The 112,608-nt window shown below is 72.8% G+C and carries 99 protein-coding genes, 1 other RNA gene, 2 pseudogenes and 1 riboswitch (2 of these 103 only partly in view); of the genes and pseudogenes, 49 read left to right on the forward strand and 53 right to left on the reverse strand.

The annotated features are described in order from the left end of the window. From ACICHK_RS12925 to ACICHK_RS12940, 4 genes are all read left to right on the forward strand, one after another. Positions 1–97, forward strand: partial view of a DUF3105 domain-containing protein gene (locus ACICHK_RS12925; protein WP_406836998.1) — the final stretch only. Its footprint begins 575 nt before the window's first position; only the last 97 of its 672 coding nucleotides appear in the window; its start codon lies beyond the left edge, outside the window; it ends in the stop codon at positions 95–97. Beyond that, positions 94–729, forward strand: coding sequence for a DUF305 domain-containing protein (locus tag ACICHK_RS12930; RefSeq protein ID WP_406836999.1), 636 nt, complete (start codon positions 94–96; stop codon positions 727–729). The genes ACICHK_RS12925 and ACICHK_RS12930 overlap by 4 nt, the downstream gene beginning before the upstream one ends. Positions 730–1,120: 391 nt before the next feature. Further along, positions 1,121–3,061 carry a protease pro-enzyme activation domain-containing protein gene (locus ACICHK_RS12935; RefSeq protein WP_406837000.1) on the forward strand — a complete coding sequence of 647 codons (1,941 nt, stop codon included), beginning with the start codon at positions 1,121–1,123 and terminating at the stop codon, positions 3,059–3,061. A 168-nt stretch (positions 3,062–3,229) separates the two neighbouring features. Next, positions 3,230–5,302 carry an NAD(+) synthase gene (locus ACICHK_RS12940; RefSeq protein ID WP_406837001.1) on the forward strand — a complete coding sequence of 691 codons (2,073 nt, stop codon included), beginning with the start codon at positions 3,230–3,232 and terminating at the stop codon, positions 5,300–5,302. A 162-nt stretch (positions 5,303–5,464) separates the two neighbouring features. On the opposite strand, the gene ACICHK_RS12945 is transcribed toward ACICHK_RS12940, so the two are convergent. The 4 genes from ACICHK_RS12945 to ACICHK_RS12960 all read right to left on the reverse strand — a co-directional run bounded on the left by ACICHK_RS12945 (position 5,465) and on the right by ACICHK_RS12960 (position 10,477). Beyond that, a complete protein-coding gene (locus ACICHK_RS12945; RefSeq protein WP_406837002.1) occupies positions 5,465–6,688 on the reverse strand; it encodes an MFS transporter in 1,224 nt (407 codons plus the stop codon). A 201-nt stretch (positions 6,689–6,889) separates the two neighbouring features. Continuing rightward, positions 6,890–7,927, reverse strand: a complete 1,038-nt coding sequence (locus ACICHK_RS12950) for an endonuclease/exonuclease/phosphatase family protein (RefSeq protein ID WP_406837003.1) — start codon at positions 7,925–7,927, stop codon at positions 6,890–6,892. Between the two features lie 200 nt (positions 7,928–8,127). Further along, positions 8,128–8,748 (reverse strand): TetR/AcrR family transcriptional regulator, encoded by a 621-nt coding sequence (locus ACICHK_RS12955; RefSeq protein ID WP_406837004.1) that lies wholly within the window; start codon positions 8,746–8,748, stop codon positions 8,128–8,130. A 127-nt stretch (positions 8,749–8,875) separates the two neighbouring features. Beyond that, positions 8,876–10,477 carry an MFS transporter gene (locus tag ACICHK_RS12960; RefSeq protein WP_406837005.1) on the reverse strand — a complete coding sequence of 534 codons (1,602 nt, stop codon included), beginning with the start codon at positions 10,475–10,477 and terminating at the stop codon, positions 8,876–8,878. A 239-nt stretch (positions 10,478–10,716) separates the two neighbouring features. Here ACICHK_RS12960 and panB point away from each other — a divergent pair, with 239 nt between their 5' ends. The 3 genes from panB (at position 10,717) to ACICHK_RS12975 (ending at position 13,696) form a co-directional block, all read left to right on the forward strand. Beyond that, a complete protein-coding gene (gene panB, locus ACICHK_RS12965; RefSeq protein WP_151473246.1) occupies positions 10,717–11,601 on the forward strand; it encodes a 3-methyl-2-oxobutanoate hydroxymethyltransferase in 885 nt (294 codons plus the stop codon). A gap of 185 nt (positions 11,602–11,786) precedes the next feature. Further along, complete coding sequence (locus tag ACICHK_RS12970; RefSeq protein WP_406837006.1) at positions 11,787–12,821, forward strand: ATP-binding cassette domain-containing protein; 1,035 nt, start codon at positions 11,787–11,789, stop codon at positions 12,819–12,821. Continuing rightward, on the forward strand, positions 12,818–13,696 hold the full coding sequence (locus tag ACICHK_RS12975) for an ABC transporter permease (RefSeq protein WP_406837007.1): 879 nt from the start codon (positions 12,818–12,820) through the stop codon (positions 13,694–13,696). The genes ACICHK_RS12970 and ACICHK_RS12975 overlap by 4 nt, the downstream gene beginning before the upstream one ends. 62 nt (positions 13,697–13,758) lie before the next feature. Here the strand turns inward: ACICHK_RS12975 and ACICHK_RS12980 are convergent, their stop codons facing one another. Beyond that, on the reverse strand, positions 13,759–17,442 hold the full coding sequence (locus ACICHK_RS12980; protein ID WP_406837008.1) for an AfsR/SARP family transcriptional regulator: 3,684 nt from the start codon (positions 17,440–17,442) through the stop codon (positions 13,759–13,761). 14 nt (positions 17,443–17,456) lie between these two features. Continuing rightward, the gene (locus ACICHK_RS12985) at positions 17,457–18,026 is read right to left on the reverse strand and encodes a DUF6578 domain-containing protein (RefSeq protein WP_406837009.1); all 570 of its coding nucleotides are present in this window, start codon (positions 18,024–18,026) and stop codon (positions 17,457–17,459) included. Positions 18,027–18,140: 114 nt separating this feature from the next. Between ACICHK_RS12985 and ACICHK_RS12990 the strand changes: the two genes are divergently transcribed. Continuing rightward, positions 18,141–18,938 carry a site-2 protease family protein gene (locus ACICHK_RS12990; RefSeq protein WP_406837010.1) on the forward strand — a complete coding sequence of 266 codons (798 nt, stop codon included), beginning with the start codon at positions 18,141–18,143 and terminating at the stop codon, positions 18,936–18,938. Between the two features lie 37 nt (positions 18,939–18,975). Here the strand turns inward: ACICHK_RS12990 and ACICHK_RS12995 are convergent, their stop codons facing one another. From ACICHK_RS12995 to ACICHK_RS13005, 3 genes are all read right to left on the reverse strand, one after another. Continuing rightward, complete coding sequence (locus ACICHK_RS12995) at positions 18,976–19,137, reverse strand: hypothetical protein (protein WP_192582712.1); 162 nt, start codon at positions 19,135–19,137, stop codon at positions 18,976–18,978. A gap of 94 nt (positions 19,138–19,231) precedes the next feature. Next, on the reverse strand, positions 19,232–19,936 hold the full coding sequence (gene npdG, locus ACICHK_RS13000; protein ID WP_151473240.1) for an NADPH-dependent F420 reductase: 705 nt from the start codon (positions 19,934–19,936) through the stop codon (positions 19,232–19,234). A 68-nt stretch (positions 19,937–20,004) separates the two neighbouring features. Further along, positions 20,005–21,126, reverse strand: coding sequence for an exo-alpha-sialidase (locus tag ACICHK_RS13005; RefSeq protein ID WP_406837011.1), 1,122 nt, complete (start codon positions 21,124–21,126; stop codon positions 20,005–20,007). Positions 21,127–21,240: 114 nt separating this feature from the next. Here ACICHK_RS13005 and ACICHK_RS13010 point away from each other — a divergent pair, with 114 nt between their 5' ends. Continuing rightward, complete coding sequence (locus tag ACICHK_RS13010) at positions 21,241–21,843, forward strand: hypothetical protein (protein ID WP_406837012.1); 603 nt, start codon at positions 21,241–21,243, stop codon at positions 21,841–21,843. Positions 21,844–22,151: 308 nt separating this feature from the next. On the opposite strand, the gene ACICHK_RS13015 is transcribed toward ACICHK_RS13010, so the two are convergent. Beyond that, entirely contained in the window at positions 22,152–22,388 is a 237-nt protein-coding gene (locus ACICHK_RS13015; protein ID WP_192582711.1) for a hypothetical protein, read from the reverse strand. A gap of 58 nt (positions 22,389–22,446) precedes the next feature. On the opposite strand from ACICHK_RS13015, the gene map reads away from it, so the two are divergent. After that, the gene (gene map, locus ACICHK_RS13020; RefSeq protein WP_151473236.1) at positions 22,447–23,304 is read left to right on the forward strand and encodes a type I methionyl aminopeptidase; all 858 of its coding nucleotides are present in this window, start codon (positions 22,447–22,449) and stop codon (positions 23,302–23,304) included. A 199-nt stretch (positions 23,305–23,503) separates the two neighbouring features. Then, positions 23,504–24,199 carry a heme oxygenase (biliverdin-producing) gene (locus tag ACICHK_RS13025; RefSeq protein ID WP_406837013.1) on the forward strand — a complete coding sequence of 232 codons (696 nt, stop codon included), beginning with the start codon at positions 23,504–23,506 and terminating at the stop codon, positions 24,197–24,199. A 242-nt stretch (positions 24,200–24,441) separates the two neighbouring features. Here ACICHK_RS13025 and ACICHK_RS13030 read toward each other — a convergent pair whose 3' ends face one another. The 3 genes from ACICHK_RS13030 to ACICHK_RS13040 all read right to left on the reverse strand — a co-directional run bounded on the left by ACICHK_RS13030 (position 24,442) and on the right by ACICHK_RS13040 (position 28,225). Beyond that, complete coding sequence (locus ACICHK_RS13030) at positions 24,442–25,086, reverse strand: PhzF family phenazine biosynthesis protein (protein ID WP_151473234.1); 645 nt, start codon at positions 25,084–25,086, stop codon at positions 24,442–24,444. Positions 25,087–25,220: 134 nt separating this feature from the next. Continuing rightward, positions 25,221–26,705, reverse strand: a complete 1,485-nt coding sequence (locus ACICHK_RS13035) for an HtaA domain-containing protein (RefSeq protein WP_406837014.1) — start codon at positions 26,703–26,705, stop codon at positions 25,221–25,223. Between the two features lie 110 nt (positions 26,706–26,815). Beyond that, a complete protein-coding gene (locus ACICHK_RS13040) occupies positions 26,816–28,225 on the reverse strand; it encodes an HtaA domain-containing protein (protein ID WP_406837015.1) in 1,410 nt (469 codons plus the stop codon). A 118-nt stretch (positions 28,226–28,343) separates the two neighbouring features. On the opposite strand from ACICHK_RS13040, the gene ACICHK_RS13045 reads away from it, so the two are divergent. The 7 genes from ACICHK_RS13045 (at position 28,344) to ACICHK_RS13075 (ending at position 35,873) form a co-directional block, all read left to right on the forward strand. Then, positions 28,344–29,357 (forward strand): hemin ABC transporter substrate-binding protein, encoded by a 1,014-nt coding sequence (locus ACICHK_RS13045; protein ID WP_406837016.1) that lies wholly within the window; start codon positions 28,344–28,346, stop codon positions 29,355–29,357. Beyond that, entirely contained in the window at positions 29,354–30,514 is a 1,161-nt protein-coding gene (locus tag ACICHK_RS13050; RefSeq protein WP_406837017.1) for a FecCD family ABC transporter permease, read from the forward strand. Before ACICHK_RS13045 ends, ACICHK_RS13050 begins: the two co-directional genes overlap by 4 nt. After that, positions 30,511–31,386, forward strand: coding sequence for a heme ABC transporter ATP-binding protein (locus ACICHK_RS13055; RefSeq protein WP_406837018.1), 876 nt, complete (start codon positions 30,511–30,513; stop codon positions 31,384–31,386). The genes ACICHK_RS13050 and ACICHK_RS13055 overlap by 4 nt, the downstream gene beginning before the upstream one ends. 177 nt (positions 31,387–31,563) lie before the next feature. Continuing rightward, entirely contained in the window at positions 31,564–32,715 is a 1,152-nt protein-coding gene (gene efeO / locus ACICHK_RS13060) for an iron uptake system protein EfeO (RefSeq protein WP_406837019.1), read from the forward strand. 11 nt (positions 32,716–32,726) lie between these two features. Then, positions 32,727–34,028, forward strand: a complete 1,302-nt coding sequence (gene efeB, locus ACICHK_RS13065) for an iron uptake transporter deferrochelatase/peroxidase subunit (RefSeq protein WP_406837020.1) — start codon at positions 32,727–32,729, stop codon at positions 34,026–34,028. A gap of 2 nt (positions 34,029–34,030) precedes the next feature. Continuing rightward, on the forward strand, positions 34,031–34,906 hold the full coding sequence (efeU, locus tag ACICHK_RS13070; RefSeq protein ID WP_406837021.1) for an iron uptake transporter permease EfeU: 876 nt from the start codon (positions 34,031–34,033) through the stop codon (positions 34,904–34,906). Further along, positions 34,863–35,873: a hypothetical protein gene (locus tag ACICHK_RS13075; RefSeq protein WP_406837022.1), complete on the forward strand. Its 1,011-nt coding sequence runs from the start codon at positions 34,863–34,865 to the stop codon at positions 35,871–35,873. The genes efeU and ACICHK_RS13075 overlap by 44 nt, the downstream gene beginning before the upstream one ends. Before the next feature lie 19 nt (positions 35,874–35,892). Here the strand turns inward: ACICHK_RS13075 and ACICHK_RS13080 are convergent, their stop codons facing one another. The 4 genes from ACICHK_RS13080 to ACICHK_RS13095 all read right to left on the reverse strand — a co-directional run bounded on the left by ACICHK_RS13080 (position 35,893) and on the right by ACICHK_RS13095 (position 40,489). Next, positions 35,893–36,627, reverse strand: a complete 735-nt coding sequence (locus tag ACICHK_RS13080; RefSeq protein ID WP_151473226.1) for a bifunctional DNA primase/polymerase — start codon at positions 36,625–36,627, stop codon at positions 35,893–35,895. A gap of 302 nt (positions 36,628–36,929) precedes the next feature. After that, the gene (locus tag ACICHK_RS13085) at positions 36,930–37,922 is read right to left on the reverse strand and encodes a small ribosomal subunit Rsm22 family protein (protein ID WP_406837023.1); all 993 of its coding nucleotides are present in this window, start codon (positions 37,920–37,922) and stop codon (positions 36,930–36,932) included. A 51-nt stretch (positions 37,923–37,973) separates the two neighbouring features. After that, a complete protein-coding gene (locus tag ACICHK_RS13090) occupies positions 37,974–39,143 on the reverse strand; it encodes a serine hydrolase (RefSeq protein ID WP_151473302.1) in 1,170 nt (389 codons plus the stop codon). After that, entirely contained in the window at positions 39,101–40,489 is a 1,389-nt protein-coding gene (locus ACICHK_RS13095; protein WP_406837024.1) for a multidrug effflux MFS transporter, read from the reverse strand. The genes ACICHK_RS13090 and ACICHK_RS13095 overlap by 43 nt, the downstream gene beginning before the upstream one ends. An 81-nt stretch (positions 40,490–40,570) precedes the next feature. On the opposite strand from ACICHK_RS13095, the gene ACICHK_RS13100 reads away from it, so the two are divergent. Continuing rightward, positions 40,571–41,581, forward strand: a complete 1,011-nt coding sequence (locus tag ACICHK_RS13100; RefSeq protein WP_406837025.1) for a Gfo/Idh/MocA family protein — start codon at positions 40,571–40,573, stop codon at positions 41,579–41,581. 291 nt (positions 41,582–41,872) lie between these two features. Here ACICHK_RS13100 and ACICHK_RS13105 read toward each other — a convergent pair whose 3' ends face one another. Next, a complete protein-coding gene (locus ACICHK_RS13105) occupies positions 41,873–43,162 on the reverse strand; it encodes a D-alanyl-D-alanine carboxypeptidase family protein (RefSeq protein WP_406837026.1) in 1,290 nt (429 codons plus the stop codon). A 226-nt stretch (positions 43,163–43,388) separates the two neighbouring features. On the opposite strand from ACICHK_RS13105, the gene ACICHK_RS13110 reads away from it, so the two are divergent. Beyond that, positions 43,389–44,852, forward strand: coding sequence for an ABC transporter permease (locus ACICHK_RS13110; RefSeq protein ID WP_406837027.1), 1,464 nt, complete (start codon positions 43,389–43,391; stop codon positions 44,850–44,852). Between the two features lie 90 nt (positions 44,853–44,942). Continuing rightward, positions 44,943–45,746: an ABC transporter ATP-binding protein gene (locus tag ACICHK_RS13115; RefSeq protein ID WP_406837028.1), complete on the forward strand. Its 804-nt coding sequence runs from the start codon at positions 44,943–44,945 to the stop codon at positions 45,744–45,746. A 111-nt stretch (positions 45,747–45,857) separates the two neighbouring features. Here the strand turns inward: ACICHK_RS13115 and ACICHK_RS13120 are convergent, their stop codons facing one another. Further along, the gene (locus tag ACICHK_RS13120; protein WP_151473219.1) at positions 45,858–46,184 is read right to left on the reverse strand and encodes a nuclear transport factor 2 family protein; all 327 of its coding nucleotides are present in this window, start codon (positions 46,182–46,184) and stop codon (positions 45,858–45,860) included. Positions 46,185–46,316: 132 nt separating this feature from the next. On the opposite strand from ACICHK_RS13120, the gene ACICHK_RS13125 reads away from it, so the two are divergent. Together ACICHK_RS13125 and ACICHK_RS13130 are read left to right on the forward strand one after the other, a co-directional pair. Further along, entirely contained in the window at positions 46,317–46,862 is a 546-nt protein-coding gene (locus ACICHK_RS13125; RefSeq protein WP_151473218.1) for a DoxX family membrane protein, read from the forward strand. Between the two features lie 182 nt (positions 46,863–47,044). Beyond that, complete coding sequence (locus ACICHK_RS13130; protein ID WP_406841212.1) at positions 47,045–47,443, forward strand: MazG-like family protein; 399 nt, start codon at positions 47,045–47,047, stop codon at positions 47,441–47,443. Positions 47,444–47,628: 185 nt separating this feature from the next. Here the strand turns inward: ACICHK_RS13130 and rnpB are convergent. From rnpB to ACICHK_RS13150, 4 genes and pseudogenes are all read right to left on the reverse strand, one after another. Continuing rightward, positions 47,629–48,042, reverse strand: an RNA gene (gene rnpB / locus ACICHK_RS13135) — RNase P RNA component class A. A 115-nt stretch (positions 48,043–48,157) separates the two neighbouring features. Then, positions 48,158–48,937, reverse strand: a pseudogene (locus ACICHK_RS13140) (DMT family transporter); the annotation flags it as partial. A 50-nt stretch (positions 48,938–48,987) separates the two neighbouring features. Beyond that, on the reverse strand, positions 48,988–49,809 hold the full coding sequence (locus ACICHK_RS13145; protein WP_406841213.1) for an AraC family ligand binding domain-containing protein: 822 nt from the start codon (positions 49,807–49,809) through the stop codon (positions 48,988–48,990). Positions 49,810–49,990: 181 nt separating this feature from the next. Beyond that, a complete protein-coding gene (locus tag ACICHK_RS13150) occupies positions 49,991–51,424 on the reverse strand; it encodes an RNB domain-containing ribonuclease (protein ID WP_406837029.1) in 1,434 nt (477 codons plus the stop codon). Between the two features lie 388 nt (positions 51,425–51,812). Between ACICHK_RS13150 and yaaA the strand changes: the two genes are divergently transcribed. The 3 genes from yaaA to ACICHK_RS13165 all read left to right on the forward strand — a co-directional run bounded on the left by yaaA (position 51,813) and on the right by ACICHK_RS13165 (position 54,290). After that, positions 51,813–52,613, forward strand: a complete 801-nt coding sequence (yaaA, locus tag ACICHK_RS13155) for a peroxide stress protein YaaA (RefSeq protein ID WP_406837030.1) — start codon at positions 51,813–51,815, stop codon at positions 52,611–52,613. A gap of 172 nt (positions 52,614–52,785) precedes the next feature. Then, positions 52,786–53,430, forward strand: a complete 645-nt coding sequence (gene eda / locus ACICHK_RS13160; RefSeq protein WP_406837031.1) for a bifunctional 4-hydroxy-2-oxoglutarate aldolase/2-dehydro-3-deoxy-phosphogluconate aldolase — start codon at positions 52,786–52,788, stop codon at positions 53,428–53,430. 59 nt (positions 53,431–53,489) lie between these two features. Next, positions 53,490–54,290: a helix-turn-helix domain-containing protein gene (locus tag ACICHK_RS13165; RefSeq protein ID WP_406837032.1), complete on the forward strand. Its 801-nt coding sequence runs from the start codon at positions 53,490–53,492 to the stop codon at positions 54,288–54,290. 36 nt (positions 54,291–54,326) lie between these two features. On the opposite strand, the gene ACICHK_RS13170 is transcribed toward ACICHK_RS13165, so the two are convergent. From ACICHK_RS13170 to ACICHK_RS13180, 3 genes are read right to left on the reverse strand one after another with little or no spacing between them, the layout of a single operon-like run. Then, the gene (locus ACICHK_RS13170) at positions 54,327–55,763 is read right to left on the reverse strand and encodes a bifunctional RNase H/acid phosphatase (RefSeq protein WP_406837033.1); all 1,437 of its coding nucleotides are present in this window, start codon (positions 55,761–55,763) and stop codon (positions 54,327–54,329) included. 12 nt (positions 55,764–55,775) lie between these two features. Continuing rightward, on the reverse strand, positions 55,776–56,519 hold the full coding sequence (locus ACICHK_RS13175; RefSeq protein WP_192582313.1) for a zinc ribbon domain-containing protein: 744 nt from the start codon (positions 56,517–56,519) through the stop codon (positions 55,776–55,778). After that, the gene (locus tag ACICHK_RS13180) at positions 56,516–57,367 is read right to left on the reverse strand and encodes a Nif3-like dinuclear metal center hexameric protein (RefSeq protein ID WP_151468269.1); all 852 of its coding nucleotides are present in this window, start codon (positions 57,365–57,367) and stop codon (positions 56,516–56,518) included. Before ACICHK_RS13180 ends, ACICHK_RS13175 begins: the two co-directional genes overlap by 4 nt. 278 nt (positions 57,368–57,645) lie before the next feature. Here ACICHK_RS13180 and ACICHK_RS13185 point away from each other — a divergent pair. Next, a pseudogene (locus tag ACICHK_RS13185) lies at positions 57,646–58,899 on the forward strand (hypothetical protein); the annotation flags it as partial. A 951-nt stretch (positions 58,900–59,850) separates the two neighbouring features. After that, complete coding sequence (locus ACICHK_RS13190; RefSeq protein WP_406837034.1) at positions 59,851–60,021, forward strand: hypothetical protein; 171 nt, start codon at positions 59,851–59,853, stop codon at positions 60,019–60,021. Positions 60,022–60,154: 133 nt separating this feature from the next. Here ACICHK_RS13190 and ACICHK_RS13195 read toward each other — a convergent pair whose 3' ends face one another. From ACICHK_RS13195 to ACICHK_RS13205, 3 genes are read right to left on the reverse strand one after another with little or no spacing between them, the layout of a single operon-like run. Further along, positions 60,155–61,105 (reverse strand): 3-oxoacyl-ACP reductase, encoded by a 951-nt coding sequence (locus ACICHK_RS13195; protein WP_406837035.1) that lies wholly within the window; start codon positions 61,103–61,105, stop codon positions 60,155–60,157. Between the two features lie 50 nt (positions 61,106–61,155). Next, positions 61,156–62,232, reverse strand: coding sequence for a Zn-dependent alcohol dehydrogenase (locus ACICHK_RS13200; RefSeq protein ID WP_406837036.1), 1,077 nt, complete (start codon positions 62,230–62,232; stop codon positions 61,156–61,158). Between the two features lie 34 nt (positions 62,233–62,266). Next, entirely contained in the window at positions 62,267–63,124 is an 858-nt protein-coding gene (locus ACICHK_RS13205) for a MaoC/PaaZ C-terminal domain-containing protein (RefSeq protein WP_406837037.1), read from the reverse strand. Positions 63,125–63,517: 393 nt separating this feature from the next. Here ACICHK_RS13205 and ACICHK_RS13210 point away from each other — a divergent pair, with 393 nt between their 5' ends. Genes ACICHK_RS13210 through ACICHK_RS13225 form a run of 4 tightly spaced genes read left to right on the forward strand, consistent with a single transcriptional unit; the run spans position 63,518 to position 66,808 of the window. Then, positions 63,518–64,399 carry an ATP-binding cassette domain-containing protein gene (locus tag ACICHK_RS13210; protein ID WP_406841214.1) on the forward strand — a complete coding sequence of 294 codons (882 nt, stop codon included), beginning with the start codon at positions 63,518–63,520 and terminating at the stop codon, positions 64,397–64,399. Beyond that, positions 64,399–65,118, forward strand: coding sequence for an ABC transporter permease (locus tag ACICHK_RS13215; protein ID WP_406837038.1), 720 nt, complete (start codon positions 64,399–64,401; stop codon positions 65,116–65,118). The genes ACICHK_RS13210 and ACICHK_RS13215 overlap by 1 nt, the downstream gene beginning before the upstream one ends. A 15-nt stretch (positions 65,119–65,133) precedes the next feature. After that, positions 65,134–66,384, forward strand: coding sequence for a sensor histidine kinase (locus tag ACICHK_RS13220; protein WP_406837039.1), 1,251 nt, complete (start codon positions 65,134–65,136; stop codon positions 66,382–66,384). Between the two features lie 43 nt (positions 66,385–66,427). Then, entirely contained in the window at positions 66,428–66,808 is a 381-nt protein-coding gene (locus ACICHK_RS13225; protein ID WP_406841215.1) for an SDR family oxidoreductase, read from the forward strand. Here ACICHK_RS13225 and ACICHK_RS13230 read toward each other — a convergent pair. Beyond that, entirely contained in the window at positions 66,786–68,342 is a 1,557-nt protein-coding gene (locus tag ACICHK_RS13230; protein ID WP_406837040.1) for an alpha-L-arabinofuranosidase B, read from the reverse strand. The two genes, ACICHK_RS13225 and ACICHK_RS13230, sit on opposite strands and share 23 nt — an antisense overlap. A gap of 317 nt (positions 68,343–68,659) precedes the next feature. Between ACICHK_RS13230 and ACICHK_RS13235 the strand changes: the two genes are divergently transcribed. Continuing rightward, complete coding sequence (locus ACICHK_RS13235; protein WP_103549812.1) at positions 68,660–69,292, forward strand: response regulator transcription factor; 633 nt, start codon at positions 68,660–68,662, stop codon at positions 69,290–69,292. Positions 69,293–69,338: 46 nt separating this feature from the next. Here the strand turns inward: ACICHK_RS13235 and ACICHK_RS13240 are convergent, their stop codons facing one another. The 7 genes from ACICHK_RS13240 to ACICHK_RS13270 all read right to left on the reverse strand — a co-directional run bounded on the left by ACICHK_RS13240 (position 69,339) and on the right by ACICHK_RS13270 (position 79,175). After that, positions 69,339–70,820, reverse strand: coding sequence for an FG-GAP and VCBS repeat-containing protein (locus ACICHK_RS13240; RefSeq protein WP_406837041.1), 1,482 nt, complete (start codon positions 70,818–70,820; stop codon positions 69,339–69,341). A 163-nt stretch (positions 70,821–70,983) separates the two neighbouring features. After that, complete coding sequence (locus tag ACICHK_RS13245) at positions 70,984–72,396, reverse strand: FG-GAP repeat protein (RefSeq protein ID WP_406837042.1); 1,413 nt, start codon at positions 72,394–72,396, stop codon at positions 70,984–70,986. Positions 72,397–72,605: 209 nt separating this feature from the next. Further along, a complete protein-coding gene (locus tag ACICHK_RS13250; protein WP_406837043.1) occupies positions 72,606–73,451 on the reverse strand; it encodes a hypothetical protein in 846 nt (281 codons plus the stop codon). Beyond that, positions 73,451–73,990 (reverse strand): SigE family RNA polymerase sigma factor, encoded by a 540-nt coding sequence (locus ACICHK_RS13255; RefSeq protein ID WP_406837044.1) that lies wholly within the window; start codon positions 73,988–73,990, stop codon positions 73,451–73,453. Before ACICHK_RS13255 ends, ACICHK_RS13250 begins: the two co-directional genes overlap by 1 nt. A gap of 51 nt (positions 73,991–74,041) precedes the next feature. Then, positions 74,042–75,460, reverse strand: coding sequence for an MFS transporter (locus tag ACICHK_RS13260; protein ID WP_406841216.1), 1,419 nt, complete (start codon positions 75,458–75,460; stop codon positions 74,042–74,044). A 135-nt stretch (positions 75,461–75,595) separates the two neighbouring features. Beyond that, positions 75,596–76,789 (reverse strand): lipid-transfer protein, encoded by a 1,194-nt coding sequence (locus ACICHK_RS13265; protein WP_406837045.1) that lies wholly within the window; start codon positions 76,787–76,789, stop codon positions 75,596–75,598. Between the two features lie 7 nt (positions 76,790–76,796). Then, on the reverse strand, positions 76,797–79,175 hold the full coding sequence (locus tag ACICHK_RS13270; protein ID WP_406837046.1) for an acyl-CoA dehydrogenase: 2,379 nt from the start codon (positions 79,173–79,175) through the stop codon (positions 76,797–76,799). A 298-nt stretch (positions 79,176–79,473) separates the two neighbouring features. Here ACICHK_RS13270 and ACICHK_RS13275 point away from each other — a divergent pair, with 298 nt between their 5' ends. From ACICHK_RS13275 to ACICHK_RS13300, 6 genes are all read left to right on the forward strand, one after another. Next, entirely contained in the window at positions 79,474–80,994 is a 1,521-nt protein-coding gene (locus ACICHK_RS13275) for an MFS transporter (protein ID WP_406837047.1), read from the forward strand. Positions 80,995–81,116: 122 nt separating this feature from the next. After that, positions 81,117–81,767 (forward strand): class I SAM-dependent methyltransferase, encoded by a 651-nt coding sequence (locus tag ACICHK_RS13280; protein WP_406837048.1) that lies wholly within the window; start codon positions 81,117–81,119, stop codon positions 81,765–81,767. A gap of 129 nt (positions 81,768–81,896) precedes the next feature. Next, a complete protein-coding gene (locus ACICHK_RS13285; RefSeq protein WP_406837049.1) occupies positions 81,897–82,874 on the forward strand; it encodes an N-acetylmuramoyl-L-alanine amidase in 978 nt (325 codons plus the stop codon). 206 nt (positions 82,875–83,080) lie between these two features. Next, positions 83,081–83,848 (forward strand): hypothetical protein, encoded by a 768-nt coding sequence (locus ACICHK_RS13290; protein ID WP_406837050.1) that lies wholly within the window; start codon positions 83,081–83,083, stop codon positions 83,846–83,848. Positions 83,849–83,962: 114 nt separating this feature from the next. Next, positions 83,963–84,973, forward strand: a complete 1,011-nt coding sequence (locus ACICHK_RS13295) for an LLM class F420-dependent oxidoreductase (RefSeq protein ID WP_151468250.1) — start codon at positions 83,963–83,965, stop codon at positions 84,971–84,973. 85 nt (positions 84,974–85,058) lie between these two features. Beyond that, positions 85,059–85,352 (forward strand): hypothetical protein, encoded by a 294-nt coding sequence (locus ACICHK_RS13300; protein ID WP_103549800.1) that lies wholly within the window; start codon positions 85,059–85,061, stop codon positions 85,350–85,352. Positions 85,353–85,464: 112 nt separating this feature from the next. Here the strand turns inward: ACICHK_RS13300 and ACICHK_RS13305 are convergent, their stop codons facing one another. The 3 genes from ACICHK_RS13305 to ACICHK_RS13315 are packed head-to-tail and all read right to left on the reverse strand — an operon-like array spanning position 85,465 to position 88,732. Then, entirely contained in the window at positions 85,465–86,547 is a 1,083-nt protein-coding gene (locus tag ACICHK_RS13305; protein WP_406837051.1) for a prenyltransferase/squalene oxidase repeat-containing protein, read from the reverse strand. Beyond that, positions 86,544–87,293 carry a class I SAM-dependent methyltransferase gene (locus tag ACICHK_RS13310; RefSeq protein WP_406837052.1) on the reverse strand — a complete coding sequence of 250 codons (750 nt, stop codon included), beginning with the start codon at positions 87,291–87,293 and terminating at the stop codon, positions 86,544–86,546. Before ACICHK_RS13310 ends, ACICHK_RS13305 begins: the two co-directional genes overlap by 4 nt. Further along, positions 87,287–88,732, reverse strand: coding sequence for a glycosyltransferase family 4 protein (locus tag ACICHK_RS13315; protein WP_406837053.1), 1,446 nt, complete (start codon positions 88,730–88,732; stop codon positions 87,287–87,289). Before ACICHK_RS13315 ends, ACICHK_RS13310 begins: the two co-directional genes overlap by 7 nt. A gap of 340 nt (positions 88,733–89,072) precedes the next feature. On the opposite strand from ACICHK_RS13315, the gene ACICHK_RS13320 reads away from it, so the two are divergent. After that, positions 89,073–89,672 carry a TetR family transcriptional regulator gene (locus ACICHK_RS13320; protein WP_406841217.1) on the forward strand — a complete coding sequence of 200 codons (600 nt, stop codon included), beginning with the start codon at positions 89,073–89,075 and terminating at the stop codon, positions 89,670–89,672. 26 nt (positions 89,673–89,698) lie between these two features. Here the strand turns inward: ACICHK_RS13320 and ACICHK_RS13325 are convergent, their stop codons facing one another. The 3 genes from ACICHK_RS13325 to ACICHK_RS13335 all read right to left on the reverse strand — a co-directional run bounded on the left by ACICHK_RS13325 (position 89,699) and on the right by ACICHK_RS13335 (position 92,334). Further along, positions 89,699–90,562, reverse strand: coding sequence for a tetratricopeptide repeat protein (locus ACICHK_RS13325; protein ID WP_406837054.1), 864 nt, complete (start codon positions 90,560–90,562; stop codon positions 89,699–89,701). A gap of 78 nt (positions 90,563–90,640) precedes the next feature. After that, positions 90,641–90,874, reverse strand: a complete 234-nt coding sequence (locus ACICHK_RS13330) for a ferredoxin (RefSeq protein ID WP_103552709.1) — start codon at positions 90,872–90,874, stop codon at positions 90,641–90,643. 2 nt (positions 90,875–90,876) lie between these two features. Then, positions 90,877–92,334, reverse strand: coding sequence for an aldehyde dehydrogenase (locus ACICHK_RS13335; protein WP_406837055.1), 1,458 nt, complete (start codon positions 92,332–92,334; stop codon positions 90,877–90,879). Positions 92,335–92,537: 203 nt separating this feature from the next. On the opposite strand from ACICHK_RS13335, the gene ACICHK_RS13340 reads away from it, so the two are divergent. Then, complete coding sequence (locus ACICHK_RS13340) at positions 92,538–93,617, forward strand: MBL fold metallo-hydrolase (RefSeq protein WP_406837056.1); 1,080 nt, start codon at positions 92,538–92,540, stop codon at positions 93,615–93,617. A 32-nt stretch (positions 93,618–93,649) separates the two neighbouring features. Here ACICHK_RS13340 and ACICHK_RS13345 read toward each other — a convergent pair whose 3' ends face one another. Next, positions 93,650–94,312: a phosphotransferase gene (locus ACICHK_RS13345; protein WP_406837057.1), complete on the reverse strand. Its 663-nt coding sequence runs from the start codon at positions 94,310–94,312 to the stop codon at positions 93,650–93,652. 113 nt (positions 94,313–94,425) lie between these two features. Next, positions 94,426–94,489, forward strand: a riboswitch (cobalamin riboswitch). A 133-nt stretch (positions 94,490–94,622) separates the two neighbouring features. On the opposite strand from ACICHK_RS13345, the gene ACICHK_RS13350 reads away from it, so the two are divergent. The 6 genes from ACICHK_RS13350 to ACICHK_RS13375 all read left to right on the forward strand — a co-directional run bounded on the left by ACICHK_RS13350 (position 94,623) and on the right by ACICHK_RS13375 (position 101,131). Next, entirely contained in the window at positions 94,623–95,864 is a 1,242-nt protein-coding gene (locus ACICHK_RS13350; RefSeq protein WP_406837058.1) for a prenyltransferase/squalene oxidase repeat-containing protein, read from the forward strand. Then, positions 95,861–96,517, forward strand: coding sequence for an SCO2322 family protein (locus ACICHK_RS13355; protein ID WP_406837059.1), 657 nt, complete (start codon positions 95,861–95,863; stop codon positions 96,515–96,517). Before ACICHK_RS13350 ends, ACICHK_RS13355 begins: the two co-directional genes overlap by 4 nt. Positions 96,518–96,527: 10 nt before the next feature. After that, positions 96,528–97,820 carry an energy-coupling factor transporter transmembrane component T gene (locus ACICHK_RS13360; RefSeq protein ID WP_406837060.1) on the forward strand — a complete coding sequence of 431 codons (1,293 nt, stop codon included), beginning with the start codon at positions 96,528–96,530 and terminating at the stop codon, positions 97,818–97,820. Continuing rightward, the gene (locus ACICHK_RS13365; protein WP_406837061.1) at positions 97,817–99,502 is read left to right on the forward strand and encodes an ABC transporter ATP-binding protein; all 1,686 of its coding nucleotides are present in this window, start codon (positions 97,817–97,819) and stop codon (positions 99,500–99,502) included. The genes ACICHK_RS13360 and ACICHK_RS13365 overlap by 4 nt, the downstream gene beginning before the upstream one ends. Beyond that, positions 99,499–100,332 (forward strand): ECF transporter S component, encoded by an 834-nt coding sequence (locus ACICHK_RS13370; RefSeq protein ID WP_406837062.1) that lies wholly within the window; start codon positions 99,499–99,501, stop codon positions 100,330–100,332. Before ACICHK_RS13365 ends, ACICHK_RS13370 begins: the two co-directional genes overlap by 4 nt. Positions 100,333–100,711: 379 nt before the next feature. Then, a complete protein-coding gene (locus ACICHK_RS13375; RefSeq protein WP_406837063.1) occupies positions 100,712–101,131 on the forward strand; it encodes a transglycosylase SLT domain-containing protein in 420 nt (139 codons plus the stop codon). 89 nt (positions 101,132–101,220) lie between these two features. Here the strand turns inward: ACICHK_RS13375 and ACICHK_RS13380 are convergent, their stop codons facing one another. The 3 genes from ACICHK_RS13380 to ACICHK_RS13390 form a co-directional block, all read right to left on the reverse strand. Next, the gene (locus ACICHK_RS13380) at positions 101,221–101,934 is read right to left on the reverse strand and encodes a hypothetical protein (protein ID WP_406837064.1); all 714 of its coding nucleotides are present in this window, start codon (positions 101,932–101,934) and stop codon (positions 101,221–101,223) included. A 1-nt stretch (position 101,935) separates the two neighbouring features. Further along, on the reverse strand, positions 101,936–102,736 hold the full coding sequence (locus ACICHK_RS13385) for a hypothetical protein (RefSeq protein WP_406837065.1): 801 nt from the start codon (positions 102,734–102,736) through the stop codon (positions 101,936–101,938). Between the two features lie 106 nt (positions 102,737–102,842). Further along, complete coding sequence (locus ACICHK_RS13390; RefSeq protein WP_406837066.1) at positions 102,843–104,639, reverse strand: substrate-binding domain-containing protein; 1,797 nt, start codon at positions 104,637–104,639, stop codon at positions 102,843–102,845. A 230-nt stretch (positions 104,640–104,869) separates the two neighbouring features. Between ACICHK_RS13390 and ACICHK_RS13395 the strand changes: the two genes are divergently transcribed. Continuing rightward, positions 104,870–105,556, forward strand: a complete 687-nt coding sequence (locus ACICHK_RS13395; RefSeq protein ID WP_406837067.1) for a YoaK family protein — start codon at positions 104,870–104,872, stop codon at positions 105,554–105,556. Between the two features lie 74 nt (positions 105,557–105,630). Here ACICHK_RS13395 and ACICHK_RS13400 read toward each other — a convergent pair whose 3' ends face one another. Beyond that, complete coding sequence (locus ACICHK_RS13400; RefSeq protein WP_406837068.1) at positions 105,631–106,800, reverse strand: steroid 3-ketoacyl-CoA thiolase; 1,170 nt, start codon at positions 106,798–106,800, stop codon at positions 105,631–105,633. 294 nt (positions 106,801–107,094) lie between these two features. On the opposite strand from ACICHK_RS13400, the gene ACICHK_RS13405 reads away from it, so the two are divergent. After that, entirely contained in the window at positions 107,095–108,339 is a 1,245-nt protein-coding gene (locus ACICHK_RS13405; protein ID WP_151468232.1) for a cytochrome P450, read from the forward strand. Between the two features lie 129 nt (positions 108,340–108,468). Here ACICHK_RS13405 and ACICHK_RS13410 read toward each other — a convergent pair whose 3' ends face one another. The 5 genes from ACICHK_RS13410 to ACICHK_RS13430 all read right to left on the reverse strand — a co-directional run. Beyond that, positions 108,469–108,897, reverse strand: coding sequence for a DUF2752 domain-containing protein (locus ACICHK_RS13410; RefSeq protein WP_406837069.1), 429 nt, complete (start codon positions 108,895–108,897; stop codon positions 108,469–108,471). After that, the gene (locus tag ACICHK_RS13415; protein WP_406837070.1) at positions 108,894–109,322 is read right to left on the reverse strand and encodes a CD225/dispanin family protein; all 429 of its coding nucleotides are present in this window, start codon (positions 109,320–109,322) and stop codon (positions 108,894–108,896) included. The genes ACICHK_RS13410 and ACICHK_RS13415 overlap by 4 nt, the downstream gene beginning before the upstream one ends. Positions 109,323–109,378: 56 nt before the next feature. Then, complete coding sequence (locus ACICHK_RS13420) at positions 109,379–109,810, reverse strand: hypothetical protein (protein ID WP_406837071.1); 432 nt, start codon at positions 109,808–109,810, stop codon at positions 109,379–109,381. A gap of 22 nt (positions 109,811–109,832) precedes the next feature. Then, the gene (locus ACICHK_RS13425) at positions 109,833–111,938 is read right to left on the reverse strand and encodes a CHAT domain-containing protein (RefSeq protein ID WP_406837072.1); all 2,106 of its coding nucleotides are present in this window, start codon (positions 111,936–111,938) and stop codon (positions 109,833–109,835) included. Between the two features lie 78 nt (positions 111,939–112,016). Continuing rightward, positions 112,017–112,608 carry the 3' end of a bifunctional glycosyltransferase 87/phosphatase PAP2 family protein gene (locus tag ACICHK_RS13430; RefSeq protein ID WP_406837073.1) on the reverse strand. The gene runs 1,457 nt beyond the window's last position, so the window shows 592 of its 2,049 coding nt (coding positions 1,458–2,049); its start codon lies off the right edge, out of view; it ends in the stop codon at positions 112,017–112,019.

Raw genomic sequence — 112,608 nt, forward strand, 5'->3', positions numbered from 1 at the left:
GGACGACAAGAACGTCGACGCGTTCCTCGCCGAGTTCGTGCAGGGCAAGCAGACCCCCGAGCCGGGCGCGGCCTGCACCAACGGCCTTTCCCAGTGAGGCACGTCGGGTGGATCGCGGGTGCCGCGGCGACGGTGCTCGTCGCGGCCGGGGCGATCACGTACGCGGCCGCCGACGGCGACGACTCCGGATCCGGCTCCGGGACGCGGGCGCCTTCCGCCGGCTCCGCGGACGCGGGCTTCGCCCGGGACATGGCCGTCCACCACCAGCAGGCCGTCGAGATGTCGTACATCGTGCGGGACCGCACGAAGAACGTGGAGGTACGGCGTCTCGCGTACGACATCGCGCAGACGCAGGCCAACCAGCGCGGCATGCTGCTCGGCTGGCTCGACCTGTGGGAGCTGCCGAAGGTGTCCGCGGACCCGCCGATGACCTGGATGGGCATGGGTGACATGGCGTCCGGCAAGGACGGTTCGCTGATGCCGGGCATGGCCACGAACACCGAGATGAAGCGGCTCGGCACCCTCGACGGGAAGCAGGCCGAGGTCTTCTACCTCCAGCTGATGACCGACCACCACAAGGGCGGCATCCACATGGCCGAGGGCTGTGTCGCCAAGTGCACGGTCGGCGTGGAGAAACGGCTCGCGCAGGGCATGGTCGACGCCCAGCAGTCGGAGATCAAGCTGATGGCGGACATGCTGAAGGCGCGGGGCGCGAAGGCGCGCGACTAGGACCTGTCCGGTCGGAGGAACGGGAGTGCGGAACGGGTCCGGGCGTCGCCCCGGACCCGTTCCGCTTCTTCCCACGGTCCCGTTCCCGCCCCGGCTCCTGCGGCCGGGGACTCGATCCGCTTACAGAACTCGGCGCCCTCTTTACAGAGTTCGGATCGATACAGAGGGAAAACCCTCGAATATGTGCGAGGGTGCACATCAAACCACCCCAAATGACAGCTAATCGCTGCCACTTGGCCTTTCCTTGGGTTGTTCATTCCCCTGGCATGAACGGTTCACCGTAAGAGTGGCCCCCATCTGTGATCCATTCCTCACGCTCCGGCAGGACGTGGGGCTTTCGCGTGGATCACCGCAACCACTACATGCGACGAATCGCATCGCAGGGGGTTCTATGAGATCCAACCGCGCCACCGCGCGCGCCGGAGTGAGCTTGGCGGCGACCCTGCCCCTGCTCGCCGGCGCGCTGGCGCTCGGCATACCCGCGGCGTCCGCCGCGGACGGCCCGAGCCGGGTCACGCTCGCGGGCACCAAGCCCGCGTGGGCCACCGCCCACGCGGACAAGGGAGCGGCTTCCGACAGCTCCCAGGTCTCGGCCCGGGTGTACCTCGCCGGACGGGACGCCAAGGGCCTGGCGGCGTACGCCAGGGCCGTGTCCGACCCGCACTCGGCTTCGTACGGGAAGTACCTCAGCGCCAAGAAGGCGCAGGCGCGTTTCGGCGCCACCAAGGCCCAGGTCACCGCGGTGACCACCTGGCTGAGGTCGGCGGGCCTGGAGGTCACCGGAACGACGCAGCACTACGTCTCCGTCACCGGTGACGTCGCCGCCGCCGAGAAGGCGTTCGGCACCCAGCTCCACAACTACACCAAGGGCAGCAAGGTCTACCGGGCGCCGTCGAGGACGGCTTCCGCGCCCGCCGCCCTGAACGGCGCCGTCCTGACCGTCACCGGCCTGGACAACGCCCCGCACAAGGCGCGGCACGCCGATCAACTGCCGCCTCCGGACGCGGTGTTCAAGAACTCCGGGCCGTTCTCCTCGTACTACGGCTCGAACATCGCGAGCACCCTGCCGGACGCCTACGGGACGAAGATCCCGTACGCGGTCCAGGGCTACACCGGCAAGCAGCTGCGTGCGGCGTACGGAGCGGGCAAGCGCACCGGCAAGAACGTGCGGGTCGCCATCACCGACGCGTACGCCTCGCCGACCATCGCCTTCGACGCGGCCACCTACGCCTCCAAGCACGGTGACGCGCAGTACTCCAGCGGTCAGCTCCGTCAGGTGCTGCCCAAGAAGTACACGAAGACCGAGGAGTGCGGAGCGGCCGGCTGGTACGGCGAGGAGACCCTCGACGTCGAGGCCGTGCACGCCGTCGCGCCGGGCGCGAGCATCACGTACGTGGGTGCCGCCTCCTGCTACGACGACGACCTGCTCGACTCGCTCAACAAGATCGTCGACGGGCACCTGGCCGACATCGTCTCCAACTCGTGGGGCGACATCGAGGCCAACCAGACCCCGGACCTGGCCGCCGCCTACGACCAGACGTTCCAGTTCGGAGCGGTCGAGGGCATCGGCTTCTACTTCTCCTCCGGTGACGACGGCGACGAGGTCGCCAACACCGGCACGAAGCAGGTCGACACCCCGGCCAACTCGGCGTGGGTGACGGCGGTCGGCGGTACCTCGCTGGCGGTCGGCAAGGGCGACACGTACCTGTGGGAGACCGGCTGGGGCACCGAGAAGGCCTCGCTGTCCGCGGACGGCAAGAGCTGGACCGGGTTCCCGGGCGCGTTCACCTCGGGTGCCGGCGGCGGCACCAGCAAGACCGTGGCGCAGCCCTACTACCAGAAGGGCGTCGTCCCGAACGCGCTGGCCAAGGCCAACAACGCGGCGGGCAACCGGGTCGTCCCGGACATCGCGGCGATCGCCGACCCCAACACCGGTTTCCGCGTCGGCCAGACGCAGACCTTCCCGGACGGGACCGAGCAGTACAGCGAGTACCGCATCGGCGGCACCTCGCTCGCCGCTCCGGTGATCGCGGCCGTCCAGGCCCTCGCCCAGGAGGCGCGCGGCGGCAAGGCGATCGGTTTCGCCAACCCGTCGATCTACGCCAAGGCCGGTTCGAAGGCGTACCACGACGTGACCGACACGCCCGGCGGCAAGCACTACGCCGTGGCCCGCGTCGACTTCGTCAACGGCTTCGACGCCGCCGACGGTCTGGCCACCTCGGTCCGCAGCCTCGGCGAGGACAGCTCGCTGAAGGCCGTGAAGGGCTACGACGACGTCACCGGTGTGGGTTCGCCCGCCCCGGGCTACGTCGAGTCGTTCAGCCGTCGCTGACCGACGCCTCACGGACGGTGCGCCCGGCTCCCCGCGGAGCCGGGCGCACCGCTCGTTCTCCGTCGCTCCCCGCCCGGCACGCCCCGGCACCGGGTGCCCACCGCCGAGGACGGCTCGCCGCGCACCCCGGCCACCCCATCGCGTCGCTCTGACGATTACACTGGCCGGGTGCCTGCTCTGAACTTCCGGTCGCTCTATCAGCACGGCTTCGCACGCGTCGCCGCCTGCACGGGCCACACCGTCATCGCGGACCCGCCCGCCAACGCCGAGGCCGTCCTGCGCCAGGCGCGCAGGTGTGCCGGGGAGGGCGTCGCCGTCGCCGTCTTCCCGGAGATGGGGCTGTGCGGCTACTCGATCGAGGACCTGCTGCTCCAGGACGTGCTCCTCGACCAGGTCGAGGAGGCGCTCGGGACGGTGGTGGCGGGGTCGGCCGAACTCCTGCCGGTCCTCGTCGTGGGCGCCCCGCTGCGCCACCGCAACCGGGTCTACAACTGCGCGGTGGTCGTGCACCGCGGCCGGGTCCTCGGTGTCGTGCCCAAGTCGTACCCGCCGAACTACCGGGAGTTCTACGAACGCCGGCAGATCGCCGCGGGCGACGACGAGCGCGGCGGCACGATCCTGGTCGGCGGCGCGTCCGTGCCGTTCGGGGTGGACCTCCTGTTCGCCGCCGAGGACGTACCGGGCCTGGTGCTGCACGCGGAGATCTGCGAGGACATGTGGGTGCCGGTGCCGCCGAGCGCCGAGGCGGCCCTCGCGGGTGCCACCGTCCTCGCCAACCTCTCCGGCAGCCCGATCACCGTCGGCCGCGCCGAGGACCGCAAGCTGATGTGCCGCTCGGCGTCCTCGCGCTGCATCGCCGCGTACGTCTACTCGGCGGCCGGACTGGGCGAGTCGACCACGGACCTGTCCTGGGACGGACAGACCATGGTCTACGAGAACGGGGCGCTGCTGGCCGAGTCCGGCCGCTTCCCGCTCGACGACCAGTTCTCCGTGGCGGACGTCGACCTCGACCTGCTGCGGCAGGAGCGGCTCCGGATGGGCAGTTTCGACGACAACCGGCGCACCCACGCCGCCCGCACCGCCGACTTCCGGACCCTGTCCTTCCGGCTCGACCCGCCGAGCGGGGACCTGGGCCTGCGGCGCCGCATCGAGCGCTTCCCGTTCGTGCCCGCGGATCCCGACCGGCTGGCCCAGGACTGCTACGAGGCCTACAACATCCAGGTCGCGGGGCTCCAGCAGCGGCTCCAGGCGATCGGTGGCCCGAAGGTGGTCATCGGGGTGTCCGGCGGTCTCGACTCCACGCACGCGCTGATCGTCGCCGCCCGCGCGATGGACCGGGCGGGCCGGCCGCGCAGCGACATCCTGGCCTGGACCCTGCCCGGCTTCGCCACCAGCGACCACACCAAGGGCAACGCGCACGAGCTGATGCGCTCCCTCGGCGTCACCGCGGCCGAGCTGGACATCACGCCGACCGCCCGGCTGATGCTTCAGGAGATGGGCCACCCCTTCGCCTCCGGCGAGCCCGTCTACGACGTCACGTTCGAGAACGTGCAGGCCGGACTGCGCACCGACTACCTGTTCCGGCTGGCCAACCAGCGCGGCGGCATCGTGCTCGGGACCGGCGACCTCTCGGAGCTGGCGCTCGGCTGGTCCACGTACGGCGTCGGCGACCAGATGAGCCACTACAACGTCAACTCGGGCGTGCCGAAGACGCTGATCCAGCACCTGATCCGCTGGGTCATCGGCAGCCACCAGTTCGACGAGGACACCGACCGCACCCTCGCCGCGATCCTCGACACGGAGATCAGCCCGGAGCTCGTACCGGGCGAGGAGCTGCAGTCCACCGAGTCGAAGATCGGCCCGTACGCGCTGCACGACTTCACCCTCTTCCACGTGCTGCGCTACGGCTTCCGGCCGTCGAAGATCGCCTTCCTGGCCTGGCACGCGTGGCACGACCCGGACGCGGGCGCCTGGCCGCCTGGCTTCCCCGAGGCCGAGCGCGTCGCCTACGACCTGCCGGAGATCCGGCGCTGGCTGGACGTGTTCTGCCGCCGCTTCTTCGGGTTCGCACAGTTCAAGCGCTCGGCCATGCCCAACGGGCCGAAGGTCTCGGCGGGCGGTTCGCTCTCGCCGCGCGGCGACTGGCGCGCGCCGTCCGACGGTTCGGCCCGAGCCTGGCTGCGCGACCTGGCCCGCTTCGACCTTCCGGAGGGCGAGGACGAGGGCGCGTCCGCGGACTGACGGTTCAGCGGCGCAGCGCCTCCGGCCGGCCGGGTACGTGCGTGGCGACGACCCGCGCGCTCCGGACCGGCCGCTTCGTGCGGCGCGGTCCCGGCGCGCGGACGGCACCACCCGCCCCGGCCTCCGGGACCGCGGACCCCGCTCCGGCGGCCGCCGGGCCCGTCACCGGCGTACGCGCTCCGGCGGCACGGGCACGTGAGCGGCCACGAGACGGCCGGAGGTGCCCGCACCGAGGGCCGCTCGGCGGCGGTCGACGCCGTACGCCACCCCCGCGACGGCCAAGCCGAGCACGGCCAGGGCGGCTCCGGCGAGCGCCGGGGAGGTGGCGCCGAAGCCGGCCGCCAGGGCGAGCCCGCCGGTCCACGCGCCGCCCGCGTTGGCCAGGTTGAACGCGGCCTGGTTGGCGGAGGAGGCGAGGGAGGGCGCGGCGGCGGCCTTCTCCATGACCATCAGCTGCAGGGGCGAGCCGGTGACGAAGGCGGCCGTGCCGAGCAGCAGCACCGCCGCCGCCGCGCTCCACTGCGTGCGCATCAGCACCGGGAAGGCGGCCAGCACGACCACCAGCGAGGCCAGGCCCCCGAACAGGGTGCGGCGCATCGCGTGGTCCGCGAGCCGCCCGCCGAGGAGGTTGCCCGCCGTCGCGCCGACGCCGAACAGCGCGAGCAGCGGCGTGACACTGCCCTCGCCGTATCCGGCGGCGTCGGTGAGCATGGGCGCGATGTAGCTGTAGGCGGCGAAGAGGGCCGCGAAGCCGGCGACCGTCGTGCCGAGGGCGAGCCAGACGGGCAGCGGGCGCAGGGCGGCGAGTTCGCCGCGCAGACCGCCGCCGGGGACGGGTCCGGGGGTCCGCGGGATCAGCAGGAACAGCGAGACGACGGCGGCGATCCCGATCGCGCTCACCCCGAGGAAGGTGGCCCGCCAGCCCAGGTGCTGTCCCACGAGGGTGGCGGCCGGGACACCGGCGATGTTGGCGACGGTCAGGCCGAGGAACATCAGCGACACGGAGCGGGCCTTGCGCTCGGGGGTGACCAGGCCGGTGGCCACGACGGCGCCGACGCCGAAGAAGGCGCCGTGCGGCAGTCCGCTGAGGAAGCGGGCGGCGAGCAGCCAGTTCTCGTCGGGGGCGAGCGCGGAGAGCGCGTTGCCCGCGACGAACAGGCCCATCAGGGCGATGAGGACGGTGCGCCGGGGCATGCGGGAGGTGGCCGCGGCGAGGAGCGGGGCGCCGACGACGACGCCGAGCGCGTAGGCGGAGACGAGATGTCCGGCGGACGGGATGGATATGCCGAGGTCGCCGGCGACGTCGGGCAGCAGGCCCATCATGGCGAACTCGGTGGTTCCGATGCCGAAGGCGCCGACGGCGAGCGCGAGCAGGGCCAGGGGCATGAGATGCCTTTCGAAGGAGCTGGGAGCGAGCGGGACTCCGTACCGGCGCGCGGTGTGCGGGAACACGCGCGGGTACGGGCACTCCCGCGCACGGCGAGTGCGCGGGAGCGGTCGGTCGGGCACCGGCCTATTAAGTTTAGCCGGTGAACAAAGTCTGCTCGATCCAGTATTCCGGGAGGTTGAAAGGCGGTTCCGGGCGGATTACGACGCGGTGGCGTCCACCTTGACGCGGGCCGCGACCGGGAGGTGGTCGCTGCCGGTGGCCGGCAGGGTCCAGGAGGTCACCGGCTCGATGCCCTTGACCATGATCTGGTCGATCCGGGCCATCGGGAACGAGGCCGGCCAGCTGAACCCGAAGCCGCTGCCCGCCGCGCCCTGCGCGGAACGCATCTGCGAGGTGACCGCGTTCAGCGCCCGGTCGTTCATCGTGCCGTTGAGGTCACCGAGCAGGACGACCTGCTTCAGGGACTCGTCGGCGATCGCCTCGCCCAGCGCGTTCGCGCTCTTGTCGCGCTGCCGGGCGGTGAACCCGGCCTTCATCTTCACCCGCACCGAGGGCAGATGGGCCACGTACACCGCGACGGGGCCGGCCGGCGCCGTCACGGTCGCCCGCATGGCGCGCGTCCAGCCCAGCTTGATGTCCACCGGCCGGACGTCACCGAGCGGGTACTTGCTCCACAGCCCGACGGTGCCCTGGACCGAGTGGTACTTGTACGTCGAGGCCAGCGCCTTCTCGTACACCGGCACCGCCGACGCCGTCAGCTCCTCCAGGGCGAGCACGTCGGCGCCGGAGGCGGCCACGTCCCGGGCGGTGCCGGACGGGTCCGGATTGTCGGCGTTGACGTTGTGGGTGGCGACGGTCAGGTCGCCGTCCGCGCCGGTCTTGTCGGTGAGCAGTCCGCCGAAGAGGTTCAGCCAGACCGCGCCGGACAGCAGCACGGCGATCAGCGCGCTCGCGGACTTCCGCACGAGGGCGAGGACCAGCAGGACCGGGATGGACACCCCGAGCCACGGCAGGAACGTCTCGGTGAGGCTGCCGAGGTTGCCGATCCGGTTCGGGATCCGCCCGTGCGTCAGCATCACCAGGGCGAGCAGCAGCGCGAGCGCGGCGAGGACCAGTCCGCGCCGCCAGATGCCACGGTCGGCACGCCAGCCGTCGAGCAGGCGTCGGATACGGGACTCTCTGCGCTCCGGCCCCCGGCCGTCGCTGCCCGTCTCCGTCATATACGCCTGCGCCATACCGTCGCCTCACAAAATGCCGTGCACACCTACTGCCCCTCGGCTACGACCCTAGGGGATGTCCGGTGTCTTTCTCGCCGTCCGGGACGGCCGTACAGGCAAGGGGACGTACAACTCCGCGCCCGGAGTTCCGCATCCTGGCACGAGGTGCGGCTTCTGTGACGGAACACGCACATTCACGCCGTCAGAAACGGTTCGCGTCATGGCCGGACGGGGCGCAGGCCCTCCAGCAGCGTGTCGACGAGCCGTTCGGCGAGGTCCTCCGGGAGTTCGGCGTCCGGGCGCATGACGGAGCGGACGAGCATGGGGCCGACGAACATGTCGTAGAGCAGCTCGATGTCGACGTCGTCGCGGAGTTCGCCGTTCCCCTGTCCGCGGCGCAGCACTTCGTAGCCCTGTTGGCGACGCGGCTCTATGACCGTGGCCTCGTACGCGGCCCACAGCCTGGGGCTGGACTTCATCTGGGCGTAGACGTTGTGCAGGATCGCCGACGAGCGGTTGACCAGACCGCGCCGGCGCAGTGACTCCAGCAGGACGACGAGGTCGTCGCGCAGGGAGGCGCCGGGGAGTTCGGGGTCGGCGGGTTCGGCGCCGCGCAGGACGTCGACGAAGAGTTCCTCCTTGCCGCTCCAGCGGCGGTAGATCGTCGCCTTGCCGACTCCGGCGGTGCGCGCCAGACGCTCGATGGAGATGTCCGCGAGCGGGACCCCGTCCTCCAGGAGCTTCATCACGCCCTCGATGATGGCGCGTTCCACCGCCTCGCTGCGGGGACGCCCCCGGCCGGGGCACACCTGCCTGTCTCGGCTGTCCGCGAGGCTCACGTCGAACTCCGTTCCCATCGTTGACCAGGTGCCATTCTTCCCCGTTCACGGCGGCCGCGGACACTCGGTGCGACGTGTCCGCCGTGGGCACCCCGGTCGGGGGTGCCCACGGTCGCGTACGCCGGTGTCAGTCCTGTCCGAGGTCGGCCGTCACCAGCTCGGCCTCGTCGCCGCTCTCCTGCGGGGCCGCGGGGCGGCCGGGCAGGAACAGGGCGACGATCACCGCGCCGATGACCGCGACGCCCGCGCCGCACAGGGCGGTGACGTGCATCGCGTGCAGGAAGGCGTCGTGGGCCGGGGTGACGAGGGCCTTGCCCTGCGGGCCCAGCTTGGCGGCGACGCCGAGGGTGGCCTCGATGGACTCGCCCGCGGTGTGCCGCAGCGGGGCCGGGACGAGGGCGAGCTTGTCGTCGATGCCGTTGCGGTAGGCGGTGGAGAGCACGGAGCCGAGGACGGCGATGCCGAGGGCGCCGCCGACCTGGCGGAAGGTGTTGCTCAGCGCGGACGCGGAGCCGGCCTTCTCGCGCGGCAGCGCCTGCATGATGACGACGCTGGTCGGGGTCATGATGTGCGCCATGCCGGTGCCCATCAGGAAGAAGACGACCTCCAGGATCCAGATCGGGGTGTCCGCCTCCAGTGTGGCGAACGCGGCCAGCGTCGCGGCGATGACGATCAGGCCGGCCGTGCAGGTGGCGCGGTTGCCGAAGCGGTCGACGACCAGCCGCGCGCGCGGCGCGAAGATCAGCTGGGCCACGGCCAGCGGGAGCATCAGCAGACCGGTCTGCAGCGGCGAGTAGCCCCGCACGCTCTGGGTGTAGAAGACGGAGAAGAAGGTCACGCCCATGAGCGCGAAGAACACGAGCGCGATGGCCGAGATCGCCGCCGAGAAGACCTTGTTCTGGAAGTACGTGACGTCGATGGACGGGTGGTCGCTGCGCTTCTCGAACAGCACGAAGCCGACGAGGACGACGAGGCCGGCGCCGGTCGTCGCGAGGACCTGCGAGTCGGTGAAGTCGGCGAGCTGGCCGCCCTTGATGATGCCGTAGACGAGCAGGACGAGACCGATGACGGAGAGGACCACGCCGACCGGGTCCAGGCGGCCCGGGGCGGGGTCGCGGGAGTCGGGGACCAGCCAGATCATCAGGCCGATCGCGAGGACCACGATGGGCACGTTGATCAGGAAGACCGAGCCCCACCAGAAGTGGTCGAGGAGCACGCCGCCGGTGATCGGGCCGATCGCGATGGCGAGGCCGACGCCGCCGGCCCAGATGCCGATGGCCTTGGGCTGCTCGTCGCGCTCGAAGACGTTCATCAGGACGGCGAGGGTGGCGGGCATCACGAAGGCGGCGCCGAGGCCCATCACCGCGCGGAACGCGATGAGTTGGACCGGCGAGCCGGACTCGGCGGCCAGCGCGGAACCGGCGCCGAAGACGGCGAGACCGGCGAGCAGCACCTTCTTGCGGCCGAGCCGGTCGCCGAGGAGACCCGCGGTGAACAGGAGGCCGGCGAAGACGAGGGTGTAGGCGTTGATGGCCCACTCCAGCTCACCCTGGGTGGCGCCGAGTCCGGTGGGCGCCGGGGTCGAGATCGTCTTGATCGCGACGTTCAGGATGGAGTTGTCGAGCACCACGATCAGCAGGCTGAGCATGAGCACGCCGAGGATCGCCCAGCGGCGCCGGTGCACCGCCTCGGGCACTCGTCGGTCGAGCGGAGGAGCGGAAGTTGTCATGGCGACCAGCCTAAGGTCGATTCGATACGGCACCGTCTCGTATCGGAAAGGCTTTACGGAGAACTTAAGAAGGGACCTAGGACCCTGGACCGAGGCGGGCGGGACGGGGCCGGGGACGTGGCGGGAACGACACCGGGTCCGGCGGGCCGGCTCTAGCCGCGCACAGCACGAGGTGCCACCATGGAGGTGATCCGGGGACGCCGTCAGGGTGCCTCGAGATGACATAAGGAGCCGTTGCGATGACGCAGCTTTCGGCTGCCCAGAAGCAGCCTGCGGAGGGTGCCCTCAAGGCCACCGGCAGCAAGGCGCTGTACGGGGGCAAGAGCACCCGCCGTATCACGGTGCGCGACATCACCGCCGCCAAGGAGCGCGGCGAGAAGTGGCCCATGCTCACCGCCTACGACGCGATGACCGCGTCCGTCTTCGACGAGGCCGGCATCCCGGTCATGCTCGTCGGCGACTCGGCCGGCAACTGCCACCTGGGGTACGAGACGACCGTCCCGGTGACCATGGACGAGATGACCATGCTGTCCGCCGCGGTCGTCCGGGGCACCAGCCGGGCCCTGATCGTCGGCGACCTGCCCTTCGGGTCCTACCAGGAAGGTCCGGTGCAGGCGCTGCGCTCGGCGACCCGCCTGGTCAAGGAGGCCGGGGTGGGCGCGGTGAAACTGGAGGGCGGCGAGCGCTCGCACCGTCAGATCGAGCTGCTGGTGGAGTCCGGCATCCCGGTGATGGCGCACATCGGCCTGACCCCGCAGTCCGTGAACGCCATGGGCTACCGCGTCCAGGGCCGGGGCGAGGAGGCCGCGCACCAGCTGCTGCGGGACGCCAAGGCGGTCCAGGACGCGGGCGCCTTCGCCGTCGTCCTCGAACTGGTCCCGGCGGAGCTCGCCGCCGAGGTCACGCGCACCCTGCACATCCCGACCGTCGGCATCGGAGCGGGCTCCGAGACCGACGCGCAGGTCCTGGTGTGGACCGACATGCTCGGTCTGACCGGCGGCAGGGTGCCCAAGTTCGTCAAGCAGTACGCCGACCTGCGCCGTGTCATGGGCGACGCGGCGAAGGCGTTCGCCGAGGACGTCGTCGGCGGGACGTTCCCGCTGGAGGAGCACTCCGTCCACTGAGCCACCGCGGCACCAGCCACTGAGCCACTGCGGCACCAGGGACAACCCGCCGATCTTCCCCCGTCGGCGGGTTGTCGCCGTTTCGGGCACGCTGTCGGTCGACTGTCGGCGACCTATCGGTAACGGTCGGATCCTGTAGGCGGCCTGTCGGTCGTCTGTCGGTGGCGGCTGGCACCTTGAGGGGCATGACGCGAATCGACAACACGCCCCGGCAAGCTGCGACCGGCCGCAGCGCCGTCACCGTACGGGGGCTGGTCAAGCACTACGGCGAGACCAAGGCGCTGGACGGGGTCGACCTGGACGTGCGCGAGGGCACCGTCCTCGGAGTCCTGGGCCCCAACGGCGCCGGCAAGACCACCCTCGTCCGCTGCCTGTCCACCCTCATCACCCCCGACGCCGGAACGGCCACGGTCGCCGGCTTCGACGTGCTGAAGCAGCCCCGGCAGCTGCGCCGGGTGATAGGCCTCACCGGCCAGTACGCCTCGGTCGACGAGAAGCTCCCCGGCTGGGAGAACCTCTACATGATCGGGCGGCTGCTCGACCTGCCCCGCAAGGAGGCCCGCCGGCGCGCCGACGAGCTCCTGGAGCGCTTCTCCCTCACCGAGGCCGCCAAGCGCCCGGCCTCCACGTACTCCGGCGGCATGCGCCGCCGGCTCGACCTCGCCGCCTCGATGATCGGCAAGCCGGCCGTGCTGTACCTGGACGAGCCGACGACCGGCCTCGACCCGCGCACCCGCAACGAGGTGTGGCAGGAGGTCAAGCGCATGGTCGCCGACGGCGTCACCGTGCTGCTCACCACCCAGTACATGGAGGAGGCCGAGCAGCTCGCCTCCGAGCTGACGGTCATCGACCGCGGCAAGGTCATCGCCGGCGGCCGGATCGACGAGCTGAAGGCGCGCGTCGGCGGCCGGACGCTGCGGATCCGCCCGGCGGATCCGCTGCAACTGCGCCCGCTGGCCGCCATGTTCGACGAGCTGGGGCTCACCGGCCTCGCCACGACGACCGTGGACGGCGAGACCGGCAGCGTGCTGGTCCCGATCCTCGGCGACGAGCAGCTCACCGCCGTGGTCGGCGCGGTCACCGCGCGCGGCATCACGATCGCCTCCATCTCCACCGAACTGCCCAGTCTGGACGAGGTGTTCCTCTCCCTCACCGGCCACAAGGCCAGTGCCCCGCAGGACGAGAAGCCCGCCCGCGCCTACGAGGAGGTCTCCGCATGAGCGCCCGCCCGTCGCCCACCACCACCCTTCCAAAGGGCGGCTCCGCCGCACACCTCCCTTCTGCCGCCGAAGCCCCCCTCGCCGTCAAGGCCGACCCCCGCATCTCGCCGCGCGCGCACCTGAGGCACACCGGCGCGCTGATCCGCCGCAACCTGCTGTGGATCCGCCAGGACCCGGAGTCGATGTTCGACGCGATCCTGTTCCCGGTCATCTTCACGCTGCTGTTCGTCTACGTCTTCGGCGGCTCCATCGGCCAGTCCCTGGGCGGCGGCCAGGAGCGGTACGTGCAGTACGTCGTGCCCGGCCTGATGGCCATGATGGGCATGAACATGGCCCAGGGAGTGGGCACCGGCTTCAACACCGACTTCAACTCCGGTGTCATGGACCGGTTCCGGTCCCTGCCGATCGGGCGCGGCTCGGTGCTGTTCGCCAAGATCGCGGTCGAGCTGATGCGGATGCTGATCGCGACCGCGGTCCTCATGGTCGTCGGTGTCCTGGTGGGCTTCCACATCACCAACTGGCCCGGTCTGTTCGCCTCCGTGGGCCTGTCCGCGGTCTTCGGCTCGGCCCTGATGTGGGTGTTCCTCACCCTCGGCGTGATCATGAAGAGCGCGCAGTCCGTGCAGGCGATGGGCTTCCTGGTGCTGATGCCGCTCCAGTTCGGCTCCTCGATCTTCGCGCCGACCAAGTCGATGCCGGGCTGGCTGCAGAACTTCACCGAGTACAACCCGCTGTCCTCCCTCGCGGACGCGGCACGCGGGCTGATGGTGGGCGGTCCGGTCGAGCACGGCCTGTGGGTGACACTCGCCTGGTCGCTGGGCCTCACCGTGGTGATGGCGCCCATCGCCATCCACAAGTTCCGCACCAAGAGCTGACCCCCGGCGTACGGCCCGGCCCCCGTCGGCGGGGCCGGGACGGGCCGGTTCGCGTCCGCGCCTCAGACGAGGGCGGCGGCCTCCTCCAGGGAGAGGCCGCCGCCCTCCGCGTACGCCGCCTCGTACGCCGCGTCGTCGAGCAGGGCACGCGCGCCCGACTCGGCCTGCTCACGCACCTCCACCTCCATGGGATTGGGGACGTGGCCCGGCGGCAGCAGGGCGTCCGCGGCGCCGAGGAGCCGGGCCGCGTCCGTCGCGCGCCCGCCGCCGTCCAGGCCGTTCAGGGCGATGGCCGCCGTCATCAGATGGGCGGAGGGCATGTGCGGCGCGATCATCCGCGACAGCCGGTCGACGGCGCCCAGTGCTCGGCGCACCTTGTCCAGGGCGCTCTCGCACTGCCCGTCGATCGCGTCCAGCCAGGCCTCCACACCGAGCATGAACCCGTCGAACAGGACGAAGGAAGCGGCCCCGAAGTCCTGGCGGAGCAGCCGTATCTGCTCGCGCGCCTCGTCGGTCCGGCCGGTGCGGCCGAGCCAGGTCGCGAGGAAGAGGTGGGCCGCCGGCATGGCCTCGTTGTGGGCACCGTGCCCGGTCGCGAGGACGTCGCGGATCATCCGCTCGCCCCGCTCGGCCTCCCCCAGTTCCATGTACATGCTGCCGAGCCGGACGTTGAGCACCGCTGTTTGGGCGCGTGCGCCCAGCCGCTCGGCGTACTCCGCCGCCTCCGCGTAGTCCGCGGCGGCGGCCCGGAAGTCGCCCTTGCGCTCATGGGCCTCCCCGCGCGCGGAGAGCGATTCGGCGGCGCCCCAGGCGTCCCCGATGCGCCCGAAGAGCTCCAGTGCCTCGTCGGCGTCCACGGTGGCGTCGCCCGCCATGTCGGCGCGGTTGGCGAGGATGTTGGCACGCATCTGCAGGGAGGTGGCCAGTTCCCAGTCGTAGCCGAGTTCCCGGCAGGTGCTGACCGTCTTGTTGATCACCTCGGTGAACCGCTCCATCGTGCCGGTGAGCAGCACGGCGTAGAACCAGAGGTAGCCGGGGGCCCGGCAGGTCTGCGGCATGCCGGGCTCGTACGTCATGCTGATCGCGTGGAGCTTCTCCTGGGCCTGGGGGGTCTGCCAGGCGCCCATGTCCATGTCCATGTAGGCGAGGTGGATGAGGTGGACACCACGCCGGGCCTCCTCCAGTACCTCCTCGCGCATCGGCGGCGGGAAGTCCGTGCAGCGCTCGTACAGCGCGGCGGCCGGGCGCACGGGCGGGGCGAAGGGGTCGGGACCGAGGCCCATCACCTCCAGGGACCAGGCGCGGGCGTCGACGCGCTGGTCACGGATCTGCCAGTACCAGGCCAGCGAGTGGACCATGCACAGCGCCTCCTGCTCGTCGCGTTCGGCAACGGCGTGCCGCAGGGCGGTGCGCAGGTTCTCGTACTCGCGCTCGATGAAGTCGATCGCGGAACGCTGCCCGGGTCCGCGCAGCAACGGGTCAGTGGTGCGGGCGAGTTCGCGGTAGTACGTGAGGTGGGCGCGCTCGGTGGCCCCGCGGGCGCCGGACTCCTCCAGGCGTTCGCGCGCGTACTCGGCGACGGTCTCCAGCAGCCGGTAGCGCATCTCGGCGTCCCCCTCGCCCGAAGGGGCCGCCACGACGAGGGACTTGTCGACGAGCGAACCGAGGGCGTCCAGCGCCGCCGGGCCGCACACCGCCTCGGCGGCGGCGAGGTCGCAGCCGCCCGCGAACACGGACAGCCGTCCCAGGGTGTCGCGTTCGGCCTCGTCCAGCAGGTCCCAGGACCAGTCGACGACGGCGCGCAGGGTCTGCTGCCGGGGCAGCACGGTGCGGCTGCCCGAGGTCAGCAGCCGGAACCGGTCGTCGAGCCGGTCGGCGATCTGGCGCGGGGTGAGCATCCGCAGCCGGGCGGCGGCGAGTTCGATGGCGAGCGGGAGGCCGTCGAGACGCCGGCAGATCTCGGCCGCCGCCTCGGGGTCGTCCTCGACACGGAAGCCGGGCCTGGCGGCGGCTCCCCGGTCGGCGAGCAGCCGCAGCGCGGAGGGTTCCGGCAGCGGGTCCACCGGGCGCAGCAACTCCCCCGGTACGCCGAGGGGTTCACGGCTGGTGGCGAGCACGGTCACTCCGGGACAGCGCTCCAGCAGCGCCTCGGCGAGATGCGCGGCGGCGTCGACGACGTGCTCGCAGTTGTCGAGGACGATCAGCATCCGGCGCTTGGCGCAGTGTTCGGCGAGCCGGGTGAGCGGGTCGTCGTGCCGGTCGGCCACGGCGCGCATCTCCTCGGCGCCGGCTCCGCGCAGCACGGTCTCGCGGGCGCCGACGGCGGTCAGCACGGCCTCGGGCACGGCCTTCGGGTCGTCCACCGGGGCCAGTTCGGCCAGCCACACCCCGTCCCGTGGGGCGGGGGCCAGGGCTTCGGCCGCCTCCTGCGACAGCCGTGTCTTGCCCGCCCCGCCGGGGCCGAGCAGGGTCACGAGCCGGGACGCCGAGAGATCGCCCCGGATGGCATCGATGTCCTTCTCCCGTCCCACGAAGGACGTGAGCCGGGCACGGAGGTTGCCGGGCGGCGGTGACGCCGGGCGGGTACGGGAGGCGGACGCCTCGTCCGGGGCACCGGCGACGCGGGCCGCCGGGCCCTCGGCGGAGACGGCGTCCGGGTGTCCGGCACCCGCGGTGCCGGCGTCTCCGAACGGGGCCGCGGTCTCCGTGGCCGGGAGGAGGACGCCGTCGGCGGAGGCGGGCACGGAGCTGCCGGAAACCGGGCTTCCACCGCCGGACCGCACACCGGCCCCGCCGACTCCGGAACGGTCCCGGGGCCCGGAGCCGGAGCCGCCCCGGGGGCCGGCGCCGTACCCAGGACCGGAACCGTCCCGGGAGCCGGAGCCGGCCCCGGACCTGGATCCGTCCCGAGGTCCGGGGCCGTACCCCTCCCGGATTCCTGAGCCGTGCCCGGAGCCGTGACCCGGCTCGGAGGCGTCCCGGGAGCCGGAGCCGTTCCAGGAGCCGGAGTCGCCCGTGGGGCCGGTCAGCAGTTCCGCGTGCAGGGCGCGCAGTTCGGGGCCCGGGTCCGAGCCCAGCCGGCCGGCGAGCAGCACGCGGACGGATTCGTAGGCGGCGAGGGCCTCGGCGGGGCGGCCCGCGTCGCGCAGCGCCCGCAGCCGCAGGACGTGCAGCGGCTCGTCGAGCGGGTGCAGGTCGCAGAGGGCGGTGAGCTCGGGCAGGACCTGTTCGGCGTGGCCGAGGGCGAGGGCCGCGGCGAGCCTGGCGCGCCGGACGTCGAGACGGCGGGTCTCCCAGCGGGCCGACTCGGCGGCGCGGTCCGGGAGGTCGGCGAGGGCCGGACCCTGCCACAGGGCGAGGGCGTCGTCCAGGGCGGCGGCCGCCTTGGCGGAGTCGCCGTCGGCGAGGGCGCGGATGCCCTCGCCCGCGAGCCGCTCGAAACGGTGCAGGTCGACGTCGTCGGACGCCGCCGCCAGCCGGTAGCCGCCCTCGACCGACTCCACCGCGTCCGCGCCGAGCGCCCTGCGCAGCCGCCCGACCAGCGCCTGCAGCGCGCCGGGCGCGTCCGCGGGCAGGTCGCCGTCCCACACCTCGTCGACCAGGACGGCCGCGGAGACGGTCCGTCCGGGCCGCAGCGCGAGGACGGTCAGCAGGGCGCGCAGCCGCGCCCCGCCGACCGGGACGGGCGTGCCGTCGGGGCGGAGTGCCTGGGTGGTACCGAGGATGCGATAGCGCACGGGGTCCATTGTCTCCGCTGACGTCAGGGGCGGGGGCCGGGTACGTGGAGTTCGGCCAGGACCCCGACGCGGCCCTCACCGAACCACTTGGGGCAGCGGTCCACGGCTTCCGACGAGCGCGACGCGGGCACCGGTTCCCGGGTGTGCGAGCCGGGCGTGATCTCCGCGAAGTCCTGGTGCACCAGATGGATCGTACGGACCGTGCCGGTCGTCTCGGGCCACCGGGCCCCGTGCCGCTCGACGGTGAGCAGACCGCTCCTCGTGACCCGTCGGCCGGGCCCCGGCCGCATCCCGTCACCACCCGAGGAGACACCGTCCGAGGGGGCGTCGTCCTCGGGATCGGCGTCCTCGGGATCGGCGCCCAGGGCCACGACCAGGCCGTCGTCCGCGCGCAGCACCCGGATCTCGGCTCCGTCGTCGCGCACGTGCTCCACCGTCGCCGTGATCTCGCCGATCTCCCCGGACCAGCCTCCGCCGAGCGTCTCGCCCCCTTCGTCCAGCAGGAGCGGCCAGCTCACCTCGTCCCCGACCGAGAAGGGAGTGCCGCAGCACTCCATCTGCCAGTCCGCGTAGAACACCCGCCACAGTCCCATTCCCCCAGCCTTCCCGGAACCGATACCCGATCGCGAGACGTTTTCGGCATGAGCCCGGTACGGTCGGGCAGGCCCCGAGCACACCGTCGTCAGTCCAGCCAGCCCAGGAGCGCCATGACCACCGCCGCGACCCGCCGCAGCGACCGGAGGATCAGTCCCGTCTTCGTCGGCATCGCCGCCGTCATGGGGGTGGCCGGCTGGGCGACCTGGACCGGGTTCGCCGAGCAGCCCGGGGTGGCCGTCTTCCTCTTCGTGACGGCCGCCTGGATCGTCTCGCTGTGTCTGCACGAGTACGCGCACGCCCGCACCGCGCTACACAGTGGCGATATCACCGTCGGCACGAAGGGTTATCTGAGCCTCAACCCTCTCGCTTATACCCACGCCCTGCTGAGCATCGTCCTGCCCGTGATCTTCGTGATCATGGGCGGGATCGGGCTGCCGGGCGGCGCGGTCTTCATCGAGCGCGGCCGCATCCACGGCCGCTGGAAGCACAGCCTGATCTCGGCGGCGGGCCCGCTGACGAACGTGCTGTTCGCCGTCGTGTGCACGGCCCCGTTCTGGCTGGGCGCCCTGGACGGCGTCCCGCCCGCCTTCCGCTACGCGCTGGCGTTCCTCGCGCTGCTCCAGGTCACGGCCGCCATCCTGAACTCCCTGCCGGTCCCGGGCCTGGACGGCTACGGGGTGATCGAGCCGTGGCTGTCGTACGACATCCGCCGCCAGGTCGAACCGTTCGCGCCGTTCGGCCTGCTCGCGGTGTTCGCGCTGCTGTGGATCCCGTCGGTGAACCGCGAGTTCTTCCACCTGATCGACACGGTCCTGGGCGGCCTCGGCATCGACGGCCGTGACGCCGACTGCGGACAGTGGCTCTACCGCTTCTGGGAGCCGGACAACGACATCTGTCTGGGGTCGTGACCCGGCGGGTGACGCCGGCCGGTGTCCCGGCCGGCCGCTACGCCCTGCCGCGCCGCACGTAGTACCAGGTCATGTTCGACGACAGGCCCGCCAGCAGTACCCACACGATGCCCAGCCAGCTCCCCTGGACGAAGGAGACGACGGCCGCGGCCACGGAGAGGACACAGACGGCGAGGGCGTAGAGAGCGAGGCGGGGCATGGGGTCGGCTCCTGTCGGGGGACACTGCTTCGCGACCAGTGTCCCCCACCCGGCCCGTACGTCCGTCACCCGGCCCGTACGTCCGTCGTGCGACCTATACGTCCGTCACCCGCAGGCCCGCGTGCGCCTTGTAGCGGCGGTTCACCGAGATCAGGTTGGCGACCAGGGCCTCGACCTGATGGGCGTTGCGCAGGCGGCCGGAGAACACGCCCCGCATGCCGGGGATGCGGCCCGCGAGGGCCTGGACGATCTCGACGTCGGCCCGCTCCTCGCCGAGGACCATCACATCGGTGTCGATCTCCTCGATCTCCGGGTCCGCGAGCAGCACGGCGGAGAGGTGGTGGAAGGCCGCGGTGACCCGGGAGCCGGGCAGCAGGGCGGCGGCCTGTTCGGCGGCGCTGCCCTCCTCCGGCTTCAGCGCGTAGGCGCCCTGCTTGTCGAAGCCGAGCGGGTTGACGCAGTCGACGACCAGCTTCCCGGCCAGTTCCTCGCGCAGCGATTCCAGGGTCTTGCCGTGGCCCTCCCAGGGCACGGCGACGATCACGATGTCGCTGCGCCGCGCGGTCTCCGCGTTGTCGGCGCCCTCCACACCGTTGCCGAGCTCCTCGGCCGCGGCGTGCGCGCGGTCGGCGGCGCGCGAGCCGATGATCACCTTCTGTCCCGCCTTGGCCAGGCGGTAGGCGAGGCCCTTGCCCTGCGGGCCGGTGCCGCCGAGCACGCCGACGACGAGCCCGGACACGTCGGGCAGGTCCCAGGGGTCCTTGGCGGGGGCCTTCTGTGCGCTGTCAGTAGAGGTCATGGGCCGACTGTACGTGCGCGGACCGCGGCGGGGCTCCCGGGGCGGCCGGGTGCCCGGGGTGAGGACGGTCACCCGAGCGCGGTCACGGGGATGCGCCGGAAGGTGATCGTCTCGTACGCGCCGAAGTCGCCCGTCTCGTAGAGGAGTCCGACCGTCCCGGTGTCGACGCGGACCAGGTCGGAGTACGCGGCGGGCAGTCCGTCCACCGTGTGCGCGGACCGCCAGGTGGTGCCGCCGTCGGCCGAGGCGCGGACCGTCATCAGCGCGCGGAACTCCGGGTCCGCGGGCCCGGAGTACAGGAGCAGGTCCGGGTCGCGGAGCTGGAGCAGGCTGCCCTGGACGACCGGGGTGACCAGACCGGCCTGCGGACGGAACGGTCTGACCAGGGTCCTGCCGCCGTCGAGGGAGTGGGCGTCGGCGCGGTTGCCGGGCGAGGGGGAGTCGTTGCGAGTGTTGAAGTAGACGCGGCCGTCGGGGAGTTCGGCGGCGGTGGTCTCGTTGACGTTGATGTATCCGTTGGTGTTCTCGTCGAGGTAGCCGAGGTACCAGGTCGCGCCCCGGTCGTCGCTGAGCAGACAGTGGCCGCTGTTGTACTTCGCCTCGGTGCCGTCGTCGGTGCCGGTGGGCGCCACGGTGTGGTTGCCGGGGACGACCACCCGGCCGGAGCGGAGCTGGAGGGCGTGTCCGGGGGTCGTGGCGTACCAGCGCCAGCCCGTCTTCTTCACCCGCGCGGTGATCTCCTCGGGCGCCGACCAGGTGCGTCCCTCGTCGTCGCTGTGCTGCACCCACACGCGCCGCCCGTCGGCCGCCCTCACCTTGCCGCGCAGGAGGGCGTCCTCGGTGGCGGAGGCCGCGCTGCGGACGTGGACCAGCAGGACGCGGCCGGTGTCGAGGGTGACGGGCGCCGGGTTGCCGGCGAGGTCGGTCCCGTTGTTCGCGACGACCTGGAGGGGGCCCCAGGTCCGGCCGCCGTCCGTGGACCGCTTGAGCACGATGTCGATGTGTCCGTGGTCCTTCGCGGAGCCGACCCGGCCCTCGCAGAACGCCAGCAGGGTGCCGGTGCGGGTGGCGACGACGGCGGGGATCCGGAAGCTGGCGTAGCCCTCGCGCCCGGCGCGGAAGGGCACGCTCACCCCCGTGCCGGTGCCGCTCTCCGTGTCCGTCCCGGTCGCTGCGCTCGGCTGTGTCATGGCCGGCTCCCTGCTGCGGTCGCTGTGGGGTCGTCGGTGCGGACTTCTGCCCGACTCGGGCGAATTCACGGTGAACTCCGGGTCACGAGTGGCTCACTGCGGCAGGATGCGGCCATGGATGCCGTACGGGTCGCGTTGCTGCGCGAAGTGCTCGCCGGGACCGAATGGCTGGGTGCGACAAGACGGTTCGGGGGAACCCTGCGGGGGTCCGTGGTGTCGTACGGCGGGGGGTTGCTGCTGGTCGGTTCCGAGACGTACGAACCCTGGCACCTCGCGGCGCACCTGGTGGACGAGGCGGCCTGGTCGGGGACGCCGGAGCTGTCGCCGACGCTGGTGCGGCACGGGGCGCGGGAGTCCGGTCCGGCTCACCTGACGGTGGGGCTCGGGCGGATCGAGGCGGCCCGGCGCGGGGAGACCCTGCTCGTGGTGGCGCCGGACGCGCCCGGGGCCGCGCTGCTGGAGCGGGTGCACGACGCCCGGCGGGCCGGGGCGACGGTACTGGCCCTGTCCCACGGGGAGGGCGAGCTGCCGGCGCTGGCCCACGAGTCGCTCGCGGTGCCGCCGGACCCCGAGCTCGACCTCGACACCGTGCAGCATCTGGTCAGCGCGGCGGCCGGGGAGAACGCGCTGCCCGCGCCCCGCGGCCGCCACCGCCTCCGCGACCGTCTGTCCCGCATCGCGGACCGGCTCACCGCCCCGCCGTCGTACCGGTGGTAGCGGACGCGGCCCGCGCCGACGGGGCTCCGGGGGTGGGGTCGCCCTTCTGCGGTCCCGGTTCCGGGGGAACCGGCCGCCGGTGGGGCCGTCGGATCAGGCCGGCCCCGTCGGATCAGACTGGTCCCGTCGGATCAGACTGCCCCGGGTCAGACTGGCCCTGCCGGATCAGACGGTCCCGCCGGGTCGAACCGGTCCCGCTTGGTCGCGTCCCGGCCGGGGCCCGCGCCACGGCCCGCGCGGGCGCCCGGCACCCCGGTCCCCGGCCGCCCCGGGAGCCGGCGCGGCGGTCCGCCCGGGCGTCCGGCGCCTCAGCCGCTCTCGGGACCCTGCGCCTTGCCCGACGCGTCGTGCCACTTCGGGTCCGTCTCCCATTCGAGGTTCCGCTCCCGCGCGAGGTCCATCGCGTGCGTGGCCTCCTCGCGGGTGGCGTACGGACCGAAGCGGTCCTTGGCGGGGCACTCGGGGCCCTCCTCGACCTTCTTGTGCTCCAGGCAGTAGAACCACTCGCCGGGCTTGCCGACCGTCCGCTTCTTGAACAGGGCCATCACCAGCTCCTTTCGCCTAGGACATGTTCCCCCATGCCCGCTGGTTAGACTCGCTGCCATGTCTGGCCAGTCGCTGCTCGTACCAGGGGAGCTCTCTCCCACCCGCTCCGTGCCGGGAAACATCAGGCGTCCCGAGTACGTCGGGAAGCCCGCCCCCACGCCGTACACCGGGCCGGAGGTGCAGACGCCCGAGACGATCGAGGCGATGCGCGTCGCCGGGCGGATCGCCGCGCAGGCGATGGCCGAGGCCGCGAAGCTCATCGCGCCGGGCGTGACGACGGACGAGCTGGACCGGGTGGCGCACGCGTACATGTGCGACCACGGCGCCTACCCGTCGACCCTCGGCTACCGCGGCTTCCCCAAGTCGCTGTGCACATCGGTCAACGAGGTCATCTGCCACGGCATCCCCGACTCCACGGTGCTGCGCGACGGGGACATCGTGAACCTGGACGTGACGGCGTACATCGGCGGTGTGCACGGCGACAACAACGCGACCTACCTGGTGGGCGACGTCGACGAGGAGTCGAGGCTGCTCGTCGAGCGGACCCGGGAGTCGCTCGACCGCGCGATCAAGGCGGTCAGGCCGGGGCGCCAGATCAACATCATCGGGCGGGTCATCGAGTCGTACGCGAAGCGCTTCGGGTACGGGGTCGTCCGTGACTTCACCGGGCACGGGATCAACTCCTCGTTCCACTCCGGGCTGATCATCCCGCACTACGACAACCCGCACGCGACCACCGTCATGCAGCCCGGGATGACCTTCACCATCGAGCCCATGCTCACGCTCGGCACGCACGACTACGACATGTGGGACGACGGGTGGACCGTCGTGACGAAGGACCGCAAGCGCACGGCCCAGTTCGAGCACACCCTCGTCGTCACCGCGAGCGGCGCGGAGATCCTCACCCTCCCCTAGGCCCTGTCCGGAGGTCCCGGACCCGCTGAACCCGCCCTGTCCACAGGGCGGGTTTTTTCATGTGGCAGGAGCCGGTGACCGGGGTACGGTTTTACCGACAGGATGTCGGGAAGGCTATTGACTTAGGTAAGGCTAACCATAGAAGATCCGACTGGTCCCACAACGGTCCCCACCCTTCCCCACCGGCTCCGGAGGCCCCATGAACGCGTCGGACACGACGAGCACGCCGGACACCGCGAGCCCCGCGGCCACCCCGTTCTCGACGCTCATCCGCACCGCGTCGCACGAAGCGCACACCGAGGCGGAGACCTCGACGTTCATGAGCGACCTGCTCGGCGGCCGGCTCGGCGTCGAGGCGTACGCGCGCTACACCGAGCAACTGTGGTTCGTGTACGAGGCGTTGGAGGCGGAGACCGGGCGGCTGGCCGCCGATCCGGTGGCCGGGCCCTTCCTGCGGCCCGAACTGCTGCGCCGCGCCGCCCTCGAACGCGACCTCGCCCATCTGCGCGGCCCGGACTGGCGGGACACGCTCACCGCGCTGCCCGCGACCCGCGCGTACGCGGACCGGGTCACGCGGTGCGCCCGCGAGTGGCCGGGAGGCTACGTCGCCCACCACTACACGCGCTATCTGGGCGACCTCTCCGGCGGCCAGATCATCCGCGGCAGGGCGGAGCAGACCTGGGGCTTCAGCCGCAAGGGCGACGGGGTCCGCTTCTACGTCTTCGAGGACATCTCCAACCCCGCCGCGTTCAAGCGGAGCTATCGCGAACTGCTGGACGGGGTGCGGGCGGACGACCTGGAGAAGCAGCGGATCGTGGCGGAGTGCAAGCGGGCGTTCGCGTTGAACACCGGGGTGTTCAGGGCTCTGGGCGAGGAGTTCCCGCTGAGCGCGTGAAGGTTCGCCCCGGGCGCGGGGCAAGTACCGGGTCCCGGGCGCGGGGTCCCGGCCGCGGGGTCCCGGCCGCGGGGCCGGTACCGGGTCCCGGCCGCCGGAGTGCTCCGGGACGGTGTCTCCCGACCGCCCCGGGGGAGGGGCCTGCCCGGTCCGTGCGCCTGCGGGCCGGTGGGGGCCGGTCGCGCAGTTCCCCGCGCCCCTGAGGGGCGCGGGGCGCGGGCCCGGCGTCGGTCGGTGGGGCTTCAGCGCTCCAGGCGGACCCGGCCGCCCATCTCGACCCAGTCGCCGGGCTGCGGTGCGGTGAGGATCTGTGATCCGACGCCCTGGGTGATGTTGAGGGCCCGGCCGAGCTGCTGGGTCAGCAGCAGCGCCGCCGCTCCGGTGGCCTCGTCCTCCTCGATGCCGTCGTTGCGGCCGGGGAAGGCGCGGGCCCGCACCCGGCCGGCGGCCTCGTCCTCCCAGGCCCAGGCGTAGATCCACTCCCCCGACGGCGGCACGGCCAGCGCGTCGACCTCGGCCGCGGTCTCGTGCCGCCGGAGCGTCCTCGGCGGCGCCCACTCGGCGCGCGCCTCGATCCAGCTGAACTCGCCGTCCAGCCGGACCCCCACCACACCCGCGGGCGTGACCAGTTCGGGCACGTCGAGCAGCCAGCCCACTCCGACGCAGGGGTGTCCGGCGAAGGGCAGCCGCAGCGACGGGGTGTAGATGTCGATGATCCCGCGCTCGGGGTCGTCGACGAACACGGTCTCGCTGAAGCCGAGCTTCGCGGCGAACTCCTGCCGGTCCGCGCGGTCCGGCATCACCGAGCCCTCGCGCACCACACCGAGCTCATTGCCATACCCGCCGCCCGGTCCGCAGAAGACCCGCAGCACGTCGTAATCAGTCACTCCGGCATTCAAACATCCATCTGCCCGATCGGTGACCTGCACGACCGGACCGCCCTCCTCCGAATGCCCCCTGATCACCGGGAACGGTGCCGGAGTCGGGCGGTCCGGACACACGTCCGACCCGGACCGGCGGATCAGACGGTGGACCGCCTGCGCATCGCGACCACCGCACCGGCGCCCGCGGCGACGGTCACCGCGGCCGCGGCTCCGAGCGCCCCGGCCGGGAGCTCCGACCCGGTGGAGGCCAGCGCACCGCTCGCTCCGCCCGTCGTGGACCCGGTTCCGGCCGTCCCCGTGCCGCCCGTGGTGCCCGAGGCCGTACCGGAGCCGTCCGAGCCGGAGTCCGAGCCGCCATTCCCGTCCGGGAGCCGGGCGTCGTCGTCGAGCGCCACCGAGAGGACGACCGGGTCGAGTTCGGCGCCCTCGGCGTAGAAGCCGCCGAACGCCTCGGCGCCGGCCTCGGTGAGCTCGGCGGTCACGCCGTCCAGAGTGATCACGTCGTCCGTCGCCTTCAGATCGGCGGTGTTCGCGCTCAGGTCCGCGAGGACGACGTCGTCGGAGGTCCTGCCGAGGCTGTCGACGTCGGCGGTCAGCTCTCCGGAGCCGCCGTCGAGCTCCACCCCGAGATCGCTGAGGGTGAGGTCGAGACCGTAACCGCCGTTCTCCTCATGCCCCTTGAAGTTCACCGCGCCCTTGAAGGAGGCCGTGAGGGTGTCGGCGTCGGTGTCGTAGGTGCCGTTGGCGTCCGGGAAGGTGAAGGCGCCGTTGCCGGACGCCTGTGCCGCCCCGCCGGACACGGTGATCCTCCCCTGCGCGGCGCCGTCCACGACGTACGTGCGGAAGGACTGCTTCACCCCCCAGCCGAGCGTGCCGTCCGCTATCTCGCCGCGCGCGGGAGCCTCGGTCCCGGAAGCCGGGGCGCTCGGGCTCGCGCTCTGCGAGGCCGGGTCCGAGGGCGACGGGGACGACGAGGGTGAGGCGGAGGCGGACGTGGACGAAGTCGGCTCCGGGGAGGAGGAATCCGTCGCGGTCGGGCTCGCGGTCGGCGACGGCGTCCGGGTCGCGGCCGGCTTCTGCGCCACGGTGAGCGGATCGCCCGCGGCCCCCTCGTAGCCCGCGCTGCCGAGGACGGTCGCCGCCTCCTTCGTCAGCCTGGTCTCCATGTCCGCCATCGTGCGGGTGACGGTGACGTCGGCGAGCGGGACGTCGTCCCGGGTCGTGCCGCCGCTCGTGACGTCGGCGGTGATCCTCGCCGCCGCGCTGTCGAATCTCACGTCCGACAGGGTGAGTTCGAAGCCGTGCAGCTTGGAGGCGATCTTCAGGCTGCCCGCGAAGCCGAGCCGTACGGCGTGGGTGCCGGAGTCGTACGTCCCGCTGCCGTCGGTGAAGGTGAACGCGCCGTTGCCGGGCGCCTGTGTCGCCCCGTCGGCCGGGGTGAAGGAACCGGCCGCCATCCCGGTCACGTACGAGCGGTAGGACTGCTTGATGCCCCAGGTCAACTCGTAGTCCTTGAGCGGCGCTTCGGCGGCCGACGCGCTGGTGACGGCGAGGGCGCCCGCCCCCAGGGCGACCGCGACGGCGGCGGCGAGCGCGAGGGGGCGGCGGCGGTTGACGGCCATGGTCGTGGGTCTCCTCGGGGTGGTTGTCCTGCGCCTGGGCACAGGGATCGGTGGAGTACGGCGGAAGGAATCGGGGTGGGCGGGACGGGCCGGGGTGAGGTGGACCGGGGTCAGCCGGTGGGGGTGCGGCGCCCGCGGACGAGCCCGAGAGCGACCGCGGCCGCGGCCAGTGCTCCCAGGGCGAGGCCGATCGGCAGGGCCGCGCCGCCGCCGGGCCCGTCGCCCGCGGTGTTCCCGGTGCGGGGCGCACCGGCGGTCCTCGCGTCGGGCGTCCGCGACGTACGCGCCTCGGGCGAGGGGGGCGCGGACTCGCCGAGGTCGGGCAGGGCGGGGAGGCGCGCCTCGTCCGTGAGGGCGATGGAGAGGGTCAGGGGGTCCATCTCCGTACCGGCCCGGTACATCCCGCCGAACGCCTCGGCACCGCGGGCGGTGAGCTCGCTCGGTGCTTCGACGAGCTGGAGGAGGCCGTCCTTCGGGGCCAGGTCCTCGGCCCCGAAGGTCACGAGCGGGACCTTCTTCCCGGTGAGGTCCGCGCTCGTGACGTCGGCGTAGAGCGTGCCCCTGCCCTCGGCGACGGTGACCCGCAGTCCGCCGAGCCCGAGGTCGAGCCCCTGGCGGCCGGTGAAGCGCACGCTTCCGTGGAAGTCGGCCTTCAGGACGTGCTTCTTCCTGTCGTACGTGCCCTCGCCCGCGGGGAACCGGAAGAGCGCGCCGCCGTCCCGGGCTCCGGAGGCAAGCGTCCACCTGCCGGCGGCGACGGGCCCGGTGACGTACTCGCGGAACGTGCGGCGCACACCCCAGTCGACGGCCCCGTCCTCGATCGCGCCCGAAGCGGCCTTCCCGGCAGGGGACTTGGACGGCCGGGCGGTGGCCGCCTTCGACGGTTCCGCCGGGGCCGGGGCCCGCACGTCCGCCTCCAGGCTCACCGGGTCGAGCGGCGTGCCCGCCGTGTAGTAGCCGGCGAAGGACCGGGCGCCCTGCGCAGTGAGCGTGGCCGGGAGGTCGTCGAGCCGGACGGCGGTTCCGCCGCCCTTCATGTCGATGCCGCCGAGGGAGAGGGTGGCGAAGGGCACCCGTGTGGACGTCGTGACCGTCCCGGTGCCCTTCGCCTTGCTGGTGACGTCGACGTAGAGGGTGCCGCGGCCGCCGAGGACGCGGACGGTGGGGCGGCTGATCGTGAGGTCGAGTCGGTAGCCGCCGCCGCTCTCGCGGTGTCCGACGAAGCGGACCCCGCCGGACCAGGCGGCGGTGAAGGCGCCCGTGCCGCCGTCGTAGGAGCCGGTGGCGGAGTGGAAGCGGAACCGGCTCGAGCCGACCGTGGCCGCGCCTCCCGTGAGGGAGTAACTCCCCTTCGCGATGGGCCCGGTGACATAGCTCTGGAAGGACGACTTGACGCCCCAGTCGAGCCGGCCGCCGCGCACGGTGCGGCTCGCCGCGTGTGCGGCCGTGGCGGTGAGCAGGGCTCCCAGCACGGCCACGCAGACCACGGCGGCCGCCAGGGCCCTCGAACGCGCGGTCATGGATGTCCTCCGGTTTCCGGGGTCAGGGGAACCCCTGGCGACTTAGGTAAGGCTAACCTAAGATATCGACCGGACGTGCTGGAAGAGGACCGAGAGGAACGACGGGACAGTGCAACGCTTGCGCACACGACTGGCGGGGGCGCTGCTGTCGGCGCTCGCCCTCACGCTCGCCCTGACGGGATGCGGCGGATCCGGCGGCCCCGCCCCGACGGCGGCGTCCGGAGCGGCCGGGACCGGCGGGCCGGCCGGCACGGACCGCGTCGAGCCCCTGGCGTCCCCCGGGACGCCCCGACTCCCCGTCACGGTGCTCTCGTCCGGCGGAAGGAGGACGACCGTCGAGAAGGCCGACCGGATCGTCCCGCTGTCCGGGAGCCTCAGCGAGATCGTCTTCACGCTCGGGCTCGGCGACCGGGTCGTGGCCCGCGACATCACCGCCACCTTCGACCAGGCGAGGAGACTGCCCCTCGTCACCCGCAACCACGACGTCTCCGCCGAGAGCGTGCTCTCCCTGCGCCCCGACCTCGTCCTCGCCGAGACGACGACCGGACCGGACGAGGCCGTGCGGCAGATCCGCGACGCCGGTGTCCCCGTCCTCGTCGTCGCCCCGGCGCGCGGACTCGCCGACGTGAGCACGCGCATCCGCGCGGTGGCCGACGCCCTCGGCGTACCGGCGGCGGGGAAGCGGCTGGCGCGGCGGTCGCAGGACCGGATCGCCGCCGTGCGCAAGGAGATCCCGGCCCACGCGGACCGCCCTCGCGTCGCCTTCCTCTATCTCCGCGGCTCCGCCTCCGTCTACCTCATCGGCGGGCGCGGCTCCGGCGCGACCTCGCTGCTGGAGGCGGCGGGGGCGGTCGACGCGGGCGTCGAGTCGGGTCTGGACAAGGACTTCACCGCCATCACCACCGAGGCGCTCGTCCGGGCCGCGCCCGACGCGGTCCTCGTGATGTCCAAGGGACTCGAGTCCGTCGGCGGGACGGACGGGCTCGTCCGGATCCCGGGAGTGGCGCAGACCCCGGCGGGCATGGAGCGCCGGGTGGTGTCCGTCGAGGACGGCGTGCTCCTCAACTACGGGCCGCGCACGGACCGGGTACTGAAGTCGCTGGTACGGCAGTTGTACGGGGAGACCCGATGACCGCCGTCGACCGCCCGGCACCCGGAGCACCCGTCGGACCGGCCGCCCGGCCCGTCGCCGGACCGGTTGCCGCCCCGCTCGCCGGACCCGCGGCCGGCGGGACTCCCGCCGCTCCCCCACGCGGACGGGTGCGCGGCACCCCCTGGCTCCTGACCGCCGGGCTGCTCGCCGCCCTGCTCGTCCTGGTCCCCGTGGCCGCCGGGCTCGGCGCGTACCCGATCCCCACCGGGGACGTGCTCGCCTCCGTCGCCCACCGCGCCGGCCTCGGGGGCGCCGCCCTGGACCGGGTCCCGGAGTCGGTCCTGTGGGACGTGCGCTTCCCGCGGATCGTGCTCGCCCTGCTCATCGGCGGTTCGCTGGGCTGCGCGGGCGCCCTCATGCAGGGCGTGTTCGGCAATCCGCTGGCCGAACCCGGCGTCATCGGCGTCTCGTCGGGCGCGGCGGTCGGCGCGGTCGCCGTCATCGCGCTCGGCCTGGACTTCCTCGGCACCTTCACCGTCCCGGCCGTCGCCTTCGTGACGGGCCTGGCCACCGTCCTCGTCGTCTACGCGATGTCACGCTCGGGCGGCCGCACCGAGGTGGTCACGCTGATCCTCACCGGGATCGCCCTGAACGCCTTCACGGGCGCCCTGATCGGACTGTTCCTGTTCTTCGCGGACTCCGCCGCCGTCAGCCAGATCGCCTTCTGGCAGCTCGGGTCGCTGGCGCAGGCGACCTGGCCGAAGGTCCTCGCGGTCCTGCCCTGCGCCGCGGCCGGCCTGGCCCTGGCGCCGCTGTACGCCCGCCGGCTCGACCTGCTGTCCCTCGGCGAACGGCCCGCCCGGCACCTGGGCGTCGACGTCGAACGGCTGCGGCTCGTCCTCGTGCTGGTCATCGCGCTGCTCACGGCGGCGGCCGTCAGCGTCTCGGGGATCATCGGCTTCGTCGGTCTCGTCGTACCGCATCTGCTGCGCATGGCGGCCGGGCCCGGTCACCGCTTCCTGATCCCGGGCAGCGCGCTCGGCGGCGCCGCGGTGCTGCTCGCGGCCGACCTCGCCGCCCGGAGCCTCGCGCGGCCCGCCGAGCTCCCCCTCGGCGTCCTCACCGCCCTGCTGGGCAGCCCGTTCTTCCTCTGGCTGCTGCGCAGGACCCGTCGCAGGCAGGGAGGCTGGGCATGAGCCCCGTCCGAAGCGACCGCACCCGGCGCCTGCGGCTCCCGCGTGCGGCGCGGCCCGTACCGCCGTCCGCGCCCGCCCCCGGTGACGTGCTCGCCGAGGCCGAGGACCTCCACGTCCGGCTCGGCGGCCGGGAGGTGCTGCGCGGTGTCGACGTCACGGCCCGCGCGGGCGAGGTGCTCGCGCTGGTCGGGCCCAACGGGGCGGGCAAGTCGACCCTGCTGGCCGCGCTGGCGGCCGATCTGCGGGCCTCGGAAGGGGCCGTACGTCTCCACGGGCGCCCGGCGCGGGACTGGTCCGCGGCCGAACTCGCCCTGCGCCGGGCCGTGCTTCCCCAGGCCGCCGCGCTCTCCTTCCCGTTCACCGTGGAGGAGGTCGTCCGGATGGGGCGGGCTCCCTGGGCCCACAGCCCGCGGGACGACGACGCGGCGGTCGGCGCGGCCATGGCGGCCACCGAGGTCACCGCGTTCGCGGCACGCCCCTTCGCCGCGCTCAGCGGCGGGGAGCGCGCGCGGGTGGCGCTGGCCCGGGTGCTCGCGCAGCGCGCGCCGCTCCTGCTGCTCGACGAGCCGACGGCCGCGCTCGACCTGCGGCACCAGGAGCTGGTGCTGCGGGTGTGCGGGGAAAGGGCGCACGCCGGTGACGCGGTGGTCGTGGTGCTGCACGATCTGGGTCTGGCGGCGGCCTACGCGCACCGGGTCGCGATCCTGTGCGCCGGTCGTGTCGCGGCCCACGGCCGGCCGGCGGAGGTCTTCACCGACGTGCTGCTGACCGAGGTCTACCGGCAGCCGGTCGAGGTGTTCCCGCACCCCAGGACCGGCGCCGCGCTCATCACCCCGAAGCGCGGCGAAACCGCCTCCTTTACCTTTCTTTGACCTCTTCGTGGGGTCCGTTTTGAGTCACCGTGATCAAGCCGTTCCTGTACGCCGCCTGTGAGAGCTGAATCACCGCATAGGGGGGTATCACTGAGGCAAGCCTCAGATAAGTTAGGCCAGCCTCACCATGCCGAACGGGCCCGCCGTGCGGCTTGTCCGACTTCTCTTGGAGCCTGCATGCGAGCCGTCCGACTGTCCGTCGTCACCGCAGCCGCCACCGCGGCCGCCCTGGCCGCTGTCACGGGTTGCACCCAGAAGAGCGACGCGAAGAACGGCGACGCGATCCAGGTGACGGCCACCGACACCGCGTGCAAGGTGTCCAAGAAGGAGTTCCCCGCGGGGCACGTCCAGCTCGACATCGAGAACAAGGGCTCCAAGGTCACCGAGGTCTACCTGCTGTTCCCGGACGACCGGATCGTCAGCGAGCGCGAGAACATAGGCCCCGGCACCAAGCAGAAGGTCACCGCCGAGGTGAAGGCCGGCGAGTACGTCATCGCCTGCAAGCCCGGGATGAAGGGCAAGGGCATCCGCGAGGCGGTCAAGGCCACCGGCGGCGGCAAGGTCGCCAAGCGCGACCCGCGCCTGGACAAGGCGGTCGCCGACTACCGCGAGTACGCGCAGGAGCAGGCCGACGCCACGCTGCCGAAGGCCGAGACGTTCGCCAAGGCCGTCAAGGCCGGTGACATCGAGGCCGCGAAGAAGGTGTTCGCCGACTCGCGCCTGGGCTGGGAGCGCACCGAGCCCGTCGCCGAGTCCTTCGGTGACATCGACCCGAAGGTCGACGTCCGCGAGGACGGCCTCGAAGACGGCCAGGACCCGGTCAAGGACTGGACCGGCTGGCACCGTCTGGAGAAGTCCCTCTGGCAGGACAAGAAGATCGGCGACCGCGAGAAGCAGCTCGCCGACCAGCTCGTCACCGACCTGACCGACTGGCAGAAGCGCGTCGGCAAGGCCGAGATCACCCCGACCTCCATGGCCAACGGCGCCAAGGAACTGCTCGACGAGGTCGCCAGCGGCAAGGTCACCGGCGAGGAGGACCGCTACTCGCACACCGACCTGACCGACTTCAAGGGCAACGTCGAGGGCGCGCAGAAGGCCTACGAGCTGCTCAAGCCCGTCGCCGCGGAGAACGACGCGGCCCTGACGGCCGAGCTGGACAAGCAGTTCGCCGCGCTGAGCACGCTGCTCGACAAGTACCGCACGGACAAGACGTCGTACGTCTTCACCTCGTACGACAAGGTCGGCAAGGCCGACCGCAAGGAGCTCCAGGACGCGGTCAACGCGCTCGCCGAGCCCCTGTCCAAGCTCGCCGCCGCCGTCGTGAAGTAGGAGCCAGCGCCATGACGGACACCCAGGACAGCACCCAGGCCGCGGACGCCGCCGAGCCCGCGCGGGCCGGTTCCGCGCCGACCCGGCGTTCCCTGATCGGCTGGGGCGGTGCCGGGCTCGCGCTCGGTGCCGCCGCGGCCGGCGGCGCCGTCGCGATGACCCGCGTCGGCAACGACGTCGACCCGGCCGGCGCCGAGACCGGTGCCGCCGTCCCCTTCCACGGCCCGCACCAGGCCGGCATCGCGACCGCGGTGCAGGACCGGCTGCACTTCGCCGCGTTCGACGTGAAGACCGACGACCGCGCCGCGTTCGTCCAGCTCCTCAAGGACTGGACGCAGGCCGCCGCCCGGATGACCGCCGGACACACGGTCGGCGAGGGCGCGTACGGCGGTCTGGCCGAGGCGCCGCCGGACGACACCGGTGAGGCGCTGGGCCTCAAGCCCTCCCGGCTGACACTGACGATCGGCTTCGGTCCGTCGCTGTTCGAGAAGTTCGACCTGGCGGACCGGCGGCCGGAGGCGCTCGTCGCCCTGCCGAAGTTCCCGGGTGACAACCTGGACAAGGCCCGCAGCGACGGCGACCTGTGCATCCAGGCCTGCGCGGACGACCCGCAGGTGGCGGTGCACGCCATCCGCAACCTGGCCCGCATCGGCTTCGGCAAGGTCGCCATCCGCTGGTCGCAGCTCGGCTTCGGCAAGACGTCGTCGACGACCCCGGACGCGCAGACCCCGCGCAACCTGATGGGCTTCAAGGACGGCACCCGCAACATCGCGGGCACCGAGACCGAGCGGCTGAAGAAGTTCGTGTGGACCGACGCGAAGGACAACGGCGAGAAGGCCGCCTGGATGACCGGCGGTTCCTACCTCGTCGCCCGGCGCATCCGGATGAACATCGAGACCTGGGACCGTACGCCGCTCCAGGAGCAGGAGGACATCTTCGGCCGCGACAAGGGCGAGGGTGCCCCGGTCGGCAAGGCCAAGGAGCACGACAAGCCGTTCCTGAAGGCGATGAAGCCCGACGCGCACGTCCGCCTCGCGCACCCCGACTCCAACGACGGGATCACCATCCTGCGCCGGGGCTACTCCTTCACCGACGGCACGGACGGCCTCGGCCGCCTCGAAGCGGGCCTGTTCTTCCTGGCCTACATGCGTGACGTGCGCAAGGGGTTCATCCCGCTGCAGCGCAGGCTGTCGGCCTCGGACGCGCTCAACGAGTACATCCAGCACGTGAGTTCGGCGGTCTTCGCCGTTCCGCCCGGCGTCCGGGACAAGGACGACTGGTGGGGCCGCGCGCTGTTCTCCAAGGAGGTGTAGCCGTGTTCGGCAACTATCTGATCGGACTGCGCGAGGGCCTGGAGGCCAGTCTCGTCGTCTGCATCCTCATCGCCTACCTGGTGAAGACGGAGCGCAAGGACGCCCTGAAGCCGATCTGGGCCGGCATCGGCGTCGCGATCACCGTGGCGCTCGGCTTCGGCTTCGCCCTCGAGTTCGGCTCCCAGGAGATGACGTTCAAGGCCCAGGAGGCGCTCGGCGGTTCGCTGTCGATCCTCGCCGTCGGCCTGGTGACGTGGATGGTCTTCTGGATGCGGCGCACCGCCCGGCACCTGAAGTCCGAGCTGCACGGCAAGCTGGACGCGGCGCTCGCCATGGGAACGGGCGCGCTGGTGGCGACCGCGTTCCTGGCGGTCGGCCGGGAGGGCCTGGAGACGGCCCTGTTCGTGTGGGCGTCGGTGCACGCGGCCAGCGACGGCACACCCCGCCCGCTGATCGGCGTGGCGCTGGGCCTGCTCACCGCGGTCCTCCTCGGCTGGCTCTTCTACCGCGGCGCGCTGAGGATCAACCTCGCCAAGTTCTTCACCTGGACCGGCGGCATGCTGGTCGTCGTCGCCGCGGGCGTGCTCGCGTACGGCGTCCACGACCTGCAGGAGGCCGACTTCGTCCCGGGCCTGACGAACCTGGCCTTCGACATCAGCTCCACGATCGACCCGACGAGCTGGTACGGCACCCTGCTGAAGGGCGTCTTCAACTTCCAGCCCGACCCGACGGTCCTTCAGGTCACGGTGTGGGCGCTGTACTTGGTCCCCACGCTCACGATCTTCTTCGCCCCGGTAGGGTTCCCCTCCGGGAAGAAGAAGGTGAAGGCACCTGATGAGCAGGGATCGCACGGAGCGCAGCCCTCGAAGGCCTCGTAGTCCCGTCCGTCTCGCCCTGGCGGCGACGGTGGTGACCGCGCTGTGGGCGGCGAGCGGCTGCGTGGTGGTGCACGGCGAGCGCGAGGTCGTGCCGGCCACGACCCGCGCCGACGCCGCCCGCGCGCTCGCGGACTTCACCACCGCCTACAACAAGGCGGACGCGACGTACGACCGCTCGAAGGACGCGGACCGGGTGACCGGTCCGCTCGCGGACATCGACGGCGCCAGGCTGAGGGCCGGGCATCTGAGCAAGCCCGCCGGGAATCCCGCGCACTCGGCGCTGGAGTTCGACGACGCCGAGTTCTCGATCCCCGCGAAGGCGGGCTGGCCGCGCTGGTTCGTGGCGGACGCGACGGCCAACAAGGGCGTGCCGGGCAGCCGCTGGCTGCTCGTCTTCACCCGGGACGGCGCCCGCGAGAAGTGGCAGGCCTCGTACCTGACGGTCCTCGGGGCCGGTGACGTACCGGAGTTCGCGAAGGACGAGGACGGCTGGGCGCGGCCCGTCGCCGCCGACGACCCGGCGCTCGCGGTCCAGCCGCGAAAGCTCGGCCGGTCGTACGCGTCCTATCTGAAGGCCGGCGGCGACACCTTCGCCGCGGGCGTCCACACCTCGCAGTGGCGGGCCCAGCGCGAGAAGTTCGCCAGCCGGCCCGGTCTCGCCCGGCAGTACATCGACCAGCCGCTGACCGCGGGCGACTACGCGCCGGTGGGTCTGCGCACCGCGGACGGCGGGGCGCTGGTGTTCTTCGCCACGCGCCGCTTCGAGAAGGAGACCGCCGCCGCGGGCACCGAGATCCCCTCCCCCGCCGCGGACGTGCGGGCCCTGACGACCGGCGAGATCAACCGGTCCCTGACCCTGGAGTTCGTCTCCAACCAGGCCGTCCTGGACCCGCCGAAGGGCTCGGGCCGTGGACAGGTGTCCGTCCTCGGGCGGGTCGAGGGGCTGACGGGCGCCAAGGGCGAGTAGCCGGGCGCCGTGCGGGGCCTCAGCCCTGGTGGGGCCAGGCGGTGAGCTGGTCCATGTCGTTCTCCCCGGCGTAGCGGGCGCATTCGTCGGTCAGGGTCTCCAGGAGCGTGAGCGGGTCCGGCAGCGGGTGCTCGGGGCCGCGCACCCAGTCGACGCCCAGACCGCCGGGCAGCCGGGCCGGCGGGACCAGGACGTACGATCCGCGGCAGTGCCAGCGGAAGCCGGGGTGTTCGTCCATCGTCTCGGGGCGGCAGTCCAGCTCGCAGGGCCACCACTCGTCCTCGTCCTCGGGCGTGCCGCGGGTGAGGGTGAAGAAGAGCATGCGGCCGTCGCCGGTCTCCGCGACGGGGCCGACCTCGACGCCGGCGGCGAGCAGGCGCTCCAGCGCCTCGCGCCCGGCGTCCAGCGGCACGTCCAGGACGTCGTGCACCATGCCGGTCGCGGTGATGAAGTTCGCCTTCGGCTGGTGCCGGGCCCAGCGCTCGATCTGGGCGCGGTCGGTCGTCGACTGCGTCTGCCAGGCGAAGGAGACCGGGTGGCGCGCGGGCGTGGGACAGCCCACGCGGTCACAGGAACAGCGGTAGCCGGAGGGGTACGCGGCCTGCGCGAGCGGCAGTCCCGCGGCGGCGGCGGCGAGCAGCAGGGCCTCACGACCGTCGGCGGACGTCTCCGCGGGGGCTTTGGGCCGGCGTCCGCCGAACCACTTCGAGATCCTGTCCCACGTGCCGGAGCGGCGGCCGAACTCTGCGCTCATCTATCCCCTCGCCTCGCCTCGCCGTAGTGCAACTCGTCCTTGCCCCATGGTCCCACCATCGCGGACCCCGGGTGGCCGGAGCCGACGACCGGAGCGGGCGGGACGACGCATCCTCCAGGCCCCCATTGGGTGTTATCACATGATTTCGAGCGATTTGGCGGTCACTCGGCGGGGAGCCGGACGGTGCGGGGTGTAGTCGGCCCCCACCGTCCGTGCGGTCGTACGAGACCGATGCCACTCGGGCGGGACGGCAGCACGGGGCAGGAGCGCGGGCCGGCGACGGGGGACGGTCCGGGGACGGCCTAGGGGGTGTCCTCCGGCGGCCAGGCGTCGCCCCACTCGGCGTCGCGGGCCGCCTTGTACAGCGGTCCGTGGCGCTTGGTCACCGTCTCCCGGCGCAGTGCCTCGTCCCGCCCGCACAGGTCGAGCAGGACCTGGCCCTTGCGGATCTGCGGCTTGCGCACGACGCGGGAGGGCGCCGGGGCGGGCGGGAAGCGGGTCGCGGCGACGTAGCTGAACTTCTCGTCCTCGTACGCCAGGGAGCCGCCCTTGACCTGGCGGTGCAGGGAGGAGCGGGCGACCCGGGCGGAGAAGTGGCACCAGTCCTGGCCGGGGACGATGGGGCAGGCCGCGCTGTGCGGGCAGGGAGCGGCGACGTGGAAGCCGGCGCCGGTCAGACGCTCGCGGGCGGCGAGGACCCGGGCGTAGCCGTCGGGGGTGCCGGGTTCGATGATCACCACGGCCTGCGCGGCGCCCGCGGCGGCGTCCACGACCGAGGCGCGGTCGTCCTCGGTGAGCTCGCCGAGGACGTACGAGACGGTGACGAGATCAGTGCTCTCGATGGTGAGCGCCGCTCCGATACGAGAGCGCTGCCACACGGCGCCCTCCAGTTCCGGGCTGACGGCGGCGATCTCCCGGCCGAGCGCGAGGGCCGGCTCGGCCCAGTCGAGGACGGTGACCGGGCGGGCGCCCGCCCAGGTGGCGTTTACCGCCCAGGTGGCCGCGCCGGTGCCGCCGCCGACGTCCACATGGCTGCCCGGCGCCCAGCCGGGCACCACGTCCGCGAACGCCTCCAGCGCCGCGCACACCGCCTCGAACGTCGCGGGCATCCGGTACGCGGCGTACGCGGCCACGTCCGAGCGGTCCCGCAGGATCGGCGCGTGGGTCGGGGTGGCCCCCCGGTAGTTCGCGATCAGCCGCTCCACCGCCTGCGCGGCGGTCTTCGGCGGCAGGCCGTCGAGCAGTCCGGCGAGGGCGCTGCGCAGGAGGTCGGCGGGGGGTACGGGGGCGTTCACGGCCCGATTCTCTCAGGTGCCGCGCGTCCCCCGTACCGGCCGGGCGCCTGCTCAGGTGCCGCGCACCGCCCGCCGCAGCCGGGTGGCCGCCGCCGCCCGGGGCGCGTTGTCCGCCGGGCGGCGCCGGGGGTGGACCGTGTTGGCGAGGAGGACCAGGAACGTGTCCGTCGCCGGGTCCAGCACCAGGGAGGTGCCGGTGAACCCGGTGTGGCCGGCCGCGCCGTGACCGGCGAGGGTGCCCATGAACCAGGGCTGGTCGAGGGCGAACCCGAGGCCGGGCGGGGTGAGGAGGAGCTCGACGAAGTCGGGACCGAGGATGCGGGCCGGACCGTAGGAACCGCCCGCGAGCAGGGTGCGGCAGAACACGGCCAGGTCGTGCGCGGTGGAGAACAGGCCGGCGTGACCGGCCACCCCGCCGAGCGCCCAGGCGTTCTCGTCGTGCACCACGCCCCGCAGCATGCCCCGGTCCGCCTTGGCCCACGGCCGCCGCTGGTCCTCCGTGGCCGCCGCGCCGGGGCAGGGTCCGAAGGCGGTGGAGTTCATCCCGAGCGGGCGGGTGATGCCGTCCCTGACAAGGATGTCGAGCCCCCGGCCGGTGACGCGTTCCAGCACGTGCTGCAGGAGGAGCAGGTTGACGTCGGAGTAGCGGTACTCGCCCGGCGCCGACGAGGGGGCCTCGGCCCGCAGCATCGCCAGCCGGGCCGGGTCGTCCGGGCAGTCGTACAGCGGCAGTTCGGGGCGCAGCCCGGAGGTGTGGGTGAGCAGCTGCCGTACGGTGACGCCGTGCTCGCGGGCCGCGCGGAACTCCGGCAGGTACGCGCCGACGCGCGCGTCGATGCCCAGCGTGCCGCGCTCCAGCTGCTGCACCGCGGCGACCGCCGTGAACAGCTTGGTGAGGGAGGCCAGGTCGAAGGGCGTGTCCACGGTCATCGGCACCCGCGCTCCCGGCGGCAGCTCGATCCCGGTGTCCTTGTCCTCGTCGTGGGCCGCGTAGCGGACCGCCCAGCCCGCCGCCTCCTCGACGGCGACGACCGGACCCCGTCCCGCGACCACCACGACGCCCGCCGCCCACGGGTCGGGCCCCCGGGTGAGGGCGCGGACCTCGTGGACGAGCTGTCGCAGTTCACCGGCGTCGAGTCCGGCCCGTTCCGGCGTACCGGTCCGCAGTCGTGGTGCGCTCAGTTCTCCGTCCCTTTCCCGTTCGAAGTACGTCCCGTCCACCGGGGACGGCACAGTCCCACGAAGCAGGCGACGGCCACCAGTGCGGCCGTCAGCTGGACGACGGCCATCGGGACCGCGGTGTGCTCCCCGGCGACGCCGACGAGCGGTGAGGCGACCGCGCCGACGAGGAAGGAGGAGGTGCCGAGCAGCGCGGAGGCGGAGCCGGCCGTGTGCCGCACGCGCGTGAGGGCGAGCGTCTGGGTGTTGGGCAGGGCGAGGCCCATGGCGGACATCAGCACGAACAGCGCGGCGGCGACCGGGGCGAGCCCGACCGGGCCGAGGGCGCCGGTGGACATCAGCAGCAGCGCGGCCGCGGCGAGGACGACGAGGGCGAGGCCGGTGGCGAGGACCTTCTCCAGGGCGACCCGGCCGACGAGCAGTTTGCCGTTGACCTGTCCGGCGATCACGAGGCCGACGGAGTTCACGCCGAAGAGCAGGCTGAAGGTCTGCGGGGAGGCGCCGTACAGGTCCTGGATCACGAACGGGGAGGCCGAGATGTAGGCGAAGAGGGCCGCGAAGGTGAAGCCGCCCGCGAGCATGTACCCGGTGAAGACGCGGTCGGCGAGCAGCCGGCGCATGGCGTGCAGCGCCTCGCCGACGCCGCCGTCGTGCCGGTCCGCGGGTTCCAGTGTCTCGGGCAGCTTCGTCCAGACGAGGGCCGTCAGCGCGATGCCGACGGCGGTGAGGACCACGAACACGCCGCGCCAGTCGGTGAGGCGCAGGATCTGTCCGCCGATGAGCGGCGCGACGACGGGGGCGACGCCGGAGACCAGCATGAGGGTGGAGAAGAACCGGGCCATCGCCACGCCGTCGTAGAGGTCGCGGACGACGGCGCGGGCGATCACTATCCCGGCCGCGCCCGCGAGCCCCTGGACGAGGCGGAAGGCGACGAGGAGGCCGATGCCGGGCGCGAGGGCGCACAGGGCGGTGGCGAGGACGTAGACGCCGAGGCCGGCGAGCAGCGGCCGCCGCCGGCCCCACCTGTCGCTCATGGGTCCGACGACGAGCTGCCCGAGCGCCATGCCCGCGAGGCACGCGGTGAGCGTGAGCTGCACGGTGGCGGCGGGGGCGTGCAGGGAACCGGTGACCTCCGGCAGCGAGGGGAGGTACATGTCCATCGCGAGCGGGGGCGTGGCGGTGAGCCCGCCGAGGACGAGGGTGACGAGGAGTCCGGCGCGGCCCGGCGCGCCGGGGCCCGTGTGCGGGCGCGGTGCGGCGGCGGATGCCGCTCCGGCGTCCGCCGACGGCGCCTCGGCGGCCGTCGGCGCGGTGCCCGCGGCACCTTCCCCCGGTATGTGCCCTCGCGGGCTTCCCTGGTCCCGCGTGGTGCGGCCACGCTCGGGCATGTGCCCCCCCTCTCCGAAAGATGCGGCCCCTATGCTCTCAGTTCGAACAGCGGGTTCGGAGTCACGGATCGAGGGGCGGGCATGACGGACGAGCGTGAACGCGTGCGGTGGGGGATTCTGGCGACCGGCGGGATCGCCGCGGCGTTCACGGCGGATCTGGTGGACATGCCGGACGCGGAGGTGGTGGCCGTCGCCTCACGGTCGGAGGCCTCGGCGAAGGCGTTCGGTGAGCGGTTCGGGATCCCGCGGGCGTACGGGGACTGGGCGTCGCTGGCCGCGGACGAGGACGTCGACGTCGTGTACGTCGCCACACCGCACTCGGCGCACCGGGCGGCCGCCGGGATGTGCCTGGAGGCGGGGCGGCACGTGCTGTGCGAGAAGGCGTTCACGCTGAACGCGCGGGAGGCCGGGGAACTGGTCGCGCTCGCCCGCGGCCGCGACCGCTTCCTGATGGAGGCCATGTGGACGTACTGCAATCCGCTGGTACGGCGGCTGAAGGCGCTGGTCGACGACGGTGTGATCGGTGAAGTGCGCACGGTGCAGGCCGACTTCGGTCTGGCGGGCCCGTTCCCGCCCTCGCACCGGCTGCGGGACCCGGCGCAGGGCGGCGGTGCGCTGCTCGATCTGGGGGTCTATCCGGTGTCGTTCGCGCAGCTGCTGCTCGGGGAGCCCTCGGACATCGTCGCGCGAGCGGTGCTCTCCGACGAGGGCGTCGATCTCCAGACGGGTGCGCTGCTCTCCTACGAGAGCGGCGCTCTGGCTTCGGTGCACTGCTCCATCAACGGCGGCACCCCCGTCGCGGCCTCCGTCACCGGCTCCGCGGGCCGCATCGACGTCCCGGGCGGCTTCTTCTTCCCGGACCACTTCGTCCTGCACCGCGACGGCCGCGAGCCGGAGACCTTCCGCGCCGACGCCGCCTCCGGCCCCCGCAACAGCCTCAAGCACGAGGCCGCCGAGGTGATGCGCGCCCTGCGCGCCGGTGAGACCGAGTCCCCGCTCGTCCCGCTCGACGGCACCCTCGCCGTGATGCGGACGCTCGACACGATCCGGGAGCACATCGGCGTCCGCTACCCCGGCGAGGCGACGGCGTAGGAGACCGGCGGCGGCCGAGTCCCACGTACGGCGGAGTCCCGCGGTTCACCAAGGAACGGCAAACGCCGCGATCCGCACATACGGAAGTCCGCGCTCCGGAGCATATAAGCCGTTGGTGCGCTTATGCTCGTCATCTCCCCTTCAGGGCTTCACAGTTGGAGCGCACGACTTCGGTACGACCACGGTCCACACCGATGGGGGAGGTGGCGGTCGCTCCGCGGCCCGGGAGGGGGCGGACCTCGCGCAAGGCCGCGAGGTGTGCACCGGACCGCGGAGCGACCGCCACCGTCGTCAGCCCTGCCGGGGGCCTTCCGCCTCGGTCGTCTCGGCCACCCCGGTCACCTCGGCCGTCTCGGTCTTCTCAGCCGCCTCGGCCATCCCGGTCACCTCAGTCGTCTCGGCCGGCTCAGTCGTCTCGGCCGTCCCGACCCGCTCCCCGGCGGACCGGCGCCTGCGGGTGCGCAGCGCGAGCGCGCCGCCCGCCAGGAGCGCCACCGCCGCCCCGGCCCCGCCGATCAGACCCCACGGCGCGCCGTCCGACTCCCCGGCCGCGGCCGGGGCCGGGGCGCCCGCCGCCGCCTTCGCGGCCTTCCGGGCGGGGGCCTTGCTCGCGCCGCGCTCGCTGAGCGGATCGACCAGCCTGCCGACCGGTTCGGCGTGCGCGCCCTTCCCGAAGCCCCAGTCGAGCAGCCGGGCCGTCTCCTCGTAGACGCCGTTGCCGCCGCTCTTGGGGTGCATCACCGTGACGAGCAGGGTCCGTCCGTCGCGGGTCGCCGCACCGGTGAAGGTGTTGCCGGCGTGGCTGGTGTAGCCGTTCTTCACCCCTATCAGGCCCTCGTACGGCTTCATCCCCCACGCGCCGGTCAGCAGGCGGTCGGTGTTCTGGATCTGGAAGGTCTTCTTGCCGCCGGCCGGGAAGTCCGCGGTCCTCATCGAGCAGTACTCGCGGAAGTCGGCGTCCGCGAGGCCGTGCCGGGCGAAGAGCGCCAGGTCGTACGCGGACGACAGCTGGCCCTTGTGGTCGAACCCGTCGGGGCTGACCACATGGGTGTCCAGCGCCTGCAGGTCCTTCGCGAGCGCCTGCATCTCGGCGACGGTGGCCGGGATGCCGCCGTTCATGTGGCTGAGCACGTGCACCGCGTCGTTGCCCGAGCGCAGGAAGACGCCCTGCCACAACTGCTCGACGGTGTAGGTGATGCCGGGCTTGATGCCGACGAGGCTGGAGCCCGCGGGGACGTCGGCGAGGTCGGCGTCGACCACCTTGTACGTCTCGGCGCGCTCGAACTTCTTCAGCACGGCGTCCGCGAACAGCATCTTCAGGGTGGAGGCGGGCGGAAGACGCCGGTGCGCGTTGTACGAGGCGAGCACCTCGCCCGTGGTGTGGTCCGCGACCAGCCAGGAGCGGGCGGTGAGGTGCCCGGGCAGCCCCGACGCGCCGCTCACCTGGACCCCGGAACGGGCCAGTCTCGCACCGCCGATCGTCGACGTGGCGTACGCGGTGGCGGCCGTCGCGGCGGCGAGGGGGACGGCGGCGGCGAGGCCCAGAGCGGCACGGCGGGAGAGCCCGGAAGAATCACGCATCCCGGGACCGTACAAAGTCCGTCCCAGAGGCCCGACAGCGGGGCCACTCAACAGCGGTTTCCTGGCAATGGGCCCTCGAAAGGCTGAGAATGGGCTGTCTGACCCAATATTGATTCCGGGGTCCGGATTCTCAGCTCTCACACATCTCTCACTCAGCCCGGCTCAAAGGTTCCTCCATAGCTTTTGGCCGCGCCCACAGGGGCGCCAAGAACCTTTGAGGAACGGGATGTTTGGCATCTATCTCAAGCGTGAACTGAGCCGGCGCAAGAAGGCGGCGCTGGTGATCGCCCTGGGTCTGGCGCTCGGTATCGCGCTGGTGATCACCGTCAACTCGGTGTCGGCCGGCATGCAGCAGGCCCAGGACAAGGTCCTGAAGTCGCTGTACGGACTCGGCACGGACATGACGGTCGCCAAGGCCCGGACGGCGCCGACGAGCGGCTCCTCGGGCCGGCCGAAGTTCGACTTCGACGCCAAGTCGGACAGCAGCAAGACCCAGAGCTCGGACCGGGTGATGACACAGGGCGGACAGTCCCTGAAGTCCTCGCTCGTCACCGAGGTCGCCGCGCAGAAGGGCGTGGCGAGCGCGGTGGGCGCGCTGAGCCTGAACGTCACCAAGGTCGACGGCTCCTTCACCCAGGGCAAGGCGAAGTCCACCACCTCGGGCTCCGGCCAGCAGGGCGGGCCCGGCGGCCAGGGCGGCGGCACCGGCGCTCCCCAGGTGCAGGGCGGCGGCGCCTCCTTCGACGTGAACTCCTACTCGGTCGCCGGCGTCGACGTGACCCACCAGGACCTCGGTCCGCTGGCCACCTCGAAGATCACCACGGGCAGGACGTTCACGGCGTCGCAGACCTCCGCGAAGGTCGCGGTGCTCAGCAAGTCGTACGCCAAGGAGAACAAGTACAAGGTCGGTTCGACCCTCAAGATCTCAGGCAAGAAGTACGAGGTCATCGGCATCGCGACGCCCGACAGCAGCGAGTCGGCCACCGACGTCTACCTGCCGCTGAAGCAGGCCCAGACGCTCGGCGACGCCAAGAACAAGGTCACCACGATCTACGTCAAGGCGACCGACTCGAAGCAGATCTCCACGGTCAAGGCGACCATCCAGAAGAACATCTCCGGGACGACCGTCACCACCTCCGCCGACCTCGCGGACACCGTCTCCGGTTCGCTGTCCACCGCCTCGAACCTCGCCACGAGCGTCGGCAAGTGGCTGTCCGTCGCGGTCCTGATCGCCGCCTTCCTCGTCGCGGCGCTGCTCACCTCCTCCGCCGTCTCCCGCCGGGTGCGCGAGTTCGGCACCCTGAAGGCGCTCGGCTGGCCCTCCCGCAAGGTCACCCGGCAGGTCGTCGGCGAGTCGATCGTGAACGGACTGCTCGGCGGCGCCCTCGGCATCGCCCTCGGGCTCGCCGCGGCCTACACCGTCACCGCGATCAGCCCGAAGCTGACGGCGGAGCTCGGCTCGACCGGCGGCGCGGGCGGCCCCGGCGGCATGGGCGGTCCGGGCGGCCCCGGCGGGGCGGCCTCCGCGGCCAAGAACACCGTCGACATCGCCCTCACCGCGCCGGTCTCGGTGACCACCATCGCGCTCGCCGCGGGCCTGGCCATCACCGGCGGTCTGATCGCCGGCGCGATGGGCGGCTGGCGCGCCTCCCGGATGCGCCCGGCGGACGCGCTCCGCAGCGTCTCGTAACCCGTCCCCGGCCACATCCCCTGAGCGGGGGCGCCGCGGCCACTCCCCCGGGCCGCGGCGCCCCCACCCCTTCATCCTCGGAGAAACCTCATGTACAAGCTCACCGGCGTCACCAAGCGCTACACGCGGGGCAAGGAGACGGTCGAGGCGCTGCGCGGCATCGACCTCACCATCGAGGACGGCGACCAGCTCGTCATCCAGGGCCCCACCGGCGGCGGCAAGTCGACGCTGCTGCAGATGATCGGCGGTCTCGACCGGCCGACCTCCGGCGGCGTCGAGCTGGACGGCGTGGACCTCGCCGCCATCAGCGAGGCCAAGCTGACCCGGCTGCGGGCCGAGAAGATCGGCATCATCTTCCAGTCGTTCAACCTCATCCCGACGCTGACCGCGCAGGAGAACGTCGAGACCGCCCTCGTCCCCCTCGGGGTCAAGCCGGCCGAGCGGCGCGAGCGGGCCGCCGAGGCACTGCGCTCGGTCGGTCTCGGCGAACGGCTCGCGCACGTCCCGACCGAGCTGTCCGGAGGTCAGCAGCAGCGCGTCGCGATCGCCCGGGCGCTGGTCAAGAAGCCGAAGGTGCTGCTCGCCGACGAACCGACCGGCAACCTCGACGAAGGCACCCGCGACGACATCATGGGACTGCTCGAAGGGCTGTGGCACGAGTACGGGCTGACGTTCGTCATGGTCACCCACGACTCGTCCATCGCCCGCCGCGCGCCGCGCCTCGCGACCATCAGGGCCGGGCAGATCACCCTGACCGAGCAGGCCGGCGCCCGCCGGTCCGTCCCCGCCGGGGAGGGCCCGGATCACCTGCCCGGGCAGGGGCGGTACGCACAACAGCTGTACACGCCCGAGCAGTTCACACGGGAGCAGTACGGCGCGCCCCAGGGCCACTGAGCCCCGCGACGGCCCCGCCGCCCGCACCCGGCCCGCCTCACAGCTCCTCCTTCGCACCCACCCGCGCCTCCCGGGCCGCTCACCGAACCGCGGTGAGCGGCCCGGCGGCGTTCAGGCCTGGCCGGTCTCGAAGCGGCTGATCCTGCCGTCCTCGTCGACGGTGAAGCTCCACCTGGTCTTCATCTCGCCCCAGGTGTCGTTGCGGTACCGCACGAGGAGGGAACGTCCGCCGGCGGACTCGCTGTCGACGTCCATGTGGCCGCGCGAGGAGAAGATCTCCCGGTCGGTCCAGTCGCCGAGGTCACGGTCGGAGCCGTCGTCGGACATGGTGGCGCCGGGCGTGAGCAGCGCGTCGAAGGCGCTCCGGTCGTGGGCGTTCACCGCGGCGACGAAGGCCCGGACGGCCGGGTCGCTGAGTCTCGTTACCTGAATGCTCATGGCAGTCAGGCTCACACCGGCCCCCCGCGCCCGCCACCCGAACGGCCGCGCAGGCGCGTCGGGCACGTTCGATCGGTGCGACGGTGGACACCCGGGAGGGAACCGTTGCCGCTGTCTGGACTGGGAGTCATCGTGACCTGCATCGACCGGCGTGATCTGGGACTGCTGCTGCTCCGTCTGAGTACGGGCGGTGTGCTGGCGGCGCACGGGGCGCAGAAGTTGTTCGGCTGGTTCGGCGGCGGCGGCATCGAGGGAACCGGACAGGCCATGGAGGCCATGGGGTACGCGCCGGGAGAGGCGAGTGCCAGGGCGGCGGGGCTCGCGGAGGCGGGCGGCGGCACGCTGCTGGCGCTGGGCCTCGCCACGCCCGCGGCCGGTGCCGCGGCGGCCGGCGCGATGGCGGGCGCGTCCGCCGTGCACGTACCGAACGGGTTCTTCGCGATGAACGGCGGCTACGAGCACGCGGCCTCGCTCGGCCTGGCGGCGGCCGGCCTCGCGGTGACGGGTCCGGGCCGGCTGTCCCTCGACCACCTGATGGGCCACGCCGTGAACCGCGGCTGGATGGTGCCGGTCGCCCTCGGGACGACGGCGGCGGTCACCGCGGTCGTCGTGGGCGTCCGGAACAAGCGGGTGCGCCAGGAGCGGGAGGGCAAGCAGGAAACCCTGTTCGAGGAGTAGGCGTCGGCCCCGCGGACCCGGGGGAGGCTCGCCCCATGCCTGATCGCACCGCGGACGACGACCCGGCCGGGCGCACCGGCCCCACCCCCGCCGGACACACCGGGGCCGACGCCTCCGGGCGCACCGGCGCCGGCACGGCGGGCGGACCCGCCCGGGACGCCCCGCCCGCGGGCCCGGCCGGGCTGCCGACCACGGCCCGGGCCGGGACTCCGGCCGGGCGCGCCGCCGACGGCGCGGACCCCTGGCCGACGATCGACCTGCTGCGCGCCTGGCTGGACGCCGACCGGGCGCACGACGGCCGGGAGGGGCTGCTGCTGCGGGTGCTGAAGCTGTCGGAGGAGGTCGGCGAGGTCGCCCAGGCGGTGATCGGCGCGACGGGCCAGAACCCGCGCAAGGGAGTGAGCCACACCTGGGACGACGTCCGCTCGGAGCTGTGCGACGTCGTGATCACGGCGATGGTGGCGCTGCGCACGCTCACCCCGGACGCCCGCGAGGTCTTCACCGCCCGGCTGGCGGCCGTCGCCGACCGCTCGCTCGGCGGGACGCGCGACGGGTCCCCGAGCGCGCCGCCAACCCCCTGACGGGCAAGGGAACTTCACCGGCCGACCCGCACGGCGACGGCGTCGAGGCCGAGGGCCTGACCCGCGACGAGGGGAAGAAGCCGCGGACGACCTGGTCCACGGTCGCGGACCGACCATCGGGAACAGGGTCCGTACACGCCTCTGGGCTCGGCCCCGGTCCGTGGACCGGGGCCGAGCCCAGAGGGCAGACGAGTCGGGCTGTACGCCGGGTTCTGTCGCCCGGTCGCCTCGCGGCGGCCGGGGAGACGGCCATCCATCTAGGACCGGCGTTGCCGCCGGCCTCGTGCGGTCTACCCGCGGACTCGGGCGGGCAGCCCTCGAACGTCCGCGCAGAGCCGCTTTCCCTCGCGAGAGAGCGGCTCCTCTTGACCTTGCTCCGGGTGGGGTTTACCTAGCCGCCTGAGTCGCCTCAGGCGCTGGTGGTCTCTTACACCACCGTTTCACCCTTACCGGGAACCGGAGTTCTCGGCGGTTTGCTTTCTGTGGCACTGTCCCGCGGGTCACCCCGGGTGGCCGTTAGCCACCACCCTGCCCTGTGGAGCCCGGACGTTCCTCGGGAAGCCCCTAAGGGGACTCCACGCGGCCGTCCGCCCGGCTCGTCTGCCGTGTGGACCATGCTACCGGGCGCCGGTCCCTCTTCGGTCCCGCCGCCGTCGCCAGCACCGAGCCCGCCAGGATCAGCAGGAAGGCGGCCAGGACCCCCGCCGTGAGGCGCTCGTCCAGGAAGGCCGCGCCCGCCGCCACCGCGACCGCCGGGTTGACGTAGGTGATGACCGTCGACCGGGTCGGGCCGACCTCCTTGATGAGCTCCAGGAAGGCGACGAAGGCCACGGCCGTGCAGATCACGCCCAGGCCCGCCAGAGCGGCCAGGACCTCGGCCGAGGGCATCGCGGCGGGCCGGCCGGCCACGGCGGCGGGGGCGTAGACCAGGGCGGTCAGGGTCAGGCAGGGGGTGATGAGCTGGAGGGTGGGGATGTCCTTCAGACGGCGGGCGGCTATCAGGGGGGCGGTGGCGTAGCCGATCACGGTGAGCAGCACCTCGGCGAGGGAGCGGGCGTCACCGCCCGTGAGGTGCGGGACGGTCAGGACGCCGACGCCGGCCAGACCGAGGACGAGACCCGCGATCCGGCGTACGCCCAGGACCTCCGCGTCGCCGAAGAAGCGGGCCGCGAGGACGCCGACGATCGGGACGCCCGCGATCAGCAGTCCGGCGGTGGAGCTCGACAGATGCCGCTCGGCGTCCGTCAGCGTGAACCAGGGGCCCATGATCTCGATGCACGCGAAGGCCAGCATGGGTGCCCAGTGCGCCCGGACGGTGCGGACCAGACCGCCCTGCCGGATCGCGAAGGGCAGCAGGAGCAGTGCGCCGAGAGCACAGCGCGCGAACACCACCGTGGCCGGGGAGAGATCCTCCACCGCCACCTTGATCAACAGATAGGGGATACCCCAGACCACTCCCATCAGGGAGAACAGGAACCAGCCGCGTGCAGTCATACGGGCAGTCTCGGCCACCGCCCGGCGGCGGGTCTTGAACGCTGTTGCGCTCAGGGGGAGGGGGGCAGCACGCTCGCGCGGTACGCCGCCGGGGTCACGCCCAGGACCCGGCGGAACCACCGGGTCAGGTGCGCCTGGTCGGCGAAGCCCACGAGTGCGGCGACCTCGGCGGGGCGCAGTCCCGACTCCAGGAGCCGGCGGGCCCGGTTCACCCGGTGCTGGGCCAGCCAGGCGTACGGCGGGATCCCCGTCGTCGTGCGGAAGGCGCGCAGGAGCTGGTAGCGGGACAGGCCCAGGTCCGTGGCGAGGGCGGCGAGGGAGGGCGGGTCCTGGAGTTCGTCGGCGAGGCGGTCGCGTACGGCGTCGGCTATGCGCGCGGCGCCGGGGATCTCGTCGCGGTCCGGGCGGGCCGTGGAGTGGCGCCGGGTCAGCGCGGCGAGCAGCCACGGGAGGCGTGACTCGGCCTCCAGCGGGTCCGGACAGGTGCTCAGTTCAGTGTGCGCGGCGCGCAGCGCGGCGGCGAGTTCGGGGTCGTCGAGCAGCCCTTCCCTGAAGTGCGGGAGGCCGCCGACGGCGCCCTCCGAGAGCAGGGACGGCTCCGCGTACAGGGCCCGGTAGGCGTAGCCGTCGCAGGCGGCGGGACCGCCGGTGTGCGTCTCGCCGGGGGCCAGCACGACGACGGATCCCGGACCGGTCCGCAGCTGGCCTCCCCGGTAGCCGATGAGCTCCGAGCCGCCGACGCTGACGCCGATGGTGAACTCGTCGTGGGTGTGCGGGGCGTAGCGGTGCCGGTCGAAGCGGGCGGTCAGCAGGTCCAGGGGCCGGCCGCCCCGGCCGAGGACGGCCCGGGTCCAGCGGGCCTCTTCCCTCACGGAGGGCTTCGAGGGGTGCCGCGCGGGTTCCGTCACGGTCCCGGCCGTCGCCTCTCCCCGTCCGGTCATGGCACTTCTCCCCCTCGCTCCCGTGGTCGCCGTGTCCGCTCCACAGGGCCAACACGCGCGTCCCCCGTTTCCATGCCGGAGGCCGCCCCCGGATCGGGCGGGCGCTCCCGGATCAGGCGGGTTCGAACCGCACCTTCTCCGTCCCGGGGTCCGCCCGGGCGAGCCGGACGGGCAGACGTTCGCCCAGGGGTAGGGGGACCGTACCGCCCGAGATCCGGGCGAAGACCGCCGGGGACTCCAGCTGCACGGTCCCGACCGTGGGGTCGTGTTCCGTCACGTCCACCACGCAGGCCTCGAAGAGGTCGCCGACCCGGTCCTTGAGGAGCGCGGCCTCCACGATGTCGACGCACTCGCGCTCGACGGTGCCCGCGCGCCGGCTGCCCTCGGCCATCTCCTTGGGCAGGGCGTCGAGCGCCGCGAGGACCCATTCGGGGGACGGCAGACCGGCGGCGGCCGCGAGGCAGATCTCCGAGGCGTAACGGTCGACGAGTCGGCGCAGCGGGGCCGTGCAGTGGGCGTAGGGGGCGGCGACGGCGGCGTGCACGGTGACCTCGGGGAGCGCCCCGTCCCGGAAGACGGTGTACCCGGCGCCGCGCAGCAGGGTCGTGCACTCCTGGAGGAAGGCGGCGTGGTGCGGCAGGCGCGGGTCGAGGGAGCGGACGAGCTGCGCGTACGAGACGTGGTGCGGCCAGTCGACGCGCAGGGCCAGGGCGGTGCGGCGCAGCCGTCCGACCGCCCCGTCGGGCGCGGCGGGCAGGGTCCGCAGCACTCCGGTGCCGTGGTCGAGCATCAGCTCGGCCGCCGCCATCCCGGTGAGCAGGGAGATCTGCGCGTTCCAGCCCTCGGCGGGCAGCGGGGCCCGGTAGGCGAGTTCGTACGTCCCGTCCTTCTCGAGGATCTCCTGCTCGGGCACGCCGAGCGAGATGCCGCCGCGCTCGGCCTCCAGCGCCTCGCGCAGGGTGCCGACCTCCTTGAGCAGGGCGAGCGGTTCCTCCGCCGTTCCCTCGTCGATCCGGTGCTGCGCGGTCGCGTAGTCCAGTCTGGCGCGGCTGCGGACCAGGGCGCGGCGGACGTCGGTGATCTCGGCGCGTCCGTCCGGGCCGAGGTCGATCGTCCACAGGACGGCCGGGCAGGTCTGGCCCGGGAGGAGGCTCGCGGCGCCCTCGGAGAGCCGGGGCGGGTGGAGGGGGACCTTGCCGTCCGGGAAGTAGAGGGTCGTCACGCGCCGGTGCGCCTCGGCGTCCAGGGCTCCGCCGGGCGTCACGAAGGCGGCGACGTCGGCGACGGCGTACTGGACGCGGTAGCCGCCCCGCTCGCGGCGGGAGAGGTGCATCGCCTGGTCGAGGTCCTCGGACGTCGGCGGGTCGATGGTGAACAGGGGGACGTCCGTCGCGTCGTACGCGGGCAGCCGGGCCGGCGGCCCGACTTCCGCGAGGGCTTCGGCCGGGAAACTCCCGGGCACGCCGAGCTCGGTCCGCAGCGCGCGGAGAGCGGATCGCAACGGGGCCTGCGGGGCGCCGGTGACGCGGACGTGGCGGCGGGGCATGGGTCGAGCGTAGGCCGGGGCCGCGCGTCGGGCACGCGGAGCGGGGCGCCCTCCGGGCGAGGGGCACCGGTTCACGCCCGCTGCACCGGCGACCGGCACCGACGGGACCGACCACCGGCGGAACCGGCAGGGCCGGTGGGTCCGGTGGGGCCCCGGTGAGCCCGGTAGGGCCGGGGACCCGGTGGGACCGGGGGCTCGGCAAGCCCGGGGGCCTGGTAGGCCCAGCAGGCCCAGCAGGGCTGGTGGGGCTGGTGGGCCCAGCAGGGCCGGTGGGCCCGATGGGACCCCGGTGGGGCCGGCAAGGTCGGGGGCAGAGGCGGGTGGGGGAGGTGGGTTGGTCGGGACCGTAGGCTGGCTGCGGTCCGTACCACCGTGAGGAGAACCAACCGTGCTCGTGCTGCTGCCGCCCTCCGAGGGCAAGGCACCCTCCGGCCGGGGAACCGCGCTCAAGCCGGAGTCGCTGTCCCTGCCCGGTCTCGCGGAGGCGCGCCGGGCGGTCCTCGACGAGCTGGTCGAGCTGTGCGTGGCCGACGAGGAGAAGGCCCGCGAGGTCCTCGGACTGAGCGAGGGCCTGCGGGGCGAGATCGCGAAGAACACGGAGCTGAGGACCGCGGGCGCCCGCCCGGCCGGGGAGATCTACACGGGGGTCCTGTACGACGCCCTGGACCTGGCCTCGCTGGACGCCGACGCCGGACGGCGCGCGGGCAGTTCGCTGCTCGTCTTCTCCGGGCTGTGGGGCGCGGTGCGGGTGACCGACCGGATCCCCTCGTACCGCTGCTCGATGGGCGTGAAGCTGCCCGGTCTCGGGGCGCTGGGCGCGCACTGGCGTGCGCCGATGGCCACCGCGCTCCCCGAGGCCGCGGGCGACGGGCTCGTGCTGGACCTGCGCTCCTCGGCCTACACGACGGCGTGGAAGCCCAAGGGCGAGCTGGCGGGGCGGACGGCGACCGTACGGGTGCTGCACGCGCGACTGGTGGACGGTGTCGAGAAGCGGTCCGTCGTCAGCCACTTCAACAAGGCGACCAAGGGCCGGATCGTCCGCAGCCTGCTCACCGCGAACGCCGCTCCGAAGGACCCGGCGGAGCTGGTGGAGGCGCTGCGGGACCTCGGGTACACGGTGGAGGCGGAGGCCCCCGGCAGGGCGGGCAGTCCGTGGGCGCTCGACGTGGTGGTGCGGGAGATCCACTAGAGCGGCCGCCCACTGAGCGGCTGCCCACCGGGCGGCCGCCCGTCGCGAAGCTGTCCGTCGCGAGGCCGTCCGTCGGTCGTCGGGCGGCGTACGGGCATCTTGCCGCCCCATCAGCGTTGCATCATGTGCAATGACCTTTGCGCATGATGCACGCCCCGGGCACGATGAGGGCATGACGCCGTCATCGCCCCCGCCCTCGCGCGCCTCCGTCCTGGATCTCGCGCCCGTCGTCCCCGTCGTCGTGGTCACCGACGTCCACGACGCGGTGCCGCTGGCCCGGGCTCTGGTGGCCGGAGGGCTGCCCGCCATCGAGGTGACGCTGCGGACCCCGGCGGCGCTCGACGCGATCCGGGCCGTCGCGGACGAGGTGCCGGACGCGGTGGTGGGCGCGGGCACGGTCCTGACGCCGGAGCACGTGGCCGATTCGGTGGCGGCGGGCGCCCGCTTCCTGGTCAGCCCCGGCTGGACGGACGGACTGCTGGACGCGATGCGGGCGTCCGGGGTGCCGTTCCTGCCGGGGGTGTCCACGGCCTCCGAGGTGGTGGCGCTGCTGGAGCGGGGGGTGCGCGAGATGAAGTTCTTCCCCGCGCAGGCGGCCGGCGGCACGGCCTACCTGAAGTCACTGGCGGGGCCGCTCCCCCAGGCCCGGTTCTGCCCGACGGGCGGTATCGGCCCCGAATGCGCCCAGGACTATCTCGCGCTCTCCAACGTGGGCTGTGTGGGCGGAAGTTGGATGCTTCCGGCCGACGCGGTCGCCGCGCGGGACTGGCGCCGGGTGGAGGACCTGGCACGGGCGGCCTCGGCACTGCGGCGGTAGCCGGGCGCGACGAGTGTGCCGCCGTGCCGCTGTCGTACCCGTGACGTACAACTGGTCGCATGACGACCGGTATCCCCGCCGAACCCCCTCCCTTCGCAAGGGAGTTGCTGCGCTGGCGGCGCACCCGCCGGGTGAGCCAGCTGGAGCTCGCCTCCCGGGCGGGCACGACCCAGCGGTACGTCAGCTTCATCGAGCGCGGGCGTTCGGTGCCCGGCAGGGAGATCGTGATCCGGCTCGCCGAGTCGCTGGACCTGACCCTGCGGGAGCGCAACGCGCTGCTCCTGGCGGCCGGTTACGCCCCCGCTTTCACCGAGTCCCCGCTCGACGCGGCCGCGCTGGAGCCCGTGCGCGAGGCGCTGGACGGCATCCTCGAGGGGCATCTGCCGTATCCGGCGGTGGTGGCGGGACCGCGCGGTGAACTCGTCGCCGCCAACGCCGCGTTCGACGTCCTGTCCGAGGGGGCCGCGCCGGAGCTGCTGGAACCTCCGGTGAACGTGCTGCGGCTGGCCCTGCATCCGCGCGGGATGGCGCCACGGGTGGTGAACCTGGACGCCTGGGGCCGGCACATCGTGGAGAACCTGCGGGCCCGCTCCCTGCGCAGCCCCGATCCCCTCCTCGACGCGCTGGTGGAGGAGTTGGCGCGGTACGTACCGGTGAGCGAGCCCGGCGCGGACCACCTCGGCTTCGCCGTGCCGCTGCGACTGCGATGCCCGGAAGGCGAGTTGAGACTGCTCACCACCCTCACGTCGTTCGCGACCGCGGTGGACGTCACGCTCGCCGAACTCCATCTGGAGGCGTTCCTCCCGGCGGACCGGGAGACCGCCGGGATCCTCCGCGACCGCGCCGCCCGGCGGGGGTGAAGCCGCCGTGCGGCGCCGGGTCCGGCGCGGCCGGGGTCAGCGCAGGTGCGAGGTGTCGTTGAACAGCCGGACGCTCGCGTTGCCGTCCGCGTAGTACGCGACCGCCGAGAGCGACGCCGCCGACAGTTCCATCCGGAACAAGGACTCCGGCGGGGCTCCGAGGGCCAGCCGTACCAGGGTCTTGATCGGGGTGACGTGGGTGACGAGCAGGACCGTGCGGCCCGCGTAGGAGGCGATCAGCTTGTCGCGGGTGGCCGCCATGCGGTGCGCCGTCGCGGCGAAGCTCTCGCCGCCGCCGGTCGGTTCGGCCTCCGGTGAGGCGAGCCAGGCGTCCAGGTCGTCCGGGTGGCGTTCGCGCACCTCGCCGAAGGTCAGCCCCTCCCAGGCGCCGAAGTCCGTCTCGCGCAGACCGTCCTCGACGACGACGTCGAGGCCGAGGCGGGCGGCGACGACTCCCGCGGTCTGGCGGGTCCGGGCCAGCGGCGAGGCCACGATCGCCTGGATGGTGCCGCGTGCCGCCAGCGCCGCGGCCACCCGCTCCGCCTGCTCCCGGCCCGCGTCGGACAGCGAGGGGTCGCTGCCGCCGCTGCCCGAGAACCGCTTCTGCGGGGTCAGCGAGGTCTCGCCGTGCCGCAGCAGGACGAAGGTGGCGGGGGCGCCCATGTCGGGGGGTGCGCTCCAGCCTGCGGCGGGCGTCGTCGTACGTCCGGAGGCCACGTTCCTCGCGGCCCGCTCGTCGTCGCCCGCCTTTCCGGCTCGGCCGGCGTCACCAGGCGTTCCGGCTCGGCCGGTGTCACCCGGCCCCGCGGGCGCCTTGCCGGCTTCGCCGCCGGTGGACGGGGTGCCACCCGTCGCCGTCGCCCGACTGCCGCCCGTCACGGGCTGATCGCGCAGTTCCCCGCGCCCCTCACGGGGCGCGGCGGCGCGGGTGCCCGTCAGGGCCGCGCGGGCCTTCGCCGCGCCCGCCGCCGCGTCCCCGGGCGGGCCCGTGGGCTCGGGCACCGCGGACCGCGCCGCCCTCGCGGCCGGCTCGGCCGTCGACGCCGACGGCGACCAGGCCTCTCCGCGCCTGCCCGCGTCCATCGCCTCGTTGGCCAGCCGGTCCGCGTGCTTGTTGCGCTCGCGCGGGATCCACTCGTAGGTGACCTGGGAGGCCGGAAGGACCCCGGCCGCGCGCGCGGCCAGGGGCTTCATGTCCGGGTGCTTGATCTTCCAGCGTCCGGACATCTGCTCGACGACGAGCTTGGAGTCCATCCGGACCCTGACGCGCGCGGTCGCGTCGAGGTCGCGGGCCGCCTCCAGACCGGCGATCAGGCCCCGGTACTCGGCGACGTTGTTGGTGGCGACGCCGATGTACTCGGCGCGCTCCGCCAGCGTTTCCCCGCCGGCCGCGTCGATGACCACGGAACCGTAGCCCGCGGGCCCCGGGTTGCCCCGGGAACCTCCGTCGGCCTCGACGATGAACTCCCGCACGGACGAGACTCCCTACAGGCCGGACTCGGCCGTGCGCACCAGGATGCGCTGGCAGTTCTCGCAGCGCAGCACGGCGTCGGGAGCGGCCGCCTTCACCTCGTTGACCTCGGTGATGTTGAGCTCCAGGCGGCAGCCCTCGCAGCGGCGCTGGTAGAGCCGGGCGGCGCCGACGCCGCCCTGCTGCAGGCGCAGCTTGTCGTACAGCTTGAGGAGGTCGGCGGGCACCGTGGCGGCGATGACCTCGCGCTCCTTGGTGACCGAGGCCGTCTCGCCGTCGAACTGCTCGAAGGCGGCGTCACGGCGGGCGGTCGCGTCGTCGGCCTTCGCCTGGACGGAGGAGACCCGCTCGGTCAGCTCGGCGACCCGCTCCTGGGCGGACTCACGGCGCTCCATGACCTCGAGGACGACGTCCTCCAGGTCGCCCTGGCGCTTGGCGAGGGAGACGATCTCGCGCTGGAGGTTCTCCAGGTCCTTCGGGGAGGTGACGGCGCCCGAGTCGAGGCGCTGCTGGTCGCGGACGGCACGCTGGCGCACCTGGTCGACGTCCTGCTCGGCCTTGGTCTGCTCGCGGGCGCAGTCGCTCTCCTCGGTCTGCGCGGCGACGAGCAGGTCGCGCAGCTGGGCGAGGTCCTTGTTCAGCGACTCGATCTCGGCGTGCTCGGGCAGCGACTTCCGCTTGTGCGCGAGCTGCTGCAGACGCGAGTCGAGGGACTGGACGTCGAGAAGTCGGATCTGGTCGGCGGGCGCGGCGTTCAGTTGGGGGCTCCTGAGATGTCGTTGGGTGAGGCCGCGTGGGCGGTCCAGGGGTCGGTGACCGTCCGGGAGACGTGGACGCGCAGTCCCCATCCCTTCCGGTCGGAGATCTCGTCGAGCTGGGCGGCGGCCAGCTCGCACCAGGGCCACTCGGTGGCCCAGTGCGCCGCGTCGAGCAGCGCGAGAGGGCTGTGGGCGCGGGCCTCCGACACCGGGTGGTGCCGCAGGTCCGCGGTGAGGAAGGCGTCCACGCCGGCGGCGCGCACGTCGTCGAAGAGGCTGTCCCCGGAGCCGCCGCTGACCGCGACGGTCCGCACCAGGGCTTCGGGGTCGCCCGCGACGCGGATGCCCTGCGCGGTGGCGGGCAGCCGCTCGGCGGCCCGCGCGGCGAGTTCGCGCACGGTCAGCGGATGGTCCAGCTCGCAGACGCGGCCGAGGCCTCGGCGCCCCTCGGGGTCGGTGGTGTCCGGCACGAGGGGCCGTACGACCCTGAGGTCCAGCGCCCCGGCCAGCGCGTCGCTGACTCCCGGGTCGGCGCGGTCGGCGTTGGTGTGGGCGACGTGCAGCGCGATGTCGTTCTTGATCAGCGTGTGCACGACCCGGCCCTTGAAGGTGCCGGCCGCCACCGTCGTCGTACCGCGCAGGTAGAGCGGGTGGTGGGTGACGAGCAGGTCGGCCTCCAGCTTCACCGCCTCGTCGACGATGTCCTGGACCGGGTCGACGGCGAACAGGACGCGCGTGACCTCCTGGTCGGGGTCGCCGCAGACGGTGCCGACCGCGTCCCACCCCTCGGCCCGCTCGGGGGGCCAGAGGACGTCGAGCGCGGCGATGACTTCAGACAGACGGGGCACGGGGAAAAGGCTACCTGCCCCACGTCCCTGTCCGACCGGTCACGGAGCCCGGTCCCGCGCCCGGGCGGGCGGCGGACGTGCCGGGCCGGTGCCGGCAGCGGCGGACGGGACGCGGTTCCCGGCACGTCCGGCGCTCGTCTTCCCACCATCGTCCAGCACATCCGACCCGTTCCCTCAGGCGAATCCGAACACGGCCACCCTTATGTGTGAAGCAGCAGCCCGTCGCTCCCCCGCCTGTGCGTACGAAAACTAACTTCGTCGCCGGAGGTGACCGAACGATGACGGCCGGTGCGAGAGAACCCCTGGTGCGGAGCGAGCGCGCGAACGGTGCCGAGTACGGTGGCGCCGCGAGCCGGTGGGCCGCCCCTCCCGGCTGTGTGATCACCGCCGACGGCGCCTACGGGGCACGGCTCGCCCGCGACGGCGAGTCCTGGTACCCGGAGCGCTGGACGCTGGACGGCCCCGAGCCCTACGCCGTACCGCTGCCCGGTCCGCAGCCGGAGGAGCCCGGCGCCGAGGTGCTGCCGCTGACCGACGGCAGGGTGCTGATCCACCGCGTGGACGACGGGCGCCACGCCTTCTCCCTCCTGTACCCGACCGGGCCGGGCACCGGCGAGCTGCCGCTCGGAGCCGTGGAGTGCCCCGACGCCGGCACCGTGCTGCGACTGCTGCCGCCCGCGCCGGACGGGGAACGCGCGTACGCCCTCGCGGTGGGCCGGGGGTCGACGGCGGTGTGGCTGGTGGCGGGCGGCGCGTTCGGCCCGGAGCACCTGGCCGAGGTGCCGGGCCACTGCTCGGGAGGGGTGTGGCTGGACGGCACGGGCCGGCTGCTCGCGCTGGACCGCTTCCAGGACGGCCGCACCAAGACCGTGGTCGTCGACCTGGAACGCGGCGGAGAGGTGTCGCCGCTCCTCCAGATCGCCGAGCACAGCGACGACCGGCTGCTCCTCGCGGACGCGGACAGCGGACTCCTGCTCATCCGGTCCGACGCGCCGTCCCCCGGCCGGGCCCGTCTCGGCTGGGGCGTGCTCGGCAGCGCCCTGCCCGTGCGCTTCCCGGACTGTCTGAACGCGACGGGCTGTTCGATCACCCCGTTCGCGATCCAGCCGGGCCAGGTGCTGACCCCGGAGTCCTGCGCGGTCGCCCTGCGCGTCGACGGACCGGGCGGCACCTGGGTGGGCATGTGGCGCCCGTCCGAGCGCCGGGTCCACCACCGGCCGGCGCCCGAGGGCTGGCTGCCCGGCACCGGACTGTGGACCGTGGAGGGGGTGCTCCGCCTGCCGTACGTCACACGGGGCGTCCCGTGCGGCGTCGCACGACTGGAGGCGCCCGAGGGGGTGAGGGTGCCGGGCACGGGGGACCCTGCTTCCTCCGGCCGCCCCGCGTCGCCACCGGTCCCCCTCCAGCAGGCGCCCCTGCGGACCGGCCCGTCGGCCGGTGCGCCGCCCCGGGCGCTCCCGGCCCCGCGGAACGAGACGGTCCGCGCCGTCGACGGTCCCCGGCCACCGCACGCCGGTACGGGCCCCGTGCCCGAGGGCCGGCAGGCGCTGTCGACGGTGACGAGCCTCACCTCCAGGACCTCGCCCGCCGAACGGACCGCCGACGAGCAGGCCGAACCGCTCCGGCCGGTCGCGCGGCGCGCCCCCGAGGCCACCACCCCGGCCCGGCCCCGGCCGAGCCGCTGGACCAGGGTGCCCCTGCCGGTCGCGCCCGGACAAAGACGCCGGGTCGAGCCCGCCGGAACGCCCACGACCGCGCCGGACCTCTGGACCAAGGTGGCCGAGACGCCCCCGCCCGGCATGGGTCTCAGGACCAGGGCCGACGGAACGCTCCCGGGCGGCATGACCGTCGGCACCGAAACGGCCGAGCCGCTTCCGCCGGTCACGAGAACCGGTGCCGATCTCGACACGGACACCGACACGGACACGCACACCGACGCCGATGCCGGGGCCGGTACCGGTCCGGTTCCGGGGACCGGCTCGGGCGTCTCCGCGGGTGTCTCCGCGGGTGTCGATACCGGCGCGAGCGTCTCCGCGAGCACCCCTGCCGGTGTCCCCGCGAACGCCGGTGCCGGTGCCGACGGGATCGCGGCCGCCCCCGCCGGACCCTCGTCGGCCGAGCCGCTCCTGCCCCTCACGGGCCCCGGCACCCGCACCGCCGAGCCGCTCCCGGCCGTCGCGGGTCCGGGTGCCGAGCCCGCCGGACCGCTCCCGCCGAACCCGTGGGCCGACGCCACCGGGCCCGGCCTCTGGACCAAGGTCGCCGAAACGCCCCCGCCCGGTACGGGTCCCGCCGCCGGGACCGGGGGGACCGGGAACGGAGCCGCCCCGTTCTCCGGCGGTCCGGGTGCGGTGCCTCACACAGGCGGGGAGGAAAAGGGCACTACGGGCGAAGAAACGTCACCCTCCGACTTCCGTGCGGTGACCGCACGTTAGACTCCCCCGGCTGTAAAGAAGGATCTTGCATACGGGGTGAACACTTCAATGAACGACTCCAGCACCATGGAAGCGCCGGTCGCGGACGTCCACGAGACGTCGGCGACCGAGTCCGAGGGCCACGGCAGACACCGCGGTCCGGTCTCCGGCCACGACGGCGAGGCGGCCCCTCAGGGCCGCCACCGCAAGCCGTCCGGCCAGCCGGTCACCACGGCCTGACGGATCCACGGCACGCCGACCCGGCACACGGCCCCGCTCGCACCAGGCGAGCGGGGCCGTACCCGTGCGGGGCTCCCCGAGTCCCACACGCGAGTGCCGTCCGGCTCCCCTCGGCGAGGAGAGCCCTCCCGTTTCAGTGAGGAGAGCCCTCCCGTTTGAGCCCGAGCACCTCCGCCGCCGCGAACGTCTCGCCGCGCGGCCGGTCCGCGTAGTACGGGGTGAGCAGCGCGTCGAGTTCGTCGTGGCTGAACGTGTCCTGCTTGCTGTCGAACTTGGCCGCCACCCTGGGCCGTTCGACGACCGCGACCATGCCGCCGTGCACCACGAGGAGCTGGCCGTTGACGTGTGCGGCGGCCGGTGAGGCCAAGTAGCCCACGAGCGGGGCGACATGCTCGGGGGCGAGCGGGTCGAGGCCGTCGTCGGGCAGTCCGAACCCGGCGAAGACGTCCTCCGTCATCCGGGTGCGGGCGCGGGGACAGATGACGTTCGCGGTGACGCCGTACTTGGCGAGCGCCAGCGCCGTCGAGGTGGTCAGGCCGACGATCCCGCCCTTGGCCGCCGCGTAGTTGGGCTGTCCGGCGGAGCCCGCGAGGAACGCCTCCGAGGAGGTGTTCACGATCCGTCCGTGGACGGGCCCGCCGGCCGCCTTGGAGCGGGCCCGCCAGTGGACGGAGGCGAAGTGGGTGGTGTTGAAGTGCCCTTTGAGATGCACCCTGATGACCGAGTCCCACTCGTCCTCGGTCATCGAGAAGACCATCCGGTCGCGCAGGATGCCCGCGTTGTTGACCAGGATGTCCAGTTTCCCGAACGCGGTGACGGCCGCCCCGACCAGTTCGCGGGCCTGTTCGTGGTCGGAGACGTCCCCGGTGTGGGCGACGGCCCGGCCGCCCGCCGCCCGGATCTCGGCGGCGACCTCCTCGGCCGGTCCGGCCGAGGCCTCGCCCGAACCGTCCCGTCCGGGCCGGCCGTGGTCGTTGACGACGACGGCCGCGCCCAGCCGGCCGAGTTCCAGCGCCTCGGCCCGGCCGAGTCCGCGCCCCGCGCCGGTGACGATCGCGGTGAGCCCTTCGAGTGGCAGTGACATCGAGGTCCTTAGCGGTTGTCGTGGCGGTCCGCGCCGACGGCCCGGCGGGGTCAGATCTCTATGCAGGTCCTGAGGGCGGTGCCCGAACGCATCTGGTCGAGCGCCTCGTTGATCCCGGCCAGCGGCACCCGGTGGGTGATCAGGCCTTCGAGGTCGATGCGGCCCGCGCGCCACAGGGCGATCGTGCGCTCGTAGGAGCGGAGGACGTCCCCGCCCCCGTACATGGAGGGCAGGATGCGCTTCTCGTCGAAGAACAGCTCGAACATGTTGAGCTGGAGGAAGTCGTCCATGGCGCCGGCGCCGACGACGACGAGGGTGCCGCCGCGGCGGGTGTGGTCGTAGGCGGTGCGTGCGGTGGCCGACCTGCCAACGACCTCGAAGACGTAGTCGAAGCCCTCGCCCGCGGTCACCGACTGCCTGGCGTCGGCGAGTTCCTCGGGCGAGACCGCCTTGGTGGCGCCGAAGCCGAGGGCGGCCTCCCGGCGCGAGGCGACCGGGTCGACGGCGACGATCTCCGCCGCCCCCTTGAGCCGGGCGCCCTGGATCGCGGAGATGCCGACGCCTCCGCAGCCGATGACGGCGACCGACGAACCGGCCTCCACGTCGGCGGTGTTGAGGGCCGCGCCGAGTCCGGTGGTGACGCCGCAGCCGATCAGGGCGGCGATGTCGAAGGGCACGTCGTCGGGGACGGGGACCGCGCAGCCCGCGGCGACGACGACCTCCTCGGCGAAGGTGCCGGTGCCGGCGAAGCCGAAGACGTCACCGCCGGGGCGCTTGAAGTTGGGGGTGCCCGCGTTCATGAATCCGGCCAGGCACAGTTCGGTCTGCCCCCTCCTGCAGGAGGGACACGCGCCGCAGGCGGGCAGCCAGCAGATGACGACGCGGTCGCCGGGCTTCACATGGGTGACTCCCTCGCCGACCTCGGTGATCTCTCCCGCGCCCTCGTGTCCGGGGACGAACGGCGCGGGCTGGGGCAGTACACCGTTCATCGCCGAGAGGTCCGAGTGGCACAGGCCCGTGGCCCGTACCCGGACGCGCACCTTGCCGGGCCCGAAGCCCACCGCCTCGACGTCGTCGAGGACCTCGAGCTTGTCCTGGCCTGTCTCGTGCAGTACGGCTGCGCGCATGGTGCGGCTCCCCTCAGGACGGTTCGTACGGGTGTCAGACGTGTTCGACGACGGTGTCGGCGAGGACCGGCGCGTCGTCCCGTTCGACGGCGCCCACCGCCACCCGGACCGCGCCGTCGCTCCGCCACATCCGGACGCGCAGGGTCTCGCCGGGGAAGACGACTCCGGCGAAGCGGGTGGTGTACGAGCGGACCCGGGTCACGTCGCCGCCGAGCAGGGTGTCGACGACGGCCTTGAGCGTCATGCCGTACGTGCACAGCCCGTGCAGGATCGGCCGGTCGAAGCCGGCGAGTTTGGCGAACTCGGGGTCGGCGTGCAACGGGTTCCAGTCGCCGGAGAGCCGGTAGAGCAGGGCCTGTTCCTCGCGGATCCGGCGTTCCACGACCTTGTCCGGTGGACCGGCGGGGGCTTCGAGGCGGGCACTCGGTCCGCGGTCGCCGCCCCAGCCGCCCTCGCCGCGTACGAAGATCTGGGCGTCGTTCGTCCACAACGGGCCCTCGGCGTCCGCCACTTCGGTGCGCATGACGAGGACGGCGGCGGTGCCCTTGTCGTAGACCGCGGCGATGCGCCCGGTGGCGGTGGCCGTGCCCTCGGCGGGGATCGGGCGGTGCAGCCGGAGGCTCTGGCCGCCGTGCAGGACGCGGGCGAGGTCGACGTCGACGCCGGGCATGGACAGTCCGCTGATCACGCCCGGCGAGCCGGCGCCCGCGACGGTGGCGAAGCTCGGCAGGACGTGCAGCCTGGATTCGAGGGTGTACCGCAGCTCGTCGGGGTCGGTCGCGGGAACGCCCGCGCCCAGGCCCAGGTGGTAGAGCTGGACGTCCTTGTGGCTCCAGGTGATCTCGCCGGTCCGCGGTGGTGCCGCGACGGCCTTGGCGGCGTCAATGGGCATGGGGCTCCTTGCTCGACTGCGCGAAAGACCTCGATGCGGCCGTCCGCACCGTCGGCCGCACCGAGGTCGACACCGGGCCGCGGAAGGCGCTCGTTCTAGAACGCGTTCCAGTACGGCGACCCCTTGTATAGCCCAGCGCCCGGTACTTGTGAAGACTACTGACGCCATGTCAGATCGTGTCACCGCCACGGCCCTTCGCGCGGACGCGCCGCGGCGGTCGGCCGTGACATTTGTCCCGGCCGATCGCCGACAAGTGCATCTGCCGGGGCACCGTCCCGGATCCCTAGCGTCGTAGTCATGACACGGACGACGGGGACGACGGCGAGGACGACGGCGGGAAGGCCGCAGGGAACATCCGCACCGCCGGCGACGGGGACGGGGACGGCACCGGCGGTGCGCTTCAGGGGCGCGGTCAAGACCTTCGGCGACGTGCGCGCCGTGGCCGGTCTCGACCTGGAGGTGGGGTGCGGCGAGACGGTGGCGCTGCTGGGCCGCAACGGCGCGGGCAAGTCGACGGCGATCTCCCTGCTGCTCGGCCTGGACGAACCGGACGAGGGCTCGGTCGAGCTCTTCGGCGGCCGGCCCGGGGAGTCGGTGCGCGCCGGACGGGTCGGCGCGATGCTCCAGGACGCGCGGCCGGTGCCGCGGGTCACCGTCCAGGAGCTGGTCTCCTTCGTGGCGGGGCGCTGTCCGGCGCCGCTGCCGGTGGCCGAGGCGCTGCGGCTCGCGGGCGTCGCGGAACTGGCCGGGCGGCGCGTCGACCGGCTGTCCGGAGGGCAGGCGCAGCGGGTGCGGTTCGCGGTGGCGCTCGCCGGGAACCCGGCGCTGATCGTGCTCGACGAACCCACCGCGGCACTCGACGTGGAGGCACGGCACGCGTTCTGGGAGTCGATGCGGGACCGGGCCCGGAGCGGCCGCACCGTGCTGTTCTCCACGCACTACCTGGAGGAGGCCGACGCGCACGCCGACCGGATCGTCGTCGTCGACCGGGGGCGGGTCGTCGCGAACGGGACCGGGGAGGAGCTCCGGCGGTCGGCGGGCGGCAACCTCGTCTCCTTCGACCTGGCGGGGCTCGCCGCGGAGAGCCTGGGGCTGCTGCCCGGCGTGGTGGCCGTGGAGGTGCGCGGGGAACGGGCCCGGCTGCGCACGGAGGACTCGGACGCGACGGTGGTCGCGCTCGCCGAGCGGGGGGCGATCCGCGGCCTGGAGGTCGTCCCCGCGTCCCTGGACGACGCGTTCATGGCCCTCACCTCGCACGACCGGGAGACGGTGTGATGTTCGACTATCTGCGGCTCGAAGTGCGCCGGACACTGCGCGACACCGGCTTCGTGATCGGCGGCGTCGCGATGCCGGTGATGATGTACCTGCTGTTCACCAACCTCGGCGAGGGCGACGACGGCGCGTGGAGGACCGCGTCGATGGTCGGCATGGCCGCGTACGGGGCGGTCGGCTCGGCGCTGAACACCGGGGGCGGGGTCGCCGAGGACAGGGTGACCGGCTGGCTGCGGCAGCTCCGGGTGACCCCGATGACCTCGCGCCAGGTGGTGCTCGGGCGGGCGCTGACCGGTTCGGTGACCGTGCTGCCCGCGATCGTCTCGGTGCTCGTGGCCGGCGGTCTGGTCAACGGGGTACGGCTGGACGCCTGGCAGTGGGCCGCGACGGCCCTGCTGCTGTGGCTCGGCTCCGTCCCCTTCACCCTGCTGGGCCTCGGCAACGGCTACCGGATGACCGCGCAGACGACGGGCGTCGCGAACATGGTGTGCAATCTGGGGCTCGCGGTGGTGGGCGGCCTGTGGTTCCCGCTCGCCCTCTTCCCCGGCTGGCTGCGTTCGGTCTCGGCGTACACGCCCACGAACCGCTTCGCCGAGCTGGGCGTGTCGGTCACCGAGGGCCGGGCGCCGGGCCTCGGGGCGGTGGCGGTGCTGACCGCCTGGCTGCTGGCGTTCGGTTCGTACGCCGTGATCTCGTACCGTCGATCCGCACGAATTGTCTGAACGGGGGAACGGGACATGTCCTGGATGAGGGGAATCGGCTGCCAGGTCCGCGCGCTGCGGGCCGAGCGAAGGCGCTGGAAGGCCGACATGGAGCGGTTCAAGGAGGAACAGCGGGCCGCGCGCAGGAGCGGCGGCGCGATGCCGGAGAACCCGGGGCCGCCACCGACCGGTTTCGCGCTGCTGCCGTGGCTGCTGCTGGGGATGGGGGCCTTCTCCAACCTCTTCCAGGGCAGGACGCCACAGCCCTGGATCGGCGGGCTCGGCCTGTTCGTCTTCAACTCTCTGTACATCTACGTGACGTTCCGCGCGTTCACGAAGGAGGCGCGGGAGGCCCGCTCGACCCGGGTGGCGCTCGTCCTGATGGGCGTGGTCACCTGCGCGCTGGCCCTCGGGTACGGCGGGAGCTGGCTGTACTTCTTCCCGCTGCTCGGGCTGGCCACCGGGGCGGTGGTGCGCGGCCCCTGGCTCGGGAAGATCGGGCTCGGTCTGACGGCGCTCGCGGCGGCGGTCTCCGTCGTGAGGGCGGGCTGGGACGCGGTGAACGTCGCCTACGGCACGTTCCTGTCCACGATGGTGACGGCCGCGATCCTCTCCCTGTCCGAGGCGGTGCGCGAACTGCGGGCGGCCCGCGAGGAGCTGGCGCGCCGGGCGGTCGAGAAGGAGCGGATGCGCTTCTCCCGCGACCTGCACGACCTGCTCGGGCACACCCTCTCCGTCATCGTGGTGAAGTCGGAGGCGGCCCGCCGGCTGGCTCCCCTCGATCTGGACGCGGCCCTCACGCAGGTCACGGACATCGAGTCGGTGGGCCGGCAGGCGCTGACGGAGATCCGTGAGGCGGTCACCGGCTATCGCGAGGGCAGCCTCGCCACCGAGCTGGACGGTGCCCGCTCGGCGCTGTCCGCCGCGCGGGTGGAGCCGGTCGTCCGGCAGTCGGGGCCGCCCCTGGTCCCGCAGACCGAGGCCCTGCTCGGCTGGGTGCTGCGCGAGGCCGTCACCAACGTCGTACGCCACAGCGACGCGACGCGCTGTGAGATCACCGTCGACGGAAACGCGGACCGCGTCCGGCTGACCGTCTCGGACAACGGCGCCGATGCCTCCCCCGCGGATCCCGGGCCGGGCGTCGGCGGTACCGGCCTCAAGGGCCTCACCGAACGCCTCGCGGCGGCCGGCGGCTCCCTGCGCGCGGGGCGCACTCCGCGCGGCGGCTTCGAGGTGCGGGCCGAACTCCCGGTGGACGCGGCGGACTTGACGGAGGCGTCGATCTGAGCGGCGCCCCTCAGGCGGTACCGGGTCCGAGCAGCGAGTCGGTCTGGAGACCGGGTTCGCCGCGAAGTTCTGGCCGTACGTGCGCATCCTGCGGGCCGCCCTGCCCCACCTGCGCGCGGACGGCTCCGTGACGCTGGTGACCGCCGCCTCGGCGCGCGCCGCGTCCCCCGGGACGGCGGGGCTCGCCGCGATCAACGGCGCCCTGGAGGCGATGGTCCCGCCGCTCGCCGTCGAACTGGCGCCGCTGCGGATCAACGCCGTCTCCCCCGGGGTCGTCGAGACGCCCTGGTGGGACACCGTGCCCGCCGAGCAGCGCGAGGCCCTGTTCGAGGGGTTCGCGAAGAGCGGTCCGGTGGGCCGGATCAGCCGCCCGGGCGCCACCGGACTCCCCCGACGGGCGGCTACGGAGCCCAGGGAGCCGTGACGGCCCAGCTCACGTCGTCCGTCCACGAGGTGGCGCTGTCGAAGGCGTTCGAGCCGCCGTCGCTCGCGATGTAGACGTTGTGGTTGTAGTGCCGGAGGTATCGCGTCGGGTAGTTGTACGACGCGAACGAGGTTCCCGTGCCGCTCTTGCCGGTCTGCGCGCAGAACGTGGCGTCCTGCCTGAACTGCGTGGTGCCGGTCATGGGCTGGCGGTAGAGCCGGTAGTCGAAGTGCCGCAGGAAGTCGCCCGGGTAGTTCCGCGACTCGAACGAGTAGCAGGAGCCGTCGGCCAGGCCCCGGCGCACGATCCAGGTCGCGTCGCCCTTGTCGAGCGCCGGACTGCCGGACGTGACCGCCGAGACGACCGCCGCGTCGTTCTGGTGGCGGACGTAGTCGGCCGTGCAGCACGGGGTGGTCGCGCGCAGCGAGATCTCGGAGCCGGCGGTCAGCGTGCCCGTGCTGCCGGTGGAGCCGCCGTAGCCGACGGAGACGATGTTCGACTGCACCAGGTCGTCCGCGGCGTCCGTCGGGATGCCCGAGGTCATGACGCCCTCGAAGAAGGACCCGATGGAGCCGTTGCTGTTGTCGCCGCCCGTGCCGAGGACGATCGCTCCCTCCTGGTGCATGGGCGAGTAGCCGCCGGCGGTGGGTTCGCCCCCGGAATAGGTGGTCGTGAGACCGCCCGATCGGGCGTTGCCGTATTTCAGCGCGAAATGGTCCTGACCGTTGTTCTTCAGCAGGGCGGTCACGAACGGCATCGGACCGGTGCCGGTGTTCGACGTGTTCCTGCTGTATCCGGCGTCCGACTGGAAGAGCCCGTTCTCCAGGTCGGCCTGCACCCACGGGCCTTGGCCGTAGCAGGGCGGGAACCAGCACTCGGTGCCGAAGTTGATCGCGTCCATGTGGCCGTTGCCGGTGTCGAGGTTGTTGGTCTCGGCGTTGCCGTAGTCGAAGCAGCAGCTGCCGTTGACATGGGTGCCGGAGGTCACCATGTACATCCCCTCGGCCGCCCCGTTCGTGGCGACCCCCGAGGTGGAGTTGTCCCGGTAGCCCATGCCGGCCGAGATCTCCAGACCGTAGACCTGGTGGCCGCCGGCGGTCACCGGCAGCGCGTCCGCGGGCGCCCCGACATCGGCCGCGCCCGCCCCGCCCGCGCCCTCGATCGTGAGGTCGTTGTGGCGCGGGGACTGGTCGTAGATCTTGGTGATGATGCAGGTGGTGCCGCCGCAGAAGGAGTCCTGCGCCGCCGCGTTCGCGTATCCGCCGGCGGCCAGGAGACCGATGTTCGCGGTGGCGCCGTCGGAGGCACGCTGCACCTGGTAGAGCGAGCCGCCGTACGACGAGTAGAGCGCCCTGACGAGGCTGTGCGCGGCGACGCAGGGGGTGCCCGCGCCGGCGTAGACGTCACAGGGGAGCGACCCCGCGGCGGTGGCCCGCGGCGCGCCGACGGCGAACGCGACGACGGCCGCCAGCACGGACAGCAGGGCCAGGGCGGTGTTCCTGAGGCGCTGTAAGCGCACGAGGGATGACGACACGGTGCACCTCTTCCGTTCCTGTGGGCAGTGCGGGTTCCGTTCCCGGCAGGACAGCGCGGACGTCCCGTTCGGCATACCGGATGCTGTTCGATCAATATGCCGAACCAATTCCCGGTCGAAATTCCGAACGCTCGCGGAAAACGGCCCGGCTCGGGAATCGCAAAGGGGAGCGTTGAATTCCGAGGCGATTATTTGCCCGTGACCGAGGACCGTCAAGACATGTGCACCGAACCCCGGGAATTCCCGGGAGAAGGCCGGAACACGCGGAACGGGCGGCCGGACGCCCCTCCCGCCTTACGCTTGGCCGCGTGAACGAGATGCCCCGGGACCACCGGCCCGCCAAGTCCGTCCGCGTCCTGCTCGCCGAGGACCAGAAGATGATGCGCGGGGCGCTCGCCCTGCTGCTCGGCATGGAACCGGACATCGAGGTGGTCGCGCAGGTGTCCGCGGGGGACGAGATCGTGGACGCGGTGCTGGCCGGCCGGCCCGATGTGGCCCTGCTGGACATCGAGTTGCCCGGGATGAGCGGACTGGACGCCGCCGCCGAACTGCGTGAGCAGGCGCCCGACTGCCGGGTGCTGATCCTCACCACCTTCGGCCGCCCCGGCTATCTGCGCCGGGCCATGGAGGCGGGCGCGGCCGGGTTCCTGGTCAAGGACGGGCCCGTGGAGGAACTGGCCGAGGCGATCCGGCGGGTGCTGACCGGGGAGACCGTCATCGATCCGGCGCTCGCCGCGGCCGCGCTGAGCGCCGGGCCCAACCCGCTCACGGCCCGCGAGTGCGACGTGCTGAAGGCCTCGGCGGACGGCGCCACCGTCGCCGACATCGCCGGAAAGCTGCACCTCTCCGAGTCGACCGTCCGCAACTACCTGTCCTCCGCCATCGGCAAGACGGGCACCCGCAACCGCATGGAGGCGATGCGGGAGGCCCGTCAGCAGGGGTGGCTGTAGCGGGCCACGACCAACCGCTTCCGCCCCTCCCGCAACCGTCGGGACCCTAGTCGCGCCCCAGCACCAGCCCGTACCCCAGCTCGCTCGTCACCGGCAGGCCCAGGCTCTTCGGCGTCAGGGCCTTGGAGTACGCCGCCCCGGGCCCCTGCGGAGTCCCCCGGAGGAACCAGACGCCGCCCGTTGCCGTGTTCTCGCCGGGCGCGCCGGTCACGAGATCCGCGTGGCCGTCGGCGTCATAGTCCCCGAGCGCGACCGAGGCACCGAAATGGTCACCGTTCTCCGCGCTGCCCGGGACACCCGCCGTGCTCTGGCTGAAGCCGAGGCTCGACGCCGTGCCGGCCGACGACAGCAGGCCGGTGCCGCTGCCGCGCACGACGAGTACCGAGCCCGCCTCCTGCCGCGCGCCTATCGCCTCGTACGGGTCGCCGACGGCGAGGTCCGCGTAGCCGTCACCGTCGGTGTCGGCGGCGGCGAGCGAGACGCCCAGACGGTCCTCGGACTCGGCGGCGCCGGCGATGCCCGGGGTGTCCTGGTGGATGTCCTGCGTGCGGGCGCCGAAGCCGCCGGACCTCGATCCGTACGCGACGTGCACGAGACCGCCCTTGAACGTCTCGGCCCGGCCCGTCGAGTAGTCCGCGCAGACCGGCGCGTCCGCTTCGTAGTCCGGGGAGCAGGCGCCGAGGGCCAGGTCGTCGACCCCGTCCGCGTCGAAGTCGCCGGCGGCGAGGGAGGCGGCGGAAGCAGTGGTGCTCCACAGCCGCGCCGGGACGCCGTCCTGCCAGCGGAGGACCAGGGTGTACCGGCTTTCCGTCGCACTGGCCGAGATGGCCAGGTCGTCGTCGCCGTCTCCGTCGAAGTCACCGGTGGCGAGGGCGGTCACGCGGCCGAAGTTCACCTGGTCGATCGGCGCGGTCAGGGTGTCCGGGGAGTCGGCGGTGAGCGGGCCCGGGCGCAGGACCACGCCGCCTTCCTCCTCACCGCGACGGCTGAGGGCGAGGTCCGTACGGCCGTCACCGGTCACGTCCCCGGCGGCGATCACCGAGCCGATCCGGGCGAACTCGCTGTCGCCCCGCGCGACCGTGTAGCCGCCGGAGAAGCCGGCGGCGGAGCCCCGCAGGACGGTGACGGTGCCCTGCTCGGCGAGCGGATCGGAGGTGAGGGACTCGCTGGAGGCACCCACGACGAGGTCCGCGAACCGGTCACCGTCGACGTCCGCGGCCACGACGGCGGAACCGAAGAGGTCGCCCGCCTCGGGAGTGCCCGGCACCCCGGCCGTGGCCTGGCTGATCCGTACGGACCCCTGCTCGCCCACGCCGTGGGACCCGCCCCACAGGACATGCACGTAGCCGGCCTTGGAGGCGGTCCCCACCTTCCCGGCGGGCACGCCCACCGCCAGGTCCCGATAGCCGTCGCCGTTGAAGTCCTGCGTCACGGGAGGCGGCACCGCGGCCGCGGAGGTGGCGGGCAGGGTCACGCCCAGAAGGGTCATCGCGCAGATGGCCGTCGCCGAAAGAATCCTGTTGCGCATGGGTGTTCGGGGGCTCCCTATGTCGTGGGGCGGTCTCGGGTGGATCTCGGTGCCGGATGTCAGCGGTGGTCCTCGGTACGTCCTGGCGCGCCCGGTTCCCCGTGGGCACGCCCGGCCCCGCGGCAGTCGCGGGGCCGGGTCTGCGGGGCCCGGGGCGCCCGGGTCAGCGGCCGAAGACGTCCGCGAACCTGCGTCCGTCGATGACGGGGTAGCCGAAGTCCTTCGCGCTGAAGGCCGTCGCGTACGCGGTGGTCAGACCGGTGGCCGCACCGCGCAGGACCCATGCGGCCCCGTCGTCGTATCCGCCGGGCAGGACGTCCTCGCCGAACGCGCCGATCGCCAGGTCCGCCTTGCCGTTGCCGTTGATGTCACGCAGCCGCAGCGAGGAGCCGAAGTGGTCGCCCGCCTCGGCGGCGCCCGGCACCCCCGGGGTGGCCTGGTGGAAGGACTGGGCGCCGCTCGTGGTCAGACCGCCCGAACCACCCTTCAGGAGGACGACGTCGCCGACGTTCTTCTTGCCGTCCACGTCCTCGTACGAGGCGCCGACCGCCACCTCGGCACGGCCGTCACCGGTCACGTCGCCCACCGCGACGGCCGCGCCGAAGTCGTCGCCCTGCTCGTCGGTGCCCGGCACGCCCGCGCTGTCCTGGGTGTAGGTCGTGCCCGTGACCGGGAGCCCGGCCGCCCTGCCGTATCGCACGGTGAACGAACCGCCCTGCCCCGCCGTCATGTCGCCGGTGACCAGGTCGTCGTATCCGTCGCCGTTGATGTCTCCGCCCGCCGCGGACAACATCCACGAGACTCCGCCCGCCGCGGCGCCGTCGGCCAGCACCTTGTAGGAGGAGCCGATGTCGCCGGGGCCGCCGCGCAGAAGGCCCAGGTAGGTGCCGGTGCCGTCCGAGTTCCTGCCGTGCACCACGTAGTCGCTGCCGTCGGTGCCGGAGAAGTGACCGGCGACGATCCCGTCCAGTTCCACGCCCTCGGGCAGGAAGTCGACCTCCGGCGCCAGCGCGCGGTCCAGGGAGGACTTCCCCTCCCCGTACCACCAGAACGTGTCCTTGCCGACGACGGCCAGGTTGCCGGTGCCGTCACCGTCGAGGTCGGCGAAGGCGGCGCCCTCGCCGAATCCCGCGGCCTCGGCGGTCGGGGCGGTGAGCACCGTGCCGCCGGACGTGAACGGCTTCGCCCCGCCCCACACGATGGTGACCGAGCCGCGCGGCTTCCCGGTGACCTCCTCGCCGGGCGCGCCGACGATCAGGTCGGCGTAGCCGTCACCGTCGACATCGCCGCTGGTGACGCTCTCACCGAACCGGTCCACGGACTCCGAGGCCCCCGGAACACCCGGCGTGTTCTGTGTGACGTTCACCGAGCGCGCGGGGCTGACGCCGGAGGCCGAGCCGAAAACGACGGTGACCGTGCCACCGCTCGCCTTGGGGGTGCCGATGACCAGGTCGCGGTAACCGTCCCCGTTGAAGTCGTCCGACAGCCCGGAGGGTGCCGCGACGGCCGTGGGGGCACCGAGCCCCACGACGGCGAGAACGGCGGCCGTGGCGACGGCCAGAGTACGTGCGCGCAAAGTAGTGCTCCCTGCCTGTGGAACCGAGCCCATGGAACCGAATGCCGGTTCGGTGCTTCGGGGCTGTACGACCTCGCGGGTGACCAAAGGGTTGTACGGACGGGAAGACGAGGTGAACCGACCACGCGCGCCCGGTGTCGACCGGGCGCGCCGGGTCGGCACCTCGCCCAGGGGACCGGCCGGGCAGGGGGCACCGCGGTCCCGGACGATCAGGTCAGCGAATCCACCTGCACGCTCTTGTAGCTCCTGCCCTCCGGGGCCAGGCACACGAACCAGTTGGCCGGAGAACCCTCGGCCCGGCGGATCATCGGTTTGAGGTCCCAGCCGAAACCGTCACCCGCGCCGGCCATCGGAACCGGGACCGACGTTCCGTCGTCCCAGGTGCAGGTGACGGCCCGGACCGTCGGATCGGCCTTGCCGATCACCAGCCGCACGGCCTTCCCCGCCGCACCGGGCCGGCCCGTGTCCAGCGGCCTCGAGGAGACCTCGAGGTCCGTGCTCCCGTCCGCGTCGCTCCTGTCTGCCGGTCCGTCCTGGATCGTCGTCGAAGGCCCGTCACCCACGAGGAGGCGGACGAAGATCCAGCTCTTGCCGATGAGGTCCGAGGCGGTCTCGGTGCCCGTCGGCGTGAGGCCGTACTCACCCATCCGGCTCCGCTGGTACTGCGCCTCCACCTCGTTCTTCGGCGCGCCCCAGGTGACGACGGTGACGCTCCAGTCCTTCCCGTTGTCCCGCGCACTGGCCACCGTGGTCATCCGCGGCTCGTACACGTGCCGCCGTTCCGCCGTCGGCGGCCCGGTCACGGCCGGCACGGTCCGCCTGCCCTCGTCCCCGCCCGTGCCCCCGGCGAGCGCCAGCGTTCCCGTGGAACCCGCGATGACCAGGGCGGTGGCCGCCGCCGTCGCCCAGCGGCGCGCCCTGCGCCGGCGTCCGCCGCGCAGCACCGCCTGGCAGGGGGCCGTGCCGATCTCCACCTCGTCCGCCGCCTGGGCCAGCAGGAGGGCGATGTCCGCGTCCGCCGCCATGCCGTGGTCCGTCTCCCGGTTCGCGCTCATCACTTCCGCCCTCCGTGCGTCACCATGTCCCCGAGGCCCGGTACGGCACGGAGTTTCGCGATTCCCTTGGTCGCGTTGCTCTTCACCGCGCCCACCGAGCAGCCCATCGCCGCGGCGGCCTGGCTCTCGCTCAGGTCCTCCCAGTAGCGCAGGACCACCGCCTGGCGCTGGCGCGGGGGCAGCCCGGCCAGTGCCGTGATCAGGGCGCCGCGGTCGTCGGCGCGGCCGATCGGGTCACTGCTGTCGGGGACCTCGCGGTTCAGCCCCGAGTCGTCCCTCGGCGCGAGGAACTCCTTGAGTTTTCTGCGGTGTCTGCGGGCGTGAGCGTTGATCATCACGCGCCGCACGTACGCCTCCGGGTCGTCGGCCGAGCCGACCCTGCGCCATGCCACGTACACCTGCTCCAGCGTCGTCTGGACCAGGTCCTCGGCGGCGTGCTGCTCCCCCGTCAGGAGAAACGCCGTACGCATCAGCCGTGGCCAGCGGCCGACGACGAAGGCCTGGAACTCCGTGTCCCGGGCCCGCTTCCGATCCCCCATGAGCACCTCCTGGATGACTGAAGGAGTCCGCGGGCACCGGATTCCGTTGCCTCACCGCCGTGAGATTCTCCGCGGCAGCCACAGGAACATCAGCACGGCCCCGGCCAGCAGCATCACGCCGCTGACGCGGAACGCCAGCGCGTACCCGGCGGTCAGGGCCTCCCCGGAGGTGCTTCCCCCGGTACGGGCCGCCGCGATCGTGGACATGACCGCGAGCCCCAGCGAACCGCCCATCACCCGCGAGGTGTTGACCAGGCCCGACACCACCCCTGCGTCCTCCGGCACCGCACCCGAGGTCGCGAGCGCGGCCAGCGGTGTCGCGGCCAGACCGGCGCCGGCCATCATCAGGACGCCGGGGAACATGATCGCCGTGAGATAGGGACCGTCCGCCGTCATGGCCGACTGCCAGCCGAAGCCGGCCGCGGCCAGGAGCGTGCCGAGCACGGCCACGTTGCGCGCCCCGACGACCGGCATGAGGCGGGGCGCCGACTTGGAGCCGACGACCACGGCGAGCGAACTCGGCACCAGGGCGAGGCCCGCGCCCAGCGGCGAGTAGCCGAGCACGTTCTGCGCGTACAGCGTCATGAAGAACCACATGCAGAACATCGCCGAGCCGGAGACGAACACGGCCGCGTTCGCCGACGCCACCGACCGCAGCCGCAGCAGCTTCAGCGGCATCAGCGGCGCCTTGGTCCGCGCCTCCACGACCAGGAAGATCCCGATGAGGGCCGCTCCCGCGCCGAGCGGCACGAGCGTCGCCGCCGCGGTCCAGCCCTCGGCCTCCGTCTGCACGATCCCGTACGCCAGGGTCGCGAGTCCCGCCGTCACCAGGAGCGCGCCCGGCAGGTCGAGCCGCCGCCCGTCCCCGGCCCGGCTCTCCACCAGCCGGTACGCCGCGCAGGCCAGCACGATCGCGCCGACGGGCACGTTGATGAGGAGCACCCAGCGCCACGACAGCCCGTCGACCAGCAGTCCGCCGACGAGTCCGCCCGCCGCGCCGCCGCCGGCGCCCACGGCGGTCCAGGTCGCGATGGCCCGTGCGCGTGCGGCGCCCTCGGGAACGGCCGATGTGATGATCGTCAGGGTCGAGGGCGCCAGCACCGCGGCCCCCAGGCCCTGCGCGGCCCGCGCGAGCAGCAATTGGGTTCCTTCCTGGGCAAGGCCGCCGGCCGCCGAGGCGAGCGTGAACAGCGCGAGCCCCACCAGGAACATCCGCTTGCGCCCGTACAGGTCACCGGCCCGCCCGCCGAGGAGCATGAACCCGGCGAAGGCGATCGAGTAGGCGTTCACCACCCACTGCAGTCCGGGGGCGCTCAGCCCCAGGTCGGTCCGCATGGAGGGCAGGGCCACGTTGACGACGGACACGTCCAGGACGACCAGGAACTGTCCGGCACACGCGAGCGCGATCACCGCCCAGGTGGGCGGCGCGGTACGGGCGGACGTCCGGGTGACTTCGGCGGCTCGGAGCATGGCTGTCATGCTCCCAACCCGCCTGCGCCCCTTGCATCAGGATTTCGGCGCAGACGGGCGTACGGCGCGGGGCCTAGGACCGTGCACGGGCGCGAGGGCTTTCGGCGCGAGAACGGGTGCGAGGAACGGGTGCGATCAGGACCCCGCGCGCAGCAGTGTGACCACCGCCGCGCCGCCCAGCCCGATGTTGTGCGCGAGCCCGACCCGCGCCCCCGGGACCTGCCGCGCCCCGGCCTTCCCCCTCAGCTGCCAGACGAGTTCGGCCACCTGGGCGATTCCGGTCGCCCCCAGGGGATGGCCCTTGGAGATCAGACCGCCGGAGGGGTTCACGACCCAGCGTCCGCCGTACGTCGTCGCCCCCGACTCGACGAGTCCGCCCGACTCCCCTTTCCCGCACATGCCGAGCGCCTCGTAGGTCAGCAGTTCGTTGACGGAGAAGCAGTCGTGGAGTTCCACGACGTCCACGTCCTCGATGCCGAGCCCGGAGCGCTCGTAGACCCGGCGCGCGGCCTCCCGCGACATCGGCAGACCGACCACGTCGATGCAGGAGCCGGAGGCGAAGGACTCCTCGGTGTCGGTGGTCATCGCCTGGGCGACGATCTCGACCGCCCTGTCCTCGAGCCCGCGCCGCTCGGCGAACCGTTCGGACACGACGACGGCCGCGGCGGCCCCGTCCGAGGTGGGCGAGCACTGGAGCCGGGTCAGCGGCCGGTGCACGGTCTTGGCGGCGAGTATCTCGTCGACGGAGTACACGTCCTGGAACTGGGCGTAGGGGTTGTGCGCCGAGTGGCGGTGGTTCTTGGCGCCGACGGCGGCGAGCTGGGCCTCGGTCGTGCCGTACCGCTCCATGTGCTCGCGGGCCGCGTCGCCGAAGATCTGCGCGGTGGGCGGTGACATCTCGAAACCGTGCCGGGCGGCCATGACGCCGTAGTGGCGGGCGACGGGTGACGTGGCGAAGTCCCCGCCGTCAGCGCCCGTTCCGAGCGGTCCGCGCTTCATCTTCTCGAAGCCCAGCGCGAGGACGCAGTCGGAGCTCCCGCCCTCCACGAACTGCCGGGCCAGCATCAACGCGCTCGCCCCGGTGGCGCAGTTGTTGTTGACATTGTAGACGGGCACGCCGGTCAGGCCGAGTTCGTAGGCGGCGCGCTGGCCGGCGGTGGAGGGCTGGAAGCAGTGGCCGACGGGGACCTGTTCCACGTCCGTGTAAGGGATCCCCGCGTCCGCGAGGGCGCCGGTACCGGCCTCCCGGACCATGTCCCAGTACTGCCACTCCCGGGTCTCGGGCTTCTCGAACCTGGTCATGCCGACACCGACGACGTACGACTTCATGGCGCTCCTAGTCCCGCGGCAGGCCGAGCAGGCGCTCGGCGACGAGGTTGAGCTGGACCTGGGTGGTGCCGCCCGCGATGGTCAGGCACCGGGAGAGCAGGAAGCCGTGCACGGCCCGCTCGCCCGGGCCCTCGCGCAACGCCCCTTCGGGGCCGAGGAGTTCGAGGGCGAGCTCGGCGACCTTCTGCTGGTGCGCGGTCTGCACGAGTTTGCGGACGGAGGCGCCCGCGCCCGGTTCCGCTCCGGAGACCTGGCGGAGGGTGGTGCGCAGGTTGATGCAGGCCAGCGCGTGCGCCTCGGCCAGCAGCGCCCCCAGCCGGGCACCGTCGACGTCGGCCGGTATCAGCGCCTCCAGGCCGGTGTCGAACGTCAACTGGTCGGCCATGTGGACGCGTTCGTTGCCGAGCGTGTCGCGGGCGACCCGCCAGCCGTCGTCGACCTCGCCGACGACCGCGTCCGCGGGCAGCAGCACGTCGTCGAACCAGACCTCGTTGAAGAGGGAGTCGCCGGTGATCTCCCTCAGGGGGCGGATGTCGATCCCGTCCGTGTTCTTCATGTCGACGACGAAGTAGGTGAGTCCCTCGTGCCTGGGCGCGGCCGGGTTCGTGCGGGCGAGGAGGATCCCGTGGTCGGCCCGCAGTGCCGCGCTCGTCCACACCTTCTGCCCGTTGATCCGCCACCGCCCGTCGGCCGTGCGTTCGGCGCGGGTCCGCAGCGAGGCGAGGTCGGATCCGGCGCCGGGCTCCGAGAAGAGCTGGCACCACCGGAGGTCGCCGCGCAGGGTGGGCAGCAGATAGCGCTCCAGCTGCCGGCGGGTCCCGTGCGCGACGAGGGACGGCACGACCCAGGCCGCGATCCCCGGATCGCTGATCCGCACCCCGGCCGCCGCCAGCTCACGCTGCACGGCGAGCTGCTGGACCGGGCCCGCGCCGAGGCCGTACGGCGGGGGCAGGTGCGGGGCGGCGTACCCGGTGGGCGCCAGCGCCCGGCGGGCGTCCGCCGGGCCGAGCCCGCGCACCCGGTCGATCACCGCACGGGCCTCGGCCCGGTACTTGGACGCCTCCGGCGGCAGCTCCAGGCGCAGTTCCCGCCGGGCGCCGTCGCGCGCGAGCTGTACGGCCCGCCTCAGGTGTCCGCTCCCGGCCCCGAGCAACTGCCGTGCCACCAGGGCCCGGCGCAGGTACAGGTGGGCGTCGTGCTCCCAGGTGAACCCGATGCCGCCGAGGATCTGGACGCAGTCCTCGGCGCACGAGAAGGCGGCGTCGAGGGCGGTACCGGCCGCGAGCGCGGCCGCCAGCCCCCTCGTCCCGGGCGGCTCCTGTCCGGCGCGCGCCGCGTCCCAGGTGAGCGCCCGCGCCTGTTCCAGCCGCAGCAGCATGCCGGCGCACAGGTGCTTGACGCCCTGGAACCTCCCGATGGGGCGGCCGAACTGCTCGCGGACCCTGGCGTGCCCGGCGGCCGTGTCCAGCGACCAGGCCGCGGTGCCGCAGGCGTCCGCGGCCAGGACGACGGCCGCGAGGTCCCGGACCAGTGACGGGCCGACCGCGAGGACGCGGTCGGCGGGGACCCGTACCGCCCGGGCCCGGACCTCGGCGGTCGCCCGGGTCGGGTCGGCGCTCTCGTGCGGCCGGACGGCCAGGTCGGCAGCGTCCACCACCAGCCAGACGCACCCGCCGGACGCGGCACCCGTGCCGGGAGCGCGCCCGGGCACCGGCCCCCCGTCGGTGGAGTGCCCGGAGAACCGGCCCGCGTCGAGGGTGCGTCCCGGCGCCGGGTCCCCGTCGGGCCCACCGTCGGGCGCGGCTCCCTCGGCGCGTCTCGCCGCCAGCACGAGCACGTCCGCGTCGGCGCCGGACAGCACCGGCGGTGCCGTCCCGTCGAGCACGTATTCGCCGTCCACCGCCCGGGCCGTCAGGGTCCCGGCGCCGAACGCGACGGCGCCGATGCGCTCCCCGCACCCCAGCGCCCGTACGAGACCGGCGCGCTCCGGCACCCGGGCGGGACCGGCACGACCCGGCGCCCGTACGGGACCGGCGGCTTCACCCCCCTCACCCGTCCCGCTCCTCTCGCCCGTCCCGCCCGCGAGTTCCGCCGCCAGCACCGCCGACGCCAGGACGTTCGCCACGAACGGGCCCGGCAGCGCGGCCCGCGCGGCCTCCTCCACCACGACGGCGAGATCGACGAGGTCACCGCCGCCACCGCCGCAGGCCTCGGGAAGGTGCACGGCGAGCAGCCCCTGCGCGGCGAGCGCGTCCCAGAACGGAGGCCTGCCGCCGCCCGGGGCGTCCAGGAGTTTGCGGACCTCCTCGGGCGGCACGGCGCGGGCGGTCCAGCCGCACACGGCCTCGGCCAGCTCCCCTTGCTCCGGTGTGACCGCGATGCCCATGCGTGCCTCCCCAAAGGACCGAGGTGCGTGGATCCGCGCCAGACTAGAACACGTTTCATTCTGACGGTAGGTCAGATACCCATGGATCGGTCAAGAATTCGTTAGTACGCCGAAGCATCGGAATAGTTGCCCGGGCGCACCGGGTTCCCCCTGCACGTACCCGCGTGGATCACCCGACCGACGTCCCCGTGTCCCCCTGGACCACCGACCGACCGTCCCCGCATCCGCACATCCGCACGGACCGACCCACCCCCTCTCTCCCGAGAGCCCCCTTCCCTATGGCCTGGAGGCCCCCGCAATGACGCACACGACGACCGGCTCCGCCGCGCGGAGGCCGGGCGGCGCGACCGTGCCGGTGCTCGCCTTCGCGGGCATCGTGGTCGCGGTCATGCAGACCCTGCTCGTCCCGGTCATCAAGGACCTGCCGGCGCTGCTGGACACCGCGCCCAGCAACGCCACCTGGGTCCTGACCTCGACCCTGCTCTCGGGGGCCGTGGCCACTCCGATCATGGGCCGCCTCGGCGACCTCTACGGCAAGCGCCGCATGCTGCTCACCAGCCTGGCCGTGATGGTGGCCGGCGCCCTGGTCAGCGCGTTGAGCAGCACCCTGCTGCCGATGATCGTCGGACGTACCCTCCAGGGCTTCGCGATGGGCGCGATCCCGCTGGGCATCGGCCTGATGCGCGACATGCTGCCCCGCGAGAGGCTCGCCTCCGCGATGGCCCTGATGAGCTCCTCGATCGGCGTCGGCGGCGGACTCGCGCTGCCCGCCGCGGCCCTCGTCGCCCAGCACGCCGACTGGCACGCCCTCTTCTACGGCGCCGCCGGCCTCGGCGTCCTCTCGATCGCCCTCACCCTCCTCGTCGTGCCGGAGTCCCCGATGCGCGCCGAGGGCACCTTCGACGTGCTGGGCGCGATCGGCCTGTCCGCCGGCCTGGTGCTCTTCCTGCTGCCGATCACCAAGGGCAGCGACTGGGGCTGGACCGACCCCCTCACGCTCGGCCTGTTCGGCGCCTCGGCCGTCGTGCTCCTGCTGTGGGGCGCGATGGAGCTGCGGCTGAAGGCCCCGCTGGTCGACCTGCGCACCACGGCCCGCCCCGCGGTCCTCTTCACCAACCTCGCCTCGATCATGGTCGGCGTCTCCTTCTACGTCGTCTCGCTGGTCCTGCCGCAGCTGCTCCAGCTGCCGACGTCCACCGGCTACGGTCTCGGCCAGTCGATGGTGAGCGCGGGCGTGATCGTGGCCCCGCTCGGCCTGACGATGATGCTCACCGCCCCCGTGTACGCCCGGCTGTCCGCGAAGTACGGCCCCAAGGTCACGCTGATCATCGGCATGGTGATCATCGGGATCGGCTACGGCGCCGGTCTCGGCCTGATGAGCGCCGCCTGGCAGTCGCTGGTCATCGCGGTGATCCTGGGCGCGGGCATCGGCCTCGCCTACTCCTCGCTGCCCGCCCTGATCGTCGGCTCCGTCCCGGCCTCGGAGACGGGCGCGGCCAACGGCCTGAACACCCTGATGCGTTCCATCGGCACGTCGGTGTCGAGCGCCGTCATCGGCATGGTGCTCGCCAACACGGCCCACCACGTCGGCGGGGTCGCGATCCCGACGATGCACGGCTTCCGGGTGTCGTTCGTGATCGCCACGGGCGCCGTCGCGGCCGGTCTGCTCATGGCGTTCTTCCTGCCGGGCCGCCGTCCGGCCGCCAAGCCCTCCCTGGTGGCCGGCAGCGAGGAGGACGCGGCGCGGGCGCGCACGGGCGAGGTCCCCGCCGCCCTCGCCCCGTCGCCGCAGGGCGAGAACGCCGAGGTCACGGCCTGACGCCCGCGCCCGCGGGACCGTCCGCCCCGGAGTGATCATCGCCACCCCCGCCGCCCACGCGGCGGGGGTTTGGTGCACGATGCTCGGCGTACCCGTTGTCCGTCCCGTCGGAGGAGACCCCCATGCCCGCGGCACCCAAGCCCGAGATCCTCGCCGCCTTCGAGGCCGCCAAGGGGTTCATGCCGAGCGGCGAGGGACTCGCCCTCCATGCGGCCGCCGTCGAGGCCGGACGGCTCGGGCTGCCGCTCCTGGAGGTCGGCACGTACTGCGGCCGTTCCACGATCCTGCTCGCCGACGCCGCCCGCGAGGCCGGGGTGACCGCCATCACGGTCGACCACCACCGGGGCAGCGAGGAGCAGCAGCCGGGCTGGGAGTACCACGACCCGTCCACGGTCGACCCGGAGATCGGCCTGATGGACACGCTCCCCACCTTCCGCCGTACCCTGCACCGGGCGGGTCTGGAGGAGCACGTGGTCGCGCTGGTCGGCCGTTCGCCGCAGATCGCCGCCTTCTGGAACACCCCCCTCGGCCTCGTCTTCATCGACGGCGGCCACACCGACGAGCACGCGAGCGGTGACTACGAGGGCTGGGCGCCGCACGTCGCCGAGGGCGGCCTGCTCGTCATCCACGACGTGTTCCCTGACCCCGTCGACGAGTTCACCGGCCAGGCCCCCTACCGCGTCTGGCTCCGGGCCCTGGAATCGGGCGCGTTCACCGAGACCGCGGTGAACGGCTCGCTGCGCGTCCTGCGGCGCACAGGACCGGGGATCTGAGCGCCCGGCGGACCGGCCGCGGCACACGCCCCTCGTCCGGGACACGGCCGGATCCGCGCCTCCGGCCGGGCGCCCGGCCTTCCGCGGGGGCGCCCGTGGAACATCCGGACAACCCGTATGGTGGCTGACGTGTCGTACGTAGGCCCAGACTTCGATCCGCCCCAGCCCCGCCGTTCCCGGCGCGGACCGCTCACCGTCGCGCTCGCCGCGCTCGTGCCCGGCGCGCTGGCCGGCTGGCTGGCGTGGCAGGCCGTGGGGGACGATTCGGGGGGCGGGTCCGACCGGGCCGTTCCCGCGTCCTCGTCCTCCTCGCCCTCCTCGCCCGGCTCCGCCGGCCCCTCCTCCTCGCGTCCGTCCGCCTCGGCGACGGACGACTCCAGGGCGGGTACGCCGTCGGCCCCGGCGCACTCCTCGTCGAAGCCCGTCGTCTCCGGCTCCCTCAAGGGCAAGGTCGTCGTCATCGACCCCGGGCACAACCCGAGCAACTTCCAGCACGCGTCCGAGATCAACCGCAAGGTGAACATCGGAACGAACTGGAAGGAGTGCGACACGACCGGCACGTCGACCAACTCGGGTTACACGGAAGCCCGGTTCACTCTCGACGTCGCGCACCGCATGCGGGCCATCCTGGAGAAGCAGGGCGCCACGGTGAAGTTGACCCAGGACGGCGACCGCTCCTTCGGTCCCTGCGTCGACGAGCGGGCCCGCATCGGCAACGCGGCGCACGCGGACGCGGTCGTCTCCCTCCACGCCGACGGATCGGCGTCCGGCAACCGCGGCTTCCACGTGATCCTCCCGGCGTCGGTGCACGCGGGCGCCGCCGACACCCGCCCGATCGCCACCGCCTCCCGCGACCTGGGCGAGCACATCGCGGGCCTGTTCGTCCGCGAGACGGGCAGCGCCCCCTCCAACTACGTCGGTGACGGCACCGGACTGGTGGTCCGTGAGGACCTCGGCGGTCTCAATCTGTCAACGGTTCCCAAGGTGTTCATCGAGTGCGGCAACATGCGCGATACGAAGGACGCGGCGCTGCTCACCAGTGGCGCCTGGCGGGAGAAGGCGGCACGGGGGATCTCTGAAGGAATCGTTGGTTTCCTGCACGGGTAGTGATCTACGGACTCAACCCGGCGGACACCCTGATCGTCCGGGCGATAGGGTCGTCCGTACGATAAAGGGCCACCCCCGAGCTTCACACCGGGTCACGACGACGGCACCATGTCGACTGACACGGCGTACAGCGATGCCTCACCGACGACGAGACGACTGACGAAGGACCTGAAGTGAATATCCGCTCCCTCACTCGAGGCGACGGCGTGGTGATCGGAGCAGCGGTGTTGCTGTTCATCGCGTCGTTCCTCGATCTCTACTCCTTTTCCGGGTACAGCATCGACACGAACGCCTGGGACAGCCTCGGTTACGGCCTCGGCGTCTACATGGGCGGGGTCATCGGCGCCGCCCTGATCGTCGTCAACCGCTGCCTGCCGCAGCCGCGCAAGGTCCTCGGTCTCGACCTGGGCGCGGTCGGCGTGGCGTTCACGGTTCTCGTCGCCTGGACCCTGTTCTGGTCGCTCGTGGACGTCGGGAACAACGCCAGCGCCGCCGCGGGCCTCATCCTCGGCTTCATCGCGGCTCTGGCCCTGGCCGGCGCGGCCGTCGCGACCCCGCTCGTCCCCGCCCTGCAGGCCGCCCTCGTCGGTGCCCCGAGGCCGATCGCCCCGGCACCCTACGGCGGTCAGCCGCAGGGCGGTTACGGGTACCCGGGCGCCTCGCAGCCCGGCCAGCCCGGTCAGCAGCCCTACGGCGCCCAGCCCTCGGGACCCACGCCGTCGTTCGGCGGACAGCCGGGCCAGCCCTCGGCGCCGCAGACGCAGCAGCCCGCCCAGGACTTCTCGCCGTTCTGGTTCGCCGTTCCGGTCGCGCGGCCGCTCTTCTCGGAGGACGGCGCGCAGACGCCGATCGCCGAACTGGCGCCGGGCACCTGGTACCTGGCCGTCGAGCAGCGCGGCGCGACCCTGGTGGCGCAGACGCAGGACGGCCGTCGTGGTGTGCTCCAGGACACCTCGGGGATCCAGCGCGGCTGATCGCGCCACCGTCCTCGCTCCGGCCCCCCGCCCTTTCCGGCGGGGGGCCGTTGTCGTACAGTCGCAGCGTGCCAAGAACTGACGGTTCGTCAGAATCCTTTTCCTGGAGGCGCCATGCGGCTCGGTCTCGCGCTCGGGTACTGGGGGCGCGGCCCCTCGGCGGACCACGTACCGCTCGCCGTCGAGGCGGAGCGGCTCGGCTACGACTCGGTGTGGACCGCGGAGTCCTGGGGGTCGGACGCGTTCACCCCGCTCACCTGGATCGCCGCGCGGACCAGCCGCATCCGACTCGGCACGGCCGTCGCGCAGATGGCCGCCCGCTCCCCCGTCACCACCGCGATGCACGCGCTCACCCTCGACCACCTGTCGGGCGGGCGCGTGATGCTCGGCCTCGGCCTGTCGGGGCCGCAGGTCGTCGAGGGCTGGTACGGGAGGCCGTTCCCGAGGTCGCCGCTGACCGCGACCCGGGAGTACGTCGACGTCGTGCGCCAGGTCCTCAGGCGCGAGGGGCCGGTCGAACTGGACGGACGCTTCCACTCCCACCCCTACCGGGGCGCCGACGGCACGGGACTCGGCAAGGCGCTCAAGCCGATCACGCACCCGCTGCGGGCCGGGCTGCCGGTCCTGCTCGGCGCCGAGGGGCCGAAGAACATCGCGCAGACGACCCGGATCGCGGACGGCTGGCTGCCGCTGTACTGGTCACCGACGCGTCCCCAGGCCTACGAGGCCTCGCTCACCGATCTGCCCGAGGGCTTCCTCGTGGCGCCGATGGCCCGCGCGCACGTCTGTGACGACGTCGCCGAGGGACTGCTGCCGGTCAAGGCGATGCTCGGCTTCTACATCGGCGGGATGGGGCACGCGGCCCGCAACTTCCACGCCGATCTGATGGCCAGGATGGGCTTCGGGGAAGAGGCCCGCAGGATCCAGCGGCTGTTCCTGGAAGGGCGCCGGGAAGAGGCCGTGCTGGCCGTCCCGGACGCCTTCGCGGACGAGATCTCGCTCGTCGGACCACGTGAACGCATCGCCGAACGGCTGGAGTCGTGGCGCAAGGGCCCCGTCACCGACCTGCTGGTCCTGTCCCCTGACCCCCACACCCTGCGCGTGCTGGCCGAGTTGAACTCCTGAGGCGCGCGGGACCGGTCCTGCGGCCGGGCCGGCCGGCGGGGAACCGGCCGGGTTTCATCCGGAGCCGACGGGCAACCCGCTGGACATGTCCCCTAGATATCGCAACGGTTCGAATCAGGCGGGGACGGTCATCGCGATCGTCGCGGACGTCATGGCCGTCATCCTCGGTCTCTGGATCCTGATGTATCTGCTCGACGCCAACCGTGGCAACGACCTCGTGCAGTTCATCCACAGCACCGCGGCCTGGCTGGCCGGCTGGTCGCGCGACCTGTTCACCTTCGACAAGGAGTGGGCGCGCGTCGTCGCGGGCTACGGTCTCGCCGCCGTCGTCTACCTGTTCATCGGTCACGCGGTGGCCAACCGCGTCCACCGCCACTGACCGGCACCGGCGGCCGGGAGCACCCGAAGCCTCCGAAGCCTCTGAAGAGTTCGAAGAGTTCGAAGCCTCCGAGGAGTCCGGACGGCCTGGCGGACCAGGACCGTCCGGACCTTCAGTGGGTCGGCGCGCAGCAGTCGGGGTCCAGGCCGACCGGCAGGCGCTCGCCCCCGAAGACCGCGCAGGTGGCCTCGTCGCCGCCCAGCGCGGCGACCGCCAGCAGCAGGGAGCCCGCCGTCCAGGCGGTGAGCTCCTCGGGCCACACGGCCCGGTCCTCGAAGACGTAGCCCGTCCAGTACAGACCGGACTCCGGATCACGCAGGTGCTGGATGGACTGGAGGATCTCCAGGGAGCGGTCGGACTCGCCCACCGCCCACAGCGCCAGGGCGAGTTCGGCCGACTCGCCACCGGTCACCCACGGGTTGGGGACCACGCAGCGCACCCCGAGCCCGGGCACCACGAAGCGGTCCCAGCCCTCCTCGATGCGGGACTTGGCCTCGGCGCCCGTCAACGCGCCCCCGAGCACCGGGTAGTACCAGTCCATGGAGTAGCGGTCCTTGTCGAGGAACCGCTCCGGGTGCAGCCGGATCGCGTGCCGCAGCGCGCCGACCGCCAGTTCCCAGTCGGGCTGCGGTTCCTCGCGCTGCTCGGCGATGGCGAGCGCGCAGCGCAGCGCGTGGTGGACCGACGAACTCCCGGTCAGCAGCGCGTCCTCGACCGCCCGTCCGTCGTCCTCGCGCTTCCAGCCGATCTGCCCGCCGGGCTGCTGGAGCCGCAGTACGAACTCCATGGCCGCGAAGACGGCGGGCCACATGCGGTCCAGGAACGCGTCGTCGCCGGTCGCCAGGTAGTGGTGCCAGACGCCCACCGCGATGTACGCGCAGAAGTTGCTCTCGCGGCCGCGGTCGGTGACGTCCTCGAAGTCCCCGTCGGCGTAGGCCGCGTACCAGGAACCGTCCTCGTTCTGGTGCCGTGCCAGCCACTCGTAGGCCCGCTCGGCGGCCTCGTGCTCGCCGGCCGCGTCGAGCGCCATGGCGGCCTCGGTGTGGTCCCACGGGTCGAGGTGGTGGCCGCGGAACCACGGTATGGCTCCGTCGGGGCGCTGCACCGCGAGGATCCCGCGCACGGTGGCGGCGGCCTCCTCCGCGGTGAGGACCCCGGGCAGGACGAGGTGTTCTGTCCGCCGGGGAGTGGTCACGTGGCGTCCGCCTCGGACACGGCCGCCTTCGGCAGGTGGGGCTTGGTCGCGTACGCCACGAAGCTCTTGCCGATCAGCGGGTTCAGCGCCTGCTCGACGACCCGGGTGGCCAGCGGCTTCTTCATGATGTCCCAGACCAGCAGCTTGTGGTACGCCCGCACGGGCAGCGCCTTGTCGTTGTCGACGCCGAACGCGCACTTCAGCCACCAGTACGGCGAGTGCAGGGCGTGCGCGTGGTGGGAGCCGTAGGGCCGCAGGCCGGCCCCGCGGATCTTCGCGAGCAGTTCGTCCGCCTTGTAGATGCGGATGTGGCCGCCCTCGACCTCGTGGTAGGCGTCGGACAGCGCCCAGCAGACCTTCTCCGGGCCGTAGCGCGGCACGGTGATGGCGATGCGGCCGCCCGGCTTGAGCACGCGGACCATCTCGGCGAGGACGCCCTTGTCGTCCGGGATGTGCTCCATGACCTCGGAGATGATCACGACGTCGAAGGACTCGTCGGGGAAGGGCAGCGCGAGCGCGTCGCCCTCCATGGCCGTCGCGGTCGCCCCGGCGGGTGCCTCCCCGGCCTCCTTCATCGCCGCGAACCACTTCGCGACCTCGCGGATCTCGTCGGCGTTCTGGTCCAGCGCCACGACCTGCGCGCCGCGCCGGTAGCACTCGAACGCGTGCCGGCCGGCACCGCATCCGAGGTCCAGGACGCGGTCCCCGGGGGCGAGCGGGAACCGGGAGAAGTCGACGGTCAGCACGTGGCCCTGCTTTCGCGGTTGGCTGCAACTAGTTCTTCGGCGGGAGTTCCCTCCGCCTCGGCGCGGTCGGTTCCCGGGGTCGCCGGGGAGCCGCCGTGCCCGTCGGTGCCCGAGACCGCGCGCGAGCGGGACCGGGACGCGGAGAGGGCCATCGCCGCACGGTAGTGGGCCACGGTGCCTTCGGCCGCCTTGGCCCAGGTGAAGCGCGCGAGGACGCGCTCGCGCCCGGCGGAGCCGAGCCGCGCCCGCAGCGCGGGGTCGCCGAGGAGCCGGCCGAGGGCCGCCGCCAGCGCCCCCGGGTCGCCCGGCGGGACCGCGAGGCAGGTCTCGCCGTCGGGGCCCGCGACCTCCGGGATCGCCCCGCCGGTGGTGGCCACCAGCGGGGTCCCGGTGGCCATCGCCTCGGCGGCGGGCAGCGAGAAGCCCTCGTACAGGGAGGGCACGCAGGCGACCTCGGCCGAGCGGACGAGGTCGACGAGCTCGGCGTCGGAGATGCCCTTGACGAACTCGACGGCGCCCTCCAGGCCGTACCGCTCGATGGCCTGGGCGACCGGCCCGTCCTCGGCGCGCTTGCCGACGACGACGAGGTGCGCGCCCGGGTGTTCGGTCCGCACCTTCGCGAGCGCCTCGATCAGGAACACCAAGCCCTTGAGCGGCACGTCGGCGCTGGAGGTGGTGACGATGCGGCCCGGCACCTGGGGCACCGAGGGGTCCGGCGAGAAGAGGTCGGTGTCCGCGCCGATGTGGACGACGTGGATGCGGTCCTGCTCGACCCGCAGGTGGTCGACGATCTCCTGGCGGGAGGTGCCGGAGACGGTGAGGACGGACGGCAGGCGGCGCGCGACGCGCTTCTGCATGCGGGTGAAGGCGTACCACCGGCGGACCGAGGCACGGCGCTGCCAGCCCTCGGCGGCGTCCAGTTCAAGCTGCCGGTCGACGGTGATGGGGTGGTGGATGGTGGTCACCAGCGGGGCGCCGATGTCCCCCAGCAGTCCGTAGCCGAGCGTCTGGTTGTCGTGGACGACGTCGAACTCGCCGCGCCGGGCCCGCAGGTGCCGGCGGGCGCGCAGCGAGAAGGTCAGCGGCTCGGGGAAGCCGCCGGTCCACATCGTGCCGACCTCGAGGGCGTCGATCCAGTCCCGGTACTCGCCCCGCGCGGGGGTGCGGAAGGGGTCGGGCTGGCGGTACAGGTCGAGGCTGGGCAGCTCGGTGAGGCTCAGCCCGTCGAGACCCTCGTCGAGCACCGGGTAGGGCTGGGATCCGATGACCTCGACCCGGTGGCCGAGGCGGGCGAGCTCGCGCGAGAGGTGCCGTACGTAGACACCCTGGCCGCCGCAGAACGGGTTTCCCTTGTAGGTGAGGAGCGCGATGCGCAGGGGTCGTTCCCCGTCGGCTGCCGCGCCCTTCCCGGGGTCCGCATCCATGGCCTCAGCGGTCACTTCCGGTCCCCTTCTCCCTGCACTTTCCCGCGAGATTACGCCGGGACGCTAATCTAGAACAAGTTTCAGACTTGATCGTTCACGGAGCACTGAATCTACCGGCAGGTAGCGCCGCTGTGAGCGGTGGATCAGGTGATTCACGCCACGACGGGGCGGCGGGATCAACTGGTCCACTCGGTGGTGTGACGCCCTGCGGTCGGCTCGTCGCTCCCTCTCGCCGATGTCACGGAACGGACCCATGCCAGCGGAAGCCAAGGCGGACTCGAAGAACGCGCGACCGGCGCCGGGGGGCGGCACACCCGCCGCGTCCTCCGGCACCGCGCACACCCGGCCGCACCCCATGTCGCACACCGCCTCTCCCCCGCTCACCGAGCGGCAGGAGGCGCGCCGCCGCCGGATCCTGCACGCGAGCGCGCAGCTGGCCAGCCGGGGCGGCTTCGACGCCGTGCAGATGCGTGAGGTCGCGGAGTCCTCGCAGGTCGCCCTCGGCACCCTGTACCGCTACTTCCCCTCGAAGGTGCACCTGCTGGTCGCCACGATGCAGGACCAGCTGGAGCACATGCACGGCACGCTGCGCAAGAAGCCGCCGGCCGGGGACACGGCCGCGGAGCGGGTGGCGGAGACCCTGATGCGGGCGTTCCGCGCCCTCCAGCGCGAGCCGAACCTGGCCGACGCGATGGTCCGCGCGCTCACCTTCGCGGACCGCAGCGTCAGCCCCGAGGTCGACCAGGTCTCGCGGCAGACCACGGTGATCATCCTGGACGCGATGGGGCTCGACGACCCGACGCCGGCCCAGCTCTCCGCCGTCCGCGTCATCGAGCACACCTGGCACTCGGCCCTGATCACCTGGCTCTCCGGCCGCGCCTCGATCGCCCAGGTCAAGATAGACATCGAGACGGTCTGCCGCCTGATCGACCTGACCGGCCCGGACGCCCGGTAACTCCGGCACGGGCGGGAGCGGCCCGGCTAGCCGACCCGTTCCAGGCCGCTCCAGCTGCGGCCGATCGCCTTCTCCCCCGCCCAGCGCTCCAGCAGCCCCCGGGCCTCCGGCTCCGGGGCCGCCAGGGCCACCGCCTGGGCGCCCGCCAGGACCTCGCGCCCCTGCTGATGGGTGCCCTCGCTGCAACAGGCGCAGAGCATGCGCACGGCACTGGCCGGCTCGGCGCCGAAGCCGTGCTCGGTGAACAGGGCGAGCAGGGCCTCCAGGTCGCTCGCCTCGCCGGCGGCGACCGTCACCTCCAGGGTCGGCAGCGGCGAGGGTTCGAAGAGCGCGAGCTCGTCGAACACGGGGAACGTCGTGCCGTCGTAGACCCGTTCCCCCTTGGGCTCGCCGTCGTGCACCACGATCTCGCCGTACCGCCGCCCGCCGGTGACGGGCACGTTCACCACGCGCCCCCGGGCCGGACACAACCGCTCGATCCACACGACCTCCCGCTCGCCGTCGGTGTCCAGCCGTACGCAGGCGGCGCCGAAGCGGCCCGCGATCTCACCCTCCCCCTCGGGGAGCTCGATGCCGAAGCCGTCCCAGGCGTCGCGGGCGGTCGTCCAGTCCCGCAGGATCGTGGCGGCGATGCCGAGGTTCCAGTACGCGGGATCGCCCTCGCCGCGCGGGGAACGGGCCGCCGCCTCCCGGCCGAGGTCGAGGGCCTTGTCCCAGTTGCGCAGGAACTTGTGGGCGAGCGCGGCGTCGTACCACCACACCGCGCTCGGCTCCTCGTCGGGGAACCGCGCGAGCACCCGCTCGTAGAGGTCGGCGGAGCGCTGCCACTCCTCGGCCTCCCACGCCTTCGCCGCTTCCTCGATGAGCTTCCTGGCCTCGGACTTCTGCACGCTTCCCGCCCCGGTCGATCCGTCGAAAGCCGGAGGATATCCGGGAGGCGGGCCGCTCCCGCCCCCCGGCCCCGCGGCTCATTCCTCCGGCGGGAACACCGGTTCGCCGCCGGCCAGCAGCGAGATCATGACGGCCTCGACCGGGCAGCCCTCGGCCGCTTCGAGGATCTTCTCGTTGGCGTCGGTCTCCGGCTCGACGGGGTGGGACTGCATGGCGGAGTCGAGGCGGAAGGCGTCCGGGGCGAGGTGGACGCACTGGGCCGAGCCGATGCAGACGGAACGGTCGACCCCGACCCGCCAGCGGTCGCCCATCCTCAGGCCTCCCAGCCGGCCGGGAGGTGGATCATCTTGTGCTCCAGGTACTCGCCGTACCCCTCCGGTCCGAACTCCCGCCCCAGGCCCGAGTTCTTGTAGCCGCCGAAGGGACCCAGCATGTCGAGGCTGAAGGTGTTCACCGAGTAGGTGCCGGTACGGACCTGCCGGGCGATGTCGATGCCGTGGGCGACGTCCGCCGTCCAGACGCTGCCGCTCAGCCCGTAGTCGGAGTCGTTGGCGATCTTCACGGCCTCGGCCTCGTCGCCGTAGGGGAGCAGACAGATCACCGGGCCGAAGATCTCCTCCCGGGCGATCCGCATCGAGTTGTCCACGTCTCCGAACAGGGTCGGTTCGACGTACCAGCCGCGGTCCAGCCCCTGCGGGCGCCCGCCGCCGGCCAGGATCTTGGCGCCCTCCTCCTGACCGATGCGGATGTAGTCGAGGTTGCGCCGCTGCTGCCGCTCGGCGACCAGCGGGCCGACCTGGGTGGCCGGGTCGAGCGGGTCGCCGACGACCAGCGCGTTCGCCGCGGTGGCGAAGGCGTCCGCGAACTCGTCGTAGCGCGAGCGGGGCACGAGGATGCGGGTCTGGGCCACGCAGGCCTGGCCGTTGTTCATCCAGGCCGCCGAGACGATCCCGGGGACCGAGGTGGCGAGGTCCGCGTCGGGCAGGACCACGGCCGCCGACTTGCCGCCCAACTCCAGTGTGACCCGGGTGAGATGACGGGAGGCGACCTCCATGACCCGCTTGCCGGCGGCGACCGAGCCGGTGAAGGAGACCTTGTTGACGCCGGGATGCCCGACCAGGTACTCGCTGACCTCGCGGTCGGCCGGGAGGATCGACAGCACGCCCTCGGGCAGCCCGGCCTCCTGCGCGATCTCACCGAGCAGATAGGCGTCCAGGGGCGATTCGGGCGACGGCTTCAGCACGACGGCGCAGCCGGTCAGCAGCGCGGGCGCGAGCTTGGCCGCCGCCACGAACTGCGGGACGTTCCACGGCACCACGGCCGCCACCACACCCACCGGCTCACGGCGGACGAGGAGCTTGCCGAGGACTCCGTCGCGGGTCTCCTCGTACGTGTAGCCGCGCGCGACCGTGATCGCCGCGTCCCACACCATCATCGCGCCGAGGGCCTGCGCGAGGACGCTCCAGGAGTAGGGGGAGCCGTTCTCGGAGGAGATGACCCGGGCGATCTCCTCGTGGCGCACGGCGATGGCGTCCTTGATCCGGGTCACGACCGCGATCCGCTCGTCGAGGCCCACGCGCGGCCAGGGCCCCTCGTCGAAGGCCCGGCGCGCGGCGGCGACGGCCCGGTCGACGTCCGCCGCCGAGGCGTGCGGCACCCGCCCGATGACCTCCTCGGTGTGCGGCGAGATCACCTCGATGACGTCCTCGCCGAGCGGGTCGGTCAACTCCCCGCCGATGAACAGCTGTCCGTGTTCCACGAGCCCGGTCATGGCCGACTGCCTCCCAAGGACGCTCTCTGGCACCTTGTCTGACGGTTCATCAGATATGAGAACTGATACCAGTTCCCGCGAGACGAGTCCACGGCACGGACACGGCGACGGGCCGCCGCCCGCACGGACGGAATGGTCGACCCGGGCTCCCATTGGAACCCGTTCTAGTTATAGTGGCGGGAATCGGCGACGGGTGGAAGCGCATGACGCAGATGACCGATCACGGCGGGGGCGTACGGTCGATCAGGGTCCCCATCCCGGACAATCCGCTCGGCCACACACTGGTGTACCTGGCCGACACCGACGCCGGACCCGTGCTCATCGACACGGGCTGGGACGACCCCGCGTCCTGGGACGTCCTCGTCCGGGGAATCACCGCCTGCGGAACGGCCGTCGAGGAGATCCACGGCGTCGTCGTCACCCACCACCACCCCGACCACCACGGCCTGTCGGGCCGGGTCCGCGAGGCGTCCGGCGCCTGGATCGCGATGCACGCCGCCGACGCGGCGATCGTCCGGCGCACCCGGGAGAACCGGCCCGAGCGCTGGTTCGCGTACATGGCCGCCAAACTGGAGGCCTCCGGCGCCCCCGAGGAGCACATCGCCCCGCTCCGCGGGACACACCGGTCGGCCCGGCGCACCGGCACCCTGCCCGGCTTCTCCCCCGCACTGCCCGACCGCGAGATCGTCCCCGGCGAACTCCTGCCCCTGCCCGGCCGCAGGCTGCGCGCGATCTGGACCCCCGGCCACACGCCCGGGCACGTGTGCCTGCACCTGGAGGAGACCCACCCGGACCGGCTGCCCGGCAACGGACGCCTGTTCTCCGGCGACCACCTGCTGCCGAGGATCACCCCGCACATCGGCCTCTACGAAGACCCGGACACCCACGGGCGCCCCGTCCACGCGAACGGGATCGAGGGCCTCGGCGAGATCGCCGACCCGCTCGGCGACTACCTCGACTCCCTGGAGCGCGTCGGCCGGCTCGGCCCCGCCGAGGTGCTCCCGGCCCACCAGCACGCGTTCACCGACGCGCCCTCCCGGGTGGCGGAGCTGCTCGCGCACCACGAGGAGCGGCTCACCGGCCTGCTCACGCTCCTCTCCGTCCCGCTCACGCCCTGGCAGCTCGCCGAACGCATGGAGTGGAACCGCCCGTGGGCCGACATCCCCCACGGGTCGCGCAACATCGCGGTCTCCGAGGCCGAGGCCCACATCCGGCGGCTGGTGAAGCTGGGCCGGGCGGAGGCGGTGACGGACAGCGACCCGGTGACGTACGTGGCGGTCTGAGCCCCGGCACCCGCCGACCGCGCACCGCCCGCTCAGCCCAGCAGCGTCCGTATCAACCCGTCCGCGTCCCCCAGGAGTTCGACCTCCCGCGTGCTCATCGTCGGGTTGGCGGCCCGGCGCGCCCCCGCCTCCACGAGCCCCGCCTCGGTCACCTGGTCCTCGTTCCCGTCGAGCAGCGCCTCCAGCGTCTCCTCGGCCACCTCCCCGATCGCCTCGCCGCCGACGGCGACCTGGGCGAGGATCACGGCGGACATGGCCCAGTCGAGACCGGGCGCCCCCTCCTCGGTGTTGGACCAGTCGATGACCTTCGGCCCGTCCGGCGTGAGCATCACGTTGTCGGGGTGCAGGTCCAGGTGCAGGACACGCACACCGGGGTCGGCGGAGAGCCGGGCGGGCACGGCGTGCAGCTTGCGCAGCAGCCGGGCCAGGAGGAGGCCCGCCTCCTGGGCGGAGAGCAGGCCCTGGCCGAAGGCCTCCAGCATGGTCGGCCCGGACAGCCGCTCCATCACCAGGTCCCCGCCGGTCGCGGCCCGCACGCCCGGCACCGGATAGCCGTGCGAGCGCACGTGCTGCATCACCGCCGCCTCGGCCGTCGCGTCGCCCCAGCCCGCGCGGTCCCGCCGCAGCACCCACGCCTCGTCGATCTCGTAGACATCCGCCGAACGCCCTGAGCCGAGCAGTCTCCCCGTACGCATGACCCGAACCTAGCGGATGTCACCCAGGTCACTTCGGGCCCGTGTCCCGGGCAACACCCGGCGGAATCCGGGCGGCCGGTAGAGTGTGCGCGTCGTCATCACACCCTTACGAGGAGAAGCCGGTGCAAATCCGGCGCTGACCCGCAACCGTGAGCCGCTTCGGTGGTGAGCCGGATCGCCTCGCACGGGACGTGACCGGCTCGTGCCCTCGGCAGCCCGCCGACGGCCGGCACCGTCGAGGGATACGGAGCCGGAGCCGCCCGGATGCCTGAGCGTGCCCGGTGCTGCCCGGCTCCCCGCAGGGAGAGTCATGTCTGTTCGCCGCACCGCAGCGGTACTGGCCGCCACCGCCGTCATCGGGGCGGTCGCCGCACCGGCCGCGTCCGCCGCCGGTTCGTCCCCCTCGCCGTCCCCCTCGGTGGCGCTCCCCTCGGGCCTGTTCGGCTCCGCCGACCCGACCTACGACGGCGTCTGGCGGCAGTCGCTCGCCCTGCTCGCCCAGCACACCGTCGGCCAGAGCCCGGCCTCCTCGGCCATCGGCTGGCTGACCGGCCAGCAGTGCGCGAACGGCGCCTTCGCCGCGTACCGCGCCGACGCGAGCGCCGCGTGCGACGCGAAGACCCAGGTCGACACCAACAGCACCGCCGCCGCCGTCCAGGCGCTCGGCGCGCTCGGCGGACACGACGACGCCACCGGCAAGGCCGTGGCCTGGCTGAAGTCCGCGCAGAACAAGGACGGCGGCTGGGGTTACATGCCCGGCGGCCCCAGCGACACCAACTCGACGTCCGTCGTGGTCGGCGCGCTGAAGGCCCTCGGCACGAAGCCCGCGAGCGTCACCAAGGACGGCAAGTCCCCCTACGACGCCCTGCTGAAGCTGTCGACGTCGTGCGACTCCGAGGGCGACGGCGCCTTCGCCTACCAGCCCGACAAGAAGGGCAAGCTGGCCGCGAACGCGGACGCGACCGCGGCGGGCGTGACCGCCGGCATGGGCCAGGGCTTCGTGGCGGAGACCGGCAACGCCTTCGACCTCACGGGCTGCGTCATCTCCGACACCCCCGACCTGGCGACCGCGGCGGGCAACGGCGCCAACTACCTCGCCAAGACCATGGCGAAGACCTCGTACCTGAAGTCCGCACTGCCCGGCGCCAAGGACCAGCCCGACTACGGCAACACGGCCGACGCGGTCGTGGCCCTCGCGGCCATCGGCGCGACGAAGGACGCGCGGAAGCCGCTCGCCTGGCTGGAGAAGAACTCCGCCGACTGGGCGGCCAAGTCCGGCCCGGCCGCGTACGCGCAGCTCATCTTCGCCGCGCACGCCACCGGCACCGACCCGCGCGCCTTCGGCGGCGAGGACCTCGTCGCGCGGCTCGCCGCCACGGGCCCGGGCCCGGTCGCGGGCGGCGCCACGGCGAGCCCGAGCGAGAAGAAGAACGACGAGAAGAAGGACGACGGCAACGGACTCGGCGGCTGGTGGATCATCGGCGTCGGCCTGGTCGCGGGCATCGGCATCGGTTTCCTGATCAGCGGCCGCAACAAGAAGCAGCAGCTGTGACCGGCCGTCGGACGGCCGCGCCCGCACTGGCCCTCGCGCTGGCCCTCCTGATCCTCGCCCTCGGCGGCGCGGGGCAGGCCCGGGCCGTCGGCTACCGCTACTGGTCCTTCTGGGACCTGACCGGCGGGAAGTGGACGTACGCCACCCAGGGCCCGTCGACCGCGCGGCCGTCCGACGGCGACGTCCAGGGCTTCCGCTTCGCGGTGAGCGAGGACTCCCAGCACGCCGTACAGCCGCGCGGGGAGCGGGAGTTCGCCGCGATATGCGCCAAGACGCCCGCCCGGCACGGCAAGAAGCGGGTGGCCCTGGTCATCGACCCGGGCACCGCCGCCGACGCGCCCTCCGGCGAGACGCCCCCGTCCGCGCGCACCGCCTGCGCCCAGGTCGCCCCCGACGCGAGCACCGCGGAGGCCCTGGCGGCGGTCGCGAGTCCGCTGCGCTACGACACCAACGCCCTGCTGTGCGCCATCACGGGCTACCCGAAGAGGGGCTGCGGCGACCCGGTCGCGGCGGCCGGGCCGACCGCGTCCGCCCGTCCGCACACCTCCGCACCCGCCGGCCACGGCCCCTCGGTGGGCCTGCTGGCGGGAGGGGCGGCGGTGGCCGCGCTGGGCGCGGCGGCCGTCTGGCAGGCCCGTCGGCGCAAGGGCTGAGGAACGGGTCATGAGCAAGGGCGACCGCGAACGCCCCACCACCACCGCGGGCCGCCGTCCCGCGGTGCGGTGGGGCTCCCCGCTGTCCGAGAAGGACCGGATCCCCGGGACCGTGGGGCCCCAGCGCCCCGCTCCGGACGCCGGCCCGCCGGGGCGGGCGTCCCGTTCCCGTACCCTCCCCGGCCCACCCGGGCCGTGGGCCACCCGCGCGAACGCCCTGCACCCCGGCGCCTGGTGGATCTGGGCCCTGGGGCTCGGCACGGCGGCCTCCCGCACCACCAACCCCCTCCTGCTCGCCCTGCTCATGGCGGTGGCCGGCTTCGTCGTGGCCACCCACCGCACCGACGCCCCCTGGGCCCGCTCCTACACCGCGTTCGTGAAGCTGGCGGCGGCCGTCCTCCTCATCCGCCTGGCCTTCGCCGTCTTCCTCGGCTCCCCGATCCCCGGCACGCACGTGATCGTCACGCTCCCCGAGATACCCCTCCCGCACTGGGCACAGGGGGTGCGCATCGGCGGCCGGGTCACCGCCGAGGGCCTGCTCTTCGCGCTCTACGACGGCCTGAAACTGGCCGCCCTCCTCGTCTGCGTCGGCGCGGCCAACGCGCTGGCGAACCCGGCGCGGCTGCTCAAGTCGCTGCCGGGAGCGCTGTACGAGGCGGGCGTCGCGGTGGTCGTCGCGCTCACCTTCGCCCCGCACCTGATCGCCGACGTCCAGCGGCTGCGCGCCGCGCGCCGGCTCCGCGGCCGCCCCGACCGGGGGCTGCGCGGCCTGCTGCACGTCGGACTCCCGGTCCTGGAAGGCGCGCTGGAACGCTCGGTCGCGCTGGCGGCGGCGATGGACGCGCGCGGGTACGGGCGCACGGCCGAGGTCCCGGCCGCCGTCCGCCGGACCACCGGAGCCCTCACCCTCGGCGGCCTGCTCGGTGTCTGCGCCGGCACCTACGGACTGCTGACCGCGGCGGGCGACAGCTACGGCCTGCCGGTCCTGCTCGCCGGACTCGGCGCGGCGCTCGGCGGCCTGTGGCTGGGCGGCCGCCGCTCGCCGCGGACGCGGTACCGGCCCGACCGCTGGGGCGCCCGGGCCTGGCTGGTCGCCGGATCGGGCGTCGCGGTCGCGGCCCTCATGATCCTGGCCGCCTCCCAGGACCCCGCCGGGCTGCGCCCCGGTGTCGTCCCCCTGGTCGCCCCCGACCTCCCCCTCCGGCCGGCGGCGGCGATCCTGCTCGGCCTGCTCCCCGCCTTCACGGCCCCGGCCCCCCGGCGAACCCCCGCCCCTGTCCCTGCCCCCGAGGAGTCGTCGTGATCCGCTTCGAGGATGTCTCCGTGACGTACGCCGGAGCGGCCGAACCCTCCGTCCGGGGCGTGGACCTCGAGGTCCCGGAGGGCGAACTGGTGCTGCTGGTCGGCCCGTCCGGTGTCGGCAAGTCGACGGTGCTGGGCGCGGTGAGCGGACTGGTCCCGCACTTCACGGGCGGAACACTGCGCGGCCGGGTCACCGTCGCGGGACGGGACACCCGCACCCACAAGCCGCGCGAACTCGCGGACGTGGTCGGCACCGTGGGCCAGGACCCGCTGTCCCACTTCGTGACGGACACGGTGGAGGACGAGCTCGCCTACGGCATGGAGTCGCTGGGCCTGGCGCCCGCCGTGATGCGCCGGCGCGTCGAGGAGACCCTCGACCTCCTCTCGCTGGCCGACCTCCGCGACCGCCCGATCGCCACCCTCTCCGGCGGTCAGCAGCAGCGGGTCGCGATCGGGTCGGTGCTCACCCCGCACCCGCGGGTCCTGGTCCTCGACGAACCCACCTCGGCCCTGGACCCCGGCGCCGCCGAGGAGGTCCTCGCCGTCCTGCAGCGCCTGGTCCACGACCTCGGCACCACGGTCCTGATGGCCGAGCACCGCCTGGAACGCGTCGTCCAGTACGCCGACCGGCTCGCCCTCCTCCCCGCGCCGGGCGCTCCCCTGACCGTCGGCACCCCGTCCGAGATCATGGCCGTCTCCCCGGTGTACCCGCCGGTGGTGGACCTCGGCCGCCTGGCCGGCTGGTCCCCGCTCCCCCTGACCGTGCGCGACGCGAGGCGCCGGGCGGGCACCCTGCGCGAGCGCCTGGCCACAGCGCCTCCGGCACCGGCCGCCCCCACCGCTCCCCTCCCTCCGGCACCCGCACGCCCCGCCCCCTCCCCCCTCTCCCGCCTCCTGCGCGGTCGCGGTTCGACAGCCGCCCGGCCGTCGTCCGAGCCGGCCGTCGTCGAGGCACTGGCCGTCCGGCGCGGGCGCGTCGAGGCGCTGCGCCGGGTCGACCTGGCCACGCGGCCGGGCGAGACCGTCGCGCTGATGGGCCGCAACGGCGCCGGGAAGTCGACGCTGCTCGCGGCGCTGGTCGGACTGGTCGAGCCGACGGCCGGTTCCGTACGCGTCGGCGGGGCGGCACCCCACCGGACGGCACCGCGCGACCTCGTGCGCCGGGTGGGACTCGTACCGCAGGAGCCGCGGGACCTGCTGTACGCGGACACGGTGGCCGCCGAGTGCGCGGCGGCCGACGAGGACGCCGGGGCCGCTGCCGGAACCTGCCGGGCGCTGGTCTCCGAGCTGCTGCCGGACATCGCGGACGACACGCACCCCCGTGACCTCTCGGAAGGCCAGAGACTGGCGCTGGCGCTGGCCGTCGTCCTCACGGCCCGCCCCCCGCTGCTGCTCCTCGACGAGCCGACCCGGGGCCTCGACTACGCGGCCAAGGCCCGGCTGGTCACGGTGCTGCGCGCCCTCGCGGCCGGGGGACACGCCATCGTGCTGGCCACCCACGACGTGGAACTCGCCGCCGAGCTCGCCGACCGTGTGGTGATCCTCGCGGACGGCGAGGTCGTCGCCGACGGTCCCACCGCCGAGGTGGTCGTCGCGTCCCCGTCCTTCGCCCCGCAGGTCGCCAAGGTCCTGGCCCCCGAGCCGTGGCTCACCGTCGCCCAGGTCAGAAGGGCCCTCGCATGACCGCCGCCCGCCCCCAGCCCCAGCCCCAGGCCCGGGCCGTCCGCCTCGGTCCGCGTTCCACGGCCGCCCTGGTCCTGGTCAGTGCCACCGGAGCCGCCGGTTTCGCCTGGCCACTGTTCGCCGGGCCCGGCTCCCAGGTCAGCGCGCACGCCCAGGACGCCCCGTGGCTGTTCGCGGGGCTCCTGGTCCTGCTGGTCGCGGTGGTCGCGGCGACGATCTCCGAGTCGGGACTCGGCCCGAAGGCGGTCGCCATGCTCGGCGTGCTGGCCGCGACCGGCGCCGCGCTGCGCCCGATCGGGGCCGGGACCGCCGGCATCGAGCCGATGTTCTTCCTGATGGTGCTGAGCGGCCGGGTGCTCGGGCCGGGGTTCGGCTACGTGCTCGGGTGCGTGACCATGTTCGCGTCGGCGCTGCTGACCGGCGGGGTGGGGCCCTGGATGCCCTTCCAGATGCTGGCCATGGGCTGGTTCACGATGGGGGCCGGCCTCCTGCCGGGCCCGGACCGGCTGCGCGGCCGCGCGGAACTGTTCATGCTCGCCGGATACGGCTTCCTGGCCGCCTTCGCGTACGGCACCGTCATGAACCTGGCCGGCTGGCCCTTCATGGACGCGCTGGCCTCGAACATCGCCTTCGACCCGGACGCCGCCGTCCCCGCCAACCTCGCCCGGTTCGTCGCGTACTGCCTGGCCACCTCCCTCGGCTGGGACCTGGGACGGGCGGTCGTCACCGTCGTCCTCACCCTGACGATCGGCACGACCCTGCTCAAGGCACTGCGCCGGGCCACGCGCCGGGCGGCCTTCGAGAGCCCGGTCACGTTCGACCCCCGGTGATCCGGGACCCACGTCACACCTCCCGGCAGCACCGCGTGTCCCTCCCCGCACCGTCCGTCAACCGCGGGGTGAAGCGGCCCACAGGGCCCACGTCACATACGAAGCGGCTTCGTAGACCGAAACGCATGTCATGCCCTCGCCATTAGGCCCCCTGACCTGCACTTTGAGAGCCGCATCACACGACGGCCTTCCATCCCGAATGCGACCACAACTAGTAAAAGGGGTCATTGCGGACGGGTCCGGATCCTGTTTGTCTTGAGGACGTCGCCAGGCGCCACGAGCCCCCACGGGCCGCGGCGCCGACGTACGCCGCTCCTTCCACACACCACGTGGACACGGCGCACGAGCGACTCCATGTCCCCGAAGAAACAGGTTCTCCGTGTCCGTCTCCGTCATCCGCCGCATCGTCTCTTCCCCCAAGAAGGCCCTCGCCGGTACCGCCGTGGCCGCCGCCACCGCCGGTATGGTCCTGGCCGCGGCGCCCGCCCAGGCCGCCACGCCGACCAGCGCCTCCGCCGCGAAGTCGATCGCCCGCGAGATGATTCCGGACGCCTCGCAGTTCAACGCCTTCAGCAAGATCGTCGAGCACGAGAGCGGCTGGAACGTCAGCGCCACCAACTCCTCCTCCGGCGCGTACGGCCTGGTCCAGGCCCTGCCCGGTTCGAAGATGGCCTCCGCCGGCGCCGACTGGAAGACCAACCCCAAGACCCAGATCAAGTGGGGTCTGGACTACATGAACTCCCGCTACGGCAGCCCGGCCGGCGCCTGGAGCTTCTGGCAGGCCAACGGCTGGTACTGATCAGCCCCACGCATACGCAAGGCGGCACCCCTTTCCCGGGGTTGCCGCCTTCCGTCGTACCCGCCCACCGCCCGAAGCCGTCGGCACCGTCACCGCGCGTCCTTGCGCGGCCACCCGAACCACGCTGCGGCGCAGACCAGCACGTGGGCGGCGGCCGTGCCGGCGAAAACGGTCACGTACGGTCGTGCGCCGCCGTCGTCCAGCCGTTCGACGCTGACCGGTGGTGACCAGCCGCCCGGAACCACGGAGACCTCGATGACCGTGCCGGCCGGTGTCCACTCGGGCAGCCCGTACAACAGCAGGCCCAGGTCCTGTTCGGTCACGGCGTCGGCGATCCGATAGGAGATCCGCTCGGGCCCGTCGTCGCCCGTTCCCCCCTCGTGAGTGGAACTCGCCTCCATCACCCGGACCCGGACCGGATGTCCCGCCATCTCGTGCAGGACCGTCGGGACCAGGAAGGGGCCCGCGACGAGGAAGACAGCGGCGGTGACCACGGGCGCCACGGCCAGGCGCTCCCGGAGACCCGAGCCCGACCGGAAGTCCCAGACATCGGCGACGAAGGGTGCCGAGACAAGGCTGAGGCTCCCCGGGACGACCGAGACCAGCCCCCACGCTTCGCTCCGTCCCCCGAGGAACACGGCCGTCGGCGTGACCACCAGCGACCAGACCATCACCCCCGCCAGCAGATACTTCTTGCGCCTGGGGCGCACGCGCGTCCGCAGGAACTCCAGCACCCCCGGCAGAACGAGTTCCACCCGCCGCGCAGCGACCCGCGACGTCCCGTTCCTGCCCGGCCGCGCCATGTCACCTCTCCTCAGGAGGGGCGGGGCCGGTGTAGTGCAGTGAGCGGCTGACGTCGTCGAGCTTGTCGAGCCCGGCCTGCACCGCTTCCAGCTCCTGCTCCAGGAGGGTGAGGTCCGGCTCGGACGCGGCGACGTCGCCGGCGGCGTGGAGGGAGAGCAGCAGGGAACCGCGTTCGGCGGCGGCCTCCAGACGCAGCACGGTCGATTCCAGGGTGGCCATGAGGATCTCGCGCAGTTCCGCGAGCCGTTCCAGGGATGCGGCGCGTTCGCCGGCCGCACGGGCGGAGGCCTCCTTGGCCTCCCGCAGGGCACCTTGCCGGGACCGGGCCTCCTGCTCCAGCCGTCGCTGGTCGCCCCGTACGGCCTCGGGGTCGGTGCCCGCGGTGGCGGCGTCGATGATCCGGACGGCCTCGGCCCGGGCGCGGAGCTCGTCGGCCGCGGCACGGACGAAGGTGACGGCCGTGGCCAGCACCTCGGTGAGGGTGGAGTCGGTGCTGTCGCGTTGATGACGGTCGAGTCTGTCGGCGGCGGCCGAGGCCCGCTCCAGCCAGCGTCCGACGTCGGGAGGCAGCCCGGCCCGCGCCGGTGCGGGTCCCGCGGGATCCGGCGGTCGCCGGGGACCGGCGGCGGACCCTCCGGTCAGCCGGTCGGTGACGGTCTGGGCTGCCCAGACCAGGAGACCGATGCCGGCGCCGACGGGCAGGGCCACGGCGGCGGAGGCCCCTGCCAGGAGAGCCGCCGAGGCGCCTGCCGCGGCCAGCAGCGCGGCCGGGGCCACGGCCAAAAGGCGCGGGCCGTTCATCGTGCGCTCACCGCCTCTCGTCCTGTCCCGCGCGGGGCGGGGTGATGGTGGCCGGTTCGTCACCGGGGCCCGCCGCCGCACGGCCCCGCGCGGAAACCGGGCACGGCTAGAAGTTGCTGATGACGGAGACCATCACCTTGTCGATGACGGCGGGGTCGCGGGCGTCGTACGAGGTGGCCCTGGTGGCCGCGGAGATCTTGCTGAGGGTGTCGAAGTCGGCCTGGCCGCTGAAGGCGACGGTGAAGACACGCACCGAGCGTTCCAGCTGGGTCGCGTCGATGTCGCGCAGCAGGGCGTCGAGGTCGTTGTCGGCCGGGTACTCGTTCCTGCCGTCGGTCAGGACCACCACCGCGTTGATCCGGTCGGTGTCGAGATCGGCCAGGACCTCCTGCTGGGCGGCGCGCACCGTGGCGTACAGCGCCGTGCCGCCCGAGGCGCTCAACCCGTCGATGGCGTCGGCGAGTTGCTTCTTGCCGTCCCGAATGGGGCTTGGCGGCAGGATCTGCCGGTAGGGCTTCTGGCCGGCCTCGGTCTCGGTGGAGAAGGCCCACAGTCCGACCTCGTCGTCCGGGTGGTACAGGTCGAGGGCGGTCACGGCGGCCTTCTTGGCCGCCTCCAGCCGGGACTGCCCGCTTCCGGTGGTCGCGTTCATCGAGCCGGAGACGTCCATCACCAGCACCACCCGGGCCTTCTTCCGCAGTTCGTCCCAGCCGTCGAGAACCGCGCGGAGCACCTTGGGTGCGGGCGGGTCGATGAGGGACAGCTTCCGCCTTCCCTCGTCGGGCAGGCTCACCGAGGCGGCCAGTTCGCGCCCGGCGTTGCCCTCGTGGTCGCGGAAACCGTAGTGCTGGAAGCTGCTCTGCTGCGCGGGTTCGAGCAGGAAGGCGCGGAAGTCCGCGGCGGCCGCCCGCTGTTCCCCGCTCGCCGAGGGCAGCACCACGAAGGGGTGGTCGAGCATGAGGGTGCCGTCGTCCGGGTGCACGGCCACCAGGGGCACCTTCGGTTTCGTCCCCTTGTCGAGTTTCTTGATGTCACCGGTGGGGCTTCCCCGGTCGTACAGGTGGATCAGCTGCTCCTGGACGACGACGGCGCTGGCGTAGGACAGGGCCTGGCCGTGTGCGTCGGCCTCGGCGAGATTGGCCATGTAGGCGGTCGCGTCGGAGGCGTAGTGGAGCACGCCGGCCTCCACTCCCGCCACGAACGCCCGGGACTTGCCGTCCTCGACGTCGTCGAGGGTGAGGTCGCTGGAACGGCCGGTCGCGGCGTAGAAGGCGGCCACGGTCGCCGCCAGACCCGAGGTGGAGGTGTGCGGGTTGTCCTTGCCCAGGTGGAAGCCGCCCCATTCGGGGTGGCCGAACGCGCCCCACCCCTTCTTGGTCAGTGACAGCACGTCCCGCCAGCCGATCTTCTTCTCCGGCCAGCCCAGCGCCTCGGCCATGGGCCGGGGCATGGCGATGGCCAGCGGGCTGGTGGCCAGGGAGACGGGCGTGTCCCCGCCGAGAACCGTGCGGTCCGACGCGCCGCCCTCCTCGGTCAGCAGCGTGAGCCACAGCGACGAGGTCGGCGTCCACGCCTGCGGTTCCGGCGCGCCGTCGCGCTTCTCGTCCCAGCCCTGCGCGAGTGCTTGCATGGCGACGCCCGAACTCGTCTCGGACACCGACACCCGGGCGCACCGGCCCGATGCCGTCCTGCGTTCCGCCGCGTTGTACTTCTCGGCCAGCTCGGCGAGCAGATCACCCTTCTCCGTGGAGGAGTTCACCTCCAGGGTGACATCGCAGGCCGGTCCGTCGTCGGAGACCTGACGTATCACCAGGAAGGCGGCCAGTATCGCCACCAGCCCCACCGCCGTGCCCACCACGAGCGGCAGTCTGCGCACTCCCGGAGCACCCGTGCGTCGGTTCATGCTCCCCCTGAAGTCGGTCACGACCGATCGGCACGGGACGGGCGGTCGAACATGACGGTCCACCCCGCGAAAGCCTGCGAACGCCCGCCCCATCCTCCCGCTTCAGGACAGGTGTACGAAAGTGCCTTTCCGGTTAAGGCCGTCGGAACGAACCGCCGCCGGGACCGCCTCCCGCACGTCGGCCGCCCGGCGGCGGGCACACCCGCACCCGCCGTGGTGGACTGATCCCCATGACCACGCGGACGGACAAGCGGCACGGCCCCGAGTCACGAGGCCTGCGACTCGTTCCCGCGCTGCTGTCGCTGACCGTGGTCAGCGGACTCATCGACGCCGTGAGCTACCTGGGCCTCGGCCACGTCTTCACCGCGAACATGACCGGCAACGTGGTGGTGCTCGGCTTCGCGGCCGCCGGAGCACCCGGCTTCTCCGTACCGCACACCCTCACCTCCCTGTGCTGCTTCCTCGCCGGAGCGGCGACCGGCGGCCGCACCGCCGTACGGCTCGCCGACGGCTCCCGCCGCACCTGGGCCCGCGCCGTGTTCGCCGCCGAGGCCGTCCTGACGGCGGCCTGCGCGGCGGCCGCCTTCGCCGCCCCGGGCGCCACCGCCACCACGTACACCGTGATCGCCGTGACGGCCTTCGCGATGGGCCTGCGCAACGCGACGGTCCGCAGGCTCGGCGTCGCCGACCTGACGACCACCGTCCTGACGATGACCCTGACGGGCCTGGCCGCCGACTCCCGCCTCGGCGGCGGCGCGGGCCGTCACTCCCCGCGCCGGACCGCCTCCGTGCTGGCGATGGCGGCGGGCGCCCTGCTCGGCGCGTGGCTGGTTCTGCACCAGGGCCTCGCCCTCCCCCTGCTGATCGCCGCGCTCGTACCGGCGGCCCTGGCGGCGACGGCCTCCGGCCGGGAGTGAGGCCCGGCCGGAGCTTTCACCGAAACCGAAACCGGCACCCGCATCCGCACCCGGCCCGGCCCCGCCCCCGCACCTCACAACCGCTGAATGATCGTCCCCGTGGCCAGCCCCCCACCCGCGCACATCGTGATCAACGCGAACTCCTTGTCCGTCCGCTCCAGTTCGTGCAGCGCCGTGGTGATGAGCCGCGCCCCCGTGGCCCCCACCGGATGCCCGAGCGCGATCGAGCCCCCGTTCACGTTCACCTTCTCCAGGTCCTGCCCGAAGACCTGCGCCCAGCTCAGCACGACGGACGCGAAGGCCTCGTTGATCTCGACGAGGTCGATGTCCTTCAGCGACATCCCGGCCTTGCCGAGCACGGCCCGGGTGGCGTCGATCGGGCCGTCCAGGTGGAAGTGCGGGTCGGAGCCCACCAGCGCCTGGGCCACGATCCGCGCCCGCGGCCGCAGCTTCAGCGCCCGCGCCATCCGCTTGGACGCCCACAGGATGGTGGCCGCGCCGTCGGAGATCTGCGAGGAGTTGCCGGCGGTGTGGACGGCGGTCGGCATCACGGGCTTCAGCCTCGCCAGCGCCTCCATGGAGGTGTCGCGCAGCCCCTCGTCACGGTCGACGAGCCGCCACATGCCCTGCCCGGCCCGCTGCTCGTCCTCGGTGGTGGGCACCTGCACGGCGAACGTCTCACGCTTGAACCGCTCCTCGGACCAGGCGACGGCCGCCCGTTCCTGCGAGATGAGCCCGAGCGAGTCGACGTTCTCGCGCGTCAGCCCGCGGTGGCGCGCGATCCGTTCGGCCGCCTCGAACTGGTTCGGCAGGTCGACGTTCCACTCGTCGGGGAACGGCTTGCCCGGCCCGTGCTTGGACCCCGAGCCCAGCGGCACCCGCGACATCGCCTCGACACCGCAGCTGATCCCGACGTCGATGACGCCCGCCGCGATCATGTTGGCGACCATGTGCGAGGCCTGCTGCGAGGAGCCGCACTGGCAGTCGACCGTCGTCGCCGCCGTCTCGTAGGGCAGACCCACCGTCAGCCAGGCCGTGCGCGCGGGGTTCATCGACTGCTCGCCGGCGTGGGTCACCGTGCCGCCGACGATCTGCTCGACGCAGTCGGCGGGGATGCCGGTGCGGCCGAGGAGTTCACGGTAGGTCTCGCCCAGGAGATAGGCGGGGTGCAGATTGGCGAGCGCGCCGCCGCGCTTGCCGATGGGGGTCCGTACGGCTTCGACGATCACGGGTTCCGCGGCCATGGGGGCTCGTCCTCTCCTCAGGCCTGCCCGGCGGCCAGGCCCAGCTGACCCGCGCAGCGCGGGGCGTCCCGGCCCACCCACCGCGCAGAACTAGAACGCGTACCAGTTCTGCTCGCAGTTTGCTGAGCGAACCCCCCGCGCCGCAAGGGTCGTGCAGCTCCCGAAGTCACGATCCACACAAACCTCGCACGCAATTGGGAGGCCCGCACCTCTTGCCACTTGTAGAACCCGTTACTACCTTCACGGCGATTCCATGTTCCTGATGGACCGTCAGAAGCGCCCCTGGAGTTGCCGATGCCCTGTCCAGCGCTGCCAGACGGGTTCGATTTCACCGACCCCGACGTGCTGCACCACCGCGTACCCCTCCCGGAGTTCGCCGAGCTGCGCAGGACCGAACCGGTCCACTGGGTCCCGCAACAGCCCGGCGTCGCCGGCTTCGAGGACGACGGCTACTGGGCCGTCACCCGGCACGCGGACGTCAAGTACGTCTCGACGCACCCCGAGTTGTTCTCCTCGTTCCTCAACACCGCCGTCATCCGCTTCAACGAGCACATCCAGCGCGAACAGATCGAGGTCCAGCGGCTCATCATGCTCAACATGGACCCGCCCGAACACACCCGGGTCCGCCAGATCGTGCAGCGCGGCTTCACCCCGCGCGCCATCCGCTCCCTGGAGGACGCGCTGCGCGCCCGCGCCGTCTCGATCGTGGCGAACGCGCTCGCCGGGGCCGCCCCCGACGGCTCCTTCGACTTCGTCACCCAGGTCGCCTGCGAACTGCCGCTGCAGGCGATAGCCGAGCTCATCGGCGTCCCGCAAGAGGACCGCGTCAAGATCTTCGACTGGTCCAACAAGATGGTGGCGTACGACGATCCGGAGTACGCGATCACCGAGGAGATCGGCGCCGAGTCGGCCACCGAACTCATCTCGTACGCGATGAACATGGCGGCGGACCGCAAGCGGTGCCCCGCCAAGGACATCGTCAGCACACTGGTGGCGGCGGAGGACCAGGGGAACCTCGCCTCCGACGAATTCGGCTTCTTCGTCCTGCTGCTGGCGGTCGCCGGCAACGAGACGACCCGCAACGCCATCACGCACGGGATGCACGCCCTGCTCACCCACCCCGACCAGTGGGACCTCTACAAACGGGAGCGGCCGAGGACCACCGCCGAGGAGATCGTCCGCTGGGCGACCCCCGTCGTCGCCTTCCAGCGCACCGCGACCCAGGACACCGAACTGGGCGGGCGGCGGATCAGGAAGGGCGACCGGGTCGGCGTCTTCTACTCCTCCGCCAACAACGACCCCGAGGTGTTCGAGCGCCCCGAGGTCTTCGACATCACCCGTGACCCCAACCCGCACCTCGGCTTCGGCGGCGGCGGCCCGCACTTCTGCCTCGGCAAGTCCCTGGCCACGCTGGAGATCGACCTGATCTTCAACGCGATCGCCGACGCGATGCCGGACCTGCGGCTGGCGGGCGCCCCGCGCCGCCTCCGCTCCGCCTGGCTGAACGGCGTCAAGGAACTCCAGGTCGCTCACGCGTAGCGGGCGCCGCGCGCTCGGGCCGGCGGCCTCCCGGCACCGTCGGCCCGTCCCGAGGGAGGCAGGGGCATCCTCCCGCGCTCGCTCCTGCCTCCCCCGAGACCCGAGATCCTCGACCGCGCGGCGCGCCGTTCAGGCGGCCAGTACCCCCCCGAACAAGGGGAGGTTGCGGATCACCGACCAGATGACGATCACGGCGAACATCGCGCGGGCCCTCCACACAGGGAGCGCCCGTGGGCGGGATCTGCCGGTGACGGTGCACCACCACGCCAGGGCGGCGAGCGGCAGGAAGGCGACCAGGAGGGCGTTGTAGTCGACAGCTGTCATCAAGTGGCCGTGCGTCAACTCGTGAAGGGCCCGCAGAGTGCCACAGCCCGGGCAGTCGAAACCCGTCAGGGCCCGGAACGGGCAGGCGGGGAAGCGGCCGGTTCGCGTGGGATCCTGGAGCGCCGCAGCGAGGACCACCCCCGCCAGCAGCCCGGCTCCGATCCATGCTTCACGGACCCGGTGTGCCGCCGAAAGCGACGACGGCGCACGGAGCCGCGGACGAACTGGCGTCACGGCGTCGACGAGTACGCGGTCGACTCCCCGGACACGGCCGCGATGAGGATGACGATCAGCCAGAACGCGACACCGACCGAGAGACTCACAATGACGAAGAGCCGAGCCTTCCGTGACGCCTCGACGGCTCCCTCCAGGTCGCCCGCAGCGTTCTTGGCCGACACCTGCGAGGCGAAGACAATGGCGGCGATCCCGGTCGGCAGGAAGCAGAACAGTGTGACGAGGACGGCCGCTGTCATATAGCTCTGAATCAGGGGTCTTTGTCCTGAATGCACTGTCGACTGATGGGGGCCCGTTTGTCCGGTACGCCACGTCTCGCGGTGCGACGACTGCTCAGAGGACTCCGAGAAGGTGTTCTCCTCTTCCCAGGGAGTATCCGACTCCCAGTCCTCATTCTCTTGCGGCGGTGGACGCTTTTCTGACATGGCCGGATTCCTTTCTCCAGACATTTCCTTCAGATACGTGGTCCTGATGCGTCATTTCAGTTCGGAACCCACAGGGTTTTCTTGGAATCCCAGGTCCAGCATCTGTCTCGGGCATCCAGGCCGACGGCCTGTTCGTAGGCCTCTTCCGGAAGGTCCGCAGTGAACGTGACCCGACCGCCGGTGGACATTTCGAAGACCAAGCTCTGGGGTGCCGGTCTCCCGTCCGAAGGCGACTTCAGCAGTCGGCGTGCGAACGCCTTCAGCCCTTGGTGAGCCTGCTCGGCGAATTTCTCAAACAGGGCGCGTAGAAACGGCTTCAGCACAGCGGTCGTGACGAGCACCAGCGCCACGTCGGCCGGCCCTCTCCGGGTCGGCACCAGCAGACACTTGGCGTCGATTCCGGCCTCGCGCAGCAGGTCCTGTCCATCTTGCGCCGGATCGGGAGGGAAAGACGAGGGCCAGAGGATCTCAACCTCGACGTCGGTCATGATGCGTCTCCCTTTCAACCGTTCAGCCGGACAGCGACCACCATTCGACGGCGCCCGTGCAGTCAGCGGTCAGGAGTCCCTCGTCGTTCTTGCGAAACGCAAGTCCGACGGGACAAGAGTTGGCAAGCTTTGCCACAGAGGTGGCGTTCCCTGTGCTCAGGTCCCGGATCGACACGTTGCCCTCGTCATCGGCAGCAGCGAGCACCGAGCGGTCAGTCGAGAGTGCCAGTTGCCGGACGGGCGCTCCTTGGCCTCTGCGCCAGATGAGGCTGCCGTTCCAGGACCAGAGCCGCACCTGGCCGTCCTGACAGCCAGTGGCGAGAAAGTCTTCCGAGCAGGCGAGGGAAAGAACGACCTGACGGTGCGGCCATTCCCTCACGAACTGTCCGTGCCCGTTCAGTTCCAGCACGGGTCCCTCGCCGCAAGCCACAATGATGTGGCGGTCATCGGGCGTGAAGCCGACGGGGCCGAGCACGGCGCCCTGGTCAGCCTTCCTGGCTCTGCCCTTCTTCTCCAACCGTACAGCTCCCGGCCGAACCTCCAGTTCCCGTACCAGGACGCCACGCGTGTTATAGATGTGGACCTGGCTTTCTCCGGTCACCGCGAGCCAGAGGCCGTTCGAGCTGAAGGCGAGGACGGAGCCCTGCCCTCTGGTGCCGATGACTCGCAGTGGCGTCTCGTTCCGCAGGTCCCAGACGACCACGGTGCCGTCCTCGTGCCGACTGGCCAGGTGCCGCCGCCAAGGGCTCCAGGACAGCCAGAGCGGCTGTGCGGGCGGCTCGGGGACGCAGTGGGCGACCAACTCTCCGTTCAGTGCCTCGTAGACGCGGACCAGGCCGTCGTGACAGGCTGCGGCGAGCAGGTCACCCGGGCCGACCGCCAGGTGGGAGCAGGGGCCGGTCTCGGCGAGGACACCGATCCTCTCAGAGGGCTGCGGGGGCGATGGAGGCCGCGGCGGGTTGGGCTCGGGCCGTGAGACCGGCGGCTCCGATACCGGCTTCGGCTTCGGTATTGACTGAGGCTCCGAATCCGGCTCCGGTGCGAAGAGTTGGGTCGTGTCGGACCTGAGGAAGAGAACCGGCGTGGCCCACTCCAGACTCCCCAGACTCATCTTCACCACTTCGCGGGCGCTCATCACCGCCCGGTCGACCGGAAGCCCCTCAGCGACCAACTCATAGAAAGAAGACGCGAAGACGACAGCGGCCTTGTCGGTGATCTCGTACTGCATGGCCACCACGGCCGGCACACCGGCTCGTACGACGCTTGCGGCGGTACTCGTGAAGACGCCTTCCTTTCCGCTGACTGCGGACTCACAGGCGTTCAGCACGACGAGACGCAGATGCGGACAGTCCTTCCGGATCCGCCGCGCGAAGTCTGCGGCGTCGACGCGCATCGCCGACCCGCTGTCGCCAGAAAGTTGAATGTATCCCCCACCGCTCTCCTCATCGAATCCACCGTGACAGATGCAGTGGAGGACATGCCACGTGTCGGACCGCAGCGCGTCCGCAAGATCCGCCCAACGGTCTCCGGTCAGCCAGTGGACGTCCACATTGTCGGAACTTTTCCGTTGCAGGGCCTGCGCGATCTGCTCCCTCTCCCTTTGCTCTTCGAGTACGGGGAGATCGCTCGGGAGGGACGAAATGCCGAGAACTCGGAGTGGAAGCGTGAGGGCGATGGGGGATATCCGGTCCATGAGTTGCAGGTCTCGCACGACCGGCTCACAGAGGGCGAGATAGTCATCGCGAAACGGATCGACCATGTACTCCCAGGGAATCCGACAGACTTGTGGACCATCCGGCCGCAAAAGAACGCGGAGCGCCTTTCCCTCCTGCTTGGCAAGACCTCTGCACCTGTCGAACTGGATGGATATGGCATCCTTCAGGATCGATTGGGCCAGACGTTTCCCGAAGTCCCGGACCGGCCTCTCCGCCGTGGCCGGGCCGCGCGTGACCTCCGCGCTCGACGATCTTGCCAGGGAGGCTCGCACCTCGGCCAACTCGGATTTCAGTTCCATGAGCGAGTAGGGAGGAGATACTCGTATCGTCGCTTCGCCGCACTCAGAGGAACAGCGGACGATCCACTGAGTATCGCTCTCGATGATGTCGATCCGGAACGGCAGACCTTCCATGCCGCCACCTCCGACCCCTCGACACCAGTCCACACCTAATACAACAGGGCGTCCACTCGGCCGCCGGGCCGGTGCGGATCAGCTCGGCGCAGAGTCCTTGAAGGGAGCCGGCTGTGCGCCGACCTCCTCCTCCGCCACTGCCTTCACCGTCCGCACGCGTGCCCCCTGGAACAGATATGACAGACCGAAACCCGCGCCCACGACGGCCGCGCCGCCGACGGCGTCCAGGACCCAGTGGTTGCCGGTCGCCACGATCGCGGAGAACGTCAGGAACGGGTGCAGCAGGCCGAGCGCCTTCATCCACCACCGGGGCGCCAGCATCACGATGACGATCCCGCACCACAGGGACCAGCCGAAGTGCAGCGAGGGCATCGCCGCGTACTGGTTGGTCAGCGCGGTGAGCGTGCCGTAGTCCGGTTTGGAGAAGTCCTGCACACCGTGCACGGTGTCGACGATGCCGAGGCCCGGCATCAGGCGCGGCGGGGCGAGCGGATAGAGCCAGAACCCGACGAGGGCGAGCAGGGTGGCGAGGGCGAGGCCGGAGCGGGCCCAGCGGAAGTCGGCGGGGCGGCGGACGTAGAGCACGCCGAGGACGGTGAGCGGGACGCCGAAGTGGAACGACTCGTAGTAGAAGTCGAAGAAGTCCCGCAGGAAGGGCGTCCCCACCACC

This window comes from Streptomyces sp. AHU1 (assembly GCF_045343905.1).
Lineage (GTDB): Bacteria > Actinomycetota > Actinomycetes > Streptomycetales > Streptomycetaceae > Streptomyces > Streptomyces triticiradicis.

Bases quoted from the DNA above. Each gene is read 5' to 3' on its own strand.
- ACICHK_RS13330 (WP_103552709.1), bottom strand. From the start codon at position 90,874: ATGGGCGACCGCTGGCGGGTCGGGGTCGACCGTTCCGTCTGCATCGGC.
- map (WP_151473236.1), top strand. From the start codon at position 22,447: ATGTCTGGCCAGTCGCTGCTCGTACCAGGGGAGCTCTCTCCCACCCGC.
- ACICHK_RS13360 (WP_406837060.1), top strand. From the start codon at position 96,528: ATGAGCAAGGGCGACCGCGAACGCCCCACCACCACCGCGGGCCGCCGT.
- ACICHK_RS12995 (WP_192582712.1), bottom strand. From the start codon at position 19,137: ATGCCCCGCCTCGCTCTCTACGCCCTCGCCGTCTGTGTCCTCTCCGTG.
- ACICHK_RS13415 (WP_406837070.1), bottom strand. From the start codon at position 109,322: ATGTCAGAAAAGCGTCCACCGCCGCAAGAGAATGAGGACTGGGAGTCG.
- ACICHK_RS13015 (WP_192582711.1), bottom strand. From the start codon at position 22,388: ATGGCCCTGTTCAAGAAGCGGACGGTCGGCAAGCCCGGCGAGTGGTTC.
- ACICHK_RS13295 (WP_151468250.1), top strand. From the start codon at position 83,963: ATGCGGCTCGGTCTCGCGCTCGGGTACTGGGGGCGCGGCCCCTCGGCG.
- ACICHK_RS13080 (WP_151473226.1), bottom strand. From the start codon at position 36,627: ATGAGCGCAGAGTTCGGCCGCCGCTCCGGCACGTGGGACAGGATCTCG.
- ACICHK_RS13205 (WP_406837037.1), bottom strand. From the start codon at position 63,124: ATGCCCATTGACGCCGCCAAGGCCGTCGCGGCACCACCGCGGACCGGC.
- eda (WP_406837031.1), top strand. From the start codon at position 52,786: ATGACGCCGTCATCGCCCCCGCCCTCGCGCGCCTCCGTCCTGGATCTC.
- ACICHK_RS13115 (WP_406837028.1), top strand. From the start codon at position 44,943: ATGTACAAGCTCACCGGCGTCACCAAGCGCTACACGCGGGGCAAGGAG.
- ACICHK_RS12960 (WP_406837005.1), bottom strand. From the start codon at position 10,477: ATGACAACTTCCGCTCCTCCGCTCGACCGACGAGTGCCCGAGGCGGTG.
- ACICHK_RS13120 (WP_151473219.1), bottom strand. From the start codon at position 46,184: ATGAGCATTCAGGTAACGAGACTCAGCGACCCGGCCGTCCGGGCCTTC.
- ACICHK_RS13235 (WP_103549812.1), top strand. From the start codon at position 68,660: ATGCCCCGGGACCACCGGCCCGCCAAGTCCGTCCGCGTCCTGCTCGCC.
- ACICHK_RS13200 (WP_406837036.1), bottom strand. From the start codon at position 62,232: ATGCGCGCAGCCGTACTGCACGAGACAGGCCAGGACAAGCTCGAGGTC.
- ACICHK_RS13050 (WP_406837017.1), top strand. From the start codon at position 29,354: ATGACCGCCGTCGACCGCCCGGCACCCGGAGCACCCGTCGGACCGGCC.
- ACICHK_RS13260 (WP_406841216.1), bottom strand. From the start codon at position 75,460: ATGCTCCGAGCCGCCGAAGTCACCCGGACGTCCGCCCGTACCGCGCCG.
- ACICHK_RS13150 (WP_406837029.1), bottom strand. From the start codon at position 51,424: ATGCCCCGCCGCCACGTCCGCGTCACCGGCGCCCCGCAGGCCCCGTTG.
- ACICHK_RS12985 (WP_406837009.1), bottom strand. From the start codon at position 18,026: ATGGGACTGTGGCGGGTGTTCTACGCGGACTGGCAGATGGAGTGCTGC.
- ACICHK_RS13190 (WP_406837034.1), top strand. From the start codon at position 59,851: ATGAACGACTCCAGCACCATGGAAGCGCCGGTCGCGGACGTCCACGAG.
- ACICHK_RS13380 (WP_406837064.1), bottom strand. From the start codon at position 101,934: ATGGCGCGGCCGGGCAGGAACGGGACGTCGCGGGTCGCTGCGCGGCGG.
- ACICHK_RS12980 (WP_406837008.1), bottom strand. From the start codon at position 17,442: ATGGACCCCGTGCGCTATCGCATCCTCGGTACCACCCAGGCACTCCGC.
- ACICHK_RS13110 (WP_406837027.1), top strand. From the start codon at position 43,389: ATGTTTGGCATCTATCTCAAGCGTGAACTGAGCCGGCGCAAGAAGGCG.
- ACICHK_RS13005 (WP_406837011.1), bottom strand. From the start codon at position 21,126: ATGACACAGCCGAGCGCAGCGACCGGGACGGACACGGAGAGCGGCACC.
- ACICHK_RS13220 (WP_406837039.1), top strand. From the start codon at position 65,134: ATGTCCTGGATGAGGGGAATCGGCTGCCAGGTCCGCGCGCTGCGGGCC.
- ACICHK_RS12970 (WP_406837006.1), top strand. From the start codon at position 11,787: ATGACGCGAATCGACAACACGCCCCGGCAAGCTGCGACCGGCCGCAGC.
- ACICHK_RS13165 (WP_406837032.1), top strand. From the start codon at position 53,490: ATGACGACCGGTATCCCCGCCGAACCCCCTCCCTTCGCAAGGGAGTTG.
- ACICHK_RS13095 (WP_406837024.1), bottom strand. From the start codon at position 40,489: ATGCCCGAGCGTGGCCGCACCACGCGGGACCAGGGAAGCCCGCGAGGG.
- ACICHK_RS13025 (WP_406837013.1), top strand. From the start codon at position 23,504: ATGAACGCGTCGGACACGACGAGCACGCCGGACACCGCGAGCCCCGCG.
- ACICHK_RS13075 (WP_406837022.1), top strand. From the start codon at position 34,863: ATGAGCAGGGATCGCACGGAGCGCAGCCCTCGAAGGCCTCGTAGTCCC.
- ACICHK_RS13215 (WP_406837038.1), top strand. From the start codon at position 64,399: ATGTTCGACTATCTGCGGCTCGAAGTGCGCCGGACACTGCGCGACACC.
- ACICHK_RS13390 (WP_406837066.1), bottom strand. From the start codon at position 104,639: ATGAACCGACGCACGGGTGCTCCGGGAGTGCGCAGACTGCCGCTCGTG.
- efeO (WP_406837019.1), top strand. From the start codon at position 31,564: ATGCGAGCCGTCCGACTGTCCGTCGTCACCGCAGCCGCCACCGCGGCC.
- ACICHK_RS13265 (WP_406837045.1), bottom strand. From the start codon at position 76,789: ATGAAGTCGTACGTCGTCGGTGTCGGCATGACCAGGTTCGAGAAGCCC.
- ACICHK_RS13395 (WP_406837067.1), top strand. From the start codon at position 104,870: ATGACCACGCGGACGGACAAGCGGCACGGCCCCGAGTCACGAGGCCTG.
- ACICHK_RS13255 (WP_406837044.1), bottom strand. From the start codon at position 73,990: ATGGGGGATCGGAAGCGGGCCCGGGACACGGAGTTCCAGGCCTTCGTC.
- ACICHK_RS13105 (WP_406837026.1), bottom strand. From the start codon at position 43,162: ATGCGTGATTCTTCCGGGCTCTCCCGCCGTGCCGCTCTGGGCCTCGCC.
- ACICHK_RS13195 (WP_406837035.1), bottom strand. From the start codon at position 61,105: ATGTCACTGCCACTCGAAGGGCTCACCGCGATCGTCACCGGCGCGGGG.
- ACICHK_RS13250 (WP_406837043.1), bottom strand. From the start codon at position 73,451: ATGAGCGCGAACCGGGAGACGGACCACGGCATGGCGGCGGACGCGGAC.
- ACICHK_RS13040 (WP_406837015.1), bottom strand. From the start codon at position 28,225: ATGACCGCGCGTTCGAGGGCCCTGGCGGCCGCCGTGGTCTGCGTGGCC.
- ACICHK_RS13270 (WP_406837046.1), bottom strand. From the start codon at position 79,175: ATGGGCATCGCGGTCACACCGGAGCAAGGGGAGCTGGCCGAGGCCGTG.
- ACICHK_RS12950 (WP_406837003.1), bottom strand. From the start codon at position 7,927: ATGGCGCAGGCGTATATGACGGAGACGGGCAGCGACGGCCGGGGGCCG.
- ACICHK_RS13010 (WP_406837012.1), top strand. From the start codon at position 21,241: ATGGATGCCGTACGGGTCGCGTTGCTGCGCGAAGTGCTCGCCGGGACC.
- ACICHK_RS13385 (WP_406837065.1), bottom strand. From the start codon at position 102,736: ATGAACGGCCCGCGCCTTTTGGCCGTGGCCCCGGCCGCGCTGCTGGCC.
- ACICHK_RS13350 (WP_406837058.1), top strand. From the start codon at position 94,623: ATGTCTGTTCGCCGCACCGCAGCGGTACTGGCCGCCACCGCCGTCATC.
- ACICHK_RS12990 (WP_406837010.1), top strand. From the start codon at position 18,141: ATGACCACCGCCGCGACCCGCCGCAGCGACCGGAGGATCAGTCCCGTC.
- ACICHK_RS13035 (WP_406837014.1), bottom strand. From the start codon at position 26,705: ATGGCCGTCAACCGCCGCCGCCCCCTCGCGCTCGCCGCCGCCGTCGCG.
- ACICHK_RS12975 (WP_406837007.1), top strand. From the start codon at position 12,818: ATGAGCGCCCGCCCGTCGCCCACCACCACCCTTCCAAAGGGCGGCTCC.
- ACICHK_RS12945 (WP_406837002.1), bottom strand. From the start codon at position 6,688: ATGCCCCTGGCCCTGCTCGCGCTCGCCGTCGGCGCCTTCGGCATCGGA.
- ACICHK_RS13340 (WP_406837056.1), top strand. From the start codon at position 92,538: ATGACGCAGATGACCGATCACGGCGGGGGCGTACGGTCGATCAGGGTC.
- ACICHK_RS13100 (WP_406837025.1), top strand. From the start codon at position 40,571: ATGACGGACGAGCGTGAACGCGTGCGGTGGGGGATTCTGGCGACCGGC.
- efeB (WP_406837020.1), top strand. From the start codon at position 32,727: ATGACGGACACCCAGGACAGCACCCAGGCCGCGGACGCCGCCGAGCCC.
- ACICHK_RS13370 (WP_406837062.1), top strand. From the start codon at position 99,499: ATGACCGCCGCCCGCCCCCAGCCCCAGCCCCAGGCCCGGGCCGTCCGC.
- ACICHK_RS13280 (WP_406837048.1), top strand. From the start codon at position 81,117: ATGCCCGCGGCACCCAAGCCCGAGATCCTCGCCGCCTTCGAGGCCGCC.
- panB (WP_151473246.1), top strand. From the start codon at position 10,717: ATGACGCAGCTTTCGGCTGCCCAGAAGCAGCCTGCGGAGGGTGCCCTC.
- ACICHK_RS13275 (WP_406837047.1), top strand. From the start codon at position 79,474: ATGACGCACACGACGACCGGCTCCGCCGCGCGGAGGCCGGGCGGCGCG.
- ACICHK_RS13335 (WP_406837055.1), bottom strand. From the start codon at position 92,334: ATGACCGGGCTCGTGGAACACGGACAGCTGTTCATCGGCGGGGAGTTG.
- ACICHK_RS13400 (WP_406837068.1), bottom strand. From the start codon at position 106,800: ATGGCCGCGGAACCCGTGATCGTCGAAGCCGTACGGACCCCCATCGGC.
- ACICHK_RS13405 (WP_151468232.1), top strand. From the start codon at position 107,095: ATGCCCTGTCCAGCGCTGCCAGACGGGTTCGATTTCACCGACCCCGAC.
- ACICHK_RS12935 (WP_406837000.1), top strand. From the start codon at position 1,121: ATGAGATCCAACCGCGCCACCGCGCGCGCCGGAGTGAGCTTGGCGGCG.
- ACICHK_RS13345 (WP_406837057.1), bottom strand. From the start codon at position 94,312: ATGCGTACGGGGAGACTGCTCGGCTCAGGGCGTTCGGCGGATGTCTAC.
- ACICHK_RS13320 (WP_406841217.1), top strand. From the start codon at position 89,073: ATGTCGCACACCGCCTCTCCCCCGCTCACCGAGCGGCAGGAGGCGCGC.
- ACICHK_RS13420 (WP_406837071.1), bottom strand. From the start codon at position 109,810: ATGACCGACGTCGAGGTTGAGATCCTCTGGCCCTCGTCTTTCCCTCCC.
- ACICHK_RS13055 (WP_406837018.1), top strand. From the start codon at position 30,511: ATGAGCCCCGTCCGAAGCGACCGCACCCGGCGCCTGCGGCTCCCGCGT.
- ACICHK_RS13300 (WP_103549800.1), top strand. From the start codon at position 85,059: ATGTCCCCTAGATATCGCAACGGTTCGAATCAGGCGGGGACGGTCATC.
- npdG (WP_151473240.1), bottom strand. From the start codon at position 19,936: ATGACCTCTACTGACAGCGCACAGAAGGCCCCCGCCAAGGACCCCTGG.
- ACICHK_RS13240 (WP_406837041.1), bottom strand. From the start codon at position 70,820: ATGCGCAACAGGATTCTTTCGGCGACGGCCATCTGCGCGATGACCCTT.
- ACICHK_RS13425 (WP_406837072.1), bottom strand. From the start codon at position 111,938: ATGGAAGGTCTGCCGTTCCGGATCGACATCATCGAGAGCGATACTCAG.